Source organism: Gordonia sp. NPDC003376 (genome assembly GCF_053589235.1).
The window spans coordinates 143,654-258,996 of record NZ_JBSFRM010000004.1 but is presented as its reverse complement, the minus strand read 5'-3'; the positions used below and the strand labels follow the sequence as shown (position 1 = coordinate 258,996).

Sequence of the window (115,343 nt, the reverse complement as noted above, 5' to 3'; positions counted from 1 at the left end):
CGTTCCTCCGGCAGCTGTATGCACTGGGTGGGCGCAACGCCTGGGACTTCGTCGGCATGCACCCCTACACCTATCCGGCCCAGCCCGACGACCTCTCGACCGTCGGCTGGAATGCGTATCTGCGCCTGGACATCATCCGCGACATCATCAACAGCAACGGCGACGGCCGCAAGCAGATCTGGATCACCGAGTTCGGTGCCCCCACCGCGGGCGACCCGTCGCGGGCGGTCAGCCCCGAGGCACAGGCCCAGGCGATCAGCACGGTGATCCGCCGGGCGATGAGTGATCCGCTGATCGGGCCGGTGATCATCCACAACAACCGTGACCGGGGCACGGACCCGAACAACATCGAACACCACTTCGGCCTGACCAACGTCGACTTCTCACCGAAACCCGCCTATACCGCACTGCAGCAGATCGCGCGCTGTTGACCGGTCGGGCCCGGTCCGATCAGGCTGTCGCCAGGTGGTTCTCGATCGGACCGGGCCGCCCCAGGTGATAACCCTGGGCGTAGTCGAAGCCCAGTTCTTCCACTGCGGCGAGCATGTCGGCGTTCTCGATGCCCTCGGCCACCGTGGTCACCCCGATCGCCCGGGCCATGTCGCAGATGGCCTGCACGATCGCTCGCCCTGATTCACCGGAGTCGAGTGTCCAGATCAGTGCACGGTCGACCTTGAGCACATCGACCGGCAGATCGCGTACATAGCGAAGGGCCGAGAACCCGGCACCGAGGTCGTCCACGCAGATCTTGCAGCCGAGGTCGTGGAGCGCCTCGATCGCCGCCGCGGTCTGCCCACCGACGCCGACCATGTGTTTCTCGCTCACCTCGATCCAGATACTCGACGGAGTCACCTCGTAGGCCTCGATCATCGCCGCCATGTGTGCATACTGGTCGGCGTCGCGGAGTTGCTGCACCGACAGGTTCACCGAGACGAACGCTTCGCTGCCGAGCCGGGGACCGATCCGCTGCGCGAGATCGGCGATGGCGAGCTCGATGGTGTGTCGACCGATCGGCACGATCATGGACGAGGCCTCGGCGGCGGTCATGAACTCGGCCGGACCGAGCAACCCCTCGCGGGTGTCCCATCGCATCAGCGACTCGTATCCGACCGTTCGTCGATTCTCACCGAGGGTCATGATCGGCTGGTAGTGGACGATGAACTCATGCGTGTCGGTCACCGCGAGGCGGGTGGCGAGTCGCACTTCCTCGGTGATCCGCTCGCGCATCCCGGCCTCGGCGAAGACGACGCTCAGCCCATCTGTGATCGCCTCCGACAACGCGGCGTCCGCGCACCGCTCCAGATCGTCGTCGTACACCCCCGGCAACTCGGCCGCCAGCGCCACTCCGGCGGTCACCTCGATCAACCCGTTCACCGGTACCGGCCCCGACATCGGGTTGCTCAGGGCGGCGCGCAGCCGATCGACCAGTTCCGCAAGCGAATCGGCATCGGCATCCAGCCGCAGGACCCAGTTCAGGTCGCCACGGCGCTCGAGTGGCACACCGATGGCGTTCCCGATGCGTGCGACGAGTTGCTCGGCTCGGGCGACGGTGGCGGTCCGGCCGAAGGCCACGATCCCCCGGCGGTACGGGTCCAAGGCGAACGCCACGACGATCCCAGGATCGCCGGCGCCCACTGCGCGCTTTGTCACAGCGACAATCTAGGGGTTGTCTCCGCGTCGCGTGCAACAAGGGACCTGATGTGGCTCACACGAGTTCCGCCAACTGTCCCATGTCCTCGACACGCTCGGCGTGGGTGGGCGCAACCGGCGAGGCGAGCAGAACGGTGACGCCGGCACCGCGGAATGCCTCGACGCGTTCCTTCACCAGCGTCAGCGGCCCGATCAGGCTCATCGCCCGCACCAGGTCGTCGGGCACCGCCGCGGCGGCCTCGGCCTTCTTGCCGTCGAGGTAGAGATCCTGGATCAGGGTGGCCTCGTCGGCATAGCCGTAGCGAACGGCGAGGGTGTTGTAGAAGTTCTTGCCGCGCGCGCCCATACCGCCGATGTAGAGCGCGGCGTGGTGGCGGACCAGCTGCATCGCGTTGTCGATCTGCTCGGCGTCCTCGGTGATGAGCGCCGACGCCTGCACGACGATGCCCAACTCGCCCAGGGCCGGATCCCGCTTGGCCCGGCCCGCCGCGAGCGCCGGACCGAAGGCCGCCTCGACATACTCGGGATGGAACAGGAACGGCTGGAACTCCTCGAACATCTCTGCGGCAAGCTCGGTGTTCTTGGGTCCGATCGCGGCCAACAGCATCGGGATACGGTCACGCACAGGGTGATTGATGATCTTGAGCGCCTTGCCCAGCCCGGTGCCACCGTCCTCCTCGGTGAGCGGCAGAGTGTAGTGACGGCCCCGGTACTCGCTCTTCTCCCGACGCCAGATCATGCGACAGATGTCGGCGTTCTCGCGGGCACGGCCCACCGGGTAGTCGTACTTGACGCCGTGAAAACCCTCGATCACCTGCGGCCCGGACGCGCCGATACCGAGGATGAAACGCCCACCCGAGATGTAGTCGAGTCCCGCGGCGGTCATCGCCAGATTGGTCGGAGTGCGCGAGTACATCGGCAGGATGCCCGTCTGCAGTTCCATCTTCTCGGTGCGGGCCGCGATGTAGCCGAGCTGACTCACCGCGTCGAAGCTGTACGCCTCGGGAACGGTGACGCGCCCCACCCCGGCAGCTTCGTAATCGGAGAGGTTGTCGATGGTCTCGCGGAAGTCACCCGCGTAGTTGATCGGCATGCCCAACGTCATCGATGTCATGCACGCGAATTCTTCCACACGCGCCACACCCCGACAGCCCCTTCCCGAGCGTTCGTTCGAGCCGATCCTTAATTGACGCTGAGAGGCAGCAAGATGAACATTGGATGAACTCGACTCACGGTGAGGAAAACAACCAGGTCACGGGCTGATTCAACCCCGATTTCGACGCTCCGAAGTTTAGGAATTTTGACCTCCGGGGAAGCATGATTGATCCCATGAGCGGAGAGATGCTGATCCTTGTGTTGCTGGTCATCACAGCACTCGGGTTCGACTTCACCAACGGCTTCCACGACACCGGCAACGCCATGGCGACCTCGATCGCCACCGGCGCCCTCAAGCCGAAGGTCGCCGTCGGACTGTCGGCGATTCTGAACCTGGTGGGTGCGTTCCTCTCGGTAGAGGTCGCTGCCACCATCACCAAAGACGTCCTGAAGATCCAACAGACCAGCGGCGCCGACAAAGGCGACCTGATCGCCGGATTGAGTGCCACCACAGCACTACTGATCATCTTCGCCGGCCTCATCGGCGGCATCCTGTGGAACCTGTTCACCTGGCTGTTCGGCCTACCGTCGAGTTCCTCGCACGCCCTGTTCGGTGGCCTCATCGGTTCGGGTATCGCCGCCCTGGGCCTCTCCGGCATCAACTGGGAAGGCATCGTCTCCAAGATCATCGTGCCCGCACTGCTGGCCCCGGTGATCGCCTGCGCCGTCGCCGCCTGCGGCACCTGGCTGGTCTTCGCGATCACCAAGAAGGTGATGGAATCCAAGAAAGAAGCCGGGTTCCGCTATGGACAGATCGCGAGCGCCTCGATGGTCTCGCTGGCACACGGAACCGGTGACGCGCAGAAGACCATGGGCGTCATCGCCATGGCCTTGATCGCCTCCGGCCATCTCGAGGCCTCGAGCGTCAGCCACGGCCTGCCGTTCTGGATCGTGTTCTCCTGTGCCGGTGCGATCGCCCTCGGCACCTACCTCGGTGGCTGGCGCATCATCCGCACCCTCGGCAAGGGTCTGGTCGAGATCTCCTCGCCGCAGGGCATGGCCGCCGAGGCCAGCTCCGCCGCCATCATCCTCACCTCGTCGGCCGCCGGTATGGCACTGTCGACCACCCAGGTCGCCACCGGCTCGATCCTCGGTTCGGGTGTCGGCAAGAAGGGCGCCCAGGTCCGCTGGAGCGTCGCCGGCCGCATGGCCATCGCCTGGGTCACCACCCTGCCGGCCGCCGGCATCGTCGGCGCGATCTGCTTCGGCATCGCCCACCTGCTGGGCAACGTCCTCGGCGCACTCGTGATCTTCGCGATCCTCGTCGGCCTCTCGGCCTTCATGTACTGGCGCGCACAGCAGAACAAGATCGACGCCAACAACGTCAACGACGAATGGAACGAGGAGACCGGCCTCATCCCGGCCGAGACGACCGACTCCCCCACGTCCACCCCGGTCGCCTGAGCGCCGGCCCGAAAGGATTTCGACGATGCACACTCTCGAAGCAATCGCCAAGGTGCTGATCGTGGGGCTGATCTTCGGCGCGGGTCTCCCGGCCCTCTTCGCGGTGGGCCTGCGCCTGCAGGCCGCGGGCGCCGGCGACGCCAACGCCGACGGCACCCTCACCGCCCCCAACCCGGCGCTGAAGGCCCTCGCCTACGTGCTCTACGCGCTGGTCCTGACGGCGATCGTGTTCGGCATCCTGTGGATCACCCGCCAGACGATCCTCTACTACACCGATATCAAGATCTTCCCGAGCTGGGCCTACAAGTAAGCCCCCCGAGAGACTGCTGAGAAGGTACCGATGAGCAACCCCTCGCTGTTCGAGTCCGCGGTCGGCTGGATTCGCAAGGGCTACCCGGAGGGCATCCCGTCCACCGACTTCCCGCCCCTGCTCGCCCTGCTGATCCGGTCCGAACTCGACGAGACCGAGGTCACCGAGGTCGCACTCCGCCTGGCCCGGCACAACGATGTCACCGTGCCGGTGCCCGAGGAGGCCATCCGCGACGCCATCGCGCAGGTCACCTCCCAACTCCCCACCGAAGACGAGATCAACCAGGTCGCGGGCCGTCTGGCCTCCGCCGGTTGGCCGCTCGCGACCACGGCGGTGTGAGCACCCGACAGACGACGAGCACCCGGCCGCACCCCTCGGAGTGTGGCCGGGTTCTTTCGTACAATCACCATTACCCACCGTCCACCACGGAGAGGGGGTTTGACACATGGCCGAACGATCCCTCGTGAGCAGGATCATCGACTGGCTGCGCGCCGGGTATCCCAACGGTGTCCCCGAACGCGACTACGTCCCGCTGCTGGCGATCCTGCGCCGCCAATTGACCGAGGACGAGGTGCAGCAGGTGTCCTCCGAGCTGATCGCCGAGTCGGCACCGCCGCCCGAACCGATCTCCAAGATCGACGCGGGCGTCAAGATCACCGAGGTCACCCAGGAACTGCCCCACGAGACCGACATCTCGCGTGTCCGCACCTATCTGGAAGATCAGGGCTGGCCGTTCGACAACTCACCGCTGGCCTCGCCCACGACCCCCGGTGACACGACCGCCGACGAAGAGACCACCGGCGAGGAGACCACCGATGGCGGGGAGCGACCCGACGGGGACGGGGACGAGTCCTGAGAACCCTACGGCCACTTCCCCTTCCATCCGGTCCCGCCGTACTCGACCGGCTCGACGACCTCCGTGCCATGCTGGCCGGCGAGGCCTCGTTCGCGCCGGTCCCCGACGACCCGCGTGAGCAGGAACTGCTCACCGGGGCGTTCGGGATCGGCGCCGAGATCGACGACGCCGTGGTGCTGGTGATCGCCACATCGGGAAGCACCGGCATCCCCAAGGGTTCTCAGCACACCGCTGCCACACTCACCGCGTCGGCTCGCGCCACCGCGACGCATCTCGGCGGCGAGGGCGCCTGGCTGCTGGCCCTGCCGCCGCACCACATCGCCGGGCTGCAGGTGCTGTTGCGTTCCCTGGCAGCAGGTTTCACCCCGGCGGTACTCGACCTGGCCGACGGCTTCGATCCCGGGACCTTCGCCGATGCGCTCGACGCGCTCGACGGTCCGCGCCGCTACACCTCACTGGTCCCCACGCAGTTGCGCAAGACACTCGACTCCCCTCGCGCCGTGGCCGCACTCGCCGGCGTCGACGCCCTGCTCGTCGGCGGCGCCGCCACCCCACCTGCCCTGTTGCACAAGGCGATCGACGCGGGCATCCCGATCGTCCGCACCTACGGGATGAGTGAGACCGCCGGCGGGTGCGTCTACGACGGCATCCCGCTCGACGGTGTCCGGATCCAGATCGTCGACGCCGGTCCTGGTGACGTGGGCCGGGTGTCGCTCTCGGGACCGATGGTGGCACACGGATATCGGCTGCTGCCCGACCATCCCGCCTTCGCGCACGCCGGTAGCTTCCGCACCGATGACCTCGGTCGCGTCGTCGACGGCGTCCTGCAGATCACCGGCCGCGCCGACGAGGCCATCTCCACCGGCGGGCTGACCATCGTCCCACAGGTGGTGGAGGCCGTGATCGCCGACGACCCGGCCGTCGCCGAGTGCGCCGTGGTGGGCATCCCGGACGAACTCCTCGGGGAAAAGGTTGTGGCCGTGGTGGTCCCGGCGTCGGGCAGGACGGTGGACGCCCAGCGCATCCAGGACGCCGTCACCGACCGGCTCGGCCGATACGCCGCGCCCCGCGAGGTGGTGACGATGGCCGCCCTCCCCCTTCGCGGACCGGGCAAGATCGACCGGCGGGCGCTGCGCGTACGGATCGGCTAGAACTCCCCGATCACGCCTCGTCGACCACTTCGAGTTTCGTGACCAGCGAGGTGGGACGCGCCACCGTCTGCGCCACCGGCGACCCCGACACCGCCCTGCTCCACAGGGCGTCGAGGACATCGGGATCAGCCTCGGACACGACAACGGCCTTGATCTCGAGGCTGTGAAACCCTGGGTTGCCTTGGTCTACCAACCCTGCCCATCGAAGGATGTTGTCGAAACGCGCTCGCACTGTCACTCGTAGATCGGACAGATGCACTCCTGCGAGGGTTGCATGCAACACCATTCCGTCGGTGATACAGGCAGCGACTGCCGACAACAGGTACTCGTGCGGGGTCGGGGCCGAGTCTCGCCCGGTCAGGTCCGCCGGCTCGTCGAACTCTATCGTGTGGCCTCGCGCCGTTGCCGCGACCCTGAACCCACCCAGCCAGCGTGTGGACGCCGTCCACGGACCACTGAACCGGGAAACACTGGAGACATCGGCCATTCGTGCGGACAGTTCCCCGCGTGCCGCTTCCGCGATGCCGTTGATGGAGCCGACCTCTCCGGCGTCCACCCCCGAATCCGCCGCCGACCGAGACCCTTCACTCATTGGGCCGACAATAGTCGCGGACACGGTCGTGCTCCATCGTCGTGGGCTAGTCTCGTGCTCGACATGTCAACATCGAAGCGCACGAGGGAACAGACGATGGCAGACACGGTCAGCCTCGGAACCGGCCCCTCCGCTCCATTCCCCTTCGGTACCGGTACTCCACAGCTGGATTCGGTGATCGGCCCCCTGGTGGGCGGCGAGAACATCCTATGGTCGATCGACGGTGAAGTGGCCGGGATCCGTGACCGCATTCGCGCCGCGTCTCACCGGCCCGCAACGAGAGCCGAAGCACAAGACCTGGGATCACTGAGAGCGGAACTACCCTCGGATGCCACGATCATCGTCGATCTCACCGTTTTCCGTTCCGCGGTCGACGATCCGTCGTTGAGCGCGGAGATCACACGTACCGCCCAAGCGGTGTTCTGCTCATCCGATACGGTCTGTCATTGGCTTGTCGACCCAGGCAGCTTGGCTCAGGCAGAGTGGATCTGGACCATGCAGGTCGTCCTCGAAGTCGCCGACGGAGCGGTCACCACAACCCGGGCGGACGGCCGATCCATCAGTCGCAGCCGTGTGTCACTCGATGTCGGCCTCGCCGTCGGCGGGTCGAAACGATCAAGTCTCGGAGCGCGGACGCTCGGACAGGGCGTCCGGACCGCGCGTCTCGAACGTGGATGGAGCCAAACCGAACTGGGTCGTCGCGTGGGCATCAGCGCCAGCGCGATCTCCCAATTGGAACGAGGACTCCTGGGGATATCACTCGACACCGCGATCGACGTCGCCGATCAACTCGGAATGACACTGGACATGCTCGCCCGTGGCGCATCCCACGACTGCATTCGGATCGAGAGGCGTCTGGGAATCCCCGATGAGCTCGCGCCCGTCGTGGACATGGGGACCGCCGCACTTTCCCGCGCCGGTCTGCGTAGTCTGCAAGTCGCACCGCGCGAGGCCCTCACACCCCCCGTCGGCCCAACGGGGACTCTGACCATTCTCGTCGGCTCCGGGGCCGTGAGTGTCGAGCACCCCACGAATCGATCCCTTGCACGCACCGGTGACACCGTCCTGGTCCAACACGCCCTGGGGTCCACGATCAGCAACATCGGCGAGACGACCGCGACCGTCTTCCTCGCCTGACCCTCCTGGTCTCGCACATCCTCAGTGTCGTGTTACTCACTTCACATAAAGTGATGATTCATAATTCTCTTCCTGATCCAAACCTTTGTAAGTATCACTGGAATCGGCCGATACTTCTCGATACGGCTACCCCGGCCATGGTCTTGCGACGACGCGTCCAGTCGTCACCTGTACCCCTTCACCCCACGATGCAAAGGTCCGCCTCAATGTCCCGACCGCCCATCTACAACGGGTTCCTACACCTGACGCCCAACCATCACAGCCACGGTTTCTGGCGTACCCCGGAGGGCGCCATCCAGTACGGGTACAGCAAACTCGACCCCTACCTCGATGTCGTGCGCACACTCGAGCGAGGCCGCTTCGACGCGCTCTTCATCGCCGACGTCGTCGGGGTCTACGACCTCGATTTCGGCGACGGCACCACCACCATTCGCGCAGGATCACAATTTCCCGAGCCCGATCCCGTCACCATTGTCTCAGCCCTTGGACAGGCGACCGAGCATCTCGGAATCGCCGTGACCAGCAACATCATTCAAAGTCACCCGTTCACCTTTGCTCGCCAGCTCTCATCCTTGGATCACTTCACGGACGGGCGCGTCGCCTGGAACATCGTCACCTCCTATCTGTCCAACGGGTTCCGCAACTACGGCTATGACTCGATCGTCGGCCACGACGAGCGGTACGCATGGGCGCAGGAGTACGCCGATGTGGCCTACAAACTCTGGGAACACTCTTGGCAGGACGGAGCCGTGGTCCACGATCCAGCCACCAATCGGTTCTTCGACCCAGACAAGATCCGCACGATCGACCACGTCGGTCCGCGCTATCGGGTCCAGGGACCCCACATCGTCGAACCTTCACCACAGCGCACGCCAGTCCTGTTCCAAGCCGGAAATTCCTCCGCAGGAAGAGAATTCGCTGTCGACAACGCCGAGGTGACCTTCCTTCCCTCGCAGACCCCCGCAACCGCGCGCGACGATATCGCCGTGCTCGACGCACTGGCTCGCGACAAGGGCCGTAACCCCGCATCCCTCAAGAAGATCGTCACCTTGTCCACGGTCATCGGGTCCACCGAGGACGAGGCGAAGCGCAAGCAGCAGTACTTCCGGGACAACATCGACTTCGAAGCGCTGCAGGCATTCTGGAGTGGCGGCAGCGGCATCGACCTGTCGTCGGTCGACCCCGACACGCCACTTGCCGAACTCGCGCAACGGGCGCAACTCGGCGACCACGTACGTTCGGTATTCCGATCGGCCGCGCAGTCGCTGGACGAGCCCGAATCGGTCTCGTGGCGTGACTATTTGCTCACACAAGGACTCCTGCCCGGTCGGTTCGCCGGCACACCGGAACAGATCGCCGACCACGTCGCCGAATGGGCCGCCACCGGCGTCGACGGATTCAACGTCGTACCCATCACCACCCTCGGATGGTGGGACGAGTGGGTCGATCACGTTGTACCGGTCCTGCAGAACCGCGGCTTGGCACAGCGGGAGTACCACCCGGGAACTCTGCGCAACAAGCTGTTTCGTTCGGGCGATGCACTGGATCCCACGCACCGCGGACGGCAGATCGGACTCTCCGATGCCGTCGAGGCCAGAGGATGACCTCAAGGACCGAGCAACAATACGACGCGAACGGAAAGCTGCACAAGCGTTTCGACGCCTTGTTCACCACGATCACCGACACTGCGGTTGCACGGGAACGAGCACACGAGCTCCCCACCCAACTCGTCCGGGATCTCGCGGATGCCGGATTCACCGCGCTGCGGGTTCCGGCCGAATTCGGCGGTGGCGCAGCGAACCTCGTGGAGCTCTCTGAACTGCTGGTAGATCTGGCCGCGGCCGACTCGAACATCGTCCAGATCCTGCGAGCACACTTCTTGTACACCGAGTTGCTCCGTCAGGCACCAGAGAGTCCTGAGCGAGACGACTGGCTCCGCCGGATCGGGGGCGGAGACATCATCGGTGGTGCGTACACCGAACGCTCAGCGGAGAACCACAGCCACTTCTCGACCACGGTCACGCGTACCGAGGACGGCCGCCACCTGGTGTCCGGTGAGAAGTTCTACTCCACCGGGTCCTGGTACGCCGACTGGATCGTCACCACAGGTGAAGGGCCCGACGGGATCACACAGGCCGTCGTCGCCCGCACCGATCCCGGGGTCGAGTTGCTCGACGACTGGAATGGATTCGGTCAGCGACTCACCGTCAGCGGAACCACCAGATTCCGGAACGCCGACACCGCGTCGGCTCCCCCACTACCCGACGACCAACGGCCGGGCAGCTATGGCACCTCACTGGCGCAGTTCTGGCATATCGCCGCTCTCGCAGGGATCGCCCGGGCAGCACATCGCGATGTCGTCGAGTATGTCCGTCATCGCCGTCGCTACTTTGCGCAGGGGTCTGGATCGATCCCGGCCCACGATCCCGTGGTGCAGTCGGTGGTCGGTGAGATCGGTGCCGCGGCATACGCGGCAGCCGCGCTCACCCGTCAGGTCGCCTCCCGCCTCGATGAACTCGACCACGCGATCACGATCGGCGATGCTGACGAGGAGTTCCTCGACGAGGTCGAGATCGACGTGTACCGAGCGCAGGTCATCGCCATCGATATCGTGTTGGCCGCCACCACACGACTCTTCGACGTCGGCGGCGCTTCGGCACTCGATGCGGACCTTGCCCTGGATCGGCACTGGCGCAATGCCAGAACGCTGGCCAGTCACAACCCGACCCCCCATCGGCTGGTGAGCATCGGAGCTCACGATCTCAACGGGACCTCGCCATTCCGCGCCTGGCTCAGTGGTGTGGACCTACGGCGCCGCGGCTGACTCGACCCACTCACGGTTTCGCAACCCCCGCCCCCAGCCCCCAGCCCCCGGCCCCAGCCCCCGAGAACCTTGCCTCATGCCCGCCCACCAAGATGTCGAGATCTATTGCACGTCAACGCACGTGCACCTGGAAAGGAAATACCACGGTGAAATCCCGTTGGAAAGTCGGACTGACCGCGGGCGCAGCCTTGACTGCTGCCCTCGCGGTGGCGTCCTGCTCCGCGTCGACAACGACCGACGCCGGTACGGAGAAGTCCGAGACCATCACCTACGTCCACGAGCAGGAGCCACCATGCATCTGGGGTGGCTGGGTTCAGCAGGCGTACCTGTCACGGCAGGTATTCGATTCGCTGGTCAGCTGGGATAGCGACAAGCCCGTTCCCTGGCTGGCCACCGAATGGAGCACATCGGCGGACCGCAAGGACGTCACTTTCGTCCTCAAGGACGGGGTCACGTTCACCGACGGCACTCCGTTGAACGCCGACGCCGTGGTCACGAACGTGAACTACTGGGTCAAGAATCTCGGCTGGAACAGCTTCTCCTACCTGACCGGTGCCACCGCCGACGCCGCCAACAAGGTGACCCTTCACCTGTCCGAGCCCAACCCGGAGATCTTACGCGTGTTGGCGAACGGGCACTACGGAATTCAATCGCCTACCGCGTTGAGCAAGAACTCGGAAGCCCAGAACTGCCAGTATCCGATAGGCTCCGGACCTTGGAAGGTCAACAAGTGGTCGCAGGGTCAGTCGATTCTGTTCGAACGGAACGACTCGTATGCCTCCGCTCCGCAGAACGCCAAACATCAGGGCCCGGCATACGCGAAGTACCTCGAGTGGAAGTTCGCACCGGATGCCACAACCCGGTGGAGCGCGCTGACCACGGGTCAGGCACAAGCGATCTACAACCCTCCGGCCAATCAGTGGGCTACCGCCGAGAAGGACTACAAGGCCTTCAACTACGTCACCGGAGGGCGGCAGCAGGCGTTCTCGTTCAACGTCGCCCGAGGCCCGTTCACCGATGAGAGGGTCCGCCAGGCATTTGCCTACGCATCCGATCGCAAGCAGATCGCCGAGGCCGTGTTCAAGGGTTCGGCAGACTACGATGCCAACGGGTCCATGAGCCCGACCAACCCGTTCTACCTCGATGTCAACAACACTTATGCATACGATCCAGCCAGGGCCGCAACACTTCTCGATGAGGCAGGATGGAAGCTCAACGCGGACGGTGTCCGCGAGAAGGACGGGCAACCGCTGGTGGTCCGCCTGCCTTATGGAGCCGGCCCGATCATCAGCCAGGACGGAACCGCTGCACTCCAAGCCGTCCAGGAGCAGGTCGGCAAGGTCGGGTTCAAGCTCGATCTGGTTCCGCTGACGATGACTCAGCTCTTCGCGGGTGAGGGTTCTGGCGTCGACGAACTGGAGTTGTACTTCGGATACTGGGTGTGGCCCGCCCCGAACATCCTCGACATCGTCTACAGCGCAGGTACTCCCGACCATCCGAACGGGAACAACAAGACGTTCTTCGACAACCCGCAGGTCGAGGCGCAGATCATGGCAGCACAGGTGAACCCGGACCCCACGGCACGCGCTGCCCAGTATCAGGATCTGCAACGGTATTTCAACGACCATGCGATCGCGATCGGGTTCTACGACTTCACCAACAACGTGGTGACCGCCAAGGATCTCAAGGGGTTCTGGCAGGACCAAGGTAGTAACGGCCTGCCGGTGTTCTCCGACGTCCAGCTCGACGGGAGCCAGTAGATGACGGCCGCCGACGTCAGCCTCGTGGAGGTGGTGGACGCAGAACAAGCGCCAGGGCCACGAATACAGGGTCGCCGCGTGGTGGCCGTTGTCGCCACCAAGCTGGGGTCGGCGGTCTTCGTACTGTGGGGTGCCATCACGCTCACGTTCGTGGTGCTGTCGGTGTTACCCGGCGACCGCGCCGCCATCGTGCTCAATATCCAATCCGGGCAGACGACCTCCCGGAGTCCGGCCGAGATCGCCGCGGTCAATGCCCAATACGGTTGGGATCGACCGCTTGTCGTGCAGTACTTTTCCTACCTCGCAAACGTCTTGCGCGGCGACTTCGGCACGTCGTGGGAACTGCGACGACCGGTAGCCGCCATCATCGGCGAACAGATCGGTCCGACGCTCACCCTCACCGTCTCGGCTCTGGTGCTCGCCTGGTTGATCTCGGTTCCATGGACCTTGCTCACCGCCGGACGTAGCCCCCGCACCAAGACAGTCGGCTCGGCGGTGGAGACCATCACTGCAGGACTGCCCCAGTACTGGTTGGGTGTCATCCTTCTGCTCGTCTTCGCCGTGAACCTTCGGCTCTTCCCGGTGATCGGCGGAGTCGGGTTCGCCGGGACCGTGTTGCCCGCCTTCACTCTCGCCATCCCGCTCGCGGGATTCATCGGTCAGGCCACGCGAACCGAGTTCGACAGGGCAATTCGTCAGCCTTTCGTCCTGTCGGCGCGGACACGCGGCATGAGCGACAACGGGGTTCGGCTTCGGCATGTGCTTCGGCACGCGTTGATCCCTGGTATCACTCTGTCCGGCTGGGCAATGGGCGCGCTCTTGTCCGGAGCGGTACTCGTCGAATCGGTCTTCGCTCGGCCCGGAATCGGAGCGATTCTCGTGAAATCCGTGTCAGACAAGGACTTCGAACTCGTCATGGGAATAGTGATCCTGATCAGCGCCGTCTACGTGACGGTGAATCTACTCGTGGACATCGTCTACACCGCGATCGATCCCAGGTTGGGCGGCAATCGATGAGCGCTCCTGCAACTGTCATCCAGAGGTCGCGTGGCCGTCTGCGCGCAGCGGTCGCGGGGGTCCCCCTCTCGGCCGCCGGGGCGGGAATCGTGGTCGTCGTGATCCTGGTCGCCGCGGTCGCGCCTCAGGTGCTGGCAACCGATTCCGCGTACTCGGTCGACCTCGGACAGACGCTGGCCCCACCGTCGAGCGAGCACTGGCTCGGCACCGACAGCGTCGGCCGGGATCTGTACAGCCGAATCATCTGGGGCACCCGGAGTTCCCTGCTGATCGGGATGGGTGCCATGGCGCTTTCCCTGCTGGTCGGCCTACTACTCGGTTTCATCGCCGCCTTGACCCCTCGCTGGCTGGCCGAACCCACCAACCGGCTGCTCGACATCCTGCTGGCATTTCCAGTACTGCTGCTGTCGTTGCTGTTCGTGGCACTCCTCGGTCCCTCCGAGACGAGCCTCATCATCGCGGTAGGTATCGGATCGGCTCCCGGCTACGCACGGTTGATCCGGGCGCAGTCGCTGGGAGTGCGCGACTCTGCGTATGTCGAGGCTGCACGAGCGTTGGGTCACACCCGCCGAACCATCTTCACCCAGCACATCTTTCCCAACTCGTTTCGACCACTGGTGGCATTGGTGGCACTCGGAGTCGGCCAGAGCATCGTGTGGGCGTCAGGGCTGTCGTTTCTCGGACTCGGAGTGGCGCCACCCTCCCCCGAGTGGGGCGCACTACTGAACTCCGGGCGGGCTGACATCACCACCGCGTGGTGGCTGGAGGTCATGCCCGGCCTTGCCATCGCGTTCACGGCGCTGGCGTTCACCCAACTCGGACGTTACTTCCAGGATCGTTCTGAAGGGATCTCACACTGATGACCGCCACCATCACCGGCCCCGACGGCACCGGGAACACCCCGAACGACGGCGAGACACCGCTCGTTCGGGTCGAAGGACTCAATGTCTCCTTCGGCGGCAACGGAACTCCGACGGTTCACGTCGTCAAAGACGTTTCCCTGACCGTACGACGGGGCCAGTGCGTGGCCCTCGTCGGAGAGTCCGGATCGGGCAAGTCGGTGACCGCGCGTACCCTCGTCGGACTGTCCGGCGAGGGCGCCACGGTCGACGCGACCACCCTCGAGTTCCAGGGACAGAGCATCCTCGGTCGTTCCGACTCTTGGTGGCGATCACTCCGCGGTGCAGAAATCGGCTTCATCCTGCAGGACGCCCTCGTCTCGCTGGACCCCCTTCGGCCCGTCGGCAAGGAGATCGCCGAGGCCTTCTCGCTGCACGGGGCCGGCAACCGAACCGACCGAACGCGGGACGTCGCCGACGTTCTCGAACGGGTCGGCGTGCCCGAGCCGGCAATCCGCGCCCGCCAACGACCTGGCGAACTGTCCGGCGGTCTGCGACAACGGGCACTGATCGCATCGGCGATCGCCCTCAATCCGTCGCTGGTCATCGCCGATGAGCCGACCACCGCGCTCGATGTCACCGTCCAGGCACAGGTTCTGGACGTGCTGCAAGCCATGATCGAGGGCGGTACCACGGTGATCCTGATCAGTCATGATCTGGCGGTGGTGGCGCGGATGGCCGACGAGATCCTGGTGATGCAGGGCGGACAGATCGTAGAGCGTGGTCCTGCACAAGACGTGTTGGCAGATCCCCACCATCCCTATACCCGACAGCTGATCGATGCAGTACCCAGTGAGCACACCAAGGGTGTGCGACTGTCCGGCAACACGCCGCCCACCCGCACGGCCGCCGCGCTGTTCGGGTCTCGCGAGGCCCCAGGTGACACCGCGACCCCACTGCTGGAGGTACGCAATGTCGTGAAGTCCTACCGCGGACCCGATCGCATCCGACGACGGGTGGTCGACGATGTGTCATTTCACCTCGATCAGGCCGAAACATTGGGAATCGTCGGTGAATCCGGCTCCGGAAAGAGCACAGTCGCGCGAATCGCATTGTCGCTGGTACAACCCGACTCGGGGTCGGTGATGTTCCGCGGGGAACCCTGGAGCGACGCCCGCGGTCCGGCGCAGCGCGCCATCCGCCGTCGCATCTCGGTCGTCTATCAGGATCCGTTGAGTTCCTTCGACCCACGATGGAATGTCTCACGGATACTCGCCGACGCAGTACGCCTCGGCGACCCGACGCAGTCCTCTCGTGTAGCGGCCCGTGTCGTCGAACTCCTGGAGATGGTCGGGTTGAGCGAGCATCATGTGCGGTCGTGGCCGCTGAGGATGTCCGGTGGTCAACGTCAGCGAGTGGCGATCGCGCGCGCCTTGGCCACCAATCCGGAGGTCGTGGTTCTCGATGAGGCTGTCTCAGCGCTCGACGTATCGATCCAGGCCCAGATCCTCGATCTCCTGACCGACCTGCAAGACCAGTTGAACGTCAGCTACCTGTTCATCTCGCATGATCTCGGTGTCATCCACCACATGAGTGATCGCGTGCTGGTGATGCAGAACGGGCGCGGGGTCGAGCAAGGTGACTCCGACGACGTATTCAACAATCCCCAACATCCATACACCCAGAAGTTGCTCGAGTCGCTACCTCGGCTCGAGTACGCCCGACTACGCAAGGTGACGCAACGCGCATGACCGCAACGACAACTGTGACAGGTTCCGCGACAGAAGATCTCACCGAGGACCCTGCACAAGGCATCATCAAGGCTCTGGACCCGCTGTTCGCACAGATCTACGTGGACGCACCCGACCGCGAGCGTACGTCTCGATCTCCGGAGCCGGATGTGCGTGCGCTCGCGGTGGCCGGACTCGGGCGATTGCGTGTACCGGTCGAGTTCGGTGGCGGAGGAGGCTCGGTGTCGACGCTCTCCGAGCAGCTGATCGGTCTCGCGGCCGCAGACTCGAACTTCGTCCAGATCTTTCGCGGGCACCTCGGTTTCATCGAGTTCCTGATCGGTCGCCAGTCGAGTCCAGTCCGCGACGGATTCCTTCGTGCCGCCGGCCGAGGAGAGCTCTTCGGACCTGCCGCGTCCGTGAGCTCCGCCGGAACCGCCGACGGCACGGCACCGACCACCATCATCGACTCGTCGACGAGACTCGACCGAGAATCCGATCGAGTGTTCTTGTCCGGGACCAAGTTCTACACAACGGGCAGTCTCTACTCGGACTGGATCAACGTCCTGGTCGTCGGCGAGGACGGCATCTCGGAGGTCGTCGTGGGCCGGAACGATCCCGGGGTCACAGTGGTGGACGACTGGAATGGCTTCGGGCAACGCCTCACCGCAAGCGGGACGACCCACTTTGACCGGGTGGAGGTCAGGGATGGGCATGTCTTCGACCGCAGCTCCGCAGACGTCGCCGAGTACTTGAACTCGTTCTACCAATTGGTGCACTCGAGTACCCAGGCCGGCATCCTCCGGCGCGCCGTCGACGATCTCGGCCAGATCGTCCGCGCCCGCCGTCGAACGTATCCGCTGGCGACGTCCGACTCGGCCCGCCACGACCCACAGGTCCTGCAGACCGTCGGCGAGGTCGGTACGGCAGCGTTCGCCGCGCGTACGGCCGTCGAATCCACCGCCCAAGCGTTCGACACGTACAACTCGGTCCGCACCGACGATTCCTTACAGGCGGTGATCCTCGGTTCCGCCGCAACCCAGGTCCTCAATACCCGGCTCGCCGGCGAAGCAACGTGGCGGCTCTTCGATGCCGCGAGCGCCTCTGCCACCGACGTGGACCTCGCACTCGATCGACACTGGCGCAACGCCCGCACCATCTCGTCGCACAATCCAGCGATCTACAAGGCGCGATCCATCGGAGAATACGTCGTGAATGGGGAGATCCCGAGTTCCCTGGGCAACATCACTTCCCGCTCCTGATCCGGGATCTCTGACTACCTTCCGCCGAGACCTCTACTGCGACAGATCATTCGGCATCGGTTACCGACGGTGTGGCAGTAGAGGTCTCACCATTGCCGGACGCCGACTGAGAAACCTTGCCGTCGGTGGACCCAGTCGGCTCAGGCGTGACCGTCTCGGGGGTCCCTGCGCCTCCGGGTTCGGCAGTGGTGACGTCTGATTCATGGCCCTCACTCGAGGCCTCGGTTGGCGCGGGCGTCTCGACTTCCGACGGCGCCTCGGTCACTTCAGGAGCCCCGACAGCCGACGTGGTCGGCTCAGGCGTATCACTCGCCCAGGGAGTCTCCGCCGCCGGAGTGGTAGGCGTCCCGGCATCATTCGACCCTGCTGCATCACTGGTCACCGCAGCGGCCGCCAGCGACCGTGCCGTCGAGCTCTGGGTCGTCGAGCTCTGGGTCGTCGAGCTCTGGGTCGTCGAGGTGATCCCGAGCAGATCCTCGATGTGGGCGGCATCCTCGTCCTCGCCCTGCGCCCAGGCGTACCAGTTGTGACCGCCGTTGGAGTACCTGAACTCCACCGGTAGATCCAGGGCGACGGCACCGAGGTTGAGGACCGCCGTCGACACCAGCGCGCCGAGTTCCAAGGTGACGCCCAGCACCATGCCCGACGCCGCCGCCGCCAGCAGCGTGGGGAGCTGCTCCGGGGTCTCCTCGACGGCCTGCTGGAGCACCGTCCACGCGATCTCCAGTTCCTTCGGCGTGAGCAGGCCGTTGCCGGTGGAGATGACCACGGTCTGGCCGTTGGCCTTCGCCTCCGCGATACGCGTCAAGACATCGTTGGCCGCCCACTGGTTGCCGGAGCTCCACGGCAGTCCCCACATCGCCGACAGCCCGTTGTCGATGTCGGCGCGCTCCCCCTGGATGTAGGGGATCAGGATCCAGCCGAGCGGGTTGTTGGTCTCGTAATAGCCGGAGTACGACCGCATCACGGTGAACACACCGGGGTGGTTGAGGCCGATGATCACCGCCGGCGCCCCCGACATCGACACCCCGACAATCGCATTGCCGGTCTGCTCGACGGCGAAGTTCGTGTCCAGGTACGCGGGCAGTTCCTCGCCGATGAAGGTGTCCCACTGCGGCGCGGTGTCGCTGCCGGTGGGCGCCTCCTGCCAGTTGGTCATCCACTCACCGGCACCACCGGCAGGCATCACCAGGTTGGTGGCGCTGCTGTACGAGGTGAGCGCGCCGGCCTCGTCCTTCGACCACGTCGAGTACTCGTCGTTGGACCCCAGGCCGTCGAGGAAGTACACGGCATGTTCGGTCTCGCCGGCCGCGTTGTCAGACGCGCGGATCTGCACCACGACGTCGCGGCCCAGCGACTCCGAGTGGATGGTGCACGTCTGCACGTGGTTGGCCTCGTCGGCGTCGGACAGCCAGATACACCCGTCCCGCAGCCGGTCAGGGTCCACGGCATGGGCCGGTCCGGCCATTCCGAGCGCCAATGCACTCACCGCGGCCGCCGTCATCACGGAAACCGTCGACCGCAGTCCACCCACACGCATACGAACGCCTCACAAGTATTTGGGCCCGACCCGGACAGGACTGTACGGCACGCCCTTTCGGTACCGCATCATTTCTTCGCCAGTACAGAATGTTTGCCATACTAAAGTCTCTGCTGTAACTATCTGGCCGATTCCGGGGAGCCGATGGGACTATCCCGATGGCCCGCGAAACGACGCCACCTTCTGGACATATCAGACGTCGCCACTGCCGCGGACACGTGATCCCCAGGCTGTGGACGAGCGAACGGCAGAATTCTCCGGCTCCCGCACACTCGACGCATGCTCACCGACGGCGTGTACACCTGGACCCAGCTCCTCGAGCTCGGCCTGGATCAGACCACCATCAGGCGTCATCTCGCCGACAAGTCGCTGACCAAGCTCCGGCACGGCTGGTACTCGACGCCCGACGCCGACGCCCAGCTCGTCGAGGCCGTCCGGCTCGGCGGCGCGCTCACCTGCCTGACGGCGCTCGCCCGACATGACGTGTGGATTCCCCACCACGCACGCGAGGTCCACGTCCGCGGCAGCCGTAGCGCCCATGCCGAGCACCCGCGACGCTATTGCCGCAGCTATGACCGACCGTTCGCGGTGACGTCGGCCCTCGACGACGCCCAGACCGCCCTTCGGCATGCGCTGCGATGCCTCGACGACGAGGGAATCGTCATCGTCGTCGACTCCCTGCTCGACCTGTCGCGCAAGCCGTCCACCCGTGTCCTGACATCAGCCCAGGTCACTGCCGCCTTCGCAGGTGCTCCCCAGCGCGTCCGACGCTGTCTGGACGTGTCCGACGGCCGGGCCCAGTCCGGGACCGAGACGATGGTCCGGCTCCGCCTGCGTCGATGCGGCATCAAGGTGCGTCCGCAGGTCTTCATCGCCGGTCTCGGCCGGGTCGATCTCCTCGTCGGCGATCGTCTCATCATCGAGGTCGACAGCATCGCCCACCACACCGGTGCCGAGAACTATGCCGAGGACCGTCGCCGAGACCAGGTCGCGGCCCGTCTCGGCTACCTGCGGATGCGGCTCACCTACTCCGACGTCGTGTCCGCCTGGGCGCAGACCGAGGAGACGATCATCGCGACCGTTCGCGCCGGCCATCACCGCGGCCCGCGACAGCGCAAGCCCGTCCAGAACCTGGCGAGCTGACGCGGGGCGTGTGGATGATCCACACGCCCCGCGTTCGACCGCCACGTTCTGGCGAAACCTATGACCCGCATTCCGGGACGCGGATGGTGACCTCCGGGTTGTCCACCAGCGGCTGCACCGGAACGACGGCCTCACCGGGCGAGGTCGGCTCGGTGACGAAGGCCTTGACGGTCACCGTCTTACCCGGCGGCACCTGCACGATCGCACCCGCGTAGGGATGCCCGCCGAGGTTGCCGTCCTGATAGAGCACCTCCTGGTCGTCGACGAACACGCCCTTGACGGTGGCGCCCTTGGTGAGCAGGAATTCGACGTTGCTCAGCGCGGTTCCCTTGTCGATCGGGAACTCGGTGCCGTTGGGTGCGATCACGTAGTCGGGCAGCGACAGGTCGTCGAGGGTGTTGGTGAGCTGCATGGTGATCACCGAATCCCTTGTGTCGCTGCTGCATCCGGCCGCCACGTACTCGACCTTGCGCCGCAGATAGTAGTCGAGCTTGTTGCCGCCGGCGTTCTGGATCGTCACCGACGCATACGGCGCGTCCACATCGGCGATCTCGTGACCGAGGTTGGTGGTCTGCAGGATCTTCTCTTCGCCGGGATCGGTGCTGTACACCATGATCCGTCGCTCGTGTACACCGCGTCCGAGGGCTTCGAGCAGTGCACCCGTGTCGCCCTTGAACGTCGACAGCTGCTGCACGGCCGCCTTGGAGATCGACTGCAGGTAGTCCTTGCGGGCCTGGTTGTCCTCGGCGAACCGCTCATACGACGTCGACAGCGTGATCGGTACGACGTTGTCGGCGGTGATCTTCTCCCCGCCCGGCAGGGTGAGCGGGCCGGTCACCTTGAGCACATAGCTGAGTGCGATGGGGTCGAGCGCAATCGCGCCGTCGAGCTGCTGACCGGTCACCTCCCGCCAGTTCGCGATCCAGATCTGTGCCGCATCAGGGAAACTCGGCGACATGTTGGCGTTCCGGAAGTCCGTGTACGGGCGGAACGTCGCATACAGACTGTCGAAGTCGGGGCCCAGATCGGTCTGCGGGGTGGTGGGATACCGGAAGTCGTTGTTGGCGCCGAGTTCCGGGGCGGTCAACCGTCCGTTGGTGGCGTTGAGAATGGCGAATCCGCCGACCAGGCCACCGGTACCACGCGACTCCGACGGTGTCTGCAACGCGACGTAGTAGTTGCGTGGCCCGTCGGTACCGGTCATCGCCGGAAGAAGTTGCGCCGCAACGTTGGACCCGTTCAACGTCCCGGACGCATCATGCACCAGACCGTACAGTTCGTCACGGGCGTCGGCGACCTGCCCCAACCAGCTCGGGTCGATCCCCTCCACCCGGGTGACGAAGCCGTCGGATGCGGTGGCCAGCTTCGCCAGCTGCGGTTGCGCCGCGGCGAGTGGTGCGGTGTCGAGGGTGTCACCCCGACGCAGGTCCGACGGGTCCAGTACCGCACCGAGATCCGCGGTCGGCACCAGCACCTCGGTGGCGAAGTCCGAGACGGTGTCACTCATCTCCTGCACCGACTTCAGCGGGGCGCCGAGCCACGGCACCGACGCCGCCGCCGACCACACGACGCCGTGGGCACGATCCGAGGCACTCGTCGCCGACGACGCCGCAGCCTGCGCACGGGTCGTGGCCGAATCCTGGTCGCCGTCGAGCACCGCCTTGCGTGCGGCATTGGCGTCGACCCGCGCATCCTCGAGATCGGATTTGATCCCGAACGCCGAGTACGCCAGCCAGCCCACCGCGACGACGAGCAGCGCCACCACGATGCCGGTGCCGATCAGGACGTAGCGACGGCGCCGACTCCCACCCGAGGCACCGCTGTTGCCGGTCGCCCCACCCGAGGCGCCACTATTGGTGGTTGAGCCGGTCGAGGCGCCACTATTGGTGGTTGAGCCGGTCGAGGCGCCAGCCGAGGCCGTGTCGAAACCTCCGTCACCCGAGGCACTGTCGTTGCCGGTCGCCCCACCCGAGGCACCCCTGTTGGTGGTTGAGCCGGTCGAGGCGCCAGCCGAGGCCGTGTCGAAACCTCCGTCACCCGAGGCACCCGGAGCACCCAACGCACCCGAGGCACCCAAAGCCCCCACCCGCCCGAGTACTTCTCCGTCTCCGCCCAGCCACGCGACAACGGACCCGACGAGCGGTTCGATCTCGGCAAAGCAGCGTTCGAACTCGGCTTTGGGTCGGCCCATGGGGTCGGCGATGTCGAGGTCGTCGGCGTTGGTGTCGACCCGACCGCGGTCGGCGGCCAGCTCCGACAATCCCTCCGCGTCGGCGGGCGCATCGCCGAGTAGCCTGACGAACTCGGTGAGCGTGAACATCCGTCGCCACTTGGCCGGGAGTGCGCGTTGGCAGGCGGCGCGGTGTTCCCGGGTCATGGAGAGCACCAGGTCGGATTCTTCGAGGATCTGCGGACGCAGATACCGCGACTCGAATCCGCCGGCGTCGTATCCGTGTTCGGTGAGCACCTCCACCGACGACGGATGCATCGGCTGCCCGTTGGCCGCACCCACCCCGGCGCTGGTGACGGTCACCTGTGCTCCGCTCCGGGCGGCGAGGTCACGCAACACCCGTTCACCGATCGGTGACCGGCAGATGTTGCCGGTGCACACGAACAGGATCGACGTCGGACGGTCCTCCGGTGCGCTCACGGCTGCTCCTCCTCGAGTAGTCGCGCAAGTGTTTTCAGTACCCCTGGGTCACCGAGCTCGGCGTGCCGGGCGTCCACCCGGATCACCTGGACCTGACCGCCGACCTCTCGTGCCCACGCGTCCGGGTCGGGATTCTCCGCGGCCGCGAGATACAGAACCTTACTCACCCCCGCGGTTACCAGCGCGTAGCCACGGACGGCCGCGGCCAGGGCCTCGGATCGTTCGTCGAAGCGCCGTACCGCGTCGGGGTCACGCTCCAAAGCCGCCTGCCGCAGAGGCGATTCGACGCGCAACTCGTCGTCGGGGACGGTCTGCAGTTCGGCCGGGGTACGCGGGTCGAGCAGTGCGAGGTGGGTGACCTCCTCACCGGCGGCGACGAGTTGTCGGGCAATCTCGTGGGCGATGAGCCCGCCGAGTGACCAGCCCACCAGCCGGTACGGTCCGCGCGGTTGCGCCGACCGCAGCGCCGCGACGTGCCGCGCGGCGAGTTCGGGCAGGGTGGCCGGCAGATCGAGTGCCGGGTCGATCAGTTCGGGCAGTTGTAGCCCCATCACCCGCGTCCGTTCCATCGCGTCGCCGAGCGGCCGGAAGGGTTCGACGATCCCGGCCGCGGTGTGCACACACCACACGATCGGGCGATCGTCGGATTCGGTTGTCGGGGTGGACAGCTCGACGATGCGGTCGTTGCTCATCCGGGTGGGGTCGGCGACCAGTGCGGCGAGTTCGGCGGGTGTCGGGTGGGCGAACAGGTCCGTCGCCGACAACTGCACGCCGGTCCGCCGGGCGATCTCGTCCCGAAGAAGCAGCAGGGCGAGGGAGTTGCCGCCTGCGGCGAAGAAGTCGTCGTCGACGCCCACCGACACCTCGAGGACGGTCTCGAAGGCGGCGACCACCTCGGCCTCGGTACCCGGCGCGGGCGCACGACGGGAGTGCGCCCACTGCGGTTCGGGGAGCGCACGCTCGTCGAGTTTGCCCGCCCCGGTGCGCGGCAGCTCGTCGACCGCGACGATCTGTGCGGGCACCATGTGCCGAGGCAGGCCGGCACGGCAGGCGGCACGCAACTGTGCACCCGACACCGTCGGCGACATCACATACGACACCAGTGCGGGCCCAGACGGTCCGTCCCGCAGCACGGTCGCCGACCCGGTGGCCCCGGCACCGGTCAGGACGGCGTCGATCTCGGCCGGTTCGACGCGCTGTCCACGGATCTTGATCTGCCGGTCGGCACGCCCGACGTACACCAGCTCCATCGCCGGACCCGCGAGCGACGTTGACCGGGCACCGGTTTCCGTTGACCGGGCACCGTCGACGGTCTCCCACCGCACGAGGTCACCCGTTCGGTACATCCGACGTCCATCAGGTCCGGCGACGAAATGTGTTGCGGTGAGCGCGGGGTCGCCGAGGTATCCGCGGGCGACGCCGGTCCCCGACACATACAGTTCACCCACCACGCCGGGCGGCACGGGGCGCAGCCACGGGTCGAGCACCGCACATCCGACGCCCTGCAGCGGCCGCCCGATCCGCACCGGCCAGCCCGGCCGATAGTGCCCGGTGGAGACGGTCACGGTGGTCTCGGTGGGCCCGTAGATGTCGATCACCTGCGCATACGGCGACCACAGGTCGGCGAGGTCGGTGGTCAGCGCCTCACCGCCCATGTACACCAGGCGCAGCGACGTGAGGGCGGCCGGGTCGAGCGTGCGGATCACCGACGGCGTGGCGGTGAACACGCTCACCCGGTGATCCCGCAGCCACTCGGTCAGATCCGGGCCGCCGATGATCTGCGCCGGCACCACCACCAGCGTCGCCCCTGACGCCAACGGCAGCAGCATGTCGTGGAAGGTCGCGTCGAATCCGGGGCTGATCGTCATGCCCACGCGATCCCGGTCGCGGACGTCGCCGAGCCCGGCGACGCGATGCACACCGCGATGGCTGACACCCACCGGGTTGGGTGTGCCGGTGGTCCCCGACGTCGTGATGATGTACGCCAACGAATCCGGCGACACCCGGGTGATCGGTTCCGGGGCAAGCGAATCGACGGGTCGTTCCGGGATGTCGTCGACGCCGATCACCCGAGCTCCTGCCGCCGACACGATCTGGGCGAGCCGCGACGCCGGGTAGCTCACGTCCAGCGGGACGCATACCGCACCGATGCGACTGATCGCCCAGATGGCCACCACCGACTCGATGGAGCGCGCCACACCGACAGCCACCCCATCACCCGCACCGAACCCCTTGTCCCGCAATGCACGTGCCGTCACCGACACCCAGTCGTCGAGGTCGCGGTAGGTCAGTACCCGTTCCCCGTCGTCGACGGCGACCCGGCGCGGATACCGGGCCACGGCGTCGGCGAGCAGATCCGCGAGCAGCGGCGGCCGTTCGGTGTCGAGGACGGCATCTGCGTGCGCGCGCACGGTGACATCTGCGTGCGCGCGCACGGTGACATCTGCGTGCGCGCGCACGGTGGCCCGCTCGTCATCGCCGAGCAGGTCCAGGCTCGCCAGGCTGCGCCCGGTGTCCCCCACCACGGCGTCCACGGCGGTGAGCATCCGGGCACCGAGTGCATCGATCACGTTCTCGTCGAACAGGTCTCGTGCGTACTCGAGGCGCAGTCGCCAGCGGCCTCGGTCGTCGACGGCGATCACGTGCAGGTCGAACTCGCTGCGGGAGGCGATCACGTCGTCGAAAGCGCCGGGAGCCACGGTGTCCGGTCCCGCGGCGATGGTCGAGAACGCCACTTGCACCAGGGGGTGCCGTCCGGGTTCGCGTACCGGGTCCACCGCGGCGACCACGTCGTCGAAGGCGGTGAGCGCGTGGTCGAAGGCGGCGAGGTCGGCGTCGCGCACCGCGGTCACCCAGTCGCCGACGCTGACGTGACCCGGAATCCGGGTGCGCAGTGCGACGGTGGAGACCAGCATGCCGACGACGTCGGCGGTATCGGTGTCGCGGCGCATCGACGCGGGGGTGGCCACCGCGACGTCGTCGACACCGGCTTGGGCACCGAGCGCCAGGGCCACCGCGGCGTGCAGCACATGGAAGTCGGTGGTGCGCAGGATCTGTGCGGTCTCGCCGATCCGTTGTGACCGGTTCGCCCCGAGCGGCACGTCCACGCTCGCGGTGAGCAGGTCGCGGGCGGCCGGGCGGTGCGGCACCAGGTCGAGCCGGCCGCTGTATCCGTCGAGTGTCTGCCGCCAGAACGTGAGGTCGGCGTCGTTGGTGCGCGACTCCTCGTCGATCATCCGTGCCGACACCGCATCGAATCCGAGTGGCACCGGCCCCAGGTCACCGCCGTTGAGCAGGATACCCAGTTCCGCGGCGACCACCGCCGCCGACTCTCCGTCGAAGGCGATGTGATGGGCCACGATCACCACCGCCAGCGAGCCGCCGTCGACCAGAATCCAGGCCCGCACCGGCGGCTGCGCTTCGAGGTCGAAGGGCTGACCGAACACCGACAGCAAGGCCTCCGGGTCGGTGGTCCCCACCCCGAAGTGTGCGATCGCCACACGCCGCAGGTCGGGGCGCCACCCGGGGACGACGCGTTGCCGCGGTCCGTCCGCGCTCGACGGGTAGCGGGTGCGCAGCGCGGGATGGCGGTCGACGATCTGCCCGATCGCCGCGGCCACCCGCTGGTCGTCGACGCCGTCGGGCACCGGCACCACAACGGGCACCGCATAGATCGACAGCGGGCCGAGCATCTGCGCGGTGACCCACATCCGTCGTTGTGTGGGGGCGAGCGGAAGGTCGACGCCCGCCGCCACCTCCTGGGTCGAGATCTCCGGTTCGGCCGCAACGCCTTCCACCGCGACGGCCAGCAGCATCGGGGTCGGGTTCTCGAACAGCAGTCGGGTGGGGACCCGGACGCCGAGTTCCCGGCCGAGCGCCGAGGTCACCCGCGTGGCCGACAGCGACGATCCGCCGATCGAGAAGAAGTCGTCCTCGGCGCCGACGGCATCGACGCCGAGCACCTCGGCCATGATCGCCGCAACCATCCCACCCCCGACGATGGTTGAGCCACCCGACGCACCGCCATTGCTGGTTGAGCCACCCGACGCACCGCCATTGCTGGTTGAGCCGGACGACGCACCGCCATTGCTGGTTGAGCCACCCGAGGCGCAGTTATTGCTGGTTGAGCCGGACGAGGCGCCAGCCGAGACCGTGTCGAAACCTCCGTCACCCGAGCCACCCAACGCACCACCATCAATCGCCGAGCCACCGCCAACGATGGTTGAGCCGGACGAGGCGCCAGCCGAGACCGTGTCGAAACCTCCGTCACCCGAGGCACCCGAGGCACCCGAGGCACCCAACGCACCCAACGCACGCCCCAGACCGTTCACAGCCTCCACATCCCCCACAGCAACCGACTCCAGCACTGCCACAAACACCCGTAGGAACTGCGACGCGACCAGCGCCGGGACGCGCCCGGAGTGCACAACCCGAACCTCGAGCCCAGCCCCAGACCCCGACAACACGACTTCCAGGTCGTATTTCGCATCGACGACGCCGACAGCCGAATCGACCACCGTCACCAGGTCCCCGACCGCAGCGGACACCTCCGGCACCACGTCCTGGTTGACGAGCAGCACCGAGATCAGCGGGTCGCCACCGGCGGCGTCGGGCCGGACGGCGCGCGCGACGGCCTCGTACGGCACCTCCGCGTGGGCGGCGGCACCCAACGCCGCATCGCGGACCACACCGACGACGTCGTCGAACGGCGCATCGTCGGCGACGACGGTCCGCACCGCGACGGTGTTGACGAACATCCCGGCGACCGATTCCCATTCGGGTGCGCTGCGGCCGTGTACCGGCACTCCGACAACCACATCCCGCCGGCCGGTCCATCCACCGATCACCGACACCAGAGCGGCATGTGCCACGTGAAACATGCTCGCCGACAGCTCATCCGCACGTTCGTCGAGTTTCGCCGCGATATCGGCGTCCACATGCTCGACGATCCGTCCGGCCCGCCCGGCCGCAGGCCCCGCCACCTCGAGCAGCCCCGGCAACCGCACCGGTTCGCCGACACCGTCGAGCACCTCGCGCCAGTACATGATCTCCCGCGCATACCGGCTACCCGGATCTGCCGGGTCACCGAGCCGCTGCGCCTGCCACTGCGTGAAGTCGGCATATGTCAGGGCGGTTCGGGCCTCGATGGACCCTGCAGCGTAGCCGCGCAGCAGATCCTCGAACAGCAGACGCATCGACCAGCCGTCGACGGCGATGTGGTGTAACGACGCCGCGAGCACCCGATGGGCGTCACCCTCGTCGTCGCGAACCACGAACAGCGCCACCCGGAATCCGGGTTGGACGGCCAGATCGAACGGCGCCGCGAGGAACTCCTCCACCGCGTCCTCGACCTCCGCCGCGGTGATCTCCCGCACGACCGGCCGCGGTCCGTCGGCGAGTACCTGCTGCATCGGTTCACCCGACGCATCCGGGTACACGGTGCGCAGCACGGCATGCTCGGCGACGAGCGCTTCGACCGCGGCGGTGAGCCGTTCGGTGTCCACTGCGTCACCGAGCCGCAACACCAGCGGCACATGGTAGGCGGTGGACTCCGGATCGTAGCGATGGTGAATCCACATGCGCTGCTGCGGATATGCCAGCGGCACCGGTCCGTCGGACTCCCGATGCATGATCTCGCCGACGGCCTCGTCAGATGCTGCGAGCCGCGCGGCCACCCCGGCGACGGTGCGTGCCTCGAACAGCACCCGCACGCCGACGTCGACGCCGGTCGCCGCCGACAGCCTCGACGTCACCTGCGTCGCCGACAGCGACGTCCCGCCGATCCCGAAGAAGTCCGTGTCGGCGCCGATCCCGGCGAGCTCCACGTCGAGCACCTCCGCCCACACCGATGCCACGAGTTCTTGTGCGGCACCGACGATTTCCCCCGCCGACGCGGCCCAATCGGCCACCGGTTCCGGTAGCCGGGCCATGTCCACCTTGCCGTTGCGGCCGACGGGTAGGTCGTCCACCACCACGAGGTGGGTGGGAATAATGCTGCGCGGCAACACCTGCGCCAGCCCGGTCCGCACCGCGGTGAGGTCGATGGTGTGGCCCGGTTCGGCCACCAGCCAGCAGACCAGGATCTTCTCGCCGCCGCCGTTGGCTTGGACCGCGGTGACCGAGGTGGCCACCCCGTCCTGCGCCGACACCGCGGCGTCGATCTCGGCCGGTTCCAGCCGGATTCCGCGGACCTTGACCTGGTCATCGCTGCGGCCGTGGATCACCAGGGTGCCGTCGGTGCGCCGGTGCACGAGATCTCCGGTGCGGTAGCGGCGTCGGCCGTCGGGTCCGGCGATGAACCACGTGGCGGTGCGCGCCGGGTCGTCGAGGTAACCGCGGGCCACGGCCGGTCCGGATACGTACAGTTCACCCACGGTGTGGTCCCCCACCGGGCGCAGCGCCTCGTCGAGCACATGCAGTCCGACGCCGGGCAGCGCGGCCCCGATCCCGATCCCATCGTCGGCGGTGTCGAAGCGTGCGGAGGTGACGGCGACCGTGGTCTCGGTGGGCCCGTACTCGTTGGTGATCGCCCGCCCCGGCGTCCAGTCCCGCACCAGGCCCGCACCGAGTGGTTCACCGCCGACGGCGACGTGCCGCACACCGGGCAGCTGCGCCGGGTCGAGGGTGGCGAGCACCGACGGGGTGGTGAAGAGCATGCTCGCCGCCGTCTCGGTGACCAGGTGGGCGAGGTCGTCGGCGGCGATCACCTCCGGCGGGCAGATCACGATGGTCGCGCCGGCCACCCGGACCGGCAGCAGCCCCATCAGTTGCGCGTCGAATCCCGGTGCGTACGTGTGCAGTACCCGATCCTCGGCTCGCAGACCGAGGCGTTCTACCGTGCTCCGCGCGAATCCGGCGAGGCCACGGTGGGTCACCTGGACACCCTTCGGCGTCCCGGTGGTCCCCGAGGTGAAGGTGATGTACGCCAGGTCGTCGGATGTCAGCTCGCGCACACGTTCCCGCGCGTCGAACGGCATCTCCGACGACGCCGCCCACATCGTCTCGTCCACCACGATCACCGGGGCGTCGCCGGGCACCGGGGCGGCGTCGCGGGTCAGCACGGCGGCCGGGCGGGCACGGGTCAGGATCATCCGACGCCGCTCGTCGGGGTCGGCCGGGTCGACATTGACGAACGCCGCTCCGGCACGCGCCACCGCCAGGGTGGCGACCACCGCGACCGCCGACCGCGGAAGATGTTGCACCACCACGTCACCCGGGCCGATACCCCGGGCAATCAGGACGCGCGCCAGCCCCGCCGACGCCGCATCCAGCTGAGCGTTGGTCACCTGCGACCCGTATCCGGGCACCGGGTGGCGCGTGTCCACCAGTGCGAGCGCGTCAGGGGCGGAACGCAACCCGGTGTCGAGCAGTGCCGCAAGCGTTTCCGGAGCCACCGCCTCGGGCACCGTGACCTCGGCCCCGGCCAGCAGTTCGCCGACCACCCGATCCGGCTGTGCCACAGCGCGGGACAGCAGTTCCACCACGGCTGCGCACAGTGCGTCGAGGCGGGCGGCGGTGGCGACGGCGTCGCGGCAGGTCATGGTCAGGTGCAGGGCACCGCCACTGCGGTGCACCGACACGTCCACTCCGTAGAGCGGGACGGCGAGGGCGGTGAGGCTATCGGCCGAGAGTCCGCCGGGGCCTGCGTCGTTCGCGAACAGGTCGTCGGGCACCGCACCGAGGGACACCTCGAACAGCGGGGTGCCGGCGCGGGCGCCGCCGGGATCGGCGAGCGCGGTGATCTCGGTGAGCGGCAGGTCGGCGTGCGCGAACGCGCCAACGTCGATGCGGGTGACGTCGCCGAGGAGCGCACCGAAGGTGGCGTCGAGGTCGATCGGGGTGTGCAGCGGCACGCCGCGGGCGAACAGTCCGGAAAGCCCGGCGAGCAGCGGGTCGATCCGCCCGGACACCGCGGTACCGATGGTGATCACCCCGGCCCCGCTCTGCCGGGCCAAGACGGCGGCGAGGGCGGCGTGCACGACGATGAAGCCGCTGGTGTGGTGGTCGACGGCGACGCGGTCGAGGGTGTCGGTGAGCGCGGCGTCGAGGGTGTGGCGGGCGCGGTGCACAGTGGTGGCGGCACCGCCGACGGACTGCAGGGTCATGTCCGGGAGTCGTAGGGACGTCACGGGTTCGGCGAATGCGGTGGTCCAGTGTGCGAGGAGCTCGTCGTGGCGGGCGGCGAGGGTCTCGGTGCGCCACAGGCTGTATTGCCGGTAGCCGACCGGCGGTGCGGTCGGCGGGGTCCCGGTGAGCGCGGCCTGCAGGTCGGCGCGCAGCAGCGCCAGGGTCTCGCCGTCGGCGGCGATGTGGTGCACGACGCCGAGAATCCAGGTGCGCGGACCGGTGTCCGCATCGGCGGTCTCGACCACGCGGATCCGCCACGGCAAGGCGTCGGCCAGGTCGAGCGGGGTGGCGACCTCGGAGAGCACGGTGGCGAGGTCGGCCTCGTCCCGCACCCGGGTGACGGTGCAATGCGTCGCGATGAAGGTGTCGAGTTCCTCAGTGGCCCAGCGCCGTTGGTATGGGACGCCGTCGTGGCTCGGGTAGCTGGTGCGCAGCGTGTCGTGGCGGCGCAGGACCTCGTGCAGGGCGGCGCCCAGGGTTGCGGTGTCGACGGTGGTGGGCATCGCGAGGGGTAGCAGGTACCCGGTGAAGTCGGGTTCGGCGCGCCACCGTAGCCACAGGTCGAGTTGTTCAGGGGTCAGCGGCAGCCGCTCGGGCTCCGGGCGGTACTCGGCGAGTGCCGGCGGCGCCTGTGCGGGGGTGGTGCCGATCAGGCGGGCGAGGCCTTCGATGGTGGGGTCGGCAAAGATGTCGGCGACGCCGATCGGGTGCCCGTGGCGACCGAGCGTGGCGGCCAGTCGCGCCGCCGAGAGCGAGGTGCCGCCTGCGGCAAAGAAGTTGGTGTACGGGGTGAGGTCGCCGGCCATCTCGCCGACGATCTCGCGTACCGCGGCGGCGATGGTCTGCTCATCGTCGGTGAGGGCGCGAGCGGCCTCCATCTGGGTGATCTGGGCGAGGAGGCCGGCTTTGTCGACCTTGCCGGTCGGGGTGACCGGCCAGCCCTCGACGACGCCGATCCGCGCCGGGATGGCATGGGCGGGAAGCCGTGTGGCGCAGGCGGCGAGCAAGGCGGGTTCGGTGAGGCCGTCGAGCGCGGCACGGTCGGCGAATCCGTCGGCGGTGACGAAGGCGACGAGCCGCTCGTCGCCGGGATGCGTGCCGGGCTGGACGAGGACACGCACGTCACCGACACCGTCGACGGCACGCAGCGCTGCCGACACCTCGCCGAGTTCGATGCGGTGCCCACGCAATTGGATCTGGTCGTCGGCGCGGCCGAGGTAGGCGAGCACGCCGGGCGCGATCTCGCGGACGCGGTCGCCGGTGCGGTAGCGGCGGGTGCCGTCGGGTCCGGCGACGAAGCGTGCGGCCGTCTGTGCGGGGGCGTTGAGGTAGCCGAGGCCGAGTTGTGCTCCGGCGACGTACAGTTCGCCGATCGCTCCACGTGGAACCGGTCGCAACCGGGAATCGAGCACGGCCCAGTCGATTCCGTCGAGCGGGGTGCCGATGATGCTGCGTTCGTCGTCGAGGTCGACGTCGGCGGTGGTGAGCATGACGGTGGTCTCGGTGGGGCCGTAGAGGTTCACCAGGCGGCAGTCAGGGTGCGTGGTGGCCCAGCGGCGCAGGGTGGCGGGGGCGAGGGCCTCACCGCCGAGGGTGACGATGCGCAGCGTGCCGAGCGCTCCGGCGGGGACGACGGCCGGGTCGGTGAGCGCGGCGAATGCGGTGGGTGTCTGCGACAGCACGGTGACGCGGTGGCGGTCGAGGGTGGCGGCGAGGCGCCGCGGGTCGCGCAGCACCGGGATGGGCAGCACCACCACGGAGCCGCCGGAGGTCAACGCGCCGAAGACCTCCCACACGGAGAAGTCGAAGATGTGGTTGTGCGCCCACGTCCACACGTCGTCGGCGCGCACACCGAGGCGGCCCAGTTCCGCATCGAGGAGTGCCGCAAGGTTGTCGAGAGTGATCACCACACCCTTGGGCACGCCGGTCGACCCGGAGGTGTGGATGATGTACGCCGCGCCCGGCATCGGTTCGGCGGTCCCGAGGCCCGGGCCGGCCGAGATCTGCAGTCCGTCTCGCACGATGGCGGCCGGCCGGGTCGATGCCAGGAGGTATTCGATCCGCGACGACGGGTGGTCGGGGTCGATGGGTACGTAGGCGGCGCCGGCGATGAGGGTGCCGAGCATCGCGACGATGGTGTCGGCGGAGCGCCCCATGATCAGGGCGACGCGGTCGCCGTCACGTACCCCGCCCGCACGCAGGCGTGCCGCGAACTCATCGGCCCGCTCGACGAGTTCCCCGTACGTCAGGCGTTCCCCGTCGCCGACGACGGCCGCAGCCCCAGCCGGATGCGATCGGATCGCGTCGAGCAGGTCTGAACCGATCCACCCCCGTGCAACGCCGGTCGAGGCGCAGCTCTTGATGGTTGAGCCGCAGCTGTTGGTGGTTGAGCCGGACGAGGCGCAGTCATTGGTGGTTGAGCCGGACGAGGCGCTAGCCGAGGCCGTGTCGAAACCTCCGTCACCCGAGGCGCAGTCATTGGTGGTTGAGCCGGACGAGGCGCAGTCATTGGTGGTTGAGCCGGACGAGGCGCAGTCATTGGTGGTTGAGCCGGACGAGGCGCTAGCCGAGACCGTGTCGAAACCTCCGCCACCCGAGGCGAAGTCATTGGTGGTTGAGCCGGTCGAGGCGCTAGCCGAGGCCGTGTCGAAACCTCCGTCACCCGACAAACCCAACCCACCCACACACGACACGAAATACTCAACCATCGCCCGCGCAGCAGCAACATCCACAGCACCAGCGGCAACAACCAGCGAAACCAGCGGGGATTCCCCGTCGTCGACAACAAGTTCCAGCGGAACCCGCGCTTGGTATGTCCGCAACCCTTCGAATTCGCGTACTACACCGGCACCACCAGATGGGGTCGCCACGTCCACGCCGTGATAGGCGAACACCACATCGGGTAGCCCGCTCGGCGCGGTCGCGGCGCGTTGTACGGCCTTGCCGACCACTCCCCCGACCTTGTGCAGTGCGGTGTCGACGTCCATCTCCCGCACCCCGGTGACCCGCACCGGAACGGTCTGCACGTACATGCCGACCTGTTGTAGTTCGTCCGATGAGCGTCGGTCGGCGACGGGCATCCCGAAGACCACGTCGTCGGTGTCGCAGAACACCGAGAGTGTCTGTGCCAGGGCCACACTGAGGAGTGTGTTGAGCGTGGTTCCCGCCGACTGTGCGCGTGCTTCGGCGCGACGCCGCACCTCGGGGTCGATCCGGCGGGTCAGATACGTGGCGGGACCGTAGGTGAGTCCGCTCGCTGCGCGCTGCGCCGGTTCCGGCAACGAGAGCCGTTCCGGCGCACCGCGCAGGGCACGCATCCAATACAGTCCGCTGCCGCCGGCGTCCGACGATGCGCGCGCTTCGAGGGTGGCACCGAATCCGATCGGCTCGTCCGCCCAGTCCGGGGCGCGTCCGGCCACACGGGCATCGAGGGCGATGGTGAAGTCGCCGAGCACGATCGGCACCGACCACTCGTCGATGGCGATGTGGTGGGCCACCAGCACCAGCTCGACGGTGTCGCCGGATGCGTCGATCACGGCGCGCCACGGGAGGTCGACGGTGAGGTCGAAGGGTGCGGCGACGGCACGTTCGGTACCGGCGACGTCGAGGATGCCTTCGCTGATCGGCGCGGTCGCCCGGAGTCCGTCGGCGTCTCGGATGCGTGCGAGGGGTTCGCCGTCGACGTCGGGGTGGATCGTCCGGAGCGCTTCGTGGCGGATGGCGACGTCGATCAGTGCGGCGCGCACGGCCGACGCGTCGACGCCGCCGGCCACGGTGAGGTGCAGCGGGAGGTGATAGACGATGGCGTGCGGGTCGGCGCGGTTGAGCAGCCAGATCTCGTGTTGGGTGCGGGTGGGCCGGTACTCGGGTTGCCCGCCTGCGGAGGTCCGGCGCGGTGCCGCGGCCTCGATCGCGGTGGCGAGTTCGGCCAGGGTGGTCACGTCCACCAGGTCGCGCATGCTGACCACCACGCCGAGAGCGGGCCCGAGGTGGACTGCGAGTTGCATGAACGCCAGGGATGTGGCGCCGAGCTTCACCAGTTCGTCGTCCATGGACGGGCTGGTCACGCCGAGGATGTCGGTCACGGCGTCGGCGACGAGTCGTTCGGTGTCGGTTGCGGGGGCGCGGTAGGGCGCTGCGGGTTCGGGGGTGGCCGCGATCAGCTCGGCCAGGGCCGACCGGTCCAACGTGCCGGCGTCATCGACCGGCAGTGCATCGAGCACGGCGACATGATGGGGCCACAACACTTGTGGCAGTGCTCCGTTCACACGTCGACGCACCGCAGCTCGGACTCGAGCGGGGTCGGCGCCGCGCTGCGCCAGGATGCCGACGGCCAACTCATCGCCACGTTCGACGATCACCACGTCGACGACGCCGTCGGCGTGTGCCGCGGTGCGGGCGAGTTCAGCGGTGTCCACGCGGATTCCCTGCGGGTGCACGATGTCGCCGGGCCGGTGGTCCACCACGACGGTCTCGGTACCCGCCTCGAGGTGGCCGCGATCGCCGGTGCGCCACATGCGGTGCGCAGGGCTCCACGGGCAGTCGACGAATGAGCCTGTGGTGATCCCTGATTCGTCGGCGTAGCCCAGCACCGGGGCGCCGATGACGTACAGGTCGCCGGTGATGCCGGGCGGTACCGGGCGGAGCCGATGGTCGAGCACCACCGGTGTGCATCCCGTGGTGGTGTTTCCCCAGGGCACCGGCCGATCGAGCGCAACGGTTGCGTCCACCCGCAATGCAGTGGTGGCACCGAGCAATTCAAGGCGGGCGCCGAGGTCATAGAGACGATGTTCGCGGGCCATCTGTCCGGCGAGGACCGGCGAGAGCCGCTCTCCCAGCGTGATCACGGTATCCGGGAGGCTCTCCGACGCCGCATTCGCCAGCAGGGTCGGGGTGGTGATCCAGTGGGTGGCTTCCACCCGATCGGCGACGACCCGAACGCCGTACGCCGCCGCCAACACAGGACCAAGGTCCGGAACCACGTCGATCGCGAGCGTGCCACCATCGGCAGCATCGTCGAAGGCTTCCGACAGCGCGCCGATGATGGTCTCGACCGCGGTAGCCGGGATCCCTACGCGACTCCCGGACTCACCGCAGGTCAGCGAGAGACTCTCGGATAGGTACGAGCCGGCACCGCTTCCGCCCTTACGCTTCCGACGCCGGAACCACCGTTTGGCCTGATCGGGCGATTCGGTGGTCACCGACGACACGGTCTCTTCGACAGCAACCGAGTCCACGACGCGCGGCTCGTCGACCACCAGTGGTAGGTCGTCGACCAGCGTTTCGGGTGCGTCGAGGACGGCCTGGGCGAAGGTGTCGAGCATGGCCATGAACTGGCGGTGATGCTCGGCGACCTCTGCCTCGTCATACCGGCTGGGGTTGGCGTCGAGGCAGAGCATCAGGCCGTCGGGGTCTCCGTCCCCGGCCTGGTTGTAGATGTTGATGGCGATGTCTTCGACGGGGCCGGTCGAGAGGACGTGGTAAGTGGCGATGGCCTCGCCGCACTGGATCTGACGCTCGAACAGCATGAGATTGAGCATGGGCCCCGACCGCAGCTGGGCATCTGTGCGCGGGGTCCGACCGCTCTCTTCATCCGCCGCGACGTCGGCCCAGATCTCTTCACCGCGGAAACGCTGATGGCGCAACGCACCCATCAGCGCGGTCCGGACGCTCACCAGAGCGTCCGCGACGGTCTTCTCGGAGGTGACGCCGGTCCGCAGGGGAACCACGTTCGAGACCGGCAACGGTGTCCGCCGCAACGCCGCCGTGGTGCGTGCGGCGACCGGGAACTGGAAGATCACCTCGTCGCCACTGGCCACCCGGGCCATGTATGCCGAGCAGGCCGCCACGATCACGGCGGGCGGAATCGCCGAGTGCTGTTCGGCCACCTGCCGCAACAGCAACATCGTCCGGTCGGGAACCGGTTCGGCGACACGGCGAGCAACCGCCTCAGGCCGGGCAAACCGACGTGCCAATGATCGTGGAAGGCCAACGCCCTCCATCACCTCACGCCAGTAGGCCCGATCGGTGCCATACCGTCGCGACGCCCGGTACTCGGCATCAGCACGAGCTGGAAGGTCCAAATCCACTGGTTCGATCTCGGGCAACGGTTCGCCGGCAACACCCGCCGAGTAGGCGCGGAGGGCCTCACTCATCCGCTCCTTGCCGGCATACCCGTCGGTGATCAGATGGTGGACACGGTTGTAGAGCAGGAAGTGTTCGTCGGCGAGCTGGAACAGGATACCGCGAGCCGTGCGGTCGACGCGGGGATCGACGGGACGCGAGTAATCCTCCCGCATCGCTGCTTCCGCCGCAGAACGAGGATCGTCCTCTCCACGAACGTCGACGAACTCCGCCCAATAGTGCAGGCCAGGGTCGTATATACCTTTCGCTTTCCCCCCCGAATCCTCGAAACGAAGCTGCATGAAAGCCGCAAGCTGCACAGCACGACTGGTATGCGCAACGAACTCCGCAACGTCGACAGATCCCGTCAACTCAGCACACTGAACGACATTCAACGGGACGCCCGAAAGCATATCCTGAAGAACCCATACACGTTGCTGCGACAATCCCAATGGAAAGCCACGACCCGGAACAAGAGAGAGCCCAACTTCAGTCCCCATCAAAGCCCTCACCTACTCGCCGTCACCATTACAACGCCCAAATACATCGTGCGGCAATTCAAACCAACTCCGCTAACAAAGGCATATCCGTCGCCCACTACCAAACGGGCGCAATTCACGGCACCAGAAAACAATCTGACCACTCATACAGTTCCTTTAGCTACAGCATTGCCACCCTCAAGATATGGGGAGCTGTAATAGCCGCCGATGATCCGACCCGGCAAGTCATTAATCACAACACCAAGCACGTTTGCATGAACCGCATCGAGCTGCGCGATGGCCGAAACAGTTTCGCTCGCCTTACTCTTTTCGGCCCGAATCACCAACAAAACGCCATCCATCCATCGACTCAACACAGCCGCATCCGCGACAGGCAACAGCGGCGTCGTATCCACGATCACAAAATCGTACTTTCCCGCCAAGTCTTCAAACAGCTGCTGAGACCGAGCTGAGCCCAACAGCTCCGCCGGATTTGGAGGAGTTGCACCCGCCGGCAGAACATCCGCACTACCAACACCAGATGTGAAGATAGCGTCATCCACGGTGCATTCCGAGCGCAGGACATCCGAAAGTCCCACACCAGACAAAGCCCCCATCCGCTTCGCAGCCGTTGGCCTTCGGAGGTCACCGTCCACTACGACAACGCGAGCACCATCCTCAACGAGCGCGCGCGAAAGGTTTGTCACGACTGTTGACTTACCCTCAGCCTCCTTTGCGCTCGTAACCATAATCAACTTTGCAGGACCATCAACATTTAGGAACGAAAGATTTGTCCTAAGCATGCGGTATGCCTCGCCTACAACCGAACCGCCCGCCGAGAAGTTAACTTGTTTGCCGTCACGGAGCGATACGTCACTGGGAATCGTCCCGATCAACGGGGCCCCAACCACATCCTCGATATCGGACCATCCGCGCACCTTCGACGTGAACCGACGAGTGAACATAACAAATACAACACCTGCAACAACTCCACCGAATAGCGCAACCACAACATTTCGAAGAATCTTTGGCGAGACCGGTCCTGTAGCCGCCGGATCAGAGCTAACCACGGTCAACTTCGCCAGTGGATCCCCGCCAGAATCAGGAGTCTCAAGTTGACGGACGTAGCTCACCAACGAGTCGCCAACCGCCCGCACCAAAGCCACCGCCAAACTCGGATCCGGATCGCTAACCGCGATTGTCATCAGCACAGTGTTTGGCGCAGTTGAGGCCACCACATTTTCCCTCAGATCAGCAGCGCTGCGCGGGGCACCAGTCTCACGGATCGCACCATCCAGAACCTCATCGGAAGTAACCAACTTCACATACGAGGCCACACGCTGTTGGGAGGCGAGAGAGCCCTGATAGGCACTCTGCGCGTTCGCATCCGAACCCGAAGTCACATATAACGTAGAGGACGCTAGGTACAGCGGCGTCTGCAAGAGACTAAACCCCAATGCCACAACAGCGCAGCAAAGACCCAGAAGCAGTACGACCCACCAACTCCGTCGAAGCAGCGATACCGCTTCGCGCAATCCACCACCAACGTCCGACTTTTCACCTTCCATGACAATCAGGCCCTTTCCTTCAACATCAACATCAACATCAACATCAACGCGATACCTAACCGATGACCAAACTCTCAGGAAACTGACCTTATCGGTCGCGCTGGTACACCAACCACAGTCACCCCAGATTCGACCGACGAAGTCACAACAGCATTCGCTCCTACCACGCAGCGATCCCCGAGCACAACCGGCCCAATAATGCGGGAACCCGCCCCCAAAACCACACCATTCTCGATTTGAGGAGAATTGTCTTCAGTCCCCGGAACCCTGTCGGAACCGACCGTTACCCCTTGCTGAATTCGCAAATTCATACCGGCCACCACATGGGGGCCAACCACAACACCAACGGGGTGGTAGAGCACAAGACCTGGACCGATACTCGCCTGCCAGGCAATATCACATCCTGTGAGTAGTTGATTAACTTGCTTCACAGCGGACGCGACAAAAGAGCTCCGTCTGCCAACAGCCTGAGCCAGGCGGAACAACATTGCAGCGACGAATCGCGCTGTCAATATCGTCTTTACTACACCCTCTGGACTACCAACCTCGCCATCCGATGAATGACTCAGACGGTTCGACTTCAAGTCCATCAAGATCCCAGTGTTCCACGTCAAGACAACTAACCTTTCGCCATCAGTCTGGACATACCATCCCCCAAGCGGATTTTCAGGCTATTGCCCTCATACCCAAACGCCGTCCGCTCACGCAATCTTGACGAAATCAACCTACTCTGTGATTCCGGCCAACTTTCGACAACATCGACCGCAGCCGTCACCGACTTCCTCGCCAGATCTTCCAGAAGCCTACGATGGTCTTCCACCTCATTCGTCCCTGCAATTCTCGAAGCATGCACCGAGGCCTCACTGACTTCATCAAACGGCACATCGAATGGCATCGGGTCGCTCCAAGTACCCGCATATCGCGTCACCTTCGGGACTTTCAGCCCGACACGCGGAACCCCATACGCTGTGGCCACAATATATCCATGTAGAGAGGTACCAATCCACAACGATGCGCCAGCGACTTCGGCCGCCTTTTCGATCGGGCTTTTGGCAGTCGACACACCTATATCAAGAGACGACGCCAATCTTCCGCATTCGTAAATGACCTCCTCGTATAGAAGTCTAGAGTCGTGGGACCTCGCAGACCCAGCCGTGAAAAGCCGTACTGGAAACTTGCCAATGACCTCGCTACTGACAATCACCTCAGCCGCACGACGCGGGCCAAGATCACTGAGGTCCTCTTCACGAATCTGCAGGAGAACATACCGATCCGACTGCGGAGTTACAATATCCAGAAGCGGCAGAGTATGCACAAGGTCCGGAGCTAAAACATGGTTGACGCGATTCAGCCGGAGAAGCCTGCTAGAGGATCGATCACGAACGGATAAGTGATTCGCTTCACGCAATGCTCTAAACGCTTCACGCCGACGTGCGCCAACCAGCTTGCCGACAGAACGAAGCCCCACAGAATTGATCACTGAAGCGGAGCCGAACGTACTAGAGAATGCGGACATCGCAGGCATATACGCCGACGACCATTGCGGCAAAGCCGTACGCCGGCTCAGAAACCTCTCACGGTCAAATGCCGCCATGCGGCCAAACTCGCTGTACTCCAAATCACTACACGACATCTTGTAGCCGTATTCGAGCGAAACTCCTCCAACCTCACCACCAACGACCCAAACAGCCCGAGGAGCCACAGATTCAACAACATGCCGGTAGGTATCGATTTCCATACCAATTAACGACTCAGTGGAAGCATCGAACGGAGCACACGCCCGAAGATCTAGACCCTTCATGTAGGCACGGGTGCATAGAAGGAATAGCAGGTCACCGAAGTTCTCACGCTCGTATGCTCCGACCGTGACAACGCAATCAGAAGTCATTCTTCACAGGCTCCATTCGATCATTATTTCGAGAACCGCGGGAGATCAACAAAGTAATCACAGAAATAGCCACAGTCCGAAACTCGCCGACTAGGGCCACCGACAACAACCCGACTGCGAGTACCGCCGCCAAAGCAACGCAGATACCCAGCGGAGGGCCAAGAGGGACACGTACACAAAGGAGCGAAGCAATGATGCAAGGAACAAAGACGAACAATACTATTCGCAATCCAGAGCGCAGCATTGCAGCACCGGAAGCCCCGACTGCAGAACAACTCCACAACACAGTGATCGGCCAAGTCACGACCCAGCCAACTGCATATACGCAAGTTCCAATGAATGCGCCACCTAGACACACTGCTGCTGCGGTCGCACCGAGAATCACAGGCTGCGTTACCGCTGTGACTCGCAAGCCAGCAGACGGCCTACCGCTCGCTACGGTCATCCAAATTGACACAAGACCCAGAACCCGAAACAATGCGCCCACCGCAATGACCTGGATGAACGCCCCGGCTTGCTGCCATTGCCCACCGAGAACGACACTGACTACTTGCTCGCCACTGCCGACAATCCACGCCAGACCGATCGCTACAGGAATCCCAATTGCGAGTTCAGATTTGCGTGCATACTCGGAAAAACGAAGACGATCGTCGTAGATGCGTGCAAGTACCGGAACGACCACACGTTGAAGCTGATCAACCGCCAGAGTCACCTGCATCATCCCGATCTGGTTGGCACGATCAAATGCCCCCACGGTTGACTGTGGCGCATTTAGACCGACGATTGGAACCAGCGCCCCGCGCGAACCGTCTCGAAGCGCTGCAACACCAAATACCGCAAGACCGTTGCGAATTATGGGCACAACTTCGGTCCTCCAGCCCGACGGGCGCCCCGGCCACCACCGAGCAGCGAAGACCACAAAGACTGTTTGAAAACCAGCTTGCGTAACAACTAGCGCTACAACGGATAGATATCCGACACCAGAACTGGCCATACCAACAGACACGATCACCGCAATAGCCAGCGCAGTCACGTCGCTAACGGATAAGGCAAGAAATCGCAGTGATCGGATGAGCTCGACACGAAACATCCCTTGTAACCCTGAAAGCATCGGCACTAGGGACACAAGACTCAGTGCAAGAAATAGCCTCGCATCTCCGTAGAGTACTGCCAGCGGGTGAGCGGCCAATATGAGCGTTGCGCCGAACGCCACTCCCGATATCACGCAAACTATCGATAGCCAGGATTTTGCTCCTTCGCCAAGAAACTGCGCCTGCACGATCGCCATAGGCAGTCCGAGCAAAGCCATCAAAGCCGCTAGCCCGCTAAGAGAGATTGCAATCGCTGCCGTACCGTAGTCAGCTGGCGATAATAGTCTTGCTAGCACAATCAATGAGACAAACTGCAGGAGCATTGACGCGACCTGTGCCGCAACAGTGACGAACCCGCCGCGTACGCCATCACGCGCCAAAGCGCTAGGCTCGGTGCTACCCATCTCCCACCGGCCTTGCGGAACTACAAGGTAGCGATACGGAACCACCGACCTCTTCGCGAGCCCTATGGGACTTCGTGCCAGTCAAATACCGCGAGATGAACGCACCCACGACAACGAGGAAGATATATCGGAAATCACGGACCATAGCTAGCCCGAAGAATGACATTCCGAGTGTCGAACCCAGAACGCATGCGAGAACAACGGCCTCTGGAAACCGTCGGACCACCACGGCTCGATCAGCCCAGCCAGCCACAAATCCGAGGACTACGCCCCCGACAATTACCCCTATGAATCCTCCGTCATAGTAGAAGTAGATTAAGAACGTGTACACGTTTGAGATACTTCCCATATCAGGCCCGGTCTGGACGTATCCCATTCCAGTCGACGGAACCCTGTCGACTAGTCCAATGCGATCAAGGATTCCTACTAGACCTTGGAAAGTCCAAACGCCATAACCCTTACCCGGGATAGCAGTTCCTATCGATGTTGGCGCGTAGACGGCCCCCGAACCCGTTGCGGCAGCCTGGAGCGTCGGATCGACATGAGCAAGGCCATTCACGCCTGCCATACCGGATGTGAGATAGTCAACGACGCCTGCCTGATAGTCAGAAGCACCCAACCCTGTACTCCGCAGCATTGCTGGGATAGCGGCCACCATCCAAGTCACAGCACCGACTATCAGAACTGCTGAAATCGCCCTGATCGGCCGAATACGTCGAACGCCTTGGCAAGAATAGTAGTGATACGCCCAGGATACTAGAAACAGGCAGGCGCCATACATAAACGATGCACGTTCGAGAATGAGTAGGCTATAGATTCCTAGAAATACCAGCGGAATCGCCGCGCGAATATACTTTCCTACTGCGGCATAGTAGCCGGCGAAAACGAGTGCTAGCGTGCCGAGAAACAGCATATATCCGAAGATAGAAAATACTATTCCGCCAGTAGAAAGTCCAGATGACGTCGCGTCCAGCCGCTCGCTTAGGTACGCGCGTCTAAACTGCTGCCCGTATCCGCCGTTGTAAATTGCGCCAAATCCGCCCATTGAACGTATAACTGGAAGGATCGCGTATACCTGAATTAGATAGTATCCTAGAAGTGCGACACACAGCATCGCATACGCTTTATCTAGCTTTGTTTCATCGTACTTGATACCGCCACGCGAAGGGAAAAGCCGACTTCCGCTCCTCTCGATCTTGCCAGACAATAGTCCGCTGATAGAGATTCCCAGGACCACTGACAGGACAGCTCCGGCGATTAGTAGAAATGGTAGACCTTCGAGCGGATACACTGAGCCTGCAGACAGGCCGTATACCAATACAACAATTGCCCACGAGCCACACAGAAACACGACCGGCTGCGCAAGGCGGTTGTTCACTCGCACGAATATTGCTGAGACAGCTAGGAAGGCCGCTAATAGTAGCCACGTATAGAGATTCAAAATAGCTCCCAATCAGTGCAAACTCGAAGTCTGTGTCCCTCCAATTGATCTACATTCATACCAGGTCGAGCATGTCGTCCCCATAGTCTGCTGGGTTAAAGATCTGCAGTCCAAGCATCGATCCGTCCCGACGAGGCAGTTCTGCTTGGAACCCATCTCGGCATGCAACGAAGAATGTATAAGCCGACTTGAGGCGAAATGCACCGATCGCTCCTACGAGGATCGCGGTCGAGTACACCCACAGATTGAATGCGAATCGCGCTTTCGCAGGTAGCGAATCCTCTGCGCGAGTCCAATCGAAGTAGATGCGATTTCTGACTGAGTAGTACTGTCGCTCATGGTCGCGCGCCTTTACCATACCGACTAGTGGTAGCTTTGTATTTCCTTCAGTCTGACTGCTCCATTTCGAATCAGCATCGACAATAGTCAGTTGGCTAGCGCTAGCGGTCGATATTTTCAGACCAGCGCGTGTGAGCCTATACGTGAAATCTGTGTCGTCCTCGTAGAGGAGTAGTTCGGGCCGAGGCAGGATTCCTGAATTCTTGAGGAATGTCCCGCTAATAATGAGGCCACCATACGGAGCATAGGCGACCATATCCCCAGTCTCCGGAGTCGGCCGGCGGTAGATCTTTCGTGCAAACCGATCAAACACGTCTATGTACATCACGGATCCGATTCGCGCATTTAGATCGGACGTAGGCATCTCTCTGTGCAGTAGACATGCCGAATCGTCAAGGCTCAGGAGTTCCCCAACCGCATCAAATCGTCCGGCAACTATATGGTTGTCATCATCCAGCAGAACAAGTAGTTCGCTATCGCACTTCGACGATTCTAGCGCACGTCGGATTCCGATGTAGTAGCCGCCTGCAGAACCATAGTTCGAGTTGCACACTACGGTTTCTACCGTCATGTGCTCGTTCCGAGACCAGTCCTGAAAGTTGACTCGGTCGCTGAGGCTAACTCCATTCATTACCACTACAGCCCGGTCGGCGCCTGCATCCAGTGCACGCTTCACTGTTTCTTTGAGGAGCGGTACACGAGCTCCATAGGTTACTGTCACCAGGCAGTATTTCTGGCCAGCTCTAGTCACGAGAGGTTCCCGCTTGCGCCGACTTGACTACATCGATAGTTGTCGCCACGATTTGGTCTACATACGCCTGCGTACTCCTGAGTTCCTCGGGTTCGATCTGGGTATATTTTTTCGTGAATATTGCGGGGCCGCCACCGAGTCGCATTCCGGTTTTAAAGATTGTCTCTCTCATTCGACTACGAACCATGACAGACGATTTCCTAACACCAGGAAATTCCCCCGATTCAATCGCCGCCTTGAGAATAGTTCGATCGTCGCGGAATGTCTCCACTGACTTGCTGATATCAATGTTCCGCGGCACGCGATATGCTACGGTCCGAATACCCAGTTTTCCGAACGTACTTGTGCGGCACGTTCGGAGCCACAGCTCTTTATCTTCGGTCCTGCGCAGCGATTCATCATAGGGATTAGCGCGCATCCATTCGCTACGAGCAATTACCGTTGGATGGCTTAGAGCGTTGCTGCGGAGGAATCCGACTGGCTCCGCGGGAAGTGGAGGCTCCGAGAACTCCCCGAGTATCTCCGAATGCTCGTCCATCAAACATGCTAGTGTTCCAGATACGTCGATTTCTGGCCGCCGCTCCATGTAGTTGAGCTGGATTGATATCCGATCATCGAGCATGATGTCATCAGAATCAAATCTGACTATATAGGGAGCCTGCGATTCACTGGTAATTGCATTGAGAGTGCTTGCTAATCCTCTAGAAGCTGGCGACTCGATTGCTGTTATCTGTCCGGGCATCAATCCACGCCTGCGAACATAGTCAAGAAGGGGTTCGACCGAAGCTCCATCGCCAGCAAGTACGAGTTGACAGTCGGATATTGCTGGCTGAACAAGTATGCTTTCGAGCGCGACAAAAAGTTCGTTCGTGATCTTATGGAAAGGGAGACCGATAGAGGCAATCTTAGGCATTATTCCCACTCTTCGATTTCTGATACAACGCGTCAAGTTCCGACTGGAGAGTATCGATATCCTGCTGGCGCTTTGAATCTGAAGCACTGACCATATTTCGCCTGTATTCTGCGTCAGTGAAGTATCGTTCGATGATCGACGCAGCCTCGTCCACAGACGTGAAACCGAGGTGCCCGAGCTGTGCTGTTGTAGGCGTCTTCCGTACGAGCGCTGGAACACCCGCCGACAGCGCCTCCAAAGGTGTTACTGGATCGCCCTCCCATGCAGCGGTGTGCACATACAGTGCGGCGGTGCTCATTAGGTTCCGGGCGTGATCATTGGGTATCCATCCGGTGACCTCTACGCCGTGTGTTTCGAGCCGCCTCTTAGTGTGAGGATTTCCGTCGCCGATCCATATCCAGCGAATTGGCTCCGCCTTGACTTCCTGGATGATTCGTATAAAGAACTCGGGATCCTTCTGCAACTCAATGCGCCCTGCGGTAACCACCGAGGATCCCGTTAGTCGGGATTCGATACTCGGCCTATCGACAGTTCTCTGTATTGCATTCGGGATGTGATAGGTCATTGCCTTGGGCATTAACTGCCTTGCTCGGTGGCACTCATACGCAGACACCCCTGCGAACACCTGGGCTGTGGAACGCATCATTGCCCACTCCACTGCCTTGTACGCTTGGCGTTCGAGCCATCTCTTGTCTCTTCGCTCGAATGCGAAACAATGAGGGGTGTAGACAATTCTGGCAGGTGAGCCACGGAGGAACGGGCGTGCCAATCCCGCGTAACTCGAATGTAAGTGAATTACATCAGGATTCATGGCTTGAGCGATACGGCTTGCTCGCGCGAGAAACGCAACCAGTGGAACTTCGAGCTCATGTCGCTGGCAGTCCAACAGCCGCCCTGATGGTGCGGTATCGTGTCCTACGCGTGTCCTAGTGATGAGGCGGTGTTCGACTTCCGGCGAAAGATCTACATAGCGTTTAATTGCAGACTGAATTCCACCACCATAAGCCTCAACGATATGCACGACAACGATCTTGTTCACGCCACCGAATCCTGATTCTGAGCCGCTTCGTCCTGCAATTGATACGTCGATCTTTGCATTAGTACGCTCCTTCTTTCGCTACCACCGCACGGGCGGTTCGCCACAGGATCACTACGTCTTGCATGATCGACCAGTTCTCTACGTAGGAGAGGTCGAGCCGCACCGATTCTTCCCATGAGAGGTCCGATCGCCCAGACACCTGCCACAATCCGGTAATTCCGGGTTTAACCAGCATTCGCCGTGCGACTCGACCGTCGTACTTCTCTACCTCATCTGGCAGCGGGGGGCGGGGACCCACCAAGCTCATCGATCCGCCAAGCACGTTAATCAACTGAGGAAGCTCATCCAGGCTGTACCTGCGGATGAACTTCCCGACTTTGGTGACACGTGGATCGTCCCGCATCTTGAACAGGACACCTGCGCCCTCATCCAGATGTGTGAGGTTGTGTTTGAGCTGATCCGCGTCCTGAACCATCGAGCGGAACTTCCACATCTTGAACGGTTGGTTGTTGAGGCCTACGCGAGTCGCGCGATAGAACACTGGGCCGCGTGAATCCAGCTTTACCGCGATTGCTAGCGCGATCAAGACAGGTGAGATGCAGAGCAAGCCCAGAATGGCACCAGCCCTATCAACAGCCGCCTTTCTGAACCGATTGGCACCCTCGTATCGTGGTTTGTCGATGTGCAGCAAGGGAAGTCCTGCGACAGGTCGGACCAGCATCCGTGGGCCGGCAACATCGGTGACCCCCGGCGAAACCATCATCTCCACGGACATTCCTTCGAGATCCCACATAAGATCCTGCATTGCCTGATGTCCGAGAGCCTCCGTGCAGGTGATCGCCACTGTCGTTGCGCCCGTGTGAGCGACAGCATCTCGGACGTCATCGAAGTCACCGAACACGGGAACCATCGTGTCGCCGACACGCATCTCCTCGGGTGTTCCCTTCCAGCTCGGCGGTAGGCAGACACCGACGACCCGGTATCCGAGTCCAGGGTTTGCCAGGAACCGCTTGACGAGCGGCGCCGATTGATCGACGGCGCCGACCACGAGCAGACGTTCGAGATTCCGCTCGTTCACGCGTAGTCGAGTCAGACGCTGACGCCAGCCCCATCGGGACAACACCAGCCCAACAGTCCCTATCGGTAGTGCGATCAAGAGGAAGCCACGTGCAATGTTGAGCCGGAAGAGAAGATCACCCATCGCCAGGACTCCGAAGACCGCCAAGCACGCGGTGATCACACGGCTGTACTCTTCCGGACCGGATCCGATCACCCGCCGGTCATATGTCTGGAATGCTCGCAGGGCGAGCAGCCATGCGGCTATCAGCGCCGCCGAGACGAGCACCGCCGGCACACCGATCGCACCGTTCGGCTCGAGCGGCGAGCCCGCGCCGAACCGGACGGTCTGCGCGACGGCCACAACGACCACCACGACGCACATGTCCGTCCAAGCCAGAGACCGCAGGTACCCACCTACCCATGTTCGGCCGCGTGGGTGGGGAGCCCCGTCCACACATGTCGCGCGGAGGTCCTCGCTGAAGTCGATATCCCGGTCTGCGGTCACCACTGCCCCCTGACAGTCTGAATCGGTCGATCACCAAGCGACATCGGTGCGGCACCTTTCAGTTCGTTGAGGTCGTGTGAACCGAGGGTTCGTCGACCTGTTGCCCGCAGGCTGGTTGATCGTTCGGAATACGGAGTGAGTCGGGCGACTCGCACGTGTACGAAAAAGATAAGCCCCAGCGCGTAAACAGGCAATCCAGAGTCTTCGAATCAAATGATTCAGATGACAGCGTGTTTCGCCTGATCAGATCGTGGCCTGGACCACTACTGTAGGTGACTATTGTTGTCCAACTTTGCATTTGGTGCGACAACCCCCCTCACCCAGCCCCTCCGTTCCGCAGCCCCGGAAGCCCTGGCCTGTCGCAAGAATGGTGAACATTTGGTAAATCCTGACCGGTTCAGATTGGGGATTCGTCCGTCCGGAGGACAGTCCAGATGGTTCACGATAGTTATCGTTGTGGATCGATACACAATCGCCGGGAACGTTTCGGGAAAAACGTGATCTGCGTCACCGTACGGACCGGATCGATTGATTCAAAAATCACGCAAGAATTCTGTCGAATTTGATTCACTGTTCGTGCAACCCTAGGCACACCGGCGACGCTCGCCTACGTTCAGACTCAGGGAATGGTGGCACGTCTGTGTCAAGACCCCCGCTCGCGCGACGTGCGCGGATCATCGCCGCAGCCATTGGCCACCTCGAGACCGGCGGCGTCACAGCACTCAATATGCGGGCACTCGCCGCCGACCTCCACGTGCAGGCAATGACCCTGTACTACTAGGTGCCCAACAAGGCATTGCTCCTGGCACTGATCGTCGCCGACGCGGCCAGCCATATCCGCTGGTCTTACGACCACAAGTCGCCGCGAAACCAACTCGTCGAAAACGCCTCAGAGGTGTACCGGACGTATGCAGCAATCACCCGGATGCCCGACGTTCTCGGCGCGGGTACGCAGGCGGGTGCGCGCTCCTGCGTCGTGGCGGAGCCACTTCTGACGACCGCAACTGCGATGGTGTTCTCGGAAGAGCGGGCCTCTGGGCTTTGGCGGGCGTGCTGGTTCCTGATCTCGTCACAGCTGCAAGTGCGAGATGACATCGACGTTGGCACTCGCAGCCCTGGTTCCACCACACCGGAAGATGCGGATCTCACCGTCTACGTCACAGCGCTCATCGACGGCATGTTCTCAGCCACTCCCGATGTGAAAGCTCCGACCGTCAGCGGTGTTCGAGCAGGCTGAGGAGGTAGGTGCCGTAACCGGACTTTGTGAGCTTCGCCGCTCGCGCAGCGAGCTCGTCATCGCTGATGAACCCACGACGCCATGCCACTTCCTCGGGCACGGCGATCTTGAGACCCTGCCGCTGCTCAACCGTGCGGACGAAGTTGCCCGCATCGAGCAGTGAATCGAAGGTGCCGGTGTCCAGCCACGCGGTGCCGCGCGGCAGGACTCGTACCGATAGCTTGCCGCGTTCGAGGTAGTGTGCGTTCACGTCGGTGATCTCGTACTCCCCGCGAGCACTCGGCTTGAGGTTCCGGGCGATCTCGATGACATCGTTGTCGTAGAAGTAGAGACCGGGTACTGCGTAGTTGGACTTCGGCTCGACTGGTTTCTCCTCGAGCGAGACGGCAGTGCCGTTCTCATCGAACTCGACCACGCCGTAAGCCTCGGGATTGGCCACCCAGTACGCGAAGACCGCGCCACCATCGAGGCCGTCGAATCCTTCAAGCTGCGTACCCAGGCCGGGTCCATAGAAGATGTTGTCGCCCAAGACAAGTGACACGGAGTCGTTCCCGATGTGGTCAGCCCCCAGGACGAATGCCTGAGCCAGGCCATCCGGCGATTGCTGCTGTACGTAGCTGATGTTCACGCCGAACTGGTCGCCGTTGCCGAGGAGCCCCTCGAAGGCCACCGCATCGTTCGGAGTTGTGATGACCAGTATGTCCCGGATGCCGGCGAGCATCAGCATGGAGAGCGGGTAGTAGATCATCGGCTTGTCGTAGACGGGCACCAACTGCTTGCTGACGCCCTGGGTGATGGGATGGAGCCGTGAGCCGGTTCCGCCGGCAAGGATGATTCCGCGCATGCGTCAGAGAGTAAGGGTTTTGTTCGCGAAACGCATTTTTTGAAATGTCCATTTTCTCAACCCGGATGCTTAACTCCCCGCATTTCGCTCTTCGAATGAATGAATACTTTTGCCGCTCGCACACGGCACGGTTAGGATTTGTGCTCGGCATCACGCCAGACATCCCGCATCTGATCTGCCACTGGTGCCAACTCAAATCTCCCATCCAGACAAGGTGATCTACGCATGGCGAAACTTGCATGTCGGCCTCCTCGCCCCAACTCCGGCCGCGCAAGCCGTCGACTCACGCTGGCAACAGCGGCGATCGCGACCGCCATCGGACTAGCCAGCGGGATCAGCCCAGCTTTCGCCGTCGACCCCACAATCGCGCGAACCTCGGCCGGATGCTCGTTCGCGTCCACATCCGACCGCACCAACGACGTGCAGACCTGCAAGGTCTGGTCCGAGTCGATGCAGACCTATGTGACCGTCAAGGTCCGCCCGTCCGATCAACTCGCCGGCGAACAGGAACAAGCGGTCTACTTCCTCGGCGGGATCAACGATCCGAGCGGCAGTGCCGGAAGTTCGCTATACAGCACGCAATACAACTTGGTGATGATCAACGGGTCGACGAGTACCTGGTCCTCCAATTGGCAGTCACCCCCACTCGACTCCGACGGAAACCCTCTCACCACCTCCAGCGGGGATACCTACGACCCGCAGTGGGAAACCTTCATCGGCGAAGAACTCCCCGCCTACCTGAACGAGAACTTCGCGATCGACCAGACCGGCAACGCGATCGTCGGCCTGTCCATCTCCGGCGGACAAGCCGTTAACCTCGCCCTGAAGTACCCCGATATATTCAAGGTCGCATTGTCGACGTCGGGCTACTATCAGACAGACAATCCGATCGGATGGATTCTCATCCCGTTCATCTTGTCGTCCCGTCAGGGCATTTCGAACGGTCTGGACGGAATGTGGGGTAACCCGTTCAGCGCCGGCAACTCCTGGGCGGCCAACGATGTCTTCGGCCGGATCTGGCAGACCAAGCCGAACGGACAGACCATCATCGTCTCCACCGGCAACGGGCTGATCGCCTCGCAAGCCGAGTGGGATGAGCTCATGGCCCTCGGCGGGATCGGCGAGGCGGTGATGGGCAGCGTCCTTGAGTTCGTGTCCTTCGTGTCCGCGGTCATCTTGAACGCTCAGGCCGCGATCCTCGGTCTGCCGGTCGACTTCATCTACACCAACGGAGCGCACACCTGGCAGCGTTGGGGACGAACCGATGAAGAAGAAGCACAGAAGGTTCAGGACGCACTAAAGAAGTACCAAGTGCCGACGACCACCACCACGAGCGCCGACTCAGCCAGTGCAGCTTCACTCGTCGCCAATGACCTCACTGTTCTCCGCTCTCTCACCGAGGTTCCTACAGCTGACGATACGACGGCACCGGACGAGCCTGACACAATCGCGGCCACGGCCGATTCACCTACTTCGGATGAAGCACTGGCTCCAGAGCCGGACGCGCTACCGGAGTCAGGTACCGCTGGCGGGACATCCGAGGTCCCTGCCTCCGCCACCTCCGAGGTCGACGCCTCCGTCACCTCCGATAGCCCTGTCACACCAGACGTGCCGGCTACCCAGGATGCGCCAGAACCCAGTGCAGGATCGCTTGCCCCGGTGGTCGGCCCAGACGCGAACCCCGCTCCCCCGGAGCCCGTGGATGAAGCTGCGTCGGACAGCGACGCTCCGTAGCCCACAGCGTTCCGCTGAACACAAACGCATCCGATCACGTCGTGCATTTCCCAGACGTGGCGCCAGTTCCTGTCACCCAGTTGCTTCCAGAACCACTACTGTCAACACGTGGGCGGCGTGATCAAGCGAGTGCGAGTGGAATGGCTCGTCTGGACCGCTTGCCGCCATTGGCCCACATTCATCGAGACGTCCGAGGATGCAGCACGGTTGCGCCATACGGCCCGGATCCTCGCGGGCGCGAATTTGGTACTCAATGATCGAGACAAGCACAAGGTCGCGGTGCTGTCCCATCTTGGCGGCGCGCTCGAGGAGCTCTCGCCGCTCGAGCCGTCGCGACCCCACCTGCTGGTGGCGATTCGACTGCATACCAGGGCGCTGACGCTCGCCCCCGAAGGCAGCGCAGACCGGGCCACGTGTGCGTCCAATCTGCTCACCGCGCTGCTCAGGCTGCACGAAACGACCGGGTCGTCGCAGGTTCTGCAGGAGGCAACAATCGTCGCCAAAGAGGTCCAAGGGGAGATGGACGGACGCACCAAGGATGAGCGTGACCTCCCCGGGCTCGCGGCGTTGACATCCTTGGCCCTGCATCGACGGCACCGGCAGGACCCCACCGAACTCCGATCTCTGGTGCACGACTACCGCACTACCCTCGGTGCAGATCGCTCCTCCGGGGATATCGTGAGTTCCCGCCATCACGCCAACCTGGGTTCGGCCTACCTTCAACTCCACCGCCTGTCCGGCGATACGCAGGACGTGGACGACGCCATCGCCGAGTTCCGCACTGCGCGAAGCATTGCCGAGCGTCTTGGGACTGGCGTGGGCGAGGCACAGAGTGCACTCGCGTCGGGATTGGCGGTGCGCTACGACCTCGCCGGAGAGTCTCTGGACGACATCGTGGAAAGCGTTGAGCTCCATGAGAAATCGTTCACCGATCCCACGTTCGACCGCCACGAACTCAACCGACGCCGCAATGCGTTCGCGATTGCCCTGGTCCGCCTGTCACGACGCACCCGGCGTCGAGCAGACCTCGACCGAGCCGTGGACCTCTTCGAACAGATCCCCGATCCGGACCCTGACGTCACGGTGAACCTCGCCCACGCACTGCTCGAACGCGCCGATCGTTTCGAGACCGACGACGCCACGCAGGCCGCGACCATCTTCGACGAGATGATCGAAACCTCCGCACGAGAAGATGATCCGCTCACTCACGCCTTCACTGTGGCCGCGCTTGCGACCGCACTGTTCGAGACCGCAACCACCGAGGCAGACATCTACGGTGCCGCCGCCCGAACCCGTTCGGCGATAGCCTTGATCGGCACCGACCACCCCGACCGTGCCCGTATGTTCTACGAGCTCGGCTGTGGACTGTTTGACGACGATGCGCCCCCGTCGCGGAGACTACTTGCACGCAAGGCCTTTCAGACTGCGATGCAAGAGGGTGTCGGTCCTGACTTCTGGCGCATCAACACAGCAGCCATGGCCGCGCATGCCTCGGCCTCACTCGGCGACTGGAACACCGCTGCAGCCGACTATCACCAGGCACTCACGCTCACCGTCGCTTCGACACGTCCCTGGCGTCCTCCTCGCGACAACCACTCGTCGATCTCGGAAGCCGACACGCTCTTGGAAGATGCCGCTGCGGCAGCTTTGAACGCCAGTGATCCTCGCGGCGCGCTCGCGGCAATCGAGCACGCACGAATTATCGTGCTCGACAACGCAACCGGACTCGGAAGAACGGACGCTCTGCGCCATGCCGCACCCGACCATTGGGCCCGGGCCGAGCAACTACGCCAGATGCTCACGGCTCTCGATTGGACCGCCACCGACGATGCTGTTCTCCACAGACTGGTGCGGACCCACCGGCGAGGCGGCCGATGACAGCGTCCCGGTATGACCCGATTCTCCGCGACATCGCGGCTGCGGTGAGCGCCTCGGCCGATGAGCACGACGATGCCGTCCTCGATCCCAACCTTCTCGCCAGATCATCCCGATTACATGTGGACACACCATCGTTGACACCGCATGAGCGGGCGTTATTGGGTAGCTACCACCTCCTGCGGTACATGCGCCTCCCGGAAGGACCAGACGAAGCCGCCCTCACTACGTGCAGTGAGTGGTACCAGAGCGTGCTGCCCGACCATCCCGAACTCGTTCCCCCACAGTTCCTTCAACCAGAGGAGGTGGATCCGAACACCGATATCGATCGGCTTTCTGCCCGCACCAAGAACACCGAGGGAGTCGAGTTCGCATCGGCGGCCGGCACCCTGTGCGGGATGCTCGACGACCGATTCGAGGTGTCACAGGATGTCCGCGATCTTCACCTCGCGATCCACCACGGAACCGCCGCCTACCTCACACCGGCTCTGCCGGCCCGGATGCTTGCGCCGGTAGCCGCCAATCTTGCCATCGCTCACCTACATCTCGCCGAGCACACCGGCAGTGACGATCATCTCGACCGTGCGGTCACGCTCTTGCGCGAGGCAGCCGACCTCGCACCCACTGCAGATCATCACGGCAATCTCGCCTCGGCGCTGTACACCCGATTCGAAAACCACGAGCAGCCCGCCGATCTTGAGGCAGCACTGGAATACTCAGCCAAGGCGGTCACCCCACCTGCTCATGCACAGGCCGGCTGGTTGTCGCTGCGCGGCGCCATCCTGTGCACCGCCTATCTCCGCAGCCGCGTGCCGCGCCCCGAGCTTCTCACCGAAGCCGAGGCCACTGGCCGACGTGCGGTGGTTGCCACGGCCCTCGACAGCCCGCACTACGCCGGTCGTGCAACCAACCTCGCGATCACCCTGGCCACACGGTTCAGCTCGGTCGGCTCCGTCGAGCTCCTTGCCGAAGCAGAACAACTCGCCCGCGACGCAGTCGACGACACTCCGGCCCGACTCGCCAACCTGGCATCGATCCTGCGAGAGCATGGCGTGGCTCTCGGTGACCAGGTTCGGATCGAGGAGGCGTTTCGGATCGCGCTGCGCGCTGCAACGGCGGTCCCGATCGATCATCTCGACCGTCCTGATCTGCTGAGCGAGGCCGCCAACAGCGCCATGACCTGGTTCGACTGGTCGGGTGACCTGCCCGCCCTGACGACCGGCGTGACGCTCGGGCGATGGGCATGCGACGCCCTCGACGATTCCACACCGCATCGGTATGGGTCGGCACTGACCAATCACGCCATGCACCTGCTCACCTATGCCGAGGCCACCGACGATGCCGGGCAGTTGTCAGAAGCCTTGCGCTACGCCGAACTCGCGTGCCGGCACCTGCCGGACGATCCCAACGTGTTGTCGAATGTGGCGCTGCTGTCGCGATTGCGCGCAGACGTGGCCTCCGATCCCGAGCGGCGGTCGGCAAGCGTCGGATACGCCGAGCGTGCGCTGGCGGCTGCCCACAGATCGCACATCGACGAGGCACAGTTCCTCGCCAACCTCGCCCAGTGCCTGTGGACGGATACGCACGGCGAGCAGGCCCGCAACATCGCCGAGAAGGCGGTGGTGGCGACCGATCCCGGTCGTTCCGAGTATCAGGCGTTCGTGGCCATCCTTGCCCGGATCGCCGATAGCGAAGGCGATGATGCCGGAACCCGATGGCAGACGGTGGCGGATGCGGAGTCGACCCCCATCCCGTTGCGCGCCGAGGCTCGACTACAGGTCGCTGTCCACGCGGCACAGCGCGCCGACTGGAACACATCGATGGCGGCATACTCGGCAGCGATAGCTGACACTGCCGAGCTCGCCTGGCACGGGATCGATCCGCTGAGTCGACTCCTCCGACTCACTGACCACGCCGACACCGCCGCCGACGGCGCGGCCGTGGCGCTCCACCACGACGACGCTCAGGCGGCGCTCGTGATGCTCGAGCGCGGCAGATCATTGGTGCTCGGGTCCCATCTCGACACGCGAGGCGACGTGCATCGGCTGCGTCGGTCGCATCCAGGAATGGCGAGACGGCTGGCATCGCTGGCCGCCGCACGCCGGGATCTGTGAGCTATCCGGTTGCCGGGCACTCGCCCAGGACCTGGATCTGTTTGGCGCCGTCGAGATTCACGGTCACCGTGGTGCCACCGGCGTCGAGAGCCACCGTTCCGTCGTGGGTGGCCTGGACCTCACCACACCACGCAACACCGGTTCGATCCACGATCCGCAGGACCGGTTCCGACGGCGCGGGCCCGTACCAGGTGACACCCACCGCCGCGACCAGCATCGTCACACCGACACCGGCGGCAAACAATCCCCAACGCAGCCACCCAAGGCGCCCCACGGCTTCGGTGTGATCAGAGAGTGCGACGGCGTTCTGTCCGGGCGGCGAATCCTGCGGCGTGGATACTGGTTTGAGCGCACCGTAGGCGGACCGGAAGAGAAAGCCGACCGATACCACTCCGGCCACCAAAGCAGCCGCGAGTAGGACCCCGACCGCAATCGAGGCGACGCGTGTCAGATCGCTGATGTCCGACGGTCCGGTGACGAGTCCGAAGCCGAGTAGCGCGATGACCGCCGCCCCGATGCCCTTGGACCACGACGACGCCGCCGACCGCACCGCGGCGAGCTCACCCTCGCCGGCGCTTCGCAACGCGTGCGCATCCGCACGTACTGCGTCGGCGTCCGGATCAGCGATGCTGACACTGTGGAAGGCAACGCCGGTTTCGGAGATCTCGTACCGGAGTGACCACCATGCTCCACAACCGAACTCTCCCTCTGGGTGTCCGGGATGGTCGATCCTACAGTCGCAGGCCATCGCGACCCCCCTGTCTGCCGTGCCACCACCGGGGGCCACGTTGCGGTAGACCGTGTCGGTGAGAAGTGTCTGCATCTGATGGCAGCAGCGGGGACAGCTGCCCGTCGCGGTGACGCCGTCCGCGTTCGGATTCGTGATGCCCGTGAAGTTCCGGGCTGCGGTCACCGACCATCCGCGAGGATCCCCGCCGGTCTGGATGTACTCGAGTTCGGTCATCGTCTGCTCCCCTACGGGCCGAGGTGGATCAACGACGCCCAAGTGTAGGGGTCGTCGGGTTTGGCAGATCGCAAGGCGCGCACGATCCTGCTGACTGCCGCGCCGGTGTGCGCGGTGACGAGGCCATCCGCAGTGACAAGGTCTCGGTAGAGATCCGCGAAGACGGTGCGGGCCACGTCATCGCGCAGTTCCCACAATGCACCCACCACGTGCCGGAATCCGCTGTAGTGCAGCGCAGTTGCCAACGTGATCGACTCGTTGAAGAGTTCTGATCCACCGGCTGCGGTGTCGCAGGCCGCCAGACCGGCAAGTTCGCGGCTTGCGACCGTCCGTGCGAGTTCGAACACCCGCAGCATGCCGTCCTTCAGGATGAACCCACCGTCACCAGGGGCGGACAGATTGTGGATCGCATGGCAGTCGAAGTGGACGCTGGTGCACTCGGCGAGAACACGATGCGCCTCGGCGACGGTGGCAGACCCTGACGATACGAGCAGCTCCGGGCCCACGAGCTCACGGAGGGGACCAGCAACGCCGAGGAGGTGATCGGTGTCCCCCAGAGTCGAGATGATCCCGAACCGCGATCCCGTCGGGTTGCCGGTTGGCTGTGCGCCACGTGAGGCGATCAGTGACCGAAGGCTCGGCGCATACGACGAGACAACCCGATCGACGAGCCATCCCGATGACGGCGATCCGGCGGCGTGAATCGGGAGCACCGCGAGCGGTCCTGTGGGGCTCCACCACACACGCGATGTCCTGTCGACCAGGTACTTCCCCAGAGGCTCGACGAGCACGTCCCACAGCCACGAAAGCGTGTCCGCGAGGTCCTCGTTCAGATTGATTCGAGCCTGGTACTGCGCCTCCGTCGCGTCGCGGACGCCACGCGCAGCAGCGGGTGAGCGCGATGTGTTGAATTCCCTTCGCGCAGAATCAATGCCATTCAGCGTCGCGGTATGCCATACAAGATTCTCGAGATGGCGGGCAGTGCGCCGCTGCACATCCTCGAGAGTCATGTCGGCAAGTGGTACGACGTCGATGGCGCCGTCGGCGACCACCAACGCGTCACATCGCCATCGACTCACGTTCACGACGATCACCGGCCCGTTGTCACCCGCAGTCAGCAGATCGTCAACATCAGGCGGTTCGAAGAACGTCTCGAACCCGTCGAGCGACCGGATCTCGTCGACCAGCTCATCCCACTGCCGAGCGAGCACCCGGCGACGATCGGAGTACGGCTCGTCGGTGGTCATCGGATGAGACTAAGTGATCCTGAGGTGGAGGGGATATGGCTTCTGATGATCACACCAAGACACACTGGATGTCCCTTGACCGTACGACAACTACCCAGATTCGACTACACCATCCAGATGACATTGTCCCCCAGAGTGTTTCAATATGCTAACAATCCGGTATCGCTGACCATCGGCAGTCGCGTGATCACCGACGTGGAGGGCCGCCAGGTCGACCTTCCAGACCACTGACGAGGCTCATCGAAAGTGCTCAGTGATGCTCATCGAATCTGCTCACTTGTGAGCGGCTACGTGGCTGGCGACCGCCGCCCATATCTCCGCCAACCCGAACTATCTCGACTGCATCGGGTGATTAAGCAGCCGTTTGCGTCAGCCCCAGTCGCTGGTCTCGCCTTCTGCTCCCTCTTCGTAGACGAGTTGCTTCCCGACGCCGCCGCCACTCGTCGGGTGCGCGTGTGAGAACTCGAACACGACAAGAGCATCATCCGACTTCCGGCGCCCCATGCGGCATTTCAGTGCACCGGGATCCACCTCGGTGGTCGGGTCCGCCCCGTCGTCGTCCCAGGTGTCGGCTGCGACGGTCGAGGTGGACTGCGTCGTCACGGTGAGGTCACCCTTGACCAGCCAGCGCTCGGTCGGACGATTCTCATCCCACGCCCGCGCCATCATGTTGCTGAAATCTGTGGAGACGAACGGTCTCCCGAATGCGAGCACGTCCATGTTTGCTTTCACCGTCTCGATACACTTGGCGACGAGTCGTTCCTCCACCGTCGCAGGCCCAGACCCGCAAGCAGCAACCAGACCGCACACCAGGGTTGCCATGCCAGTCGCCTGCCACCGAGACTTCCATTCCATAGCCCAAATGCTATTCCGGTCACAACGGGCGTTACTGTGTCGCTGCGTAATTCGTCTGCTCATACTACAGAGCACGAGGACCGGCCAGGTATCGCGGTCGGCTGCTATTCCAACTGGCGTGTCCATGGGGGACACGCCACTCCTAGTGTCCCCTGCGGTCCTCGTCCGACACACCCTGATGCGAGTCGATCCGAAACTTCGAGATCTCGTAGTCGGTCCGCCTGAACCAGCTACCCGCATCTGTTGCGAGGGCACGCTTCCACACCGCAGGCGAGCCGGCGTACAGACCACTGGCTGACTCTGGACCAAGACCCTGTCGGAGGGTGGAGTTGGCTGCGAGCAATGAGCGACTCGGCAGGTACGCATTCTTGAGCAGGACCGTGGAGCTCGCCGTCATCGCATACTCATCCACCGTGATCCGACCGATCGTCTGAGTAGACGTCGCATAGTCCGGCTCGTGTGTCTGTAGCAGGCACCGATTTCCGCCGACCGCTCCGTACTTTCGGATGATCACCGTGCCGGAACAGTCAACGTAGCAGCGGCTGCCGAGCTTCGCTCGATAGCCGAAATAGAGAGTACCGGAGCGGCTGTCAAAGGTCCGGTATATCGGGTGAGCCGAGACCCAGTTCCAGGATTCGACGAGGGACTCCGCCTCCATCTCAACAACTCGAAGCCCACGAAACACGTTCAACAAGCCCAGCTTACAGCCATCGCCTACGCGGAACTCATCAACCCCCACCACAATCGTCGGATCTATCTTGGCCGACTCCGATATCTGATGCCCAAACCTCCGCAGTAACGAGTTCTTGCGGGCCGAGGCGGGCATTAACCAGACAAGAAGCTGAACCACAATCCTTAACTTAGCCACCAACGACCTCCTTCGTGCGGGAACCCTCATGGAATGCATTCGTATCGTTCACCTCAAAGCTGTGCACACCGCCCCGGCGCCCGTCACGTCTATGACGCCCGGGCGGTTGCGGCGGACGCCACGGCATGAACCATGCCAAGGAAGCCACAGCCATCGCTGCCGTTACAGAACAATAGACCGCTGCCACACCGAACGCGGTCTTGGTAAAGATCAGCCCAATACCAATCGCCAGCAGAGCTATCGAAACATAACAGCCCTTAAGAAGAAGGGCCTCTGCCGATCTGTTCTGCGACTTGAGATAGGTTGCCACCACGGCGATCCAGGCACCGAGAGCATACTCGAACGAAATGAGAAGCACTACACTCTGTGCTGGCGCGAATGTTCGACCTAGTAAGAACGATCCTACGAATTCGGGCACAAAGTGGAGGATTATCCCCGAAGTGAGCGCGAGAATCGACGTACCCGTGGCAACCCGGACCAGCACCCTCCATGTTTCAACAGGCCGTCGCCCGGTACGGGCCGACGACGGAATGACCAGCAACGGTATCGCGCTCGCGAGGATCGCGAGCGGAGCCAGAATCGCAGTCGCGCCACGAAGCGCCGCCGATGCCTCCGAATCGATGACCATCGCGCACAGGGCCAGCATCAGAAACACGGTCAGTTGCTCAAGACCTGAGTCTATTCCGTACCTGGCACGATCCCACCGACTCTCCCACAGCTCGCTACGAATCCCTCGAAAGCGCGGCGCCAGACCGAGGTTCAATGCGAGACCTGCCAATGCCACGGCAGCGAGGAGGCACCACCCGAGAACCAGCGACATCGAGGTCAGCCACGATGGCGCTCCCCAGGCCAGAACCAGGAACGACAGACTCCCAGCGAACCATAGCCCATCCCAAAGCGCAGCAGATTCGTTGCGACCCAGTGTGATCGCGACGTAGCGCAGCACATCTTCCATTAGCACCAATGGTATTGCCAATCCCAGGACGACTGATTCCGCCACCACGCCGGCGACGAATCCACAGGCAACGACCGCCAGTGCAACGACGGCGCCGATGATCGCAGCGGTGCCGACGGCATATGCACCATGTCGCCGAACATCCTCGTCGGACTCGTTGGCCGACAGCAACAACGGAGTACCGAGGCCGCCTCGCAGAACCCCAACCGCTGTGGCAATCAGAGTGAACAACAACGCAATCCGACCGAAGTCGCGACTGTCCGCAACAACCGCCAACGCGAAGAGAATCAACCCGTTACTTGCACTGGAAAAGACCTGATCTGCAACACCACATGCTGCACGGACACTTTTCGATGCTCTCACGTAACCCCCCAAAATGTCGCCACTCACGGGTTCTCGTCGATGGATAGTTCATATATTGATTGCGACGCGACAATGTACCCGTCGTCGAGTACAATCGCCACAACACAGATTTGGAAATAGTCGAAAGAGAGTGACAACAGCGATGTTCTCCAGGCGATCTCGACTTCATGGTCGTAGACGAGCGTTCGTAACAACCACCGCGGTCGTTGCCATATTCTGGGCTACGGCAGTTCTCACTTCTCATGATTCGAGTCAACTGAAGACCGCGGTATCCACGACCTACCTGCCATTCGACATGCCCAATATGACAGCCACCGGCCGGAAAGTCTTCGCGCACTATATGCCGAACTTTCCCACCTCGATCGACAACAAGCCCTCCGCGTCCGACTACTACACCACGAATCTTATGGCGCCTTTCGGCGAATTGGGCGTTCACGCGGCGTACGGTGGCTACCTTCGAGACCGCCCCCTCCCGGTGCCCCCTTCGTCGGCCGCAACGTGGAAGAACAACAACCTCGCCACCGAAATCCAGCAGGCGCAGGCGGCGGGTATCGACGGCTTCGCCGTCGACGTCATCACGCCGAGATCGGCATCGTCGATTGTCGACGACATGCTGTCGGTGGCCGCGTCCGAGCGCGGATTCTCCATCCTCCTGACGATGGACATGAACGGCGCTGTCGCGTCGCAGTCCATGGCGAAGTTCGTTGCCGACGTGAAGTCCTACGCCCAGAGTCCTGCCGCAACAAGACTTTCGGATGGGCGCCTCGTTCTGAGCGCATTCCGCGCCGAGGGTAAACCCGTGTCGTGGTGGCGCAGCGTCCTGTCGTCCCTCAGTTCTCAAGGTGTGCCGGTTGCGTTCTATCCGATCCTCCTCGACGCAAACGCCAACCTGGAGGCATTCGCTCCTATCAGCTATGGCCTCAGCAGCTGGGGTGGACGCAATCCCGGCTCCTTCCCGACCACTGACACCGGCGTCGGATCGCCGGTCAATCTCATGAACCGCGCCAGGGCCCTCGGCAAGAAGTGGATGGCACCCGTTGCTTTCCAGGACAACCGACCGTCTGCCGGAATCTACGAAGAGGCCAGTAACGGACTCACGATGCGACGCGGGTGGCAACTCGCCAGGGAGCAAAACGCCGACTGGGTCCAGCTCATGACCTGGAACGACTACGCCGAGACCTCGAGTATCGCGCCGTCGGTCAAGCACGGTTACCGCCTGCTCGACATGAGTGCGTACCGCATCGCCGAATACAAGACCGGAACGATCCCTATCGTGTTGCGTGACGCGGTATACGTCACCCACCGCACACAGTTCGCCGCGCAGAGTCCGACATTTCCGCAGATCAAGCTGATGACCTTGTCGCCGGCGAGCATTCCCGCCGTCGACTTGGTCGAAGTGACGGCGTACGCCACGCAGCCGTCGACGGCCGCGGTTTCCATAGACGGCGTGTACCGCTCGTGCGAGGTCCCCGCGGGTGTGACGACTTGTACGTTCCGCCTGCAAATCGGCACGCTCCACGCCGGAATCGCGCGCAACGACAAGTGGCTCACGCTCGTGGAGAGCCCATACACGATCACGCGCAGCCCGTACGTCCAGGATCTCCAATACGTCGCAGCGGGCGGGCTCCGCTGACTGCGGTGAGGCTGCTGCGTCAAACATAGAGTCCGTTAATTGTCGACGTCTCGCGTGCGTGGCCGACAACCACGCCTAACAGCGGCTTGCCGAGGTCACCCACCATTCTGGTCGCGGAGTCGAGTCCGACGACTGTAGAACGCCCGGGGCTAACGGTCACAACTGCGCCGTCGCCGGCCGCGATGGCGATCTCAGCAGTGACGGATTCACGCACGGACGAAGCCGCGACAACGGTGAAGTCGGACGACGCCCGCATTTCGACCAGCACCTTCCGGACTGCGATTTCATCTGCGGCGGCGGTCGGCAGCGTAACCACGTCGAAGAATCGCTCACTGCTACCGGCCACAAATGCTTCCAGCACAGAACCACCGAGCCCCAACACGCTGACTGTTGCTCCGCTCGTGGCGAGTCCACGGGCCAGCGAAACGCTCACAGCCCCGGTTTCGACACCATCACGATCGCCAACCACGGTAACCACAACGCCGCCAGTGTCTGCCCGCGCGATCACGTTGGCGAGGATCAACCGCTGGCGGACTGCGACAGCAATGCCCTCGGCGAACTGATCACCAGCGGATCCGAGATCATCCAGATCGGTGGAACGGTCGAAGGCACCGAGTACTGGCGCCACCGCGATGTCCTCGATCTGCTTTCTCGAGCGAATCTTCGAGTCGAACCGTTCGAGGAACCAGATCAACGCGATGCCGACCACCAACGCAGCAGCGACAGCTACCAGAATGACGAGCCATAACGGATAGCCACCGCGTGCGGCGGAATCAGCGCTGGCCGGTTTGATCACGGTGACCAGTGGCGGGATGTCGGGATTTGTCTCGACGTTTTCGACTTCAGCGACGTACTTGCCGAACACCGACGCATACCCGTTCGCGATGTCAGCCGCTTCTTGCGCATCCGAATTCGTTGCTGAGATGTCGATGATGACGGTATCCTTGACCGTTTCGGCACTTACCATTCCGGATACCTGCGACGGACTCATCGGGAGACCTAGTTTGTCGACAACTTCCTGTGCCAGGTCGTTGCTGTCGATCAAGCTGACGTATGTCTGCGCTCGCTGTCGTGAGAACAGATCACCCTGGTATGCGCTCACAGAAGTCTTCACCTCCGGCGCCCTGAGGAACAGCATCGTGGTAGCCGTATACGACGACTTTTGTGTCACGTTGTAGATCGATCCGCCAATCAGTCCGATCGCCAGTAGTACCAGGAGAATTGGCCACCGACGGCGGAATACGTACCACGCCGACTTGAGGAACTCCATGATCACACCAACGCTTTCTCAATAGGGACGGGCAATGCAGGCGCACCATCATCGGAATGCCCACGAGATCGTGTGTGAATAAGCACCGCGAGGAAGAGGCCCACCAGCAGCCCGACGAATGCACCGATCACAAGCGTTGTCCAGACGCCCACCAACTCCGACTCCGCGACAGTTGCGCGCGCGATCACCACCGGCTGAACAGGTGACACTCGGTTGGACGCCGGCTTCTCCAATGCGGTCACGGCCGAGATGAACTCGGCAACAACAGCATTGGTTGACTCTTCAGCTTCTTCGGGTGTCGACCCGGTCACCGAGATATCGAGCATGACCGTGTCCGGAACCAATCGCCCAGAAACACCTTTCGCAAGTTTCGCAGCGTCCCGGTCCACCGCCCGACTCGCGGGCTCCGTTACCAGCGGACTCGTCAGCAGCTCAAGGTAGGAACTCATTCGCTGCTGGGTGAACTCGTCGCCGTACGCAGTCATCGTCCCTTCCTGACCGGGCGGAGGACTGGCAGTGGAATCATTCCACGCCGGCGACGCAATGAACACCCGCGCCTGTGCGGCATACGTGGTCGGCACGACCAGAATCACAAGCGCACCCACCAACGCGCCTGTGAGGAAGCACGCGACCACCACCCACCAGTCGCGCTTCGCCGCAGCGATCAGCGCGCGATAGTCACTCATGAACTACTCCCTCCTCCGGGATGAACTCCCAACGCACGCAGGCTCTCCATGATCCTGTTGGTGTAGTAGATGTTGCCTTTGGCGTTGAGGTGTACGCCGTCGGGCCCGAGCAGGCCGTCCACGTTGACGCCTTGGTACCAGCCCTCACGCACAGGATCGATCAGTCTCAAGTCATAGTCGCTTGCCGCCGCCTCGAGCGTCTTCCTGAACGCCACACCGTTCTCTGCCACCCGGGGTGTCACATACGAAGGCACTATCACAACGATTTCCTTTTTCGGCCAGATTGTGCGCAATCTGGAGAAGTACTGCTGCACGAAATTCTCAATGATTTCAGGTCGCACGCCGAGATCATTTCTGCCGACGTCAATCAGAATGATATCCGGATTAAATTGCGCAGCATCAGCATCCAGGCGGTCAATCGCCCGTTGCCGCTTTCCCACCTTGCGTCCACCAGTCGCCTGAGAGCCGTTGGACACGTACCCGGTAGCGCCCTGGGCATCAAGTAACACGTTCCAACCCATGGCATCTCCGAGCAGACTCGGGTAAACCGCAATCTGTGGATCTCCGGTGCCACCGGCGAAACTATCGCCCACCACCAAGACGCTCTTCTGCGATTCCATGGTGACATCGACTGTTTCGACCTTGCCCATGCTTGCACTCGCAGTTTCGACGCCGCTCACTGCCACAGCCCCCAGCACTACTGCCCCGACCGCGAGCACACCCACAAGAATCCACTCTGCCGGGCGTCTCCAACGCCACGCGCGCTCACGCTGTTCTCGCAACGGATACCTCCCTGCGGTTCTTCACTTCCGTCGGTCTATCGGCATACAACAGGCTGCCTGGAAGCCACTTCCTGTTGAATGGGCCGCCGGCCACTTGCGGAACCCTCGCCACCATCACCGCGAAGACAACGATGAACATCATGTACGACATCGCCTGCAGCAGCGATCCGCGCAGCAAAATCAAGAGATAGAACGGCATCACACAGCTGATCACCGGCGGCATCGCAGTGAGCTTCATCTGTTTCTCGATCCGACTATCCCAGCGGTAGAAGCAGTATCCGATCAGAGCCATTACCACGATCAGGACCACCCACCCGCCGTTGAGGAATATCTCAATCCACAGTGGAGCAGACAGGTTCGTCATCTGGTACCCACGCCCATTCGCTATGAAGATCCCGGTGTCTACTGGTTTGTCCGCCCAGAAGACGCGCGGCATCCACCAGAACAGAACGCCAATGAATTGACGTCCGGGCGCAATTCCGTCGCGGTCGGCGATCAGTACTCCGTTCAAGATCTGGGCGAATGAGTCATAGTCTGCCGACAGCAGCGATTCCAACGGATTGCCGGCTTTGAACTCAGCGTTGTCGGTATACCGGAACGCATCCATCATCGGGAACACCATCACAAGTGCCGACACGAATCCGAGCGTCATCACTCGGAATCGCTGCGGGGTTGCAAACCAGCCGAATGCAACTGTTGCAGCCAGGATGGCCGTGCCAGATAGGTATCGTGCGTTGGAGATTGGGTTCATTGTGTTGGCGAGCAGAACGCCCAGCACAACCGCGCAGAAGACGGCCATCCGCCGTTGTGCTGGGGTGACCGGTCTGCCTTGGGCACCCATCACCTTCGATTCCTTCAGGAACTTCATCCACGCCACCCAGGTGATCAGCAAGCCCATCATCGTGCAGGCGCGCACCAGAATCCCCAATGAGCCGGGCTGCCAAACGACGTCGTAGGCACTGAAAGCGTCTGAACGACTCTGCGTGAATTGGATGTAGCCAATCTTCGACAAGTAGTAGACGTTGAACAGCACGGTGCAGAGCGACAGTACGACTAGCTTCGGATACGAGACGGTAGGAAGGCTCGTGTCCCCCTCAGGTTCGCCAGCTGCGAGCGGACCCCGCATGCCCAACCGGCGTGCGATCAAGGCCCCGACGACGAAGGAACCACATCCCACCAGAACGAGCATGGACCCCACCGGTACCAACGTCCAATCGCTCCGTGGGACGGTTTCGGGCCACAATCTCTCCCTGATCTGCGCGAGGGGCGCCAACCCCATGAATACATATGTGAACACCCAGAATGTCATCTCGTAGAGTCGTCGCTCACCGCGGCGAACCAACCAGGCCAGACGGCCACCTGACATCACCACCAGTGGAATCACCCACAGCCACAGCAAACCGGCTTCGCCGCCAGTCGTCGCCACGATCGCGCAGGGCAGGATTACAACCAGGAGAGTCAGACTGGCCAGCCCAACCCAGCCCAACCAAGGATCTCCCTCCCGCAGCTGTCGGGTCGTGTCAGCGATACGCCGCGACGGAGTAGTAGTTGTCGGACGCGTGTCGATCCCTCCGGCCGCGAGGACGACCGCGGTCATACTTAGCGCCGTCCACCCGAGAGCCACCGCAACAGCCATACCGACCGCAGTCGATTCAAAGATCGCGCCGAGGACAGCGGACCCTCCGGTCACGATGATCGTAGTTGTGGGGGCCCACCATCGAGACTCCCGTTGCCCGACCGCATGGGTCCGTACCCCCAGACTCGCCCACGCCCCGAGAACCCCAGTCAGCGAACCAATGACCACGCAGCTGCGCACATCTCCCGAGGCGCTCACGGCTTCCGCCACGGTGAGGGCCACAACGCCATTCACGGCAAAGATCACCGTTGCCAGTGCCGCACGGCGTAAACTGGCACGCTGGTACCACCATGCATCGAGTTCGCGTGTGCGTCGAGACGCGGTCACAATCGATGCAGCCACGACTCCTGGTGCTAGCGCCGCACCAGCTTCGGCCAAGATCAATGCGGCCTCCCTACCTACCACTAGTGCAGCCACCCCGACCACCAGTGCTGCGCAGACCAGGGCAACGAGGATTCGGGAGACCGCTCTGGCCGGGGCCTCCTTCAGTGCCGGCATTTGCTCCCGATCAGTGGTCACCGGACTCCGCCCACACCTTTCGGAAGGCACCTCGGGAGTCGGTGGTGCCGTGATTCGAGTACAACTCGAACGTTGCGAATCGTCCGCGCCACTGGCTGATTCGCGGGTCATCGACAATCCGCCGGTTTCCGTCGGGCAAGTGAAGCGTTATTCTGCTGCCATCGATCTGAACACTCATTCGGTTCGTGCCCTTTCCATCCTCGCTCAACCGCTTCGCGAACACACCGCGGTCGATGACCTGTAGCTCGCCCGCCCAGGACTCCTGTTTCACAGCGATATTCCAGTTGACAGGTGTCACGACGAGATGCAGCGCGAACGGTGGTACCACTTGCGGGATCCCCTTCTGCACATTGCGGGAGACAACCAAGGCCACTGCTCCCGCTCCCTCGCCCGTGGGCGCCGCATCACCAGGACGAAACGTCCATTCGGCGCCAATTGCTGTCACAGGATTGCCCATGTTGGGCGTGCTCAGGTATCCGGCTACTGCACCCGACGATGTGGGATCGAAGGTCAACGTCCCGTTGATGACCTGCAACCGGTCTCCAACAGGGACAGCCATGTTGGAGTTCATCGCAGGCTGCCCTGTGTCAAACACTGTCGGTACCGCCCCACTGGGCAGTCCGGCGAAGGAGGATTCGATTCGCATGCCATTTGGCACACGTTCCTCATCCTCTCTGAGGAATCCCCACCACATCGCGACGGCGACCACGAGGGTCGCAACCACCACCAGCGCGACCTTGATCCAGACGCCGCGCAGAACGCACCGGGCTGAGCTCACGAGACCTTCCTGCGTTGCGAGGCGATGGTATTGGCGTAGATGTCCTCCAAGCTCTTCGCGATCGTGTCCATTCCGAACTCCCGGGCGACCGCTGCCCGTCCCGATTCGCCCATCTCCGCAGCGGTGACAGGATCACCGATGAGCGCACGAACCGCAGCAGCGATCTCACCCGGACTTCCGTCGGTGACGATCCCGCATCTGTTGTCGCGGACGAAGCTCGAGAGGCCTCCATCGGAGCAGATGACCACCGGAGTTCCCACCGAGAGTGCCTCTACGATGGTCATCCCGAATGGCTCTCGTTCGGCGGGCAGTACATACACCGACGCCTGCGCCATCCGGGCCATTGTGTCTGCCGGATTGATCCCGGGTTGCCGGGTCAGAGAGGTTCCGTGTCCGGATCTGCCGATCAGAGCGTCAACCTCGAATTCGGCGCCCGCCTCCGGACCCACCACGGAGAAGCGCGCAGCAACTCCATCGTCGAGTAGTTCGATCGCCGCATGGACGAATGCGGCCGGACGTTTCCGCGGGTGAAGCCTCGCGAGAAACAACACCTCGGGTACATCGGCAACAGAAACTGCGGTGTCATCCCCCCGCCCATTTGTCGCGGGGACCCCGTTATGCACGGTCTCGAACACGAGCGGCCGCCTCATGACACCGGTAAGGTCCTCTCGTTCACGGCCATTGAGTACCAGCACCCGACCTGCACCTGCAATGTATCGACGGGTCGCAATCGCATCGCAAGCCGCGATCAACGGATTCGGGTTCGGAGTGATCATCCCGTGCGGTTGCACGACGTAAGGGGTACTCGTGCGACGCAGAGCCGAAACCGCAGGAAAGGTCACCAAGTCGCGGGCCAGATGCACATGTGCAATGTCGAAATCATCTGCGTGCCGCCGAATCCAGCCACGCAGACCGCCCGCGTACAGCGCCGCGTACCCAATATGAGGCACAAGGAACCTCGCGGGAAAGGTCGTGACAGGTTGGCCACCGAAATGTCGCACCGGCTGGTCGAATCCCTGCGCGCCGGCTACAAGGGTGACTTCATTTCCCCGGTCGCGGAGCGCGGCGCACTGATTCGCGGCGACTCGGGCCGGTCCGCCAAAGGCGCCGTCCGGGCTCAGGGCGGTGAGTACATGGAGAATCTTCATCGGGCCTCCCCCCCACGTCCGGCCGCGGTCAGGGCCAGTTCGAGCCCCCTCCTTACCAAGTCGCCGTCGACGATGTCGGGGCAATAGGACGCCGAGAGGTGGACTACGCCGTCGAGCGCGAATACAGCAACCGAAATCCTCTGTGCGCTCCCCGGTGGCAGAGCGACGACGAACGTGCTTTCATCGCTTGGCTTCGCCCACGCGACCTTCTTTGCCTCGGGCACCTTCGATACCTCGGAGAACATAAGCCGCGGCTGACTGCTGTCCCGCAGATCACTGACCCCACGGAGGCGCCTCTGCAGACAGAGTCTTCGGATGACGCCTGCCAGCCCTCCGCGGATGAGTGCACGGTGCGTCCTCAGTTCCTCCCCGAGGAGTTCCCCGAACTGCACCGCGCTGCCGTCGGCGGACGTCACGTCTACGGTTGCGACACTGGCCAGATTGCCCAATGTTCCTTGTCCTGCACGGAGGTACCGGCGCAGGTCGACCAGGAACTCCACCTCATGGAACAGGTCGATTCCAGCCTCGAGCATGCCCTGCCATACCGCGTAGAACAACAGCGCCGAAATCGAAGTGCTCGACATCTGCGAGTCACGCCACTGGCGGAGCTCATCTACGAATCCCGCCTCGCTGCGTGCGGACGTGAGGGCAATCGAGTATGACGTTTCCAGGTCATGCGGTTCTGCTCGCCGCCGATGCCGCTCCGTGGTGTCCTCGTCAGCGATATGTCGGATTACAGCGCGCGCAGCCGATCCGCATAGTGCTCCGACCTCTCGAGCGACTCCCCGTGGAGTTTCGCGGAATGCACTCAGGAACGCTCTTGGCAGTCCTACCGGTTGCTCGGTTACCCCCGGCGGAGAACGGAATCCACTCGAATCTTCGACTTCTCCGGACAGCGCTGCGATGATCTCGAAGATCACGTGGGCGTCGCCTATCCCGTGGTCGATGCCGATGACCAGATATCCGTTGTCCGCATATGCCCCAATCGGCGCCTCGAGAGGTCGGGACATCAGGGCGCCGATCGTACGCGCGGGATCTGCGCGGTCTATTGCCACATCGTGCAGCACGTAGCGAGAGTCGATGAACGGGTCAAAGCGCCAGGTCAAACGACCGCGATCGGGTATGAGCCCAACCCGCTGCCGCGGCCCGCCATCGGCGATCTTCTGCAGCACGGGGATGATTCGATCGACGGCCGCCGCTCTAACGGGGCCCAGGACGATCCACACCGTGCGGCCCGACGACAACGCGTCCAGCGCACTCACTCGGACGTGAGTCTCGTGCGCGGTCACGAGGCGACCTGGCTCGATGCCGCTGGTGCGAGGGTCTCACACCAGCGCCCGTATGCAGCGATCGCGGCGTCCTGGCCAAGGATCGCCGACGCATACTGCGGACCTTTGCTTGCGAACTCGGCGCACAGATCCGGATTCCGGGCAAGCTCGAGCGCCTCGACGGCCAGCAGGTCCGAATCACCCGGCTCGATCACCACACCTGCGTTCGCCCGTGCCACCTCACCTGCGGTGAGCCCGTCGGCACCGACCGCAGCGAGAATCGGCCGGCCGGCCGTGAAGTACGAGGTGAGCTTACTCGGAACCGCCATATTGCTCACTCCGGGAAGCTCGTTGACCAGCAGTACGTCTGCAGCTGCCAGCACGTCGCGAAAGTCGCTGTCATCCAGCGGCCGGATGAACTGCACTCGCTCAACACCGGCAGCAGCCGATTCGAGGTCGGCCCTCCGATTCCCGTCCCCGACGAGGACGAATCTCAACGGCAGCTTGCGCACATCCGCCCGCCGAGCAGCCTCGACGACGTTCTCGAGGCCCTGCTTCAGTCCCATATTGCCGGTGTGCAGCACGACGTGTTCGTCCGGCGACCATCCATGCCGTTGTCTGACCTCCGCGATCTGTGCGGCGGACAACGGCTCGCGTTGCTCCAGGTGAGACCAGTTGCGGATCACCGACACCCGTTCACCAGCAACACCCATGTCGATCAACGTCGCCCGAAAGTGATCGTGGATCACCGCGACCCCATCGGCGGCCTTGAGCACTCCGGCCTCGAACGATGTCGCAACGCCAGCCGATATCCCTGTTCCGGAGGAAGTCTCCTTCATCCCCAGGCCATAGAGATCCTGCACGATCACACCTACCGGGACGCCTTCAGCGCGAGCCCTCGCCACCACCAGAGACGCGGAGACCAGAGGTGGTGTCACCGCGACCACCAGATCGGGATCGCCCCAGTACGCACCCGCAGCTTGTCGACCGAAGCTCCACTCCATCCGTGCTCGCTGCTTCAGCGACGAACCGGTGGGGACGAAGTGTCTGAAGCGTCGGACCCGCACACCATGCGGTACCTCCAGAGCACCGTCACAGTGCGAGTAGTCTTCGGCCACTCGCCATTCCGGGTAGTGAGGGAGCCCGGTGAACACCGTCACCGTATGCCCGGCGGAATACAGACCCTCGGCGAGGTTCGTCACGTACGGCGCGATCCCGGTGACCTCGGGCGCGTAGTTGATCCCAACGATCAGAATCTTCACCAGTGCACTTCCTCAGCTGCCGGGGTCATCACCACGACCCCATCCGGCACGTCCTTGACCACCAACGACGCAGCCCCGATCACTGACCGGTCACCGATCGTGACTCCTCGCAGGACTGTGGCACGAGTGGCGATCCAGGCAGAATCACCAACTGAGATCGGCGCGTTGTCGAACTCGAACGACGGCGACTTCCGGTCATGGCTTCCGGTGCACAGCAACACATCTTGTGACACACAGGTGTTACCACCAATGGTCACGGGCTCCAGGTTCAAGATCCAGACCCGTTCTCCGATCCAACTGTCGTCACCCACAGTCAGCTTCCACGGCCAGTGAATCCGCACCCCGTGGCGGATCAGTACGCCACGGCCCACCCTCGCCCCAAATGCCCGCAGGACCAAGATACGAATCCGGTTGGGCACCCACCACTGTGAGATGACCGGCTGGGTGGACAACCACAGGATCTGAACGACTACGCTGCGCCCCTTGTCATATCCCGCCCCAGTGAACTCGTGAAGCACGAATTCACGGGTCGACGCCGAGTTGTCCGTGTACGCCACAGTGTCTGTGTCGCCGACCATCCTTGCTACTCCGTTCCACAGTTGGAGGACGCGGGTGCGCCCTCGAATCGCTTGCCGATCCAATCGATGACGTCCTGCCCCGGCACCAGATCGGCATGTCCGACGTCGGGGTATTCGTAGTGGGTGACCGCCCCGCCCAGCGCACAGGCCCGGTCCACTGCGGCCGATACCCATGTAGGCAGTACGGTCTGGTCCGCAAGACCATTGGCCACCAACAACGGTGCGGCGAGCGGCCGTTGCGGCAGCGCCTGACGTCGGAGGTGGTCACGGAGTTCGGTGGCTGCCGCCCCCGACACCGGTCTCAGGTTGTCGCCAGTCAGAACGCCGGATGCCTTGGCACGCGCGCCGACGTCACAACCGATGAGGTCACCGAGACGCTCCACGACGTCAGCCGCGAGATAGTCGGCAACGCGAATCGACGGGTCCACCCGGCGGGCTCCCTCGACGAGCATCGGCAGTACTGCCATCTGCTCCGTCGACAACGCACCATCGGCGGCGAGGTCGGCGATCCTGCTGATGTCGGCTGCAGGGGCCAACGCGACCGCTCCCACCATCGCAAGACCCTGACCGTAGAAGCCGTCGAGTTCGTCTGCGGACCAAGCGGCCTGTCCACCTTGGCTGATACCGAGTGCGAGCCACCGGTCCGACGTCGCTGGATCGAGGTGACGCAACGCACGTACCGCGTCGGTCACGTTGAAAGCTGATGTGCTGGGCTCAAGATAGGGGTGAATCCCACTCGCGCCCAACCCTTGATAGTCGGTGAGCGCCACTGCGTATCCCATACCCAGCAATGCGGTGACAAAACCGTCATACCCCATCAGGTCTCCGCGCATCGACGGACCACATCCGTTGAGCAACCCAGTCGTACCATGTGCCACGGAGATCACCGGCCAACCGTCTCCGGGAGCGCGGCCGCGGGGAATAAAGAATGCGCCACTGACTTGCGTCGCGGCTCGATCGATCCCGTCCACGGATCGATACACCGCACGGTACGAGCGCGCAGCCCTTGCGCGCAACTCGGCGCTCTGCGGTTCGAACCGATTGGACGACAGAATGTTTCCGCGCTGCGAGACAACCGAGGTGTCGATCTGCTCGACCACGGTCACGATGGGCTCGAGGCCGACATGCTGCGCCTCATCCGGTGGCACACTCTGGGCGCACCCTGTTGCGGCAAGAACGCCGGCGCTGAGAAACCCCGCGATCGCTGTACGTATCGACCGTCGGCACGGCACTCTGCGGTGACGGCCCATCATCCGCGTAGTGCCCCGAGATTCGCCCGATACCAGTCGACGGTGGTACCGATTCCGTCCGCCAGGCTGATCGTGGGCCGCCAGCCACTGGCCAGCAGGACCGAGACATCTAGCAGCTTCCGCGGAGTACCGTCGGGTTTCGTTGTGTCCCACTCGGTAGTGCCGGTGTAGCCGACGGCGTCGGCGACCATCGAAGCGATCTCACCGATGGTGTGGTCCACTCCGGTACCGACGTTCACCTGTTGCGGGCCGTCATAGTGCTCGAGCAGATGGAGACTCGCCCGGGCCAGGTCGTCGACATGCAGGAACTCCCGACGCGGTCGGCCGGACCCCCAGTTGACCACACTCGGCAGCGCCTCGATTCGTGCCTGCTCGTAGCGTCGGATCAATGCCGGCAACACATGCGATCCGCTGGGCGAGAAGTTGTCACCCGGTCCGTACAGGTTGGTCGGCATCGCCGAAATCCAGTGCGCGCCGTATTGACGACGCACGGCCTGGACCTGAAGGATGCCGGCGATCTTCGCAATGGCGTATGCATCGTTGGTCGGTTCCAGGTGCCCTGCGAGCAGCGCATCCTCTCGGATCGGTTGCTCGGCGTACTTCGGATAGATGCACGACGAGCCGAGGAACAGGAGCCGCGGTACTCGCGTCTCGAGTGCGGCGTCGAGCACGTTGACCTGAATACGGAGGTTCTCCGAGAGAAAGTCGACCGGGTAGGCGCTGTTGGCGCCGATCCCGCCCACCTTTGCCGCGGCGAGGATCACGACCTCAGGACGCTCCTGACGGAAGAACGAGAGAGTCGCATCGCGGTCGCGAAGGTCGAGCTCCGCGCTCGTTCGACCGACGAGCCGACTGAATCCCTCGGCATTGAAGTGCCGCCACAGGGCCGATCCGACCAGTCCCCGATGGCCGGCGACGTACACCTTGGCCGAACGGTCCAGCGCCGCAGGTGTCATCGGAGCAAGTTCCACCGAGGTCACGTCCACGAGGCCACCACCGGCGTGTCGATCCAAGGCTTGCCTGCACACTCCAGTGAAGCGATATCGGCGTCCACCATGATCTTGGCGAGTTCGGTCGCGTCCACCGTCGCCTTCCAGTCGAGAGTGTCGTACGCCAGGCCGGGGTCACCGATCAGGGAGTCCACCTCCGTCGGACGCAGGTACCGCTCGTCGAAGCGCACGTGCGCTTGCCAATCCAGACCGGCATGCTCGAACGCTGTGGCCAGGAACTCCTTGACCGTGCAAGCCACTCCGGTGGCCAGAACGTAGTCGCGTGGTTCGTCGGCCTGCAGCATGCGCCACATCCCTTCGACGTACTCGGGCGCGTAGCCCCAGTCCCGCACGGCATCCAGATTGCCCATGTAGAGGTTCTGATCCAGACCGGCTTTGATCCGCGCAACCGCGCGGGTGATCTTGCGGGTCACGAAAGTCTCTCCGCGACGAGGTGATTCGTGATTGAAGAGGATTCCGTTCACCGCGTACAGGCCGTACGCCTCACGATAGTTGCGGGTGACCCAGTACGAGTACACCTTGGCCGCGCCGTACGGCGACCGTGGGTAGAACACGGTGTCCTCGTTCTGCGGAGGCGGCGATGCACCGAACATCTCCGAGCTGGACGCCTGATAGAAGCGGCACTGCACACCGGCTTCGCGGACAGCCTCGAGGAGCCGGATGCTCCCGATACCCGTGGTGTCACCGGTGTGTTCGGGTTCGTCGAAGCTCACCCTCACATGCGACTGCGCGGCCAGGTTGTACACCTCGTCGGGTTGGATCTGGGACAGCAGCGTCACCAGACGGGCTCCATCGCTGAGGTCGCCGTAGTGCAGGAAGAACCGGACGCCGGGCTCATGAGGGTCGCGGTAGAGGTGCGAGATCCGCGCGGTGTTGAAGGTCGAGGCACGACGGATCAGTCCGTGTACCTCGTATCCCTTGGCGAGCAAGAGCTCCGCCAGGTATGAACCGTCTTGACCGGTGACCCCGGTGATGAGGGCGCGTTTCACGGATTCTCCTATATGTGTGATGCCAATGGACGAGGGCGGGACGACTATGTGGACGGAAAGGAAATCGATGGTCCGGCAGTGCGTTCAGTACGCTCCGTCCTTGGAGACGACCGCCCGCGCGGTTCGCCAGAGGATCGCGAGATCACCTACGAGTGACCAGTTCTCGACGTACGAGAGGTCGAGTTGGACCGTCTCCTCCCAGGAGAGGTCGCTGCGCCCCGACACCTGCCAGAGCCCGGTCATCCCCGGGCGCACCAGCATTCGGCGGACGACGACGTGGTCGTAGGTTTCGACCTCCTCCCGCAGCGGCGGGCGCGGCCCCACGAGGCTCATACTTCCGTCCAGCACGTTGAACAGCTGTGGGAGCTCGTCAAGGCTGTAGCGACGAAGAACCCTGCCCACCTGCGTGACCCTCGGGTCCTCACGCATCTTGAACAACACGCCGTTGCCTTCGTCCACCGAGACCAGTTGGGCACGCTGCTGATCGGCATCGACGACCATCGAGCGGAACTTCCACATCCGGAATGCCTCGTTGCCCAGACCTATCCGCTCACCGCGGTAGAACACGGGACCCTTGGAGTCGAACTTGATCGCGATCGCACACATCACGAGGACCGGCGACAACACCACCAACAGCGCCAGTGCCACCGACTTGTCGAACACGAGCTTGAGTAGTCGGGTGGCACCCTCATAGCGAGGTTTGTCGACATGGAGGAGCGGCAGACCAGCCTGTGGACTCATCATGAGTCGAGGCCCGGCGACGTCGAGCAGGGCCGGCGCGACCATCATTCCGATGTCCATGCCCTCGAGTTGCCAGGACAGTTCACGCATCGCCGCCGGCCCGAGCGCTTCCGCGGACGTCACGGCAACGACCGTCGCACCGGCCACCGCCACCGCATCTCGAATGTGCTCGACGTCACCGAATATCGGAACCTCGACCGAGTCGACGATGATCGCCCTGTCCGGACTCGACGTGTCCAGGGAACTCGGCAAACACACCCCCGAGACGTTGAAGCCCAGTTCGGGGTGCCTGCGTAGACGCCGAATCAGCGACTCCGAAGAGAGTTCATCACCGACGACCAGGACCTCGTGGAGGTTGGCACCTCGAGATCGCGATCTCGCCAGTCGCCCCCGCCAGATTCTCCGCTCGAGAAGGAGTCCCAGGGTTCCCAGCGGTATTGCCACAGCGAGAAAGCCGCGTGCAATCGCAAGGTTGAAGAGGAGCACCACGACGGCCAAGCCGCCGAAGAACATGAAGCATCCTCGAAACACCCGCGTGTACTCCGTGACTCCTGAGCCGAGAATCCGCCGGTCGTGGGCCTGCACGACTCTCAGACACAGCCACCATGCAGCGATCACCGTCACGATGAACACCGCCATCGGGACCTCGAACTGCCCGACAGGATAGAAGCGGGTGGCGCCGAATCTGACGGTCTGCGCCAACAGCACACTGGCAACGATGACCGCGAGATCCGAAATCTGCAGGTACCGGGCATAGGCCGACAGCCGACCCTGCGATTGTGGTCGGACCAGCTGAACACGTCCCGACCGACCATTCACGTCGGTCTCGAAGCGGCCGGCCGAAACTGCCACGATCTCTCCCCTGGATAGCAAAGCCCTACATGTAGTCACTCACATCGGCAGAAGCCGATGACCCATAGTCACGAACAACAAACAGACGCGGCTTTCACGCCGGCCGAACGCTGCACTTCCGGCACCTCTGCGCGATTGCCGTTCCGGTGGACACGAAGGATTGATCAGCATCTGTGGAGCAGCGATAGGGAACACGCTTCTCCACAGACCGCCGCTCCGTCGAATTCGATTGTCCGCCTGCGTCGTTTTCGAGAGAAACAACGGCCACCCGGATCTCACGGTGACACCCCCCGAGAACGCGGTCAGAGCATGACGTGCCGAACCTCCAACGATGTCCTCAAACCACAGCTGTTGTTCACTGGAGCGAAGATTATGCGGCACTCGCGGTCCGCACAACTCGGGACAGCAAATACCCTCGTGTGGAGGACACTCGGATTCTTTCAGGATCGAAACCACACCGTGAGATCACTCTCAGCCATTGCCATTGAATGCCCACCCACACATATCGACCACATGGTTCGACAGCGCCTCAGCGAACGTCAGCCCCCCACGGACGGACTATCCATGCAGCTCACTGGGCGTTTCCGGGCACCAGATCCAGTACGTACGCTGCGACGAGCCCCCTTTTTAGGCGACACTTCCCATTCCACAAGCGAATGCTGATAATCCACAAGACAAGGAGATCCTCCCCATACATGTACGGGAAAGCGAATATTTGTAGTCCGCTCGGTTGACAATTTCCCGTACATGCACCGCACATGCCCGTACATACACGGCCACGAATGGATAGAAAGAAATCGGCAGCCGGTCGATTCCGATATTTTCGACGAACCCGGAAACTCTTCTTCGCCAGAATCAATGGCGCCATACAGACCACAACGGTCATTCCTGAGATGCTCACGTTACGTCCGAACGAATGAATTTCGCGTCCCAGGTCACGCCTCGCACGATTCCAGCGAGTACCCCATACGTCATAGACACAAGCTGAATGCAGTGGTCACCCGCACATTTGCCGGGTGATCCCGTCATTCACCGTTGGCCGGCCTCTCAACCCGACGGCCGGATAGATGCGGCCAGCGGTTGGCATTGATGACCCGGATGGTTGAGGATGACGCACATGCAGTACTCGTCATCGGATTCCCGGGTCGACTCGATCGTCAAGGCGGCCATCCGCATCCTGGACGAAGGCGGAGTCGATGCCCTCAACATGCGGCAACTCGCAGCCGAGGTCGGTCTCCGTCCGATGACTCTCTATCACCACGTACCCAACAAGACCGTCTTGCTGACGTTGGCGATCACCGAGGTCGGCCGGCGGATCACCTGGGGCACCTACACCGGGACGCCCCGGGAGCGTCTCATCGCGCAGGCCGTCGATGTCTACGTCAAGCTGTCAGCCGTCGACTGGATGCCGGCCGTGCTGCGTGCAGGCGCCCCCACGGGCGCGCCACCGCTCGATCAAACCGAAGTCTTCGTCACGACGGCCGCCGAGCTGGGCCTTGACGACGCAGCGGCGTTCGGTCTCTGGTGCACCATCTGGCATGTTGTGGGCGCCGAGGTGCGGTGGAGCCCAACGGCGCTGCGCGAGTTGGGCGAACAGATCAGGCGACCGACGATCGATCCTGAGCTGGTCAGGCTCTACCCATCGGTCACTCGTCTGATCGCGAATCTCGATGAGCTGACCACCGACTACCACATCGAGCCATACCTGGAAGCACTGATCGATGGGGTACTCGCACGCCGGTGAGGCTTCCCTGGCAGCAGTGGTGGGCAATCCTCGAGCAACCGTTCGCGTGAGCCGCAGTGAGCACTCTCGGCTGCTCCCACATCGTGCACGAGTTGCTTCCCCACACCCCACCACGCATCGGATGCGCGCGAGAATCCGAACTACCCGAGTGCTTTTCGATCTGCTCTGCCCGATAACTTTCCTCCGGTGCTCCGAGGTCCGCCTTGGCTATCGGGACCGCGCGCCATCGTCCCAGGTATCGGCTGCGGTGGTCGCGGGACTGCGTCGTGAGGGCGAGATCGCCTGTGCGAACACAGCGCCGGTGTCACTGTGTCACTGTGTACTTCGCCTACTCACGCTACAGCGCATGAGCACTGGCCAGGCTGTCGTGCTCGCCTGCTAGTCGAGCGTCCACGTGCATCCCACCGTCTGTTGCAACCGCGTGTTGGATAGCGTGAGTGTTCCGCGGAACACTCACGCCGCCACACTCACCCGGTCCTCCCGCTCCGCGGCACGTCGGCGCGCTGCCCGCAACGCCCAGTTGGCATAGATGACATCGGTCGCATGCACGAGGTCGAGTCGGCGGCCACCACCACGCGGAGACACCGCGTCCGCGCATATCCGGGGGTTCGGCCTCCACCCCGGTGGCGCCGCCGTGGGTGGCGGCGTCGCCGACATCTCGGTGCCATCCGGTGCACGAAAGACGAACTGCTGCACACCGACCGCCTCGATACCGAACTCGCCACGATGCAACGCACGATGATGCTCCGAGCACAACAGGATCAGGTTGTCGAGGTCGGTACGGCCACCGAGAGCCCACGCGATGACATGGTGAATGTGCAAGTGCCCGGTACGCTCACAACCCGGGGTCTGACACGTGTGATCACGCTGAACGATCGCCTTGATCTGCGTGAGCGTCGGCCGCCTCCGCTTCCGCCCGAATTTCAGAACAGCACCGTTCTTGTCGTGGATCACCTCCCGCACCGCAGCCGAACACGCGAGTTCTGCAGCCTCCGCCTCCGACAGCGCGGGACCATGCTCCAAGTGTGGGTCGGTGACACCCTCACCTGAGTCACAGCCCTCGCCTTTGCCACTACCGTCGGCTCTGCCCAGCGTCGGTGTGAGGTGATCGTCGCCCATGTGCACGATCACCTCGGCGGTCGGCGCAAGCTGCGGAACCTCGATGACGCTCTGCGCGACGCCGGCCATCACCAACACCGCCGGCGCGATCTCCGACGGAACGTAGCGCCACAACCGTTTATCGCGCTGGATGCGCTCATAACGGCTGGTCGGTTCGGTGACGCTCTCGGCGACCAGCTCGTACGCCGCAGCAATCTCGGGGTCCTCCAGATCCAGCGGTAGGTCCGCGTCACCACCGACCCGGGTGCGCTCGTACTCGGCGCGCGTCACGCCGGCCAGGAACTGTGCCGCATCACCAGCCGTGAGATGCATCGAGACCGAAAGACTGCCATCGTCGTGCCATCTCCACGAACCGGTCGACCGGGTGAACTCGGAGCGCTCCCCGGAACGCCGACGGTCGATCGTACGTGTCGCCCGGACCAGATCCTCGACCTGCTTGGCGGTCGACGCCATCGCGATGTGGACCAGCTCGGGTTCCCGAATCGGTGTCGCGACCCGGGTGATGGCACGAACCTTGGAGTACGAGAGCCTCCCCTGCCCAAAGGCTTCGGTCACCAACGGCAACTCCGTCAACGCGCGCGCCACCCGCAGATACTCGTGCGCCGTCCGCCTGGAGATGCCAGTCCGCCACGACAACCAGTGCACACACGACGTCACACCCACCGCATCAGCCCACGCACGACGTTTGTCGAACTCGGCCAGATACGCCAGGAACTGCGCCGTCATCGCGGTGATCTGCGACGCATACCCGACCAGCCGATCACCGAGTTCGGTCCGCGACAGATCCTCCGGTGGCGTTCCGTCGAACAGCACCTCGACGTCGGCAGATGATGTGACCATGACCCCGCACCCCCAATTGTCGAACTGATGTGCGGAAGCCTACGAGCGGGCACCGACACAAGTGTTCCGCGGAACACTCACGCACATCAGCGTCTCATCACAGGCTGACGAGTGACCGAGTAGTCGCTACCACCGAATCCACGAGCCGAGAATTGCCGACCCGAGATCGGCAGTGACAGTCCCGACCGCCTGAGCTGCAGCCAGCGCAGCCTCGCCGGGATGGTCCTGCGCGTACGCGAGGGTGTCGTCGGCAGAACTCCAGTCGGTGTACGTCGCCTGCTCGGTGACGTAGCTCCATGTCGTGACTGCGGCGCCACCCAGGAACACCGGGACTCCGATGGTGGAGCGGCTTGAGCCGAGCATCCGGTATGTGTCGGAATCGGGCGAGGTTCTCGGCTACACCGACGGGACTCACGAGGATCTTGTCGAGATGGCCTCCCGCTATCTTCCCGCCGACAAGGTCGCCGGCTACATCGAGTTCGCCGAGGCCGATCACGGGGAGCAGACCCGGGTGACCGTGACACCCCAGCACTGGATCTCCTCCGACCTCGGCGCCGTCTGACTCCTGCCTTATTGCGCACAGCTACACTGAAATCGGTCTGTGCCCGGCGACAGAGAGAGTCTGAGTAATGCAGCTAGTCCTTGGCTGGGCGGCGATTGCCGCTGTGCTGGTGGCGATCACGGCATGGCGTATCCGTAGTGATCCACGCAGGCCGGGCAACGGGTTCTGGATGGTCGCCACCCTGATTGCCCTATGGCTGCTGGCGGCCTCGATGCTCGGCACGCTTATCTCGGCCCCGACCGCCACGGTTGCCCTGCTGATCAGCATAGGGATCGCCCTGCTGGCTCTCGTCCTGATCGCCGTCGCTCTGGTGCTCAACGGGATTGTCGTCGGAATACGGGAGGGATTCCGGGTCTCGACAGCAGTGCCCGCCGTCAGCGGGTTCGCGATCCTGCTCACTCTGGGCGGGACCGCACTGTGGGTCCGGGAGCTAGATGCGGAGCTTCTGACAACGGTCATTCTTCCGGTGCTGATTCTGCCGGGCGCGATTCTGATCCTGGAGCTGGTCGCCTATATCGTGTACGCGATCGCATATAGCCTTCCCCGCCGGGTGCCCGAGGCACAGGCTGTTGTGGTGCTGGGTGCCGGGCTCTCCGGTGACCAGGTGACCCCGCTGCTGGCCAGCCGCATCGACAGGGGTATCGCGGTGCTGAACGAGCTGACCGATCGGGGCGGCGATCCGGTGCTAGTTCTTTCCGGGGGCCAGGGTTCCGACGAGGCGCTCTCCGAGGCGGAGGCCATGTCCCGCTACGCCACCGGCAAGGGAGTCGAGCCAGTAAGAATGATTCTGGAAGACACCTCTACCACTACCCTGGAAAATCTGCGGAACACCGTCGCGGTCCTCGCCGCCCGTTCCTTTCACTGGACCCGGATGCTGGTCGTAACCAGCAACTTTCACGTGCTGCGGGCCGCGTTCTTCACCAGGCAGCTGGGCATCAATGCCAGTTGCACCGGCGCACCTACAGCTATCTACTATGTGCCTGCCGGGTTCCTGCGGGAGTTCGCGGCCGTCGTCGTGCACTACCGCAAGGCAAATCTCATTCTGTGGCTTTCCCTTTCGGCCCTATGGCTAGCCGGACCGATCATCACGGCCTTCGGATCCTGAGCATGGACGCACGTACCGTCCTCACCGGCACCGGCTTGCATAAAACCTTCGGCACCTCCCCTGCCTTGCGAGGGGTATCTATTTCCATCAGCAGGGGCGAGTCGGTGGCCATCATGGGGACCTCCGGCTCCGGCAAGACCACTCTGCTGCAAATACTTGCGGGCATACTCACCTCCGATAGCGGAAGCGTACTGCTTACCCCAAACCCGGGCACCCCGCCGGTAGAGGTGACCACGCTGTCCGCGGCGCAGCGAACGAGTCTGCGGCGGAATACCTTTGGCTTCGTCTTTCAGCAGGGCCTGCTGCTGCCAGAGCTGACGGCAACCGAGAACGTGGCGATTGCCGCGATGCTGACGGGAACCAGCCGGGCCGCCGCGACCCAAGCCGCCCTCAGCTGGCTACATGCGATGGGACTGGCCGCACAGGCGGCGCAGCCCGTTGGCACCCTCTCCGGCGGGCAGGCTCAGCGGGTCGCGGTGGCCCGCTCCCAGATCAATCAGCCGGTGCTCACGTTCGCCGATGAGCCCACTGGGGCACTGGACTCGTATACCTCGGATCTGGTGATGGACACCCTGCTGCGGGTGACCGCCGGGGCGGGCCGCAGCCTGGTGGTGGTCACCCACGATCCCGCGATCGCACATCGCTGCGGACGGGTGGTGCGTCTTGAGGATGGGATCTTCGCTGACGACTCCTCCTCATGACCGAGATCCGCGCGCTCACGCCTATTCTCCTGAATCGGGCCCGGTTGCTGTCGCCCTCGGGCCTGCTGATCGCCGCGGCCTTCGGCTCCTGCACCGCCATCGCACTGACGGTGGCCGGCGGAGCCTGGGCATTTTTACACTGGGAGCCCTTTGCGCAGGAGCCGGATCTGCTGGGCATCTACCAGTTTCTCGCGGTGTTCGCGGGCCTGCTGCTGGGTGTTCCGGTGGCGGCCCTCGGGGCGGCGGCAGCCAAGCTCTCGGCCCGCAGCGTGGACGCCCGGCTTTCCACCCTGTCACTGCTGGGCGCCCGGCGCTCCACCATTATGGCGCTTGGGGTGCTGCAGCCGATGATCCCTGCGATAACGGGCGTGCTGGGCGGGACCGCCGCGTCCTATCTGCTCATTATCCCGTTCTCCCGCATCCACTTTCAGGGAGAGCCACTGGGATACGCCGCGATGCTGCTGCCACCCTGGGCGGTACTCGCGGTCGCCATCCTGCTGGTTCTCAGCTGCGCAAGCGGGGCGGTGCGCGGGCTGCGGCGGATCACCGTCACCCCTATGGGAGTCCGCACCCGCTCACTGCCCCCTGCCTCACCAAGGCGCCGTATTGCCGCGGTCCTCGCCCTGGTCGCCGCGACGGCGGGGATTTTCGCCGCGCTCAGGATCTTTGGCGCCTCAGCGGGCAATCTGGTGCTGATCGGGGGCCTGTGTCTTTTTCTTCTTGGCGGGCTCGCGGTTGTCAATACCGCTGGGGTGCTGCTGGTCCGGCTGGTCGCCACCCGCTCGGTGCGCGGCGCTCGATCCCCGGATTCGCTGATCGCGGCCCGGCTGGTGCTGGCCGAGCCCATGCAGTTCTGGCGGCGGGTATCCCCGCTGGCGCTGACCTCATTCATCGCCTCGGTGATCGGCACCGGAATCTCGCTGAGCAGCAACGAGGATCGCGCCGGAATGTCCGGCCCGGCGGGCCATGTGGCCGGGGATATCACCACCGGTATCCAGATCGTTCTGGGGGTGTCATTCCTGTTGATCACGGTCTCCGCCGTAGTCAGCCAGGCCGCCGATGTCTATGATCGCGCCACCACTTATCGGGACCTCTACGCCGCCGGGATGTCTGTGTGCAGCCTGCACCGGATGACGGTGGCGACCACAATGAAACCCGCGATGTGGGTGTCGGTGATTACCGGGCTGTCCGGGATTGTGCTGGTGCTGCCCCTGACCGGGATCGCCCTGCTGACCCAGTCGGCAACCCTGCTCACCATGCTGGGTTCGATCCTGGCCGGCCTGGCCATCATGCGCCTTGGTCTGGCTGTGACCCGGCCGCTGATCTCAGGAATCACCGGCGGCCGGGTGTAGCTCAGAACACCAGAACCGGTTTGACCACCGCTCCCGAGGTCGCTGCCTCCACCGCTTGGTTGATTGCGGATAGCGGGTAGGTGGCTATCAGGTCGTCGATGGGGAATCGGCCAGACTCGTAGTGGGACACCAGCTCGAGGAATAGTCAAATCCTGTGGATCGTGGGTCGTCAGGCGACCTCGGTCACCGGGGTGTCCGGTGAGGGTTCGGGTGTGATGTCGACGGGTCGTTCGAGGAGCTTGCCCTTGTGGAACAACGCGCCTGCACGCACCAGTGCCACGAGGTGCGGGGCATTGACTGACCGCCACCGGGACTGCACGGCCTCGATCAGCTTGTAGGCCATCGCCATCCCCGCCGCCCGCGAACCAGGCCCCTCGGTCACCTTCGTCCGCAACCGGACTGTGGCGAAGGTGGATTCGATGGGGTTGGTGGTACGCAGATGCACCCAGTGCTCGGCCGGATACTTGAAGTACTCGAGCAGCACGTCGGCGTCGTCGACGATCTTCGCGACCGCCTTCGGGTACTTCGCCCCGTAGTCCCGTTCGAACGCGGAGATCGCCAACTGGGCTTTGTCGATGTCCTCCGCGCCGTAGATCTCCTTCATCGCAGCCAAAGCGCCGGGGTGCGCGGACTTCGGTAGCGCGGCAAGAACATTGGCCTGTTTGTGGAACCAGCAGCGCTGCTCACGGGTATCGGGGAACACCTCCCGCAACGCCTTCCAGAACCCGAGTGCCCCATCGCCCATCGCCAGGACCGGGGCCCGCATCCCACGGCGGCGGCAGCCGCGCAGCAGGTCCGCCCACGACTCGGCCGACTCGCGGTAGCCGTCGGTGAGGGCAACGAGCTCTTTGCGCCCGTCCGCGCGGACCCCGAGCATGACAAGCAGGCAGAGTTTCTCCTGTTCGAGCCGGACTTTCAGGTGAATGCCGTCGACCCACAGGTACACGTAGTCGACCTGAGAGAGGTCCCGCTGCCCGAACGCGGTGGCCTCGTCCTGCCACTGGGTCGTCAGGCGGGTGATCGAGGACGGTGACAGGCCGGCGCCGGTGCCGAGGAACTGCTCCAATGCCGGACCGAAATCGCTGCTCGACAGCCCGTGCAGATACAGCAGCGGCAGCACCTCCGACACCTGTGAGGACTTGCGTGCCCAGGCGGGCAGGATCGCCGACGAGAAGCGCTTGCGCTCACCGCTGTCGGGGTCGGTGCGCTTGTCGTTGATCCGCGGCGCCTTCACCGCGATAGCACCCGCGGAGGTGAGCACCTCGCGTTCGGCGTGGTAGCCGTTGCGGACCACCAGTCGGTGGCCGTTGTCGTCGACCTCGCCGACATGCCGAGCGACGTACTCGGCGACCTCCGCCTGCAAGGCCGCGGCCAACATCTGCCGGGCACCGTCACGGACGATCTCGTCGAGCAACGACCTGCCCGCAACGATCGCGGTGCCGGCCTCGTTGGAGTCGTCGCTGTTGTTGTCCACTACCGTGAGCACGGGCGTGCCTTCCCGCCAGCGCGCCAACGCTGGTCTTGATCAGATTCCTGGGATTTCGAAGATCATCATCCGGGAAGGTGCGCCCTCCCGGGATCCACAGGTTCTGATCATTGCTCACGTCGCTGCCCACATCACGTCACGCATCGACAACTGACCAGCACTGCAGATCGCGGCGCCGGGAGTCCGGCGCCGCGATCAACCTTCCTCACCGATGATCGTGAGGCCCCACACCGACTCGTCCGCCGACGCCGTTACACGATGGACAGGTCTTGCGAACTTCGGTTCGCACCTGCTTTCCGCGATAGTCCTTCTCGTACTTGACCTCGGTGACCGTGCCATCTCCTCTGCACTTCGCGCAACGGTGACAGTTGCCACACGACGGGCTGTATCCGGGCATGCTATATCTCCTTTCGGGCGCCGACGCCGATGGCCGGTGCCGGGGCATGAACTCGATTCCGCTTCAGGGAGACCGCTCGATTCACCGACCATCCTCGGTCTGCGACTCGCCGTGTCCGGTACTCGCCGCGACAACGGCGTCGGGCCAGACGGCTACCAAGGTGCGATCGTCGTCAAACGTCTCACGGCTGAAGTCGGCGGCATTGGCAAACTCAAGGAGTGATGGAACCCCGACGCCCAGAACGTCCTTGAAGAGGTTGCCGACACCTCCTTCACCGCTTCCCAGCGGATCTCCGATACCGTCGGTGCCGACCAGCAGAACCTCGTCCGGCTCGAGCACCACCGACCTGACCTGCGGCGTCTGCGGCACGCGCGGCAGACCCGACACCGCCGAACTCGTGATCCCGCATTCGTCTGCCGACTTCCCCTCGATCAGCGATTCGAAGCCTCTGCGGGACAGGATCCATGCGCCCGAATCGCCGACATCGGTGATATGGACATCGGCAGTGCCGTCGTCACGAGGATCGACAATAGCCACCACGAGTGTCGTGGAGAAGTCTCGCGCGGCCGCGGTTGCATCCGGTTCTTCTAGACCCAGAGTGGTTTTCGCTTGTTCGACGATCGTCCAGGCCGCACCTCGGATCAGTTCGTCCCAATCGATCGGGGAACCTACCTCGGCGGCATATGCCTGCACCCATTGTGGGACGTACCGGACGGCGCTGCTTGCACCGACATGTGCGTGCACGCAGTTGCCCACACCGTCGGCGACGGCAACCACGACCCGGCCACTCGGCAGCATGTGGACCGCGAAGTCATCTTGACGTGGTTGCCCATAGTAGCGGTGTGCGTGCCCACGCAATGACGCACCGCGCACCGTGACCTTGCCGGTGCTCCATCCGTCGACGACGGTGTCGGGGCGGAACGGAAATGACCGGAACTTCTCGGACGTCGGGCGGGGCTCCAACCGTGGACCCGGGGTACCCACCGACACCGGCTGCCAGCGCAGGGTTCCCACCACCGATGCGACCTGCTCGGAGTCATGGACCGGTGGGGCACTCGGGTGCACAACCGCGGGCGCTGGGCGTGCGGACGCCCTGATATCGGAATGGACTGTCCCGACACGACCGGGGGAACCGGCGAACTCGGGTCCACGTGCGGCGTTGGTGTAGGTACCCGCCGCGGCGCGGTCGCCGATATCAACGGGCCTGAGCCACAGCCGCTCCCACCATCTGCGGATGGCCTCCCAGCCCGCCACGTCACATCACTTCCGCGGCGATCTGGAATGACGCCGGCGGCTCGATCACGATCCCGCCGCCCGTGCCGACGCTGTGGCCGGACGAGATCACCGATTGGGTCAGCGCCTCGATGAACTGGCTCAGCATGACTCCGGTATCCGACCCCACCGCAGTCACGAATGCGTACGCCGGATCCGACGCCAGCTGCATGATGGTCTCGGTAACCGCGTTCCGGATTCCGAATGCCAGCAAGTTGGGATGCGTCCGCTCCCGCATCAATGCCGCGAGTACCGGCTCCCAACCATCCCCGTGATCGGGAGCACCGTCGGTCAGGAAGAACACTGCCGGCCGAACCACCTCGAACCCTTCGCTCTTCATCTGTGGGATGTCAACCGTGATCCGGTGGCTGAGTTCTTCGAGTGCAGCCCGGTACGAGGTGGACCCGCTGATGTTCAGCGTGGGCATCTCCGGCAACAGTCTGAGATCCGTCGCCTCCAACTTGGTTACGGCGCTGGACCCGAATCCGATGATCGAAAATCGCACTTTGGAGGCAGCAAACGGCTCCTCCTGCAGTGCTGATAGAAGACTCGTCATTCCTATGTTGAGCTGGTCCATCTCCTGGACCATCGACCCGGACTCGTCCACCACGAGGTAGACGGGGAGTATCCGACCCTGGGGCTCTGGCATCGCTGCTTTCCTTTCCCTGATACGGGTGTTGCGGTTTTGTGGGGTAGACATTCGCGGGCCTCCTATTGGTGCAGCTTGATGCCGTCAAGAGTGAACGAGACGGGATATCCTGCGCTGGTGGCGAACTGCATCGAGGTGACCACTGGATTCACGGGCTCGTCGGTTCCCGCTGAGGTGGTTGTCTGGACACCCAACAGTCCCGAGTCCGCATTCACCGATCGCGACCAGCCTGGATAGCTGATGGTCACCGGCGATTGGAACTGGAGGTCGCTGCGCAGTTGCCGGTACCCGACAAATTCCCATCCGCGGTACACCTCGATCTTGTTGCATCCGGAGGCGCTCACTGTCGACGTCAGGTACACCTGCCACAACTCGGCTTGTTGTAGTCCGTTCTCGCCGTGGAAGGTCCACACCTCACAGGTCTTGTATCGCTCTTGGAAGGGAAAGGCCGTGGTACGGAGCTCTTCGGCTGCATCGGCCTCCGCCGACGCCCACGCCGTCGACGCTTTCCCTGCCACAACAAACGTCGAGATCAACAGCACGACACCAATGATGACCGTTGTCACTCGGCCGCCCCATGGACGGAGCAGAAGAAACGCTGCCAACAGGGCCAGGATCACCACCACCCCGGCGAGGTAGTCGGCCACGAAGGCATCAAAGACACCTCGAACTGCGCCGTCGTACACGGCCTCCGACGGCGCGAGTAGTGCGGTACGCCGCATCAGCAAATGACCGAGAAGATAGGGGGCCAGCACGGTGACCACTGCCGCCACCCCCCAACCGATGACTGTCCAATCATGTGCCACTCGAGCTTTCACCGTGGCTGAGGCAGGGGCGGCCTGCCGGTTCTGTGAAGTGGTAGGTGGACTGTTTCGCGTGGAAGGCGTCGCCGCCGTGTGTACGCCCTGCGGTAGAGCAGTCGGCGTTGCGACGGTGGTGCGAGGTCGTGTGCGCGGCGCGCCGACGGGACTCGGTTTGGGTACCCCAACAAGATTCACGATCTTGTGAGTCCGCAAGACTGTGTCGAGAATCTGATGCCACTGCGCCGCCGACGGACGACCGGCTTTGGAGCCGCTGATCGACGCTCGAACTGCGGTCTTGATGGCACTCGGCGTCTTGGCCGGCAACTGATCGGGATTTCTCGTGCCCTGATCGCCGACCAGGACTCGGAGCACCATCAGCCCGAATTTGTACATGTCCGACTGGGCCGTGGCCAACTCCTCTCCTGATGGGACTTCCCATTCCGGGGTTTCGAGTTGCGTAGCCACAGAGCGACTCGCGACTCGCATCGCGTCGGTGTCGATGAAGTACACCGATACCGATGTCGAGAGCGAGAACAAGAGGTTCTTGGGCGAGATATCCCCTACCGCCACCGACCGGGCATGGAGCTTGGCAAGCGCTGCGGCGACTTCCTTCAGTACTTCGATGCGCTGACGATCGGTGATCTTGAGCCCCCGGTTGGCATCCACCTGCCGGGGATTCATGATGTGCTGGATCTCCGCCGCGACACGTTTCGGGCCGCTGACGAGGTTGATCGTCATGAAGAACTTTGCGGGAATGGCCGGCATCACGAATCCAGTGACCGAACCTGCGTGGGTTACCAGTGCACAGGGCCATGCCGCAAACTCGACGAGCCTGGATGCTTCCGAGTGGCCCAGCCTCTCAAGGAAATCCGGCATGGCGGCCAAGGCGCTCCGGTTGAGCCCTCCGACAACGCCCGGCTTGTACTCCTTGTACACCATGTTGGAGGTGAAGGAGGTCTTCACTTTCGATGCACGATAGACGACCCCTTGACCGCCGGCAGCAATCTTGGTCGACCCATCGATCGGGCCGATCGTCGAGCGTTCAAACGTGCGCGCCAATCCGTACCCCTCTGGTGGAAAGGCGGTCAGATTCATTGGTACATAACACTTTCGGGTACACGTGCGTACTCAACGATCCGCCTCGATAAAGTCTGCGAGAAGCGTAGCGGATACCTCGTGGCGGAATCTGTCGTCCATCCGTACGATTGCGTGGCCCGGGGAATGACCTCGGCGACTTTCGCGGCCGACATCGGCTACCTCTGGGATTCGAGAATGCGACGGAGCGCCACCGAACGATCCCATGCGCCTTGGATCAGTGCGGCACGACACCGGGACGGTCAGTGCCACATGGCACTGACCGTCCCGGTACGACAGGGTTCGGCCTATCCGCGCAGACCTGCGTTGGTCGGATAGTTCGGGTCGGACTTGCACGCTTTGTCCGTCAGGACATCGCCGAGGCCCGGGATGTTCTTGGCAGCACGTTCCATCTGCCCCACCGGATCAACCAGGTCCACCCAGTGGCCGAACTGATCTTTGAACGGCTTGGGCAGCCGAGTGAGGCGACCACCCGCGAGTCCCCACGTGGCGCTGATGAATGCCTCACACACCATCTGCTCGGCTTCTGCCTGTCGCCCACTCGCCGACGCTATACCGCCGCAGATCGTCTTCATTCCTGCGACCAGCGGACCTCCCACGGAACCGACAAAGTACAACGGCAGGTCGGTGATGTTGTCCGGATCGGGCGTCAGGCTCTCATCGACGCCGTAGGCAAGCCACTTGCAGTAGTCGGTCGGACTCGCGAGCCGGTTGGGCGCAGTCGGTGCGCCGCCCGGGAGGAACTTCGTGACGTCGATGGTCACCCGGTAGCGGCGGACATCGGTACGACCGGGCTCGAAGCACTGGAACACCGTGTCATACACACCCGGAAGGAACGGCCCCAGCCGCACCGAACCATCGCCCTTGCCATTGGTGTGTAAAACCCTGCTCTGCAACTCATTACTACGTCCGTCGGCGAAGACGTACACCGTACATGGGCTGCTCGGAGTCACCGTGCGACCCACCATGTGCGCGACGATGAAACCACCTTGTTCGGTGCTCACCCGGCTACCGCCGTGGCTATCGCCAGACCAGGGCTTCAGTCCGATCGGTTCGACCTTGTCCGCCGCGGCAACACCGGCCACGCCGGAGATGAACGCCGTCACCGTCAGTAACAACACCAGCACACTTCTCGCCCATTTGACCACGACAACCCCTTCGACATCCACGGATTCATCTCGCCAACGACACCGAAGGCGAATTCGTCGTCAATGTAGGCACAGCGAAGGCCTACACCTGCCGATCACGCGCTGAGGATTCCCACAAACGGACCAGCGAATTCGTATGAACGATCCACACCGGTAACCGGTGAGTACGCGTGGCCGATCTCGCGTTCGCGAGCAGGAGTTCGGTGGCCCAGATCTCAAGGAACTGCAGAGCGGCGATGTCACATCATTGCGGATCATCAACTACAGCTGGGAACCCCGACGTGGCGGTCGAGGTGTTCGACAAAGCAGCGGTCAAGGTGCCGGCCGACCTGTTCATCTTGTGAGCGCTGGTCAGCAGAAGATCGGCCGTCATCGTGAGGATCGGGAACCCCAACAACCACTCTGTGGGGCAGCAGTGCTCCCAGTGGCGATCATGAACAGTCCCGTCCGATAACCGAAACCGGCAGTCTCGACTCGCTCTTTCCCTGACACCGAGTGGTTGCGGTACGGCTCGTCTTCCGAGCCGTGCCGCAACCACTCTCCTGGGTGTCCGGATGGGTGAAACCAGAAGTCGCCGCCACAGTCCGATGTCACCGCGCGTGTCACCCGCAGATACTCGTGCGCCGTCGGCTTGGAGAGTGATATCCGTGTGTCGAGGCCAGTGATACCGCCTCGCCGGATGTCGCCTCAGCCCTCGGCAACCACTTCTGGTAGTCCGGATCGGAACTCGGCGTCCATGTCGCCGATGGCTTCCCAGGACATGTTCGGATGGGTGTGGACCCAGAAGTTGCCGGTCTCGACCGCGGCGAAGGTCAGCCTGGCCACATCGGCGGGCTCCATGCCGTTGGAACCGACAAAGCTGTCCATCTGGGTCCGCAGCGACTCCCCGCCGGAACCCGACGTCACCGCATCGCGGAAGATGTTGGTGCGCACCGGCCCGGGATACACCGAAGTGACACCGACCGCAGCGTCGACCGACTGCAGTTCCTCGCGCAGGCATTGGGTGAGGACGCGGACCGAGGTCTTGCTGCACATGTAGCCGGCCATCCTGGTGGTGCTGGTGAACCCGCCCAGCGACGAGAGCATCACCACGTGTCCGGGCAGGCCCGAGTCGATGAGTGCGGGCAGGAACAGGACTCGAGGTGCACACCGATCGGGGTCCGGAGTACCCGGTGTTCTCCGGCTAGACCGATCGGGTCGGTAGCCGCTGGAGCGCGACGGTGTAACACAGATCACGGCATGTCCGACAAACCGGATGAGCCCTTGCCACCGCACCTCGGAGGAGTCCGTCCATGCCCACCACCCGTCAAGTCGTCATCGGAGCGGCCGTTGCTGCCGCCGCGACCGCGATCGCCCTTCCCGCCGCGGGTGCTGCGCACGCCGCACCGGTCACCGTGTACCAGATCCCGGCCACCGCCCTCGCGGTCAGCGGCCTGGTGGTCCCCGGACCGTACTTCGCCACGGTCACCGCCCAGACCACCGGCAAGGCAGGCGAACTCAAGGTCGCCGCACCCGCCTCCCCGTCGATCTGCTCGAGTTCCGCAGCCGGCGCCCTGGTGCGGATCAACTACCTCGGCGTGACCACGGGACGCGCGGGCGGCGTCACCGTGAAACCCTGCCCGTACTACCTCGATCCGACGCCCACCTCGGCGGTGATCCACCCCGGAAACGGGCAGGCACTCCTGTCGATCCAGGTCACCGGATCAGCCGCCTACCCGAATGCCGGACAACCGTCATTCCCCGGGGTGGCGACGGTCAGCGTGCCGTGACGGCCTGACCTCCGTTCGGCGCGGGGTGGGCCTACCGACGCCGCTACATCGGATGTGGTTGCGGGAGTGGTTGTCTCACCGGGTTTCGACGGCAGGGCGGCCTCGCTGCGCGACGACGACCGGCTCAACCACCAAAGACCTCACCCAACCACCGATCACATGGCCAACACTGCCGGGCGCATCAGCTCGAACATGCGAGAGATGGACTCGCCCAACGAGAGTTCGGTCTGCGAGAGCCACAGTTCGTGTGCCCCACGGGAGGCCGCGACCCCGGCGTAGGCGATCGCCACCACAGGTGCCGACGACTCCTCGATCCCCATGCGGCCGGCGGCGAACTCGGCGATCGACGTCTGCCACTGGGCATAGATCACACCCGCCTGGGCCTGCACCGCGGGCTCACGCAGGATGAGTTCGGCGCGGTGCCGAGCCCACGTCTCCTCCGCGCGGCCGTGGTCGAGGGAGGTGGCGATCGCCTCGGTGATCGCCTGCCAGATGTCGGCACCGTCGGGGGCCGCGCGCATCGTCTCGCGAAAGACGACGATCTCGGCGTCCGACTCCACCCACACCACGTCGGCCTTGGCAGCGAAATACCGGAAGAAGGTCCGCGAGCTGACCCCGGCCGCCCGCGCGATGTCGGCCACCGTGGTCTGGTCGAAGCCGCCGCGAAAGAACAGCTCCTGCGCGCACGCCGCAAGCGCATGTGCACTGGTCAGCGCGGGCCGTCCACCCTTGTCTCCCCGATCGACAAGGGCCCCCTCATCGACACCGTCCCCACCCTCGCCCGAACCCATCGGGCCATCATCGCCCACTCGCGCCTGCACACGCACCTCCGTCGGCAGTTCGAACAAAGCCTGGCGGTTTTGTCATAGTGTGACTATATGGTGTGGATCACCTTCATATGGCGAACGCGTTATAGGTCACCCCTCGACGCAGCCTGGACACGATAGGAGCGGATCCATGAGAACCAAAGCAGCGTTGCTTCGGGAGGCACCCGGCACGTGGTCGGTCGAAGAGGTAGAACTCGACGACCCGAAGACCGGTGAGGTACTCGTCGAGATGGTGGCCACCGGCCTGTGCCACAGCGACGACCACGTGTCCCACGGCGACATCAGCGCCGCACACCTGCCGACCATCGGCGGGCACGAGGGCGCGGGCATCGTCCGCAAACTGGGCCCCGGCGTCACCGACTTCGAGGTCGGCGACCACGTCCTGACCTCGTTCATCCCGTCCTGCGGCAAGTGTCGATGGTGCGCCTCGGGGATGCAGAACCTGTGCGACAACGGCGCATTGATCATGGTCGGACACCAACTCGACGGCACGTTCCGCATGCACAGCGACGACGGCCTCGACGTGGCCACCATGGGTCTGCTCGGCACCTTCGCCGAATGGCAGGTCTACGACCAACTCTCACTGGTCAAGATCGCCAAGGACATCCCGTGGAGATCGCCTGCCTGGTCGCGTGTGGTGTGCAGACCGGGTTCGGATCGGCCACCACCGCCGGCAACGTGCAGCGCGGTGACGTGGTCCTCGTGGCCGGCGTCGGCGGTGTCGGGATGAACGCCGTGCAAGGTGCCCGCGAGAGCGGCGCCGCGCACGTCATCGCCATCGATCCGGTTGCCGACAAGCAGAAGTGGGCGCTCGACTTCGGCGCCGACGAGTCGTTCGGTTCCTTTGCCGACTCCGCCGAGCGTGTCGCCCACCTGACCAATGGGCAGGGTGCCGACGTGGTGATCCTGACCGCCGGTCTGGTCACCAACCAGCTCGTCGGCGAAGGTCTGGCCGCAACGCGCAAGGCAGGCACCGTGGTGGTCACCGGGATGAGCCCCGAGGACGAGGCCGGACCCATTCCGGGATTCAACGCCAACAACCTGGCCATGATGCAAAAGCGCATCCAGGGTGCGCTCTACGGCATGAAGTCGCCCCGTGAAGCCATGCCGATGCTGCTCGACATGTACCGGGCGGGCAAGCTCAAGCTCGATGAACTGGTCACCAAGACATACAGTTTGGACCAGATCAACACCGCATACGACGATATGCGCGCCGGACGCAACATTCGCGGGGTCATCCACTTCCGCTGATCCGGTCACATGGTCCGGTCATGATGACGGCGCCGACCCCGCGGGGTCGGCGCCGTCGACGTGAAAGCTTGTGGGCGCGGCCTACTGAGCGGGGCTCACAACACCACCCGAGAGCACCCGGTAGGCGTAGGTGGACGCGATCAGCGTGACCGGCCCGGAGACGAGCAGACCCACCAGGCACAGCAGGGCGCCGACGATGTTCAGCAGGATCACCACGACGGCGAGCAACAGCAGCGAGCCGACGTTCTTGCTCGTCAGATCGAAGCTGGCCTTGAGCCCGTCACCCGGTGCCAGGTTGCGGTCGATCACGAAAGCCATGGTGTACCAGAGCAAGAACGTGGCGATCAGACCCGGGATGATCAGCAGGATGAAGCCGACCGTGGTGATCAGCCACACCAGGATCGCGGCGATGAACACGGCGGTGAGGTTGTTCCACTTGACGAAGTCACCGAGGGCCGGCTTGCGACCGTCCAGTTCGTCGAGGGCTCCGCGGGTGAACCCCGCCTGGATCAGCACACCCAGGATGCCCGACACCACGCCGGAGATGGCGTTCTGGGCGTAGCTCGGCGACGACGAGAACCCGTTGATGGCGCCGCTGATCAGACCGATGATCACATACGAGATGACGGCGAACAGAATCCAGTTGAGCGCGTTGGCCTTGTACTTGTTCCAGCCGTAGCTCAGGGCCGCACCGAGGTCGAGTGTCGTCGGTGTCGGGGCACCGGTCGCCGACGCCGGATACGGCGGCGGCTGCTGTGCAGCACCATACGGCGGCGGGTACGCGCCGGCGGGCGGGGGCGGAGGAGACGAGTACCCGCCGGGCGGAGGTGTCGCCTGTCCATACTGCGCCGGATCCCCGTACTGCGGCTGACCCCCATACTGCGGCTGACCCCCGTACTGCGCTGGATCCGTGTACTTGGGCTGGTCCTCGGGATTCTGCGGTTCGCCCGAACCGGTCGGCGGATACGTCATGGCACTCCTCGCGAGTCTCGTCGTGTTTGTCGGAATGATCTGTGCGCAGGGTCGCACGTAGAGATGCAAACCACAATGGATGCCCGCAGAACAATTGCACAACCCCAGAACATCCACCAACACATGTCAACTGACAGTGAGGAATTGACGGTCAGACGCTGCCGGCGAGGAGTTTCACGGACACCCCCGGGTGGATGTGGACGTCGTGACCGCAAGAGGTGAGGATGGACGACATGGCATCTCCTCCACCGGATTTTCGCCGGGACGCCATCGTCGACGCCGCCATTCGAATTCTCGATTCCGGCGGCGTCGAGGCGCTCAACATGCGACGGCTCGCCGCCGACGTCGGACTGCGCCCGATGACGCTGTACTACCACGTCCCCAACAAGACTGTTCTGTTGTCGATGGTGATCGGAGAGATGGGCCATCGGATCACCTGGGACACCCACACCGGGTCACCGCGCAACCGATTGCTGGCGCAGTCGATGGACATGTACACCAAACTCGATGCCATCCCGTGGGTGTCGGATGTGCTGCGCACCGGGACCGTGCTGGGCATGCCGGAGTTCGAGCAGGCCGAGATCTATTTGTCCACGGCAATGGAGCTCGGACTCGACCACGAGACCGCCTACGGCCTGTGGCGTACGTCGTGGTTCATGATCACCACCGAACTGCAGTGGAACATCGTCGCCCGCGAACGCCGCGGCGACGAGGCGGCGATCTACACCCCCGATCCGGCGGAACTCACCGACTATCCGGCGGTCCGTCAACTGTTCGACAACTGGGACGACTACAGCCACCGGTATCGGATCGAGAAGTATCTCGCGGCACTCATCGACGGGCTCGCGGTGTCCGCGGGCGGGTCGTCCACCGACGGGTAGACGCAGATCAGTTCGCGTATGCCGGGAACGTGGTTTCGATGACCTGCCAGATCAGCGTGGCCAGCGGCGTGGCGATGGCCGCGGGCACACCCTGGGCCTGCAGCACCGTCGCGATCAGCGGGACGGTGACCACCGACCAGTCGAAGTTCGCGAAGTAGGTGTCGAGGATAGCCTTCAGATCGTTGTAGGAGATGTCCGCGGACCCGTTCGACGACCCGAGGTCGAGCGATCCGGTCGACGCCGAACCCGTGCTCGAGCCCGACGAGCCGGTCGAACCGGCGCCGGTACCCGCCGACGGATTGGCCGCGTCGGTGACGATCGGCTCCGCAACGTCACCGTAGGCGCTCGCGGCCAGCACGGACTGTTTGACGTTGCCCTTGTCGGTGCCGACCGGGGTGGCCGCGTGCTTGGCGAGCACCCACTGGGCCGCCTGGGCGTTGCGCTTGTCACCGACGGCCGACGCACCCTTGCTGACGTCGGTCCAGTTCACTTTCGCGGCGGCCACCTGCACCGCGCCCGGTGTGCTCGACGGTGCGGCGAGCACCGGTGCTGCGGCGATCGTGGTCCCGATCGCGGCGGCCAGGCCGACCCCGGCGATCCGAACGGCATAGCTGGTCTTCATCTCAATCTCCCCGAAGATTGCGGTATCCCAATGGGATTCGTCTGGTCAGACCCCAGCACGTTAGCAGTGGGAAGCACCTGTCGGCAGAACTGGACGCTGTCGGGGCCACCACGGCTCCGGTCCGGAGCGTCGGCGACGGGATGACACGGGCGTGACCGTACTCGGCAGCGCATCGCCGAACCGGGCATGATTGTTCACGATGCGTTCACCCGATATCTTCCATGCCCTGGTCCTGCTCAACCTGCTGTTCGCCTGCGGCCTGTGGACCCTGCTCCGCCCCAGCACGCGCGCAGCGGTCACGCTGCTCGTCGTCGCCGTGGCCTGGGTGATCTGGAACGGGCCGATCGAGGGTGCGACGCTCGTCACATTCACCAGCACCAACGGCCTGACCGAGTCGGACCTGTTGTCGGCGGCGGCCGCGGGCATCTCGCTGTGGACGCTCGCGCGGGTGCGACGGCAGCAGCCCGCATCGACCCTCCGTTAGGTTTGCCTAACCAACACCCTGTAGGGTTTGTCCGAAATCGAGGTGCCCGAACGACCCGAGGTGACGCTGCCATGACCCTGCCGAGTGAGACGACCGCGCCGGTCGCCCTCCGATCCCGCTCCGCCCGCCGCCGTCGGCGATCGGTGGCCGCAGCAGTGGTGGCCGCAGCCATCGGACTCGGCAGTGGCATCGGTCCGGCGTTCGCGGTGGACCCCACCGTCGAGCGCACCTCGGCGAGTTGCTACTTCACCAGCGACACCGACCGCGCCCAGAACGTGCAGACCTGTTACGTCTGGTCGGAGTCCATGCAGACCACCGTGACGGTCAAGGTCCGGCCGTCCGATCAGCAGGCCGGCCAACCCGAGCAGGCCGTCTACTTCCTGGGGCAGCTCAGCGATCCGATCGCCAACGGCCGCGGCGACCTGTACGACACGGGCTACACCCTGGTGTCGATCCCCGACTCGGCCACCACGTGGTCGGCGAACTGGGAGTCCACCCCGGTCGACAACAGCGGCAACCCGCTGAGCAACTACGAGGGCACCGGAGACTTCGACCCGCAGTGGGAAACCTTTGTGGGTGAAGAACTCCCGACGTTTCTGAACCAGAACTTCGACGTCGGCACCACCGGGAACGCGATCTCCGGACTGTCCATCTCGGGTGGGCAGGCGATCAACCTGGCGCTGAAGTACCCCGAGGTGTTCTCGGTGGCGGTGTCACGCTCGGGCTACTACCACACCGACAACATCTTCGGATACTTTGCGGTGCCGTTCATCCTGGCCACCCGCCAGGGCGTCGGCAACGGATTCGACGGCCTGTGGGGCAATCCGCTGCTGCCCGGCAACTCGTGGGCCGCCAACGACGTCGCCACCCAGATCATCCAGGCCAAGGCCACCGGCCAGACCATCATCGTCTCCACCGGCAACGGATTGCCGGCCTCGCAGGCCGAGTGGGACGAGATGATGGCGCAGGGCGGCATCCTGCACGTCGCGATCGGCGTCGGCCTCGAGATGATCTCGTTCGCGTCGACGGTCCTGCTCAACATCCAGGCCGAGATCTTCGATCTCCCGGTGCAATTCATCTACACCGACGGCGCACACACCTGGAATCGATGGATTCGCACCGACGCGGAAGAGGTCGACAAACTCGAAGATGCACTCAAGGGCTACGTGACCACCACGTCCACCACGTCCGTGGCCCGAGTGAACGCGGTGACCGAGTCCACCACCGCGACAACCCAGACCCCGGTCGCTGAGCCGACCACGGTGGACTCCATCGAGGCGGAGACCACCGACGTGGAGACCCCAGAGGCGCAGACCACGGAGGCGCAGACCACGGGGGCGCAGACCACGGGGGCGGAAGCCACCGAAGCCGAGACCCCCACCGCGGGTGCCGCGCCGGCAGCCGGCGACGATTCCCCGGCAGCCGAGCCGGGCTCGGCACACACCGACGCGACCGAGACACCGGTCGTCGACGACACCTCCACGCAGGAGGCCGACGACACCGATCCCACGGGGATGTCGGATACCGAATGATGTTGCGGTGCATGCATTCTCGTGAGAACGGGCGTCTTTTCCGGTTGGTCCGTTTCTGCTAGATTCGCAGTTGTGTTCGCCACTCTCACGACCGCACTCCGGCCGCTACTCGCCGCCGGAATCGCTGCTGCCGCACTCACCTACGTCAACACCCCCGACGCCGAGGCCCTCGACTTCGGCTCATCGTCGGGTGCCGGCTGCACCACGACTGCAGCCTCCACCCAGGGATGGGGAACCGCCGAGCACTACGACGGCTTCTCGTCGTTGTCGAACTGGACCGCCTACAACGGTGCCGGCCACGACGGCAACGGCCGCCGGAGCCCGTCCGCGGTCTCCGTTTCTGATGGGGCACTGACGATCACGTCCACCATCGACGGAACGTCCGGCGGGGTGACCCCCAACTGGGGCGGCCGCAAGTACGGCCGTTGGGAGATCTGCTCGCGGGCCACCGTCGCCTCCCCCACCTGGCATGCGGTCGCCCTGCTGTGGCCCGACGCCGAGGACTGGCCGGTCGGCGGCGAGGTGGACTTCATGGAGATTGCCGACGCCACCCGCAGCACCGTGCAGTACAACCTGCACTACGGTGCGGCCAACAACGTCGAATCCCACACCACCTGGGGAGACGCGACCAACTGGCATGCCTGGGCCGTCGAATGGACCCCGCAGTACATCGCGGTGTACCGCGACGGTGTGCAGTGGGCCAGGAGCACCGACGTCAACCGCCTGCCGCCACGGTCGATGCACCTGGCACTGCAACTCGACAACTTCGGCGGACTCACCTTCCCCACCGGGCAGATGCTCGTGGATTGGGTTGCAGAGTACAGAATCTAGCGGCACCGCCCCGATCTCGCGGGGACGCTCACAGACGAGGAACGAACCCTGCAGAGGCGCAACTACCCTCTGCAGGGTTCGTTCTCGTTCCTGGATCGGTGACGCGGACGTCAGTTCACGGGGCGAGTTCCGCCTTGGCCGAGCACGCGCTCCGATCGACGACGCGACATCGGCCACGTCGAGCAGGGCGTCGCACCGCTGCCGCAGATCCGCGACTGCACTGAGGTGCACCGACGCGAGGCCCGACCTGGTGACGCGGACAACCTCCTGACCGTACAAGCCTGCACCAACAGCCATTCGACAGAGTCGACACCGCGTGGGTGATCGCATTCTCCGATCACCCACTCCCACCCATCGATTGCCTCGCACCGACGACTTCGATCTCGTCAGGTTCTTAGTCTGGGCCGCCGATCGCGTGGTCCCTAGCGTGTGGCGTACCGCCCATGCCTGCCCACCGAGGCCCGCAACAGACGAGGACATTCGTGACCGACATCCTGGAAACCCCTGCCACCACTGCCATCTCGCGCCTTGAGGTGCCCGAGATCGACGAGCTGCCCGACCGCTTGCAGGAGCAGATCCGCTCGCTGGAGCGCCAGCTCGGCTACATCCCCAACTGGGCGCGCGCCTTTGCGCTCGGTGGGGCCCATGCCGCCCGCTTCAACGACTACCTGCTGGCGCTGCTCGATCCGAACTCGGGGTTGCTCCCCTATGTCGACCGCGAGATCCTCGCGACCGTCACCTCCGCGGAGAACGGGTGCTCGTACTGCCGCCTCAATCATGCAGGCAGCCTGGGCGACGCACTCGGCGACCGCAAGCTCGGCACCCGGGTGGCGATCGACTTTCGTGAGGTCCGGGAACTCGGCGAGCGCCACCGCACCCTGGCCCGGTTCGCCGCCAAACTCGCCCTGCATCCCGGCGAGGTGGACGACTCCGACATCGGGTCGCTGCGCGATCTCGGACTCGACGACAAGCAGATCTACGAGGCCGTCCACGTGGTCTCGGCCTTCGCCGCAGCCAACCGGTTCAGCATCTTCTTGCAGGTCACCCCGGACGACCAGTTCTTCAACTGACCACGACGTCCGGCCCGACCCTTCCGAGGAGCACCATGACCACCGCCGCCGAACCCCAGATCGCCCGCCTGGCCGTTCCCGCCGAGGACGACCTCTCCGAGGCCACCAGACAGTTCTTCGCCACCACCGAGAAACAGGCCGGATTCGTACCGAACTGGCTGCGCGCCTTCGCAATCGACGAGGGACACTTCAACCGTCTCAACGCCTACCTGTTCCCGCTGCTGCAGGGCTCGTCCGACGTGATCACCTCCATCACCCGCCGGGAACGCGAGATCCTCGCCACCGTCGTGTCGGTGCGCAACGGGTGCTCGTACTGCCACGCGCTGCACGTGCACGAGCTCGGCGAGTTCCTGCACGACCCGTGGCTGGCCCACCGCATCTCCCTCGACCACCGTGAGGTGCCCGAGCTGTCCGGACGCGAGCACGCCCTGATCGAGTTGGCGCTCACGCTGACCGACGAGCCCGGCGAGATCCCCGACGCCACCATCACCCGGCTGCGCGCACTCGGTCTGTCCGACGTCGACATCTACGAGGCCGTGCAGATCGTCGCGATCATCAACGGCACCAACCGGATCTCCCTCGCCCTGGGCCTGCTCCCCGACCCGGAGATCTTCGACCCGGCCACCACCCGATGACCCTGACCACCGACACGCTCGGTGACGTGACCACCGAGAGCATCGTCGACGGTGCTCTCGGTGGCCTCGCCACCCTGTCACGCACGGATGCCTGGCAGCGGCAGGACTGGCTGATCGCCCTCGCCGATGCGGTCACCGCCGATGCCGACCCGATCGCCGCAGCGATCCACGCCGACACCGGCAAGCCCGACAAGTGGACGCGTATCGAGGTCGAGCGTGCTGTTCAGATCATCCGGCTCGCCGCGGCCGAGGCACTGCACCTGCATCCGCAGACCCAACAGCTCGACGGTCAACCGTCCGGCTCCGGTCGGCTCGCGATCACCCTCCGCGAGCCACGCGGTCCGGTTCTGGCGTTGTCGCCGTTCAACTTTCCGCTCCACCTCACCGTGCACAAGGTGGCCCCGGCGATCGCGGCCGGTGCGTCGATCGTCGTGATCGGCAGTCCGCGCACGCCGCGTACCGCAACTGCCCTCGCTCATGCGGTCACGCGTGCCGGCATCCCGGACGGGATCGTCACCGTGGTCCGACCCGACGCCGACCACCGTCGAACCTGGGAACTCATCACCCATCCCGCGGTCCCGGTCGTCAGTTTCACCGGCTCGGATGCGGTGGGACGCCGCATCGTCGACGCCGTCCCCCGCAAACAGGTCGTCGTCGAACTCGGTGGCAACGCGGCCGCGGTGATCGCGCCGGATGCCACCTCCCCCGACGATCTCCGCCACGCCGCCGAGCGGATCGCCCTGTTCGGCTTCTACAACGCCGGCCAGGCATGCACCTCGGTGCAGCGGGTGTACGTCCCCGAGTCGACGGCGACAACCTTTGTGCCGCTGCTTCTCGCAGCGACCCGGGAGCAGGATCACCATGCCGACGTCGGGCCGGTGATCGACGATGCATCCGCCGATCGCATCCGCGCCTGGGTGGCCGAGGCCGTCGCCGGCGGCGCGCGCCTGGCCACCGGCGGACCCGGCGAGGGCCGCCTGCTGCCGCCGACAGTGCTGCTCGACCCGCCTCCCACCGCCCGGGTGGTCACCGAGGAGGTCTTCGGTCCGGTCGTCTCCGTACTCACCTACACCGAGCTCGACGATGCGTTCGCACAGGTCAACGACTCCCGGTACGGCCTCAGCTCCGGTGTGTTCACCCACGATCTGCGGACCGCGTCACGGGCGGTGTCGGCCCTGCGGACCGGGCAGGTCGTCATCGGTGACGTCCCGACCTACCGGTCCGACGTCACCCCGTTCGGTGGGATCAAGGACTCCGGTCGCGGTCGTGAGGGCGTCCGCGCCACCATCGACGACTACACCGTGTCGCGCACGGCGGTGTTCGCCGAGCCACCGGTGTCGAGATGGACATCATGAAACCGCCTGCTGTGCCATCGGATTCGATCGGCCAGTCGAGCCGGCCCGGTCGACGGCCGCAGCCGCGCCGGCCGGACCAGCACCAGATCGATGCGCTCCCCGGAATCGGTGAGCGCACGCCATTCCACCTGCTCCCCGGCGGTGATGCTGAAGCGGGGGACGAAGCACATGCCCACTCCCGCCGACACCATCCGGACGGCCTCGGGCGTCGACTCGACGTGGGAGACCACCCGCGCAGTGGTCTTCGCCGCCAGCCGGCGCCCCACCTGGTGCATGAGGTAGCCCGGCCGGAAGTCGATCATCCGCTCGCCGCGCAGGTCTGCGAGTGCCACCGACCCGGTGCCGGCGAGACGATGACCCACCGGCATGGCGATGCCGACCGGCGCCGACAGCAACGTCTCGCTGACGATCCCCGACAGCGGTGGGCGCACATCGGGTTCACACGCGATCACACCCAGGTCGGCGCCATCGTCGAGGACCTGCGTGATCACGTCGTCGGAACCACCGATCCGCACCTGCACCTCGAGCCCGGCGTCGTCGAGGACGTCGTGCAACGCGTCGGGCAGCACGGTGTTGACCGCCGACGTCACCGCAGCGACGCGCACCAGCGCGGGCACGCCATCGGTGTACTCGCGCAGCACCCGTCGCAGATCGTCCTCGGCGCGACACACCTCGCGAACGGATTCGAGCGCCACGCGCCCGGCCTCGGTGAGCGTGGTCCCGGTGCGCGAGCGGCCCAGCAGGGTCACACCCAACTCGGCCTCGAGCCGCTGCACCGATGTACTCAGCGACGACTGACTCACGCCGAGCCGCTCGGCGGCCGCGCGCAGCGACGACATCTCGGCGATCACCAGTAGGGCCCGTAACTGCTCGGTTCTCACCACGCACATCGTGGGCGACCCGCCCACGATGCACCAGGAAAGGATTCCCGATGACCGAAACCATCGAAGCACCCGACGCCGACACCGGTTGGCTGATCCCCGAGGACACCCTGGAACGGTTCCGGGAGCGTGCCGTCACCCACGACCGTGAGAACACGTTCTTCGCCGACGACCTCGACGACCTGCGCGAACTCGGCTACCTGCGGGCCGCGATCCCCCGCGAGCACGGCGGCCTGGGGCTGACCCTGCACCAGATCAACGCCGAGCAGCGGCGCCTCGCGGGATTCGCACCGGCCACTGCGCTGGGTGTCAACATGCATCTGTACTGGACGGGTCCGCTCGGCGACGCCCTGCGCGCCGGTGACACCACCCTGCAGTGGCTCACCCGCGACGTGGTGGACGGCAAGGTCATCGCGGCCGGTCACGGGGAACCGGGCAACGACCTGGCGATCGACGACTCCACCACCATCGCCACCCGTGTCGACGGCGGATATCGGCTGTCCGGGCACAAGATCTTCACGTCGTTGTCGCCGGCGTGGGAGTGGCTCGGTGTGCACGCCCGCGACAACACCGACCCGGAGAACCCGACGATCGTGCACGGCTTCATCTCCCGCGACCAGGACGGGGTGTCGACGGTGGAAACCTGGGACACCCTCGGGGTGCGGGCCACCGCCAGCCACGACACCGTCCTGGACAACGCCTTCCTGCCCCACGACCGGGTGGTGGAGGTGGTGGACCTCGGTCAGCCGCCCACCGGCTACATCGCGGGGATCTTCCCATGGGTGCTGCCGGCACTGGGCAACATCTACCTCGGCGTCGCCCGCCGGGCCCTCGACGTGGCCATCGCCACCGCACGCTCACGCACCGCGCTGAGCCTGGCCGGAGAGCCGGTGGCACACAAGCCGTTCACCCAGTACCACGTGGCCGAGGCGGAGCTGGCCCTGGAAGGGGTGACCGGGCAACTCGATGCCCTGACCGCCGCGCTCACCGCCGGAACCGACCTCGGCGACCGGGCGCTGCTACGACTGTTCGCCGCCAAGGAGAACGGCACCCGGGTCGCACGGACCGTCACCGATCTGTCCCTCGACATCGCCGGCGCAGGCTCCCTGCATCGTCGTGGTGAGCTCGAGCGGCTCTACCGGGACGTACGGGCCGGCACGTTCCATCCCCCGAGTGCCGATGCCATCCGCGCCTACATCGGTGCGTTCGCCCTCGGGGTGGTCTGACGTGGGATTTACCGCCGACACCCTCGCCGGGCGTGTCTTCGTCGTGTCCGGCGCCGCCGGTGGGATGGGGGCCGTGCACGCCGCGGCCATCGCCGACGCCGGCGGCCGGGTGGTGCTCGGCGATGTGGACGTCGACGGGGTGAAGTCCGTGGCCGAGTCGATCGGCCCGGCCGCCACCGCACTACAGCTCGACGTGACCTCGGCCGACCAGTGGCACCAGGTGGCCGACGTGGCCCGCGCCCACGGGCCCGTCGGCGGCCTGGTCAACAACGCCGGCATCTTCGGGTCGGGTTCGGTCGTCGACACCGACCTCGACGAGTATCGGCGCGTGCAGGAGGTCAACGTGGCGGGCAGCCTCCTGGGCATTCGTGCACTCGCCCCGGCACTCCGGGATGCCGGGGGCGGCAGCATCGTCAACATCTCGTCGGTCGCCGGGCTCATCGGCATCCAGGATCGGGTCGCCTACGTGACGGCCAAGTGGGCGGTGCGTGGGCTGACCCGTTCGGCCGCACTGGATCTGGGTCGTTGGCACATCCGGGTCAACTCGATCCACCCGGGTCGGATCGCGACGTCGTTCATCGACGGACTGGATTCCGATGTGCTGCCCAACCAGATCATCCGGGAAGCCGGGCAGCCCGAGGACATCACCGCCCTGGTGGTGTTCCTGCTGTCGGAGGCGTCGCGGTTCTCCACCGGATCGGAGTTCGTCGCCGACGGCGGGCGGTATGTCGGGGAGTACCGGCCGTGAGCGCCACCGTTCCCCTGTCCGGTGATCCCCTGTCCGGTGATCCCCTCTCCGGTGATCCGGTGATCCTGCGGCTCACCGGTTCCGGTGATCTGGCGGCAGCGATCGACGTGGCTCGTGACGTCGACCATCATCAGACCGGCACCGTCGTCGTCGACACCGTCGACGCCGATGACCTCGACCCGTTCGTCGTGGCCGCCGCCATCGCGGCCGCCACCGACTTCATCCGGATCGCCGTGGCCGTCCCGGTGGCGCAGTGGCACCCGTACCCCGTCGCCCGCCGGCTCGCCGAGATCGACAAGCTCTCGGCGGGCCGGCTGCTGTGGGGCGCGGTGGATTCCGATCCAGGACGGGTCGCGGAGGCGGTGGACGTCGTGTCGGCGTTGCTGACCTCGTGGGGGCCCGCAGCGCTGGTCAACGATCGCGCTTCCGGCCGCCACGCCGACCTCGCCCAGATCACGCCGGTCATCGTGTCAGGACGACATTTCGGCATCGACTCCCCGCTCGACGTGCCTGCCGGCCCGCAGGGAGTGGTGCCCGTCGTCGAGATCCGGACCCGATCCCGGGAGGACGCACGATGACCCCGATTCCCCTGTTGCTGGCCGATATCCATCATTCCGGAGACCACGAGGGTGCCTGGCGGTTGCCCACCTCACCCATCGGGCGAATCGATGACCCGACCTACTATCTGGAATTCGCCCGCACGGTCCAGACCGGCGGATTCGACGGGATCTTCTTCGCCGACTTCATCGGCTTCGACCCGCTGGTGGCGTCGGTGATCAGATGGCCGTTCGAACCCACGACGCTGGCCGCCGCGATCCTCCAGGAAGTCCCCGATCTCAACGTCGTCGTGACGTCGTCGACGGTGTTCGCGACCCCCGATCAGCTCTACCGCACCTTCCGGTCGCTGCACGCGCTCTCGCAGGGACGGATCGGCTGGAACATCGTGACCACCGGGTCGCCTGCGACGGCAAAGGCGTTCGGCGACATCACCGTTCCCGGACATGCCGAGCGATATGAGGCGGCCGACGGGATCGTCGCCGGACTGCGCGGACGCTGGGGTGACGACCGACCGCTCCTGGTGCAGGCGGGCGCATCGGAGCCCGGCCGGGCGTTCGCCGCCCGGCACGCCGATGTCGTCTTCGGTGCCACACCCACCAAGGAGGCCGCCCGGGCCTTCCGCACCGACCTGCGGCGACGAGCGGCCGACGCCGGACGTGATCCCGACGAGATCCGCTTTCTCCCCGGTATTCTCACCACTCTCGGCGCCACCGCCGAGCAGGCGTCGGCGCTCCGCGACACCCTGGACGGATTGGTCACCGAGGACGCCGCCCGCCACATGCTCCGTATGTACGGGATCACGGTGCCGCAGGGCGCCTTCGACGATCCGGTGGGTGAACTCCGACTCGATCCCGGGCACAACGGAATCCTCAGTCGTGCCGGAGTTCTCGGGGAAATCGTCGAACAGATCGGGACGTCGGCGACGTGGCGGCAGCTGGTCGCGGCCATCGCCGGCAGCCGCGGCCACCTGTCGGTCACCGGCACCGGCCCCGATGTCGCGGCCGTGATGAACGACTGGCTCGACGACGAGGCGTGCGACGGCTTCATCGTGAAGTTCGCCCACAGCCCCGGCGGTGTCGCCGACTACGTCGCCTCGGTCACCCCGCACCTGAGGGCCCGTGGCATCGGCCGACGGGCCGGCTGGCCCACGGTGACCCACGTCTGACCGATCCACCTTCGCGGTTTCACCACACCCATCCGAGAGGAATCAGCACATGTCCCGTCCCACAACATCATCTGCACCGGTCACGACCACCGCGGCGCGCCCCGAGTTCGGCCCGGACGCCACCAGCAACACCGTCGACGTCCTGGGCTCCACCCTGCACTACGTCGAGCACGGGTCCGGCGACCCCATCGTGTTCCTGCACGGCAACCCCACCAGCTCATATCTGTGGCGCGGCGTGTTCTCGCGGCTCCACGGCAGCGGACGACTGCTGGCCCTCGACCTCATCGGTTTCGGCGACTCCGGCAAGCCCGACATCGACTACTCGCTGGACGATCATCAGCGATTCGTCGACGCCTGGTTCGATGCCCTGGACCTCCGAAATGTGACGCTGGTCGTACAGGACTACGGTGCTGCTTTCGGGATCACCTGGGCGCGCCGGCATCCGGATCGGGTCGCCGGTCTGGTCATCGCCGAGCCGGTACTGCGACCCATTCGATCCGCAGATCTGCCTGCCGACTTCGTCGCCCTCCGGGCCCAGGTCGTCGAACCCGGTGTCGGCGAGGACATCGTCCTGGAGCAGAACCGGTTCGTCACGGGCCTGCTGCCGAACGCTGTGCTCGAGGGCCTGTCGGCCGCCGACCGGTCGGTCTACGAGGCGCCGTTCCCCACCCCGGAGAGCCGACGACCGATCCTGGTGTTCCCGCGTGCGCTGCCGGTGGACGCGCAACCGCAGTCGACGGTCGACTTCCTCGCCGCGAACGAGCCCTGGCTGCAGACCAGCCCGATCCCGAAGACGCTCTTTACTTTTGAGCCCAGGTTTCTCCTGACCCCGGAGATCGTCGACTGGGTTGGGGCCAACGTCGCGAATGTCGAGATCCAGGCGATCGGCGCCGGCGGGCACTACGTCCAGGAGGATTCCCCCGCCGAGATCGCCGCCGCTGTCGCGACATTCGTGCAGCGGCGGGTCCGCGCCTGACCACCACACCCCATGGCCGAGGGCGGACCCCGCGAACGCACGTGCGCGTCCGTGGAATCCGCCCTCGGATGTGTTGGGAGGCAGCAGCTATGCGGTCACCGACTCCATCTCGGCGGCCTGGGTCCGACGGGCCTTGGCGGCCAGTCGCGCCGGCGCGGTCTCGGGCAGGACCAGCAGGCACAGCAGCGAGATGGTCAGCATGACGGCGAGGTAGTAGCCGATGTTGGTGGCGTCACCGGTGCCGGCGATGATCCGGTTGGCGATCAGCGGCGAGATACCGCCACCGAGCACGGCGCCCACGTGGAAGGCGATGCCCATACCGGTCTGACGCTGCTCACGCGGGAACAGTTCGGTGAAGTAGGTGTACATCGGACCGAACAGGAAACCGGTGCAGAAGAAGCCGATGACCAGGGCGGTGACCACGGCGGCGACGGTGCCGGTCTGGGCCAGCCGGAAGATGATCAGCGCGGCCACGATCGACGACGCGGCGCCGGCGATCATCACCGGACGACGTCCGATGCGGTCCGACAGCAACGCACCGATGACATTGGCAACACCATGCATCACCAGGGCGGCGATGCTGCCATACACGATTGCGGTTCGCGGAAGACCCAGTCCGTCAGGTGCTTTGGCGGTGGCGTAGGACAACATGAAGATCGACAGGGCGAAGGTGGTCGAGTTGAGACCGATGTTGACACCGGCGGCCAGCGCCAGCCGACGCCAGTTGGAACGGATGACGGTGAGCGCCGGAACCCGCTTGCGGATCTCTTCCTCGCCGTGCTCGGCCACCATCGCCTTGAACACCGGGCTCTCGGCGACACCCTTACGAATCCAGATGCCCAGCACCAGGACCAGACCGCCGACGAGGAACGGCAGACGCCACGCCCAGTCGTCGACCATGGTCGCCGGCATCAACAGCACCAGGGCGAACGCGACGTTGGCGAGGATGGTGCCGACCGGGCTGCCCAGTGCGGTGAAGACGCCGTACTGTGCACGCTTCTCGTCGGGCGCATGCTCGATCGCGAGCACCGCCGAACCGCCGGTCTCACCACCACGACAGAGTCCATGGATCATGCGACACAGGACCAGCAGCAACGGAGCCGCCACACCGATCTGCGCGTAGGTCGGCAGCAGGCCGATCAGGACGGTGGCAGCACCCATACCGATGAAGGTCAGGGTCAGCGCCTTCTTGCGGCCGAAGGTGTCACCGACCCAACCGAACAGGATGGCGCCGATCGGTGCCATCAGGAACCCGATGCCGAAGGTCGCCAATCCCATGAAGGTGCTGAACCAGGCGTCGTTGGTCTTGAAGAACGTGTCGCTGAACACCAGCGCCGTGGCGGTGCCGTAGATCGCGAAATCATAGAATTCGAGGGACGTTCCGACGCCGCTGGCGAACGCCAGGCGCTTGAAGCTGGATTTTGGTGCCGCACTGGTGGAAACCCCTGTGGACACCGGGCTGTGTTCTGACACTGACTTTTTCCTCTGATCTTCAAGAGTGATGCCGCGGCGTCGTTGCCGTCGACTTCATGTCCCGTCCATCGTTACGCAACCCATCGCAGTTCACTGTGCGAGTCGGCGGAAACATAACTTTCCTGTACCCCACGTACAAGGATTCCTAGCAGCGATCCGGGCGACGATCAGAGCGTGGGCGACGATCAGCACACAGGGAGGTGCCCGCACCACACGGTACGGGCACCTCCCGGGTCGCGCAGGGCGAGAACCTTCACAGGAAGCCGGGAATCACCGGTTCCTGACCCAGCAGTACGGATCCCGCACCGTCGTACATGGCCTGCCCGAGGGTGGCGTGCAACTGCGGGACGATCGCATCCTGGCGGAGAAGCTGCATGGGATGGGCGTTGTTGATGATCGCCGCCCCCGACACCGAGCACAGCCGCCCGACCACATCGGCGGCGGTGTCGGCGATGTTGGCCGCCGACACCCGCATTCGGGCGATCTGCTCATCGCTCGCAGGATCGCCGGCGACGACGGTCTGCCACACCTCGTCGGCGACGTCGAGGTAGAACGACCGCGCGGAGTTCAGTGCCACATATGCTTTCGCGAACTCGGTGCGGTAGTACGCACGCGCGGCGAGCGGCGGCGCCCCGGTGACACCGGTCCGCGACCCGGCGGCACGCACCTGGTCGAGTGCGGCCTGGGCCACGCCGAGACCCACCGCGGCGTGCGCCTGCGCCTGATAGGCGATCAGCGGGTACCGGTAGAGCGGGTCGTCGATGAACGTCTCTCCGCCGCGCACATAGGTCCATTCCTGCGGAACCTCCACGTCCTCGACGATCACGTCGAACGAGCCCGACGCCGCCATCCCGGTGACGTCCCAGTCGTCGACAAAGGTGACCTGATCGGGTCGCAGGACGGCCGCCCGCGGCTTGCCACCGGAGTTCTCGTCACGCAGGCCGACGCCCACGTAGTCGGCGCCCATGCATCCGCTGGCATACTTCCACCGGCCGTTGATCACGTACCGGCCGTCGCGCAGCGGCGCTGGCTGCATCGGGAAAAGCCCACCCGCCCAGACGATGTCGGGTCCGTCACGGTAGATCTCGGCCTGGGTGTCGAGCGGCAGTGCACCCAGGTAGGTCAACGACGACGCGAACGCGATGATCCAACCGGTCGACCCGTCGACCCGGGCGACCCGCTCGATCAGCTGCAGGAACTGCGCCGGCGGGATCGGTTCGCCACCGAAGCGGATCGGCGCGGCAGCCCGGAACACCCCGAGCGGGATGAACTTCTCCACGAAGTCACGCGGGACGTAGTGCTGCGCGTGGAACTCCGAGCGGCGCTCCGCGAGTTCGGCGAGCACCGAATCCCAGGTGACGATGGATGGTTCGAGTGTCGCGGTCATGGGCTGGATCTCCTGCTCGTCGTGGCTGTACCACTGCGAGGCTACGAATCGGACGGTCCGGCGTCGATCAGCAATGTCGGCCTTCCACGTAGGTGATTTCCTAACCACGCCTAGTCGTTTTGCGGGCTGCGGTGCGGCCGGGACGGCCCTACGCTGGCTTCATGACCGACGTGGCGCCCTGTGCTGCGCTGACCGCAGACGACCACCTCACACTGCTCGAAGCCAACGACACCTGCATCCTGCTACACGATGCGGAGTCGTTGGAGATCGTGTGGGCGAACCCGGCGGCATGCCGGATGCTGGAGGTGGAGCTCGCCGAGCTGCTGCAACTGCGGGCCAACCACATCAGCAAACCCGCCCGCGAGTACGACAGGGTGGTGGCCCGTGCCCTGCTCAACGAGGCCCTCGACAACGGTGCGGCCCGGGTGGAATGGCATCTCCGGTCCAAGTCCGGCAGAGTTTTCCGGTGCGATGCCTTCGCCACCCGGGTCGAACTGTCCCGTGGAACGGCGGTGATGGTCCAGTACCGCGACATCGAGCGCGAGCTGTCCACCGAGCGTGCCGAGCGGCTCACCGAGACCCATGTCGGGATGCTCACCCAGCACACGTCGACCATCGCGCTGACCGTCGATCAGGACGGGTCGATCCAGGCGGCCACCGACACCGCGCTGGGCTATCTGTTCCCCGACCGCACCGCGGTCTCCCCCATCGGACGAACCCTCATGTCGTGCACCCAGATCCGAGTCAACGGTCAACCGTCGACCTGGTCGGAGGTGGCCGCGGCGACCAGTCCCCTGCATCCGCTTCAGCTGCTCATCGACCGTGACGGCACCCCGATCTGGTTGGAGGGCAGCGTCGAGCGGCTGCCCGAGCTCGCCGTGCAACGGTATCTGATCATCCTGCACGACATCACCGACCGGATCCGTGAGGAGGAGGTGCGCGAGCTCGCGCTGCACCAGGAGAACTATCTGGCGCGCTACAACGCCATGGGCGACATGGCGATGGCCATCGCCCACGAGCTCGGCCAACCACTCGCCGCCGCCGACAACTTCATCACCGGTGTCCGCGGATTCTCCCGCTCTCTGGCCGGCACCGAGCACCTCGACGTCGACACGTGTGGCGACATCGACAGCGGCCTCGAGTTGGCGAGCAGACAGATCGCGCGCGCCGCCACCATCGTGAACACGGTGCGATCCTATGTCGGGCACCTCGAACACGTCGAGCAGGTCGTCGACCTCAACGACGTGGTGCGAGAGTGCCTGCCGTTCATGCAGTTGCGGTCGGGACCCACGGGTGTGCCGATCGAGGTGCACCTCTCGGCAGACCCCGTGTGGGTGCGGTGTGAGCGCGTCCTGGTGGGTCAGGTGATGCTCAACCTGTGCTTCAACGCCGTCGACGAGATGGTCGAGTGCGGCAACACCGAGACGCCCGTGATGATCACGACGTCGAACATCACCGGAGAGGGTATCTTCACCGTCGACGACCAGGGTCGGGGCCTGAAGCGCGATCCGTTCCACGAATCGTTCACCGAGAAGGCACACGGCAGCGGAATCGGTTTGGCGTTGAGCTATCGGATCATCACCCGCCAGCACGGGACCATCTGGAACCGGCCCCGCGCCGGTGGCGGCACCGTGTTCGGGTTCGGGTTGCCGGCACCATCGCAACCTGCGTGCGATTTCCCGAAACCCTCTGCACGACAACCATGATGCGTGACCTGACGAGGAGCGTAGCGACAAGTCGAGTCGCCGGTACTCACCACCCAACGCACGCTGCGGAGATTTCGACACGGGTCCTCGCTCCGCTCGGTCCCGGCTCAATCACCAACGCATCACTGATGGTTGAGCCGACGAGGAGCGAACCGCCAAGCCACCTACGATGGTTGAGCCGACGAGGAGCGCAGCGACAAGTCGAGTCGAAACCTCAGACGGCCGACGTCGCCAACGCGACCACCTCCGAAGCGGTCACCACCCGACGGAAGCTGCGAAGATTTCGACACGGGTCCTCGCTCCGCTCGGTCCCGGCTCAATCACCAACAATCCGTCGATGGTTGAGCCGACGAGGAGCGAACCGCCAAGCCACCTACGATGGTTGAGCCGACGAGGAGCGTAGCGACAAGTCGAGTCGACACCTCAGACGGCCGACGTCGCCAACGCGACCACCTCCGAAGCGGTCACCACCCGACGGAAGCTGCGAAGATTTCGACACGGGTCCTCGCTCCGCTC

At 64.3% G+C, this 115,343-nt stretch carries 88 protein-coding genes and 1 pseudogene (1 of these 89 cut by a window edge); 41 read left to right on the top strand and 48 right to left on the bottom strand.

The window, feature by feature from the left end:
• A protein-coding gene (locus ACWDUA_RS06830; RefSeq protein ID WP_449750250.1) for a beta-xylosidase crosses the window boundary here: on the top strand, nucleotides 1–431 show its final stretch. It extends 706 nt beyond the left edge of the window; only the last 431 of its 1,137 coding nucleotides appear in the window; the start codon falls outside the window, past its left edge; the stop codon is at nucleotides 429–431.
• A gap of 19 nt (nucleotides 432–450) precedes the next feature.
• Here the strand turns inward: ACWDUA_RS06830 and ACWDUA_RS06825 are convergent, their stop codons facing one another.
• Complete coding sequence (locus tag ACWDUA_RS06825) at nucleotides 451–1,650, bottom strand: GGDEF domain-containing phosphodiesterase (protein WP_449750249.1); 1,200 nt, start codon at nucleotides 1,648–1,650, stop codon at nucleotides 451–453.
• A 55-nt stretch (nucleotides 1,651–1,705) separates the two neighbouring features.
• Nucleotides 1,706–2,764 carry an LLM class F420-dependent oxidoreductase gene (locus ACWDUA_RS06820; protein WP_449750248.1) on the bottom strand — a complete coding sequence of 353 codons (1,059 nt, stop codon included), beginning with the start codon at nucleotides 2,762–2,764 and terminating at the stop codon, nucleotides 1,706–1,708.
• A gap of 215 nt (nucleotides 2,765–2,979) precedes the next feature.
• Here ACWDUA_RS06820 and ACWDUA_RS06815 point away from each other — a divergent pair, with 215 nt between their 5' ends.
• From ACWDUA_RS06815 to menE, 5 genes are all read left to right on the top strand, one after another.
• Entirely contained in the window at nucleotides 2,980–4,209 is a 1,230-nt protein-coding gene (locus ACWDUA_RS06815; protein WP_449750247.1) for an anion permease, read from the top strand.
• A gap of 25 nt (nucleotides 4,210–4,234) precedes the next feature.
• A complete protein-coding gene (locus tag ACWDUA_RS06810) occupies nucleotides 4,235–4,519 on the top strand; it encodes a hypothetical protein (RefSeq protein ID WP_449750246.1) in 285 nt (94 codons plus the stop codon).
• A 30-nt stretch (nucleotides 4,520–4,549) separates the two neighbouring features.
• A complete protein-coding gene (locus tag ACWDUA_RS06805; protein WP_449750245.1) occupies nucleotides 4,550–4,858 on the top strand; it encodes a DUF3349 domain-containing protein in 309 nt (102 codons plus the stop codon).
• 106 nt (nucleotides 4,859–4,964) lie between these two features.
• Entirely contained in the window at nucleotides 4,965–5,375 is a 411-nt protein-coding gene (locus tag ACWDUA_RS06800; RefSeq protein WP_449750244.1) for a DUF3349 domain-containing protein, read from the top strand.
• A complete protein-coding gene (menE, locus tag ACWDUA_RS06795; protein ID WP_449750341.1) occupies nucleotides 5,372–6,526 on the top strand; it encodes an o-succinylbenzoate--CoA ligase in 1,155 nt (384 codons plus the stop codon). Before ACWDUA_RS06800 ends, menE begins: the two co-directional genes overlap by 4 nt.
• A gap of 10 nt (nucleotides 6,527–6,536) precedes the next feature.
• Here the strand turns inward: menE and ACWDUA_RS06790 are convergent, their stop codons facing one another.
• On the bottom strand, nucleotides 6,537–7,013 hold the full coding sequence (locus ACWDUA_RS06790) for an OsmC family protein (protein ID WP_449750243.1): 477 nt from the start codon (nucleotides 7,011–7,013) through the stop codon (nucleotides 6,537–6,539).
• A gap of 168 nt (nucleotides 7,014–7,181) precedes the next feature.
• On the opposite strand from ACWDUA_RS06790, the gene ACWDUA_RS06785 reads away from it, so the two are divergent.
• The 8 genes from ACWDUA_RS06785 to ACWDUA_RS06750 all read left to right on the top strand — a co-directional run bounded on the left by ACWDUA_RS06785 (nucleotide 7,182) and on the right by ACWDUA_RS06750 (nucleotide 17,687).
• Entirely contained in the window at nucleotides 7,182–8,255 is a 1,074-nt protein-coding gene (locus ACWDUA_RS06785; protein WP_449750242.1) for a helix-turn-helix domain-containing protein, read from the top strand.
• 29 nt (nucleotides 8,256–8,284) lie between these two features.
• Nucleotides 8,285–9,859, top strand: a complete 1,575-nt coding sequence (locus tag ACWDUA_RS06780) for an NtaA/DmoA family FMN-dependent monooxygenase (protein ID WP_449750241.1) — start codon at nucleotides 8,285–8,287, stop codon at nucleotides 9,857–9,859.
• Nucleotides 9,856–11,079, top strand: coding sequence for an acyl-CoA dehydrogenase family protein (locus ACWDUA_RS06775; protein WP_449750240.1), 1,224 nt, complete (start codon nucleotides 9,856–9,858; stop codon nucleotides 11,077–11,079). The genes ACWDUA_RS06780 and ACWDUA_RS06775 overlap by 4 nt, the downstream gene beginning before the upstream one ends.
• A gap of 146 nt (nucleotides 11,080–11,225) precedes the next feature.
• Nucleotides 11,226–12,839 carry an ABC transporter substrate-binding protein gene (locus ACWDUA_RS06770; protein WP_449750239.1) on the top strand — a complete coding sequence of 538 codons (1,614 nt, stop codon included), beginning with the start codon at nucleotides 11,226–11,228 and terminating at the stop codon, nucleotides 12,837–12,839.
• Nucleotides 12,840–13,856 carry an ABC transporter permease gene (locus tag ACWDUA_RS06765; protein WP_449750238.1) on the top strand — a complete coding sequence of 339 codons (1,017 nt, stop codon included), beginning with the start codon at nucleotides 12,840–12,842 and terminating at the stop codon, nucleotides 13,854–13,856. It begins immediately after the preceding gene.
• On the top strand, nucleotides 13,853–14,716 hold the full coding sequence (locus tag ACWDUA_RS06760) for an ABC transporter permease (RefSeq protein ID WP_449750237.1): 864 nt from the start codon (nucleotides 13,853–13,855) through the stop codon (nucleotides 14,714–14,716). The genes ACWDUA_RS06765 and ACWDUA_RS06760 overlap by 4 nt, the downstream gene beginning before the upstream one ends.
• Nucleotides 14,716–16,446 (top strand): dipeptide ABC transporter ATP-binding protein, encoded by a 1,731-nt coding sequence (locus ACWDUA_RS06755; protein WP_449750236.1) that lies wholly within the window; start codon nucleotides 14,716–14,718, stop codon nucleotides 16,444–16,446. The genes ACWDUA_RS06760 and ACWDUA_RS06755 overlap by 1 nt, the downstream gene beginning before the upstream one ends.
• Nucleotides 16,443–17,687 (top strand): acyl-CoA dehydrogenase family protein, encoded by a 1,245-nt coding sequence (locus ACWDUA_RS06750; protein ID WP_449750235.1) that lies wholly within the window; start codon nucleotides 16,443–16,445, stop codon nucleotides 17,685–17,687. Before ACWDUA_RS06755 ends, ACWDUA_RS06750 begins: the two co-directional genes overlap by 4 nt.
• A 46-nt stretch (nucleotides 17,688–17,733) precedes the next feature.
• Here the strand turns inward: ACWDUA_RS06750 and ACWDUA_RS06745 are convergent, their stop codons facing one another.
• A complete protein-coding gene (locus ACWDUA_RS06745) occupies nucleotides 17,734–19,191 on the bottom strand; it encodes an alpha/beta hydrolase-fold protein (protein ID WP_449750234.1) in 1,458 nt (485 codons plus the stop codon).
• 315 nt (nucleotides 19,192–19,506) lie between these two features.
• Here ACWDUA_RS06745 and ACWDUA_RS06740 point away from each other — a divergent pair, with 315 nt between their 5' ends.
• A complete protein-coding gene (locus tag ACWDUA_RS06740; RefSeq protein WP_449750233.1) occupies nucleotides 19,507–20,370 on the top strand; it encodes an endonuclease domain-containing protein in 864 nt (287 codons plus the stop codon).
• 58 nt (nucleotides 20,371–20,428) lie between these two features.
• On the opposite strand, the gene ACWDUA_RS06735 is transcribed toward ACWDUA_RS06740, so the two are convergent.
• The 11 genes from ACWDUA_RS06735 to ACWDUA_RS06685 all read right to left on the bottom strand — a co-directional run bounded on the left by ACWDUA_RS06735 (nucleotide 20,429) and on the right by ACWDUA_RS06685 (nucleotide 48,624).
• On the bottom strand, nucleotides 20,429–23,020 hold the full coding sequence (locus ACWDUA_RS06735; RefSeq protein ID WP_449750232.1) for a DUF4012 domain-containing protein: 2,592 nt from the start codon (nucleotides 23,018–23,020) through the stop codon (nucleotides 20,429–20,431).
• Nucleotides 23,017–37,770 (bottom strand): amino acid adenylation domain-containing protein, encoded by a 14,754-nt coding sequence (locus ACWDUA_RS06730; protein ID WP_449750231.1) that lies wholly within the window; start codon nucleotides 37,768–37,770, stop codon nucleotides 23,017–23,019. The genes ACWDUA_RS06735 and ACWDUA_RS06730 overlap by 4 nt, the downstream gene beginning before the upstream one ends.
• A gap of 143 nt (nucleotides 37,771–37,913) precedes the next feature.
• The gene (locus tag ACWDUA_RS06725) at nucleotides 37,914–39,317 is read right to left on the bottom strand and encodes a polysaccharide biosynthesis tyrosine autokinase (protein ID WP_449750230.1); all 1,404 of its coding nucleotides are present in this window, start codon (nucleotides 39,315–39,317) and stop codon (nucleotides 37,914–37,916) included.
• Between the two features lie 74 nt (nucleotides 39,318–39,391).
• A complete protein-coding gene (locus ACWDUA_RS06720) occupies nucleotides 39,392–39,628 on the bottom strand; it encodes a serine O-acetyltransferase (protein ID WP_449750340.1) in 237 nt (78 codons plus the stop codon).
• Between the two features lie 308 nt (nucleotides 39,629–39,936).
• The gene (locus ACWDUA_RS06715) at nucleotides 39,937–41,205 is read right to left on the bottom strand and encodes a polysaccharide pyruvyl transferase family protein (protein WP_449750229.1); all 1,269 of its coding nucleotides are present in this window, start codon (nucleotides 41,203–41,205) and stop codon (nucleotides 39,937–39,939) included.
• A complete protein-coding gene (locus ACWDUA_RS06710; protein ID WP_449750228.1) occupies nucleotides 41,195–42,700 on the bottom strand; it encodes an oligosaccharide flippase family protein in 1,506 nt (501 codons plus the stop codon). Before ACWDUA_RS06710 ends, ACWDUA_RS06715 begins: the two co-directional genes overlap by 11 nt.
• A complete protein-coding gene (locus ACWDUA_RS06705; protein WP_449750227.1) occupies nucleotides 42,693–44,078 on the bottom strand; it encodes an oligosaccharide repeat unit polymerase in 1,386 nt (461 codons plus the stop codon). Before ACWDUA_RS06705 ends, ACWDUA_RS06710 begins: the two co-directional genes overlap by 8 nt.
• Before the next feature lie 118 nt (nucleotides 44,079–44,196).
• On the bottom strand, nucleotides 44,197–45,051 hold the full coding sequence (locus tag ACWDUA_RS06700) for a hypothetical protein (RefSeq protein WP_449750226.1): 855 nt from the start codon (nucleotides 45,049–45,051) through the stop codon (nucleotides 44,197–44,199).
• Nucleotides 45,052–45,223: 172 nt separating this feature from the next.
• Entirely contained in the window at nucleotides 45,224–46,144 is a 921-nt protein-coding gene (locus ACWDUA_RS06695; protein WP_449750225.1) for a glycosyltransferase, read from the bottom strand.
• Nucleotides 46,137–47,183 carry a glycosyltransferase family 4 protein gene (locus ACWDUA_RS06690; protein ID WP_449750224.1) on the bottom strand — a complete coding sequence of 349 codons (1,047 nt, stop codon included), beginning with the start codon at nucleotides 47,181–47,183 and terminating at the stop codon, nucleotides 46,137–46,139. The genes ACWDUA_RS06695 and ACWDUA_RS06690 overlap by 8 nt, the downstream gene beginning before the upstream one ends.
• Before the next feature lie 58 nt (nucleotides 47,184–47,241).
• Complete coding sequence (locus tag ACWDUA_RS06685) at nucleotides 47,242–48,624, bottom strand: sugar transferase (protein WP_449750339.1); 1,383 nt, start codon at nucleotides 48,622–48,624, stop codon at nucleotides 47,242–47,244.
• 763 nt (nucleotides 48,625–49,387) lie between these two features.
• On the opposite strand from ACWDUA_RS06685, the gene ACWDUA_RS06680 reads away from it, so the two are divergent.
• Both ACWDUA_RS06680 and ACWDUA_RS06675 read left to right on the top strand, forming a co-directional pair.
• Nucleotides 49,388–49,528 carry a hypothetical protein gene (locus tag ACWDUA_RS06680; protein ID WP_449750223.1) on the top strand — a complete coding sequence of 47 codons (141 nt, stop codon included), beginning with the start codon at nucleotides 49,388–49,390 and terminating at the stop codon, nucleotides 49,526–49,528.
• The gene (locus ACWDUA_RS06675) at nucleotides 49,529–49,984 is read left to right on the top strand and encodes a hypothetical protein (protein ID WP_449750222.1); all 456 of its coding nucleotides are present in this window, start codon (nucleotides 49,529–49,531) and stop codon (nucleotides 49,982–49,984) included.
• On the opposite strand, the gene rfbA is transcribed toward ACWDUA_RS06675, so the two are convergent.
• Nucleotides 49,962–50,828, bottom strand: coding sequence for a glucose-1-phosphate thymidylyltransferase RfbA (gene rfbA, locus ACWDUA_RS06670; RefSeq protein WP_449750221.1), 867 nt, complete (start codon nucleotides 50,826–50,828; stop codon nucleotides 49,962–49,964). The genes ACWDUA_RS06675 and rfbA overlap by 23 nt on opposite strands.
• Before the next feature lie 225 nt (nucleotides 50,829–51,053).
• Here rfbA and ACWDUA_RS06665 point away from each other — a divergent pair, with 225 nt between their 5' ends.
• The 3 genes from ACWDUA_RS06665 to ACWDUA_RS06655 all read left to right on the top strand — a co-directional run bounded on the left by ACWDUA_RS06665 (nucleotide 51,054) and on the right by ACWDUA_RS06655 (nucleotide 56,551).
• Nucleotides 51,054–52,562, top strand: a complete 1,509-nt coding sequence (locus tag ACWDUA_RS06665) for an alpha/beta hydrolase-fold protein (protein WP_449750220.1) — start codon at nucleotides 51,054–51,056, stop codon at nucleotides 52,560–52,562.
• Nucleotides 52,563–52,670: 108 nt separating this feature from the next.
• Nucleotides 52,671–54,440, top strand: coding sequence for a hypothetical protein (locus ACWDUA_RS06660; RefSeq protein WP_449750219.1), 1,770 nt, complete (start codon nucleotides 52,671–52,673; stop codon nucleotides 54,438–54,440).
• A gap of 302 nt (nucleotides 54,441–54,742) precedes the next feature.
• Entirely contained in the window at nucleotides 54,743–56,551 is a 1,809-nt protein-coding gene (locus ACWDUA_RS06655; RefSeq protein ID WP_449750218.1) for a hypothetical protein, read from the top strand.
• Between the two features lies 1 nt (nucleotide 56,552).
• Here ACWDUA_RS06655 and ACWDUA_RS06650 read toward each other — a convergent pair whose 3' ends face one another.
• The 5 genes from ACWDUA_RS06650 to ACWDUA_RS06630 form a co-directional block, all read right to left on the bottom strand.
• Nucleotides 56,553–57,515, bottom strand: a complete 963-nt coding sequence (locus ACWDUA_RS06650) for a hypothetical protein (RefSeq protein ID WP_449750217.1) — start codon at nucleotides 57,513–57,515, stop codon at nucleotides 56,553–56,555.
• An 11-nt stretch (nucleotides 57,516–57,526) separates the two neighbouring features.
• Nucleotides 57,527–58,762, bottom strand: coding sequence for a CHAT domain-containing protein (locus tag ACWDUA_RS06645; RefSeq protein ID WP_449750216.1), 1,236 nt, complete (start codon nucleotides 58,760–58,762; stop codon nucleotides 57,527–57,529).
• 369 nt (nucleotides 58,763–59,131) lie between these two features.
• Nucleotides 59,132–59,482 carry a hypothetical protein gene (locus tag ACWDUA_RS06640; protein WP_449750215.1) on the bottom strand — a complete coding sequence of 117 codons (351 nt, stop codon included), beginning with the start codon at nucleotides 59,480–59,482 and terminating at the stop codon, nucleotides 59,132–59,134.
• 277 nt (nucleotides 59,483–59,759) lie between these two features.
• The gene (locus tag ACWDUA_RS06635) at nucleotides 59,760–60,485 is read right to left on the bottom strand and encodes an acyltransferase (protein WP_449750214.1); all 726 of its coding nucleotides are present in this window, start codon (nucleotides 60,483–60,485) and stop codon (nucleotides 59,760–59,762) included.
• On the bottom strand, nucleotides 60,478–61,830 hold the full coding sequence (locus ACWDUA_RS06630; RefSeq protein ID WP_449750213.1) for a hypothetical protein: 1,353 nt from the start codon (nucleotides 61,828–61,830) through the stop codon (nucleotides 60,478–60,480). Before ACWDUA_RS06630 ends, ACWDUA_RS06635 begins: the two co-directional genes overlap by 8 nt.
• Nucleotides 61,831–62,107: 277 nt before the next feature.
• On the opposite strand from ACWDUA_RS06630, the gene ACWDUA_RS06625 reads away from it, so the two are divergent.
• The gene (locus ACWDUA_RS06625; RefSeq protein WP_449750212.1) at nucleotides 62,108–63,436 is read left to right on the top strand and encodes a glycoside hydrolase family 71 protein; all 1,329 of its coding nucleotides are present in this window, start codon (nucleotides 62,108–62,110) and stop codon (nucleotides 63,434–63,436) included.
• A 19-nt stretch (nucleotides 63,437–63,455) separates the two neighbouring features.
• Here ACWDUA_RS06625 and ACWDUA_RS06620 read toward each other — a convergent pair whose 3' ends face one another.
• The 13 genes from ACWDUA_RS06620 to ACWDUA_RS06560 all read right to left on the bottom strand — a co-directional run bounded on the left by ACWDUA_RS06620 (nucleotide 63,456) and on the right by ACWDUA_RS06560 (nucleotide 78,205).
• Nucleotides 63,456–64,706, bottom strand: coding sequence for a YveK family protein (locus tag ACWDUA_RS06620; protein WP_449750211.1), 1,251 nt, complete (start codon nucleotides 64,704–64,706; stop codon nucleotides 63,456–63,458).
• A 2-nt stretch (nucleotides 64,707–64,708) separates the two neighbouring features.
• A complete protein-coding gene (locus ACWDUA_RS06615; RefSeq protein WP_449750210.1) occupies nucleotides 64,709–65,392 on the bottom strand; it encodes a YveK family protein in 684 nt (227 codons plus the stop codon).
• Nucleotides 65,389–66,042 carry an SGNH/GDSL hydrolase family protein gene (locus tag ACWDUA_RS06610; RefSeq protein WP_449750209.1) on the bottom strand — a complete coding sequence of 218 codons (654 nt, stop codon included), beginning with the start codon at nucleotides 66,040–66,042 and terminating at the stop codon, nucleotides 65,389–65,391. Before ACWDUA_RS06610 ends, ACWDUA_RS06615 begins: the two co-directional genes overlap by 4 nt.
• A 115-nt stretch (nucleotides 66,043–66,157) precedes the next feature.
• Entirely contained in the window at nucleotides 66,158–68,329 is a 2,172-nt protein-coding gene (locus tag ACWDUA_RS06605) for a hypothetical protein (RefSeq protein ID WP_449750208.1), read from the bottom strand.
• Entirely contained in the window at nucleotides 68,319–69,107 is a 789-nt protein-coding gene (locus ACWDUA_RS06600; RefSeq protein ID WP_449750207.1) for a hypothetical protein, read from the bottom strand. The genes ACWDUA_RS06605 and ACWDUA_RS06600 overlap by 11 nt, the downstream gene beginning before the upstream one ends.
• The gene (locus ACWDUA_RS06595) at nucleotides 69,104–70,255 is read right to left on the bottom strand and encodes a glycosyltransferase (RefSeq protein WP_449750206.1); all 1,152 of its coding nucleotides are present in this window, start codon (nucleotides 70,253–70,255) and stop codon (nucleotides 69,104–69,106) included. Before ACWDUA_RS06595 ends, ACWDUA_RS06600 begins: the two co-directional genes overlap by 4 nt.
• Nucleotides 70,252–71,427 carry a hypothetical protein gene (locus ACWDUA_RS06590; protein WP_449750205.1) on the bottom strand — a complete coding sequence of 392 codons (1,176 nt, stop codon included), beginning with the start codon at nucleotides 71,425–71,427 and terminating at the stop codon, nucleotides 70,252–70,254. Before ACWDUA_RS06590 ends, ACWDUA_RS06595 begins: the two co-directional genes overlap by 4 nt.
• Nucleotides 71,428–71,540: 113 nt before the next feature.
• On the bottom strand, nucleotides 71,541–72,785 hold the full coding sequence (locus tag ACWDUA_RS06585) for a glycosyltransferase family 4 protein (RefSeq protein WP_449750204.1): 1,245 nt from the start codon (nucleotides 72,783–72,785) through the stop codon (nucleotides 71,541–71,543).
• The gene (locus tag ACWDUA_RS06580; protein ID WP_449750203.1) at nucleotides 72,782–73,363 is read right to left on the bottom strand and encodes a putative colanic acid biosynthesis acetyltransferase; all 582 of its coding nucleotides are present in this window, start codon (nucleotides 73,361–73,363) and stop codon (nucleotides 72,782–72,784) included. Before ACWDUA_RS06580 ends, ACWDUA_RS06585 begins: the two co-directional genes overlap by 4 nt.
• 5 nt (nucleotides 73,364–73,368) lie before the next feature.
• The gene (locus tag ACWDUA_RS06575; protein ID WP_449750202.1) at nucleotides 73,369–74,196 is read right to left on the bottom strand and encodes a lipase family protein; all 828 of its coding nucleotides are present in this window, start codon (nucleotides 74,194–74,196) and stop codon (nucleotides 73,369–73,371) included.
• A gap of 416 nt (nucleotides 74,197–74,612) precedes the next feature.
• Nucleotides 74,613–75,569 carry a GDP-L-fucose synthase family protein gene (locus ACWDUA_RS06570; protein ID WP_449750201.1) on the bottom strand — a complete coding sequence of 319 codons (957 nt, stop codon included), beginning with the start codon at nucleotides 75,567–75,569 and terminating at the stop codon, nucleotides 74,613–74,615.
• Between the two features lie 20 nt (nucleotides 75,570–75,589).
• Nucleotides 75,590–76,612, bottom strand: coding sequence for a GDP-mannose 4,6-dehydratase (gene gmd, locus ACWDUA_RS06565; RefSeq protein ID WP_449750200.1), 1,023 nt, complete (start codon nucleotides 76,610–76,612; stop codon nucleotides 75,590–75,592).
• An 84-nt stretch (nucleotides 76,613–76,696) separates the two neighbouring features.
• Nucleotides 76,697–78,205, bottom strand: a complete 1,509-nt coding sequence (locus ACWDUA_RS06560; protein WP_449750199.1) for a sugar transferase — start codon at nucleotides 78,203–78,205, stop codon at nucleotides 76,697–76,699.
• Nucleotides 78,206–79,322: 1,117 nt separating this feature from the next.
• On the opposite strand from ACWDUA_RS06560, the gene ACWDUA_RS06555 reads away from it, so the two are divergent.
• On the top strand, nucleotides 79,323–79,949 hold the full coding sequence (locus ACWDUA_RS06555; protein WP_449750198.1) for a TetR/AcrR family transcriptional regulator: 627 nt from the start codon (nucleotides 79,323–79,325) through the stop codon (nucleotides 79,947–79,949).
• 453 nt (nucleotides 79,950–80,402) lie between these two features.
• Here the strand turns inward: ACWDUA_RS06555 and ACWDUA_RS06550 are convergent, their stop codons facing one another.
• Together ACWDUA_RS06550 and ACWDUA_RS06545 are read right to left on the bottom strand one after the other, a co-directional pair.
• Nucleotides 80,403–81,908, bottom strand: a complete 1,506-nt coding sequence (locus tag ACWDUA_RS06550; protein ID WP_449750197.1) for a DUF222 domain-containing protein — start codon at nucleotides 81,906–81,908, stop codon at nucleotides 80,403–80,405.
• Nucleotides 81,909–82,034: 126 nt separating this feature from the next.
• Entirely contained in the window at nucleotides 82,035–82,271 is a 237-nt protein-coding gene (locus ACWDUA_RS06545; RefSeq protein ID WP_449750196.1) for a hypothetical protein, read from the bottom strand.
• A 7-nt stretch (nucleotides 82,272–82,278) separates the two neighbouring features.
• Between ACWDUA_RS06545 and ACWDUA_RS06540 the strand changes: the two genes are divergently transcribed.
• From ACWDUA_RS06540 to ACWDUA_RS06525, 4 genes are all read left to right on the top strand, one after another.
• Nucleotides 82,279–82,470 carry a hypothetical protein gene (locus ACWDUA_RS06540; protein WP_449750195.1) on the top strand — a complete coding sequence of 64 codons (192 nt, stop codon included), beginning with the start codon at nucleotides 82,279–82,281 and terminating at the stop codon, nucleotides 82,468–82,470.
• A gap of 67 nt (nucleotides 82,471–82,537) precedes the next feature.
• Entirely contained in the window at nucleotides 82,538–83,575 is a 1,038-nt protein-coding gene (locus tag ACWDUA_RS06535) for a YdcF family protein (protein ID WP_449750194.1), read from the top strand.
• 2 nt (nucleotides 83,576–83,577) lie between these two features.
• A complete protein-coding gene (locus ACWDUA_RS06530) occupies nucleotides 83,578–84,276 on the top strand; it encodes an ABC transporter ATP-binding protein (RefSeq protein WP_449750193.1) in 699 nt (232 codons plus the stop codon).
• Nucleotides 84,273–85,628, top strand: coding sequence for a hypothetical protein (locus tag ACWDUA_RS06525; protein ID WP_449750192.1), 1,356 nt, complete (start codon nucleotides 84,273–84,275; stop codon nucleotides 85,626–85,628). The genes ACWDUA_RS06530 and ACWDUA_RS06525 overlap by 4 nt, the downstream gene beginning before the upstream one ends.
• A gap of 169 nt (nucleotides 85,629–85,797) precedes the next feature.
• On the opposite strand, the gene ACWDUA_RS06520 is transcribed toward ACWDUA_RS06525, so the two are convergent.
• From ACWDUA_RS06520 to ACWDUA_RS06495, 6 genes are all read right to left on the bottom strand, one after another.
• A complete protein-coding gene (locus tag ACWDUA_RS06520; RefSeq protein WP_449750191.1) occupies nucleotides 85,798–87,114 on the bottom strand; it encodes an IS256 family transposase in 1,317 nt (438 codons plus the stop codon).
• Nucleotides 87,115–87,592: 478 nt separating this feature from the next.
• Complete coding sequence (locus ACWDUA_RS06515) at nucleotides 87,593–88,384, bottom strand: protein phosphatase 2C domain-containing protein (protein ID WP_449750338.1); 792 nt, start codon at nucleotides 88,382–88,384, stop codon at nucleotides 87,593–87,595.
• 382 nt (nucleotides 88,385–88,766) lie between these two features.
• Nucleotides 88,767–89,432, bottom strand: coding sequence for a vWA domain-containing protein (locus ACWDUA_RS06510; RefSeq protein ID WP_449750337.1), 666 nt, complete (start codon nucleotides 89,430–89,432; stop codon nucleotides 88,767–88,769).
• Nucleotides 89,433–89,494: 62 nt separating this feature from the next.
• Nucleotides 89,495–91,330 (bottom strand): hypothetical protein, encoded by a 1,836-nt coding sequence (locus tag ACWDUA_RS06505; RefSeq protein ID WP_449750190.1) that lies wholly within the window; start codon nucleotides 91,328–91,330, stop codon nucleotides 89,495–89,497.
• A gap of 287 nt (nucleotides 91,331–91,617) precedes the next feature.
• Nucleotides 91,618–92,499: a hypothetical protein gene (locus ACWDUA_RS06500; protein ID WP_449750189.1), complete on the bottom strand. Its 882-nt coding sequence runs from the start codon at nucleotides 92,497–92,499 to the stop codon at nucleotides 91,618–91,620.
• 666 nt (nucleotides 92,500–93,165) lie between these two features.
• Nucleotides 93,166–93,714, bottom strand: coding sequence for an SDR family NAD(P)-dependent oxidoreductase (locus ACWDUA_RS06495; protein ID WP_449750188.1), 549 nt, complete (start codon nucleotides 93,712–93,714; stop codon nucleotides 93,166–93,168).
• A 56-nt stretch (nucleotides 93,715–93,770) separates the two neighbouring features.
• Here ACWDUA_RS06495 and ACWDUA_RS06490 point away from each other — a divergent pair, with 56 nt between their 5' ends.
• The gene (locus tag ACWDUA_RS06490) at nucleotides 93,771–94,247 is read left to right on the top strand and encodes a hypothetical protein (RefSeq protein ID WP_449750187.1); all 477 of its coding nucleotides are present in this window, start codon (nucleotides 93,771–93,773) and stop codon (nucleotides 94,245–94,247) included.
• Between the two features lie 155 nt (nucleotides 94,248–94,402).
• Here ACWDUA_RS06490 and ACWDUA_RS06485 read toward each other — a convergent pair whose 3' ends face one another.
• The gene (locus ACWDUA_RS06485) at nucleotides 94,403–95,038 is read right to left on the bottom strand and encodes an acyl-CoA-like ligand-binding transcription factor (RefSeq protein ID WP_449750186.1); all 636 of its coding nucleotides are present in this window, start codon (nucleotides 95,036–95,038) and stop codon (nucleotides 94,403–94,405) included.
• Nucleotides 95,039–95,204: 166 nt separating this feature from the next.
• Here ACWDUA_RS06485 and ACWDUA_RS06480 point away from each other — a divergent pair.
• Nucleotides 95,205–96,325, top strand: a pseudogene (locus tag ACWDUA_RS06480) (NDMA-dependent alcohol dehydrogenase).
• Between the two features lie 81 nt (nucleotides 96,326–96,406).
• Here the strand turns inward: ACWDUA_RS06480 and ACWDUA_RS06475 are convergent.
• Complete coding sequence (locus tag ACWDUA_RS06475; protein ID WP_449750185.1) at nucleotides 96,407–97,297, bottom strand: hypothetical protein; 891 nt, start codon at nucleotides 97,295–97,297, stop codon at nucleotides 96,407–96,409.
• Between the two features lie 233 nt (nucleotides 97,298–97,530).
• Between ACWDUA_RS06475 and ACWDUA_RS06470 the strand changes: the two genes are divergently transcribed.
• The gene (locus tag ACWDUA_RS06470) at nucleotides 97,531–98,178 is read left to right on the top strand and encodes a TetR/AcrR family transcriptional regulator (RefSeq protein ID WP_449750184.1); all 648 of its coding nucleotides are present in this window, start codon (nucleotides 97,531–97,533) and stop codon (nucleotides 98,176–98,178) included.
• A gap of 7 nt (nucleotides 98,179–98,185) precedes the next feature.
• On the opposite strand, the gene ACWDUA_RS06465 is transcribed toward ACWDUA_RS06470, so the two are convergent.
• Nucleotides 98,186–98,800, bottom strand: coding sequence for a hypothetical protein (locus tag ACWDUA_RS06465; protein ID WP_449750183.1), 615 nt, complete (start codon nucleotides 98,798–98,800; stop codon nucleotides 98,186–98,188).
• 199 nt (nucleotides 98,801–98,999) lie between these two features.
• Between ACWDUA_RS06465 and ACWDUA_RS06460 the strand changes: the two genes are divergently transcribed.
• The 6 genes from ACWDUA_RS06460 to ACWDUA_RS06435 all read left to right on the top strand — a co-directional run bounded on the left by ACWDUA_RS06460 (nucleotide 99,000) and on the right by ACWDUA_RS06435 (nucleotide 104,707).
• Nucleotides 99,000–99,284, top strand: coding sequence for a hypothetical protein (locus tag ACWDUA_RS06460; protein WP_449750182.1), 285 nt, complete (start codon nucleotides 99,000–99,002; stop codon nucleotides 99,282–99,284).
• Nucleotides 99,285–99,355: 71 nt separating this feature from the next.
• Complete coding sequence (locus ACWDUA_RS06455) at nucleotides 99,356–100,816, top strand: alpha/beta hydrolase-fold protein (protein ID WP_449750181.1); 1,461 nt, start codon at nucleotides 99,356–99,358, stop codon at nucleotides 100,814–100,816.
• Nucleotides 100,817–100,888: 72 nt separating this feature from the next.
• On the top strand, nucleotides 100,889–101,647 hold the full coding sequence (locus tag ACWDUA_RS06450; protein ID WP_449750180.1) for a glycoside hydrolase family 16 protein: 759 nt from the start codon (nucleotides 100,889–100,891) through the stop codon (nucleotides 101,645–101,647).
• A gap of 482 nt (nucleotides 101,648–102,129) precedes the next feature.
• On the top strand, nucleotides 102,130–102,717 hold the full coding sequence (locus ACWDUA_RS06445; RefSeq protein WP_449750179.1) for a peroxidase-related enzyme: 588 nt from the start codon (nucleotides 102,130–102,132) through the stop codon (nucleotides 102,715–102,717).
• Nucleotides 102,718–102,752: 35 nt separating this feature from the next.
• Nucleotides 102,753–103,352 carry a peroxidase-related enzyme gene (locus ACWDUA_RS06440; RefSeq protein WP_449750178.1) on the top strand — a complete coding sequence of 200 codons (600 nt, stop codon included), beginning with the start codon at nucleotides 102,753–102,755 and terminating at the stop codon, nucleotides 103,350–103,352.
• Nucleotides 103,353–103,378: 26 nt separating this feature from the next.
• Complete coding sequence (locus tag ACWDUA_RS06435; protein WP_449750177.1) at nucleotides 103,379–104,707, top strand: aldehyde dehydrogenase family protein; 1,329 nt, start codon at nucleotides 103,379–103,381, stop codon at nucleotides 104,705–104,707.
• Here the strand turns inward: ACWDUA_RS06435 and ACWDUA_RS06430 are convergent.
• The gene (locus tag ACWDUA_RS06430) at nucleotides 104,647–105,588 is read right to left on the bottom strand and encodes a LysR family transcriptional regulator (protein WP_449750176.1); all 942 of its coding nucleotides are present in this window, start codon (nucleotides 105,586–105,588) and stop codon (nucleotides 104,647–104,649) included. The two genes, ACWDUA_RS06435 and ACWDUA_RS06430, sit on opposite strands and share 61 nt — an antisense overlap.
• Nucleotides 105,589–105,638: 50 nt before the next feature.
• Here ACWDUA_RS06430 and ACWDUA_RS06425 point away from each other — a divergent pair, with 50 nt between their 5' ends.
• Genes ACWDUA_RS06425 through ACWDUA_RS06405 form a run of 5 tightly spaced genes read left to right on the top strand, consistent with a single transcriptional unit; the run spans nucleotide 105,639 to nucleotide 110,261 of the window.
• On the top strand, nucleotides 105,639–106,814 hold the full coding sequence (locus tag ACWDUA_RS06425) for an acyl-CoA dehydrogenase family protein (RefSeq protein ID WP_449750175.1): 1,176 nt from the start codon (nucleotides 105,639–105,641) through the stop codon (nucleotides 106,812–106,814).
• A gap of 1 nt (nucleotide 106,815) precedes the next feature.
• The gene (locus tag ACWDUA_RS06420; RefSeq protein ID WP_449750174.1) at nucleotides 106,816–107,562 is read left to right on the top strand and encodes an SDR family oxidoreductase; all 747 of its coding nucleotides are present in this window, start codon (nucleotides 106,816–106,818) and stop codon (nucleotides 107,560–107,562) included.
• The gene (locus tag ACWDUA_RS06415; RefSeq protein ID WP_449750173.1) at nucleotides 107,559–108,140 is read left to right on the top strand and encodes an LLM class flavin-dependent oxidoreductase; all 582 of its coding nucleotides are present in this window, start codon (nucleotides 107,559–107,561) and stop codon (nucleotides 108,138–108,140) included. The genes ACWDUA_RS06420 and ACWDUA_RS06415 overlap by 4 nt, the downstream gene beginning before the upstream one ends.
• On the top strand, nucleotides 108,137–109,285 hold the full coding sequence (locus ACWDUA_RS06410) for an LLM class flavin-dependent oxidoreductase (protein WP_449750172.1): 1,149 nt from the start codon (nucleotides 108,137–108,139) through the stop codon (nucleotides 109,283–109,285). The genes ACWDUA_RS06415 and ACWDUA_RS06410 overlap by 4 nt, the downstream gene beginning before the upstream one ends.
• A 49-nt stretch (nucleotides 109,286–109,334) precedes the next feature.
• Nucleotides 109,335–110,261 carry a haloalkane dehalogenase gene (locus tag ACWDUA_RS06405; RefSeq protein ID WP_449750171.1) on the top strand — a complete coding sequence of 309 codons (927 nt, stop codon included), beginning with the start codon at nucleotides 109,335–109,337 and terminating at the stop codon, nucleotides 110,259–110,261.
• Nucleotides 110,262–110,348: 87 nt separating this feature from the next.
• Here ACWDUA_RS06405 and ACWDUA_RS06400 read toward each other — a convergent pair whose 3' ends face one another.
• Together ACWDUA_RS06400 and ACWDUA_RS06395 are read right to left on the bottom strand one after the other, a co-directional pair.
• A complete protein-coding gene (locus tag ACWDUA_RS06400; RefSeq protein WP_449750170.1) occupies nucleotides 110,349–111,734 on the bottom strand; it encodes an MFS transporter in 1,386 nt (461 codons plus the stop codon).
• Nucleotides 111,735–111,987: 253 nt separating this feature from the next.
• A complete protein-coding gene (locus tag ACWDUA_RS06395) occupies nucleotides 111,988–113,121 on the bottom strand; it encodes an acyl-CoA dehydrogenase family protein (protein WP_449750169.1) in 1,134 nt (377 codons plus the stop codon).
• Between the two features lie 161 nt (nucleotides 113,122–113,282).
• Here ACWDUA_RS06395 and ACWDUA_RS06390 point away from each other — a divergent pair, with 161 nt between their 5' ends.
• Nucleotides 113,283–114,827, top strand: a complete 1,545-nt coding sequence (locus tag ACWDUA_RS06390; protein WP_449750168.1) for an ATP-binding protein — start codon at nucleotides 113,283–113,285, stop codon at nucleotides 114,825–114,827.
• Nucleotides 114,828–115,343 lie beyond the last annotated feature (516 nt).

Excerpts from the sequence above, each read along its gene's own strand:
- ACWDUA_RS06765 (WP_449750238.1), top strand. The coding sequence starts at position 12,840 with ATGACGGCCGCCGACGTCAGCCTCGTGGAGGTGGTGGACGCAGAACAA.
- ACWDUA_RS06470 (WP_449750184.1), top strand. The coding sequence starts at position 97,531 with ATGGCATCTCCTCCACCGGATTTTCGCCGGGACGCCATCGTCGACGCC.
- ACWDUA_RS06640 (WP_449750215.1), bottom strand. The coding sequence starts at position 59,482 with ATGGACGTGCTCGCATTCGGGAGACCGTTCGTCTCCACAGATTTCAGC.
- ACWDUA_RS06790 (WP_449750243.1), bottom strand. The coding sequence starts at position 7,013 with ATGGCCGATGTCTCCAGTGTTTCCCGGTTCAGTGGTCCGTGGACGGCG.
- ACWDUA_RS06395 (WP_449750169.1), bottom strand. The coding sequence starts at position 113,121 with ATGACCGCGACACTCGAACCATCCATCGTCACCTGGGATTCGGTGCTC.
- ACWDUA_RS06410 (WP_449750172.1), top strand. The coding sequence starts at position 108,137 with ATGACCCCGATTCCCCTGTTGCTGGCCGATATCCATCATTCCGGAGAC.
- ACWDUA_RS06490 (WP_449750187.1), top strand. The coding sequence starts at position 93,771 with ATGCCCACCACCCGTCAAGTCGTCATCGGAGCGGCCGTTGCTGCCGCC.
- ACWDUA_RS06555 (WP_449750198.1), top strand. The coding sequence starts at position 79,323 with ATGCAGTACTCGTCATCGGATTCCCGGGTCGACTCGATCGTCAAGGCG.
- ACWDUA_RS06700 (WP_449750226.1), bottom strand. The coding sequence starts at position 45,051 with ATGACGGTAGAAACCGTAGTGTGCAACTCGAACTATGGTTCTGCAGGC.
- ACWDUA_RS06720 (WP_449750340.1), bottom strand. The coding sequence starts at position 39,628 with ATGAATTTGCGAATTCAGCAAGGGGTAACGGTCGGTTCCGACAGGGTT.
- ACWDUA_RS06625 (WP_449750212.1), top strand. The coding sequence starts at position 62,108 with ATGACAGCCACCGGCCGGAAAGTCTTCGCGCACTATATGCCGAACTTT.
- ACWDUA_RS06775 (WP_449750240.1), top strand. The coding sequence starts at position 9,856 with ATGACCTCAAGGACCGAGCAACAATACGACGCGAACGGAAAGCTGCAC.
- ACWDUA_RS06730 (WP_449750231.1), bottom strand. The coding sequence starts at position 37,770 with ATGGGGACTGAAGTTGGGCTCTCTCTTGTTCCGGGTCGTGGCTTTCCA.
- ACWDUA_RS06525 (WP_449750192.1), top strand. The coding sequence starts at position 84,273 with ATGACCGAGATCCGCGCGCTCACGCCTATTCTCCTGAATCGGGCCCGG.
- ACWDUA_RS06580 (WP_449750203.1), bottom strand. The coding sequence starts at position 73,363 with ATGGTCGGCGACACAGACACTGTGGCGTACACGGACAACTCGGCGTCG.
- ACWDUA_RS06745 (WP_449750234.1), bottom strand. The coding sequence starts at position 19,191 with ATGACGGCGGCCGCGGTGAGTGCATTGGCGCTCGGAATGGCCGGACCG.
- ACWDUA_RS06575 (WP_449750202.1), bottom strand. The coding sequence starts at position 74,196 with ATGCGCGGAGACCTGATGGGGTATGACGGTTTTGTCACCGCATTGCTG.
- ACWDUA_RS06740 (WP_449750233.1), top strand. The coding sequence starts at position 19,507 with ATGCTCACCGACGGCGTGTACACCTGGACCCAGCTCCTCGAGCTCGGC.
- ACWDUA_RS06645 (WP_449750216.1), bottom strand. The coding sequence starts at position 58,762 with ATGACCACCGACGAGCCGTACTCCGATCGTCGCCGGGTGCTCGCTCGG.
- ACWDUA_RS06750 (WP_449750235.1), top strand. The coding sequence starts at position 16,443 with ATGACCGCAACGACAACTGTGACAGGTTCCGCGACAGAAGATCTCACC.
- ACWDUA_RS06755 (WP_449750236.1), top strand. The coding sequence starts at position 14,716 with ATGACCGCCACCATCACCGGCCCCGACGGCACCGGGAACACCCCGAAC.
- ACWDUA_RS06685 (WP_449750339.1), bottom strand. The coding sequence starts at position 48,624 with ATGTGCGTCGTGGTGGTCGTTGTGGCCGTCGCGCAGACCGTCCGGTTC.
- ACWDUA_RS06485 (WP_449750186.1), bottom strand. The coding sequence starts at position 95,038 with ATGGGTTCGGGCGAGGGTGGGGACGGTGTCGATGAGGGGGCCCTTGTC.
- ACWDUA_RS06440 (WP_449750178.1), top strand. The coding sequence starts at position 102,753 with ATGACCACCGCCGCCGAACCCCAGATCGCCCGCCTGGCCGTTCCCGCC.
- ACWDUA_RS06505 (WP_449750190.1), bottom strand. The coding sequence starts at position 91,330 with ATGAATCTGACCGCCTTTCCACCAGAGGGGTACGGATTGGCGCGCACG.
- ACWDUA_RS06425 (WP_449750175.1), top strand. The coding sequence starts at position 105,639 with ATGACCGAAACCATCGAAGCACCCGACGCCGACACCGGTTGGCTGATC.
- ACWDUA_RS06530 (WP_449750193.1), top strand. The coding sequence starts at position 83,578 with ATGGACGCACGTACCGTCCTCACCGGCACCGGCTTGCATAAAACCTTC.
- ACWDUA_RS06710 (WP_449750228.1), bottom strand. The coding sequence starts at position 42,700 with ATGGGTAGCACCGAGCCTAGCGCTTTGGCGCGTGATGGCGTACGCGGC.
- ACWDUA_RS06570 (WP_449750201.1), bottom strand. The coding sequence starts at position 75,569 with ATGACACCTGCGGCGCTGGACCGTTCGGCCAAGGTGTACGTCGCCGGC.
- ACWDUA_RS06695 (WP_449750225.1), bottom strand. The coding sequence starts at position 46,144 with ATGCCTAAGATTGCCTCTATCGGTCTCCCTTTCCATAAGATCACGAAC.
- ACWDUA_RS06725 (WP_449750230.1), bottom strand. The coding sequence starts at position 39,317 with ATGGAAGGTGAAAAGTCGGACGTTGGTGGTGGATTGCGCGAAGCGGTA.
- ACWDUA_RS06475 (WP_449750185.1), bottom strand. The coding sequence starts at position 97,297 with ATGACGTATCCGCCGACCGGTTCGGGCGAACCGCAGAATCCCGAGGAC.
- ACWDUA_RS06715 (WP_449750229.1), bottom strand. The coding sequence starts at position 41,205 with ATGACTTCTGATTGCGTTGTCACGGTCGGAGCATACGAGCGTGAGAAC.
- ACWDUA_RS06815 (WP_449750247.1), top strand. The coding sequence starts at position 2,980 with ATGAGCGGAGAGATGCTGATCCTTGTGTTGCTGGTCATCACAGCACTC.
- ACWDUA_RS06620 (WP_449750211.1), bottom strand. The coding sequence starts at position 64,706 with ATGGAGTTCCTCAAGTCGGCGTGGTACGTATTCCGCCGTCGGTGGCCA.
- ACWDUA_RS06390 (WP_449750168.1), top strand. The coding sequence starts at position 113,283 with ATGACCGACGTGGCGCCCTGTGCTGCGCTGACCGCAGACGACCACCTC.
- ACWDUA_RS06800 (WP_449750244.1), top strand. The coding sequence starts at position 4,965 with ATGGCCGAACGATCCCTCGTGAGCAGGATCATCGACTGGCTGCGCGCC.
- ACWDUA_RS06550 (WP_449750197.1), bottom strand. The coding sequence starts at position 81,908 with ATGGTCACATCATCTGCCGACGTCGAGGTGCTGTTCGACGGAACGCCA.
- ACWDUA_RS06615 (WP_449750210.1), bottom strand. The coding sequence starts at position 65,392 with ATGAGTGACTATCGCGCGCTGATCGCTGCGGCGAAGCGCGACTGGTGG.
- ACWDUA_RS06760 (WP_449750237.1), top strand. The coding sequence starts at position 13,853 with ATGAGCGCTCCTGCAACTGTCATCCAGAGGTCGCGTGGCCGTCTGCGC.
- ACWDUA_RS06510 (WP_449750337.1), bottom strand. The coding sequence starts at position 89,432 with ATGCCAGAGCCCCAGGGTCGGATACTCCCCGTCTACCTCGTGGTGGAC.
- ACWDUA_RS06820 (WP_449750248.1), bottom strand. The coding sequence starts at position 2,764 with ATGACATCGATGACGTTGGGCATGCCGATCAACTACGCGGGTGACTTC.
- ACWDUA_RS06465 (WP_449750183.1), bottom strand. The coding sequence starts at position 98,800 with ATGAAGACCAGCTATGCCGTTCGGATCGCCGGGGTCGGCCTGGCCGCC.
- ACWDUA_RS06810 (WP_449750246.1), top strand. The coding sequence starts at position 4,235 with ATGCACACTCTCGAAGCAATCGCCAAGGTGCTGATCGTGGGGCTGATC.
- ACWDUA_RS06805 (WP_449750245.1), top strand. The coding sequence starts at position 4,550 with ATGAGCAACCCCTCGCTGTTCGAGTCCGCGGTCGGCTGGATTCGCAAG.
- ACWDUA_RS06545 (WP_449750196.1), bottom strand. The coding sequence starts at position 82,271 with ATGCTCGGCTCAAGCCGCTCCACCATCGGAGTCCCGGTGTTCCTGGGT.
- ACWDUA_RS06405 (WP_449750171.1), top strand. The coding sequence starts at position 109,335 with ATGTCCCGTCCCACAACATCATCTGCACCGGTCACGACCACCGCGGCG.
- ACWDUA_RS06650 (WP_449750217.1), bottom strand. The coding sequence starts at position 57,515 with ATGACCGAACTCGAGTACATCCAGACCGGCGGGGATCCTCGCGGATGG.
- rfbA (WP_449750221.1), bottom strand. The coding sequence starts at position 50,828 with ATGCGCGGAATCATCCTTGCCGGCGGAACCGGCTCACGGCTCCATCCC.
- ACWDUA_RS06460 (WP_449750182.1), top strand. The coding sequence starts at position 99,000 with ATGCGTTCACCCGATATCTTCCATGCCCTGGTCCTGCTCAACCTGCTG.
- ACWDUA_RS06455 (WP_449750181.1), top strand. The coding sequence starts at position 99,356 with ATGACCCTGCCGAGTGAGACGACCGCGCCGGTCGCCCTCCGATCCCGC.
- ACWDUA_RS06785 (WP_449750242.1), top strand. The coding sequence starts at position 7,182 with ATGTCAACATCGAAGCGCACGAGGGAACAGACGATGGCAGACACGGTC.
- ACWDUA_RS06665 (WP_449750220.1), top strand. The coding sequence starts at position 51,054 with ATGGCGAAACTTGCATGTCGGCCTCCTCGCCCCAACTCCGGCCGCGCA.
- ACWDUA_RS06610 (WP_449750209.1), bottom strand. The coding sequence starts at position 66,042 with ATGGGCAAGGTCGAAACAGTCGATGTCACCATGGAATCGCAGAAGAGC.
- ACWDUA_RS06595 (WP_449750206.1), bottom strand. The coding sequence starts at position 70,255 with ATGAAGATTCTCCATGTACTCACCGCCCTGAGCCCGGACGGCGCCTTT.
- ACWDUA_RS06535 (WP_449750194.1), top strand. The coding sequence starts at position 82,538 with ATGCAGCTAGTCCTTGGCTGGGCGGCGATTGCCGCTGTGCTGGTGGCG.